This window comes from Pseudoflavonifractor sp. 60 (assembly GCF_009911645.1).
Lineage (GTDB): Bacteria > Bacillota > Clostridia > Oscillospirales > Oscillospiraceae > Lawsonibacter.
Genome location: NZ_QWKI01000041.1, coordinates 1 through 100,311 on the forward strand (window position 1 = coordinate 1; position 100,311 = coordinate 100,311).

91 protein-coding genes and 2 pseudogenes are annotated in these 100,311 nt (G+C 58.2%); 35 read left to right on the plus strand and 58 right to left on the minus strand.

Annotated elements, in window-relative coordinates; all coding sequences use genetic code 11:
- Window positions 1-252 precede the first annotated feature (252 nt).
- A complete protein-coding gene (locus tag D1646_RS23665) occupies window positions 253-7,398 on the minus strand; it encodes a glucoamylase family protein (RefSeq protein ID WP_160635460.1) in 7,146 nt (2,381 codons plus the stop codon).
- Window positions 7,399-7,596: 198 nt separating this feature from the next.
- Between D1646_RS23665 and ylxM the strand changes: the two genes are divergently transcribed.
- The 9 genes from ylxM to D1646_RS05340 all read left to right on the plus strand — a co-directional run bounded on the left by ylxM (window position 7,597) and on the right by D1646_RS05340 (window position 13,088).
- Entirely contained in the window at window positions 7,597-7,962 is a 366-nt protein-coding gene (ylxM, locus tag D1646_RS05300; RefSeq protein ID WP_160635461.1) for a YlxM family DNA-binding protein, read from the plus strand.
- Between the two features lie 4 nt (window positions 7,963-7,966).
- Window positions 7,967-9,334, plus strand: a complete 1,368-nt coding sequence (gene ffh / locus D1646_RS05305) for a signal recognition particle protein (protein ID WP_160635462.1) — start codon at window positions 7,967-7,969, stop codon at window positions 9,332-9,334.
- Between the two features lie 32 nt (window positions 9,335-9,366).
- Window positions 9,367-9,618 (plus strand): hypothetical protein, encoded by a 252-nt coding sequence (locus tag D1646_RS05310; protein WP_160635463.1) that lies wholly within the window; start codon window positions 9,367-9,369, stop codon window positions 9,616-9,618.
- Between the two features lie 65 nt (window positions 9,619-9,683).
- The gene (gene rpsP, locus D1646_RS05315; RefSeq protein ID WP_160635464.1) at window positions 9,684-9,923 is read left to right on the plus strand and encodes a 30S ribosomal protein S16; all 240 of its coding nucleotides are present in this window, start codon (window positions 9,684-9,686) and stop codon (window positions 9,921-9,923) included.
- Window positions 9,924-9,938: 15 nt separating this feature from the next.
- Window positions 9,939-10,169 carry a KH domain-containing protein gene (locus tag D1646_RS05320; protein ID WP_160635465.1) on the plus strand — a complete coding sequence of 77 codons (231 nt, stop codon included), beginning with the start codon at window positions 9,939-9,941 and terminating at the stop codon, window positions 10,167-10,169.
- Window positions 10,170-10,227: 58 nt separating this feature from the next.
- Window positions 10,228-10,650 carry a hypothetical protein gene (locus D1646_RS05325; RefSeq protein ID WP_160635466.1) on the plus strand — a complete coding sequence of 141 codons (423 nt, stop codon included), beginning with the start codon at window positions 10,228-10,230 and terminating at the stop codon, window positions 10,648-10,650.
- Window positions 10,644-11,141: a ribosome maturation factor RimM gene (gene rimM, locus D1646_RS05330; RefSeq protein WP_160635467.1), complete on the plus strand. Its 498-nt coding sequence runs from the start codon at window positions 10,644-10,646 to the stop codon at window positions 11,139-11,141. Before D1646_RS05325 ends, rimM begins: the two co-directional genes overlap by 7 nt.
- Window positions 11,141-12,259, plus strand: coding sequence for an AI-2E family transporter (locus tag D1646_RS05335; protein WP_160635468.1), 1,119 nt, complete (start codon window positions 11,141-11,143; stop codon window positions 12,257-12,259). Before rimM ends, D1646_RS05335 begins: the two co-directional genes overlap by 1 nt.
- Window positions 12,260-12,278: 19 nt before the next feature.
- Window positions 12,279-13,088: a sugar phosphate isomerase/epimerase family protein gene (locus D1646_RS05340; protein ID WP_160635469.1), complete on the plus strand. Its 810-nt coding sequence runs from the start codon at window positions 12,279-12,281 to the stop codon at window positions 13,086-13,088.
- Between the two features lie 96 nt (window positions 13,089-13,184).
- Here D1646_RS05340 and D1646_RS05345 read toward each other — a convergent pair whose 3' ends face one another.
- The 3 genes from D1646_RS05345 to D1646_RS05355 all read right to left on the minus strand — a co-directional run bounded on the left by D1646_RS05345 (window position 13,185) and on the right by D1646_RS05355 (window position 17,397).
- Complete coding sequence (locus tag D1646_RS05345; protein ID WP_160635470.1) at window positions 13,185-13,559, minus strand: RidA family protein; 375 nt, start codon at window positions 13,557-13,559, stop codon at window positions 13,185-13,187.
- 256 nt (window positions 13,560-13,815) lie between these two features.
- The gene (locus tag D1646_RS23670) at window positions 13,816-16,839 is read right to left on the minus strand and encodes a hypothetical protein (RefSeq protein WP_160635471.1); all 3,024 of its coding nucleotides are present in this window, start codon (window positions 16,837-16,839) and stop codon (window positions 13,816-13,818) included.
- A 273-nt stretch (window positions 16,840-17,112) separates the two neighbouring features.
- Entirely contained in the window at window positions 17,113-17,397 is a 285-nt protein-coding gene (locus D1646_RS05355; RefSeq protein ID WP_160635472.1) for a hypothetical protein, read from the minus strand.
- A 245-nt stretch (window positions 17,398-17,642) separates the two neighbouring features.
- On the opposite strand from D1646_RS05355, the gene D1646_RS05360 reads away from it, so the two are divergent.
- The 14 genes from D1646_RS05360 (at window position 17,643) to rlmD (ending at window position 31,104) form a co-directional block, all read left to right on the plus strand.
- Window positions 17,643-18,317, plus strand: a complete 675-nt coding sequence (locus tag D1646_RS05360; RefSeq protein ID WP_201754561.1) for an aspartate/glutamate racemase family protein — start codon at window positions 17,643-17,645, stop codon at window positions 18,315-18,317.
- A gap of 70 nt (window positions 18,318-18,387) precedes the next feature.
- Window positions 18,388-19,461 (plus strand): TRAP transporter substrate-binding protein, encoded by a 1,074-nt coding sequence (locus D1646_RS05365; RefSeq protein ID WP_160635473.1) that lies wholly within the window; start codon window positions 18,388-18,390, stop codon window positions 19,459-19,461.
- A gap of 77 nt (window positions 19,462-19,538) precedes the next feature.
- On the plus strand, window positions 19,539-20,033 hold the full coding sequence (locus D1646_RS05370; RefSeq protein ID WP_160635474.1) for a TRAP transporter small permease subunit: 495 nt from the start codon (window positions 19,539-19,541) through the stop codon (window positions 20,031-20,033).
- Window positions 20,030-21,322 carry a TRAP transporter large permease gene (locus D1646_RS05375; RefSeq protein ID WP_160635475.1) on the plus strand — a complete coding sequence of 431 codons (1,293 nt, stop codon included), beginning with the start codon at window positions 20,030-20,032 and terminating at the stop codon, window positions 21,320-21,322. The genes D1646_RS05370 and D1646_RS05375 overlap by 4 nt, the downstream gene beginning before the upstream one ends.
- A gap of 150 nt (window positions 21,323-21,472) precedes the next feature.
- A complete protein-coding gene (locus tag D1646_RS05380) occupies window positions 21,473-22,168 on the plus strand; it encodes a GntR family transcriptional regulator (protein ID WP_160635476.1) in 696 nt (231 codons plus the stop codon).
- 19 nt (window positions 22,169-22,187) lie between these two features.
- Complete coding sequence (locus D1646_RS05385; RefSeq protein ID WP_160635477.1) at window positions 22,188-23,033, plus strand: 3-keto-5-aminohexanoate cleavage protein; 846 nt, start codon at window positions 22,188-22,190, stop codon at window positions 23,031-23,033.
- Window positions 23,030-23,905: a class II aldolase/adducin family protein gene (locus D1646_RS05390; protein ID WP_347565138.1), complete on the plus strand. Its 876-nt coding sequence runs from the start codon at window positions 23,030-23,032 to the stop codon at window positions 23,903-23,905. The genes D1646_RS05385 and D1646_RS05390 overlap by 4 nt, the downstream gene beginning before the upstream one ends.
- A 20-nt stretch (window positions 23,906-23,925) precedes the next feature.
- Window positions 23,926-25,380: an aldehyde dehydrogenase family protein gene (locus tag D1646_RS05395; RefSeq protein WP_160635479.1), complete on the plus strand. Its 1,455-nt coding sequence runs from the start codon at window positions 23,926-23,928 to the stop codon at window positions 25,378-25,380.
- Window positions 25,381-25,439: 59 nt separating this feature from the next.
- Window positions 25,440-26,030, plus strand: coding sequence for a BMC domain-containing protein (locus tag D1646_RS23885; protein ID WP_160635480.1), 591 nt, complete (start codon window positions 25,440-25,442; stop codon window positions 26,028-26,030).
- 23 nt (window positions 26,031-26,053) lie between these two features.
- A complete protein-coding gene (locus tag D1646_RS05405; protein ID WP_160635481.1) occupies window positions 26,054-26,701 on the plus strand; it encodes a phosphate propanoyltransferase in 648 nt (215 codons plus the stop codon).
- 14 nt (window positions 26,702-26,715) lie between these two features.
- Window positions 26,716-26,976, plus strand: a complete 261-nt coding sequence (locus tag D1646_RS05410; protein ID WP_160635482.1) for a EutN/CcmL family microcompartment protein — start codon at window positions 26,716-26,718, stop codon at window positions 26,974-26,976.
- A gap of 7 nt (window positions 26,977-26,983) precedes the next feature.
- The gene (locus D1646_RS05415; RefSeq protein WP_160635483.1) at window positions 26,984-28,213 is read left to right on the plus strand and encodes an FAD-dependent oxidoreductase; all 1,230 of its coding nucleotides are present in this window, start codon (window positions 26,984-26,986) and stop codon (window positions 28,211-28,213) included.
- 9 nt (window positions 28,214-28,222) lie between these two features.
- Window positions 28,223-29,374, plus strand: coding sequence for an iron-containing alcohol dehydrogenase (locus D1646_RS05420; protein WP_160635484.1), 1,152 nt, complete (start codon window positions 28,223-28,225; stop codon window positions 29,372-29,374).
- Between the two features lie 98 nt (window positions 29,375-29,472).
- Window positions 29,473-31,104: a 23S rRNA (uracil(1939)-C(5))-methyltransferase RlmD gene (gene rlmD, locus D1646_RS05425; protein WP_160635485.1), complete on the plus strand. Its 1,632-nt coding sequence runs from the start codon at window positions 29,473-29,475 to the stop codon at window positions 31,102-31,104.
- 60 nt (window positions 31,105-31,164) lie between these two features.
- On the opposite strand, the gene D1646_RS05430 is transcribed toward rlmD, so the two are convergent.
- The 4 genes from D1646_RS05430 to D1646_RS05445 form a co-directional block, all read right to left on the minus strand.
- Window positions 31,165-32,211, minus strand: a complete 1,047-nt coding sequence (locus tag D1646_RS05430) for a DUF2971 domain-containing protein (protein ID WP_160635486.1) — start codon at window positions 32,209-32,211, stop codon at window positions 31,165-31,167.
- Between the two features lie 77 nt (window positions 32,212-32,288).
- A complete protein-coding gene (locus D1646_RS05435) occupies window positions 32,289-33,206 on the minus strand; it encodes a NotI family restriction endonuclease (protein ID WP_160635487.1) in 918 nt (305 codons plus the stop codon).
- A gap of 3 nt (window positions 33,207-33,209) precedes the next feature.
- The gene (locus D1646_RS05440) at window positions 33,210-34,400 is read right to left on the minus strand and encodes a DNA cytosine methyltransferase (protein WP_160635488.1); all 1,191 of its coding nucleotides are present in this window, start codon (window positions 34,398-34,400) and stop codon (window positions 33,210-33,212) included.
- Between the two features lie 74 nt (window positions 34,401-34,474).
- On the minus strand, window positions 34,475-34,990 hold the full coding sequence (locus tag D1646_RS05445) for an SLOG family protein (RefSeq protein ID WP_160635489.1): 516 nt from the start codon (window positions 34,988-34,990) through the stop codon (window positions 34,475-34,477).
- Between the two features lie 118 nt (window positions 34,991-35,108).
- Here D1646_RS05445 and D1646_RS05450 point away from each other — a divergent pair, with 118 nt between their 5' ends.
- A complete protein-coding gene (locus tag D1646_RS05450; protein ID WP_160635490.1) occupies window positions 35,109-35,351 on the plus strand; it encodes a helix-turn-helix transcriptional regulator in 243 nt (80 codons plus the stop codon).
- 363 nt (window positions 35,352-35,714) lie between these two features.
- Here D1646_RS05450 and D1646_RS05455 read toward each other — a convergent pair whose 3' ends face one another.
- Together D1646_RS05455 and D1646_RS05460 are read right to left on the minus strand one after the other, a co-directional pair.
- A complete protein-coding gene (locus D1646_RS05455) occupies window positions 35,715-36,284 on the minus strand; it encodes a sigma-70 family RNA polymerase sigma factor (protein WP_160635491.1) in 570 nt (189 codons plus the stop codon).
- Window positions 36,274-37,077 (minus strand): helix-turn-helix transcriptional regulator, encoded by an 804-nt coding sequence (locus D1646_RS05460; protein ID WP_160635492.1) that lies wholly within the window; start codon window positions 37,075-37,077, stop codon window positions 36,274-36,276. The genes D1646_RS05455 and D1646_RS05460 overlap by 11 nt, the downstream gene beginning before the upstream one ends.
- A 209-nt stretch (window positions 37,078-37,286) precedes the next feature.
- Between D1646_RS05460 and D1646_RS05465 the strand changes: the two genes are divergently transcribed.
- The 5 genes and pseudogenes from D1646_RS05465 (at window position 37,287) to D1646_RS05485 (ending at window position 42,098) form a co-directional block, all read left to right on the plus strand.
- Entirely contained in the window at window positions 37,287-38,624 is a 1,338-nt protein-coding gene (locus D1646_RS05465; RefSeq protein WP_347565135.1) for a phage/plasmid primase, P4 family, read from the plus strand.
- A gap of 399 nt (window positions 38,625-39,023) precedes the next feature.
- Window positions 39,024-39,185, plus strand: coding sequence for an LLM class flavin-dependent oxidoreductase (locus D1646_RS05470; protein WP_160635539.1), 162 nt, complete (start codon window positions 39,024-39,026; stop codon window positions 39,183-39,185).
- The gene (mobV, locus tag D1646_RS05475) at window positions 39,185-40,156 is read left to right on the plus strand and encodes a MobV family relaxase (protein WP_160635493.1); all 972 of its coding nucleotides are present in this window, start codon (window positions 39,185-39,187) and stop codon (window positions 40,154-40,156) included. Before D1646_RS05470 ends, mobV begins: the two co-directional genes overlap by 1 nt.
- Window positions 40,140-40,322 (plus strand): hypothetical protein, encoded by a 183-nt coding sequence (locus tag D1646_RS05480; protein ID WP_160635494.1) that lies wholly within the window; start codon window positions 40,140-40,142, stop codon window positions 40,320-40,322. The genes mobV and D1646_RS05480 overlap by 17 nt, the downstream gene beginning before the upstream one ends.
- Before the next feature lie 94 nt (window positions 40,323-40,416).
- Window positions 40,417-42,098 (plus strand): annotated as a pseudogene (locus D1646_RS05485) (recombinase family protein).
- Window positions 42,099-42,376: 278 nt separating this feature from the next.
- Here D1646_RS05485 and D1646_RS05490 read toward each other — a convergent pair.
- From D1646_RS05490 to D1646_RS05585, 21 genes and pseudogenes are all read right to left on the minus strand, one after another.
- Window positions 42,377-43,567 (minus strand): phosphopentomutase, encoded by a 1,191-nt coding sequence (locus tag D1646_RS05490; RefSeq protein ID WP_160635495.1) that lies wholly within the window; start codon window positions 43,565-43,567, stop codon window positions 42,377-42,379.
- A 98-nt stretch (window positions 43,568-43,665) separates the two neighbouring features.
- A pseudogene (locus D1646_RS05495) lies at window positions 43,666-43,884 on the minus strand (purine-nucleoside phosphorylase); the annotation flags it as partial.
- 16 nt (window positions 43,885-43,900) lie between these two features.
- The gene (locus D1646_RS23065) at window positions 43,901-44,413 is read right to left on the minus strand and encodes a UTRA domain-containing protein (protein ID WP_347565136.1); all 513 of its coding nucleotides are present in this window, start codon (window positions 44,411-44,413) and stop codon (window positions 43,901-43,903) included.
- Window positions 44,414-44,455: 42 nt separating this feature from the next.
- Window positions 44,456-44,650 carry a GntR family transcriptional regulator gene (locus D1646_RS23070; protein WP_243154033.1) on the minus strand — a complete coding sequence of 65 codons (195 nt, stop codon included), beginning with the start codon at window positions 44,648-44,650 and terminating at the stop codon, window positions 44,456-44,458.
- Window positions 44,647-45,258 carry an ABC transporter permease gene (locus D1646_RS05505; protein ID WP_243154034.1) on the minus strand — a complete coding sequence of 204 codons (612 nt, stop codon included), beginning with the start codon at window positions 45,256-45,258 and terminating at the stop codon, window positions 44,647-44,649. Before D1646_RS05505 ends, D1646_RS23070 begins: the two co-directional genes overlap by 4 nt.
- Window positions 45,259-46,212: 954 nt before the next feature.
- A complete protein-coding gene (locus D1646_RS05510) occupies window positions 46,213-48,042 on the minus strand; it encodes a recombinase family protein (protein ID WP_160635496.1) in 1,830 nt (609 codons plus the stop codon).
- Window positions 48,043-48,151: 109 nt separating this feature from the next.
- A complete protein-coding gene (locus D1646_RS05515) occupies window positions 48,152-48,367 on the minus strand; it encodes a hypothetical protein (protein WP_160635497.1) in 216 nt (71 codons plus the stop codon).
- Window positions 48,364-48,828 (minus strand): hypothetical protein, encoded by a 465-nt coding sequence (locus D1646_RS05520; RefSeq protein ID WP_160635498.1) that lies wholly within the window; start codon window positions 48,826-48,828, stop codon window positions 48,364-48,366. The genes D1646_RS05515 and D1646_RS05520 overlap by 4 nt, the downstream gene beginning before the upstream one ends.
- 676 nt (window positions 48,829-49,504) lie before the next feature.
- A complete protein-coding gene (locus D1646_RS05525) occupies window positions 49,505-51,226 on the minus strand; it encodes a DUF262 domain-containing protein (protein ID WP_160635499.1) in 1,722 nt (573 codons plus the stop codon).
- A 17-nt stretch (window positions 51,227-51,243) separates the two neighbouring features.
- On the minus strand, window positions 51,244-52,272 hold the full coding sequence (locus tag D1646_RS05530; protein WP_160635500.1) for a hypothetical protein: 1,029 nt from the start codon (window positions 52,270-52,272) through the stop codon (window positions 51,244-51,246).
- A gap of 209 nt (window positions 52,273-52,481) precedes the next feature.
- On the minus strand, window positions 52,482-52,868 hold the full coding sequence (locus D1646_RS05535) for a TnpV protein (protein ID WP_160635501.1): 387 nt from the start codon (window positions 52,866-52,868) through the stop codon (window positions 52,482-52,484).
- Window positions 52,869-53,282: 414 nt separating this feature from the next.
- Entirely contained in the window at window positions 53,283-54,878 is a 1,596-nt protein-coding gene (locus D1646_RS05540; protein WP_160635502.1) for a recombinase family protein, read from the minus strand.
- Window positions 54,871-56,589 carry a recombinase family protein gene (locus tag D1646_RS05545; protein ID WP_160635503.1) on the minus strand — a complete coding sequence of 573 codons (1,719 nt, stop codon included), beginning with the start codon at window positions 56,587-56,589 and terminating at the stop codon, window positions 54,871-54,873. Before D1646_RS05545 ends, D1646_RS05540 begins: the two co-directional genes overlap by 8 nt.
- 14 nt (window positions 56,590-56,603) lie before the next feature.
- A complete protein-coding gene (locus tag D1646_RS05550) occupies window positions 56,604-58,238 on the minus strand; it encodes a recombinase family protein (RefSeq protein WP_160635504.1) in 1,635 nt (544 codons plus the stop codon).
- Between the two features lie 148 nt (window positions 58,239-58,386).
- Complete coding sequence (locus D1646_RS05555; protein ID WP_160635505.1) at window positions 58,387-58,626, minus strand: DUF6870 family protein; 240 nt, start codon at window positions 58,624-58,626, stop codon at window positions 58,387-58,389.
- A 106-nt stretch (window positions 58,627-58,732) separates the two neighbouring features.
- Window positions 58,733-59,638 (minus strand): radical SAM protein, encoded by a 906-nt coding sequence (locus D1646_RS05560; protein WP_201754562.1) that lies wholly within the window; start codon window positions 59,636-59,638, stop codon window positions 58,733-58,735.
- A 67-nt stretch (window positions 59,639-59,705) separates the two neighbouring features.
- Window positions 59,706-60,485, minus strand: a complete 780-nt coding sequence (locus tag D1646_RS05565; RefSeq protein WP_160635506.1) for a DUF6551 family protein — start codon at window positions 60,483-60,485, stop codon at window positions 59,706-59,708.
- Entirely contained in the window at window positions 60,482-61,396 is a 915-nt protein-coding gene (locus D1646_RS05570; RefSeq protein WP_160635507.1) for a hypothetical protein, read from the minus strand. Before D1646_RS05570 ends, D1646_RS05565 begins: the two co-directional genes overlap by 4 nt.
- Window positions 61,396-61,788: a type II toxin-antitoxin system PemK/MazF family toxin gene (locus D1646_RS05575; protein WP_160635508.1), complete on the minus strand. Its 393-nt coding sequence runs from the start codon at window positions 61,786-61,788 to the stop codon at window positions 61,396-61,398. The genes D1646_RS05570 and D1646_RS05575 overlap by 1 nt, the downstream gene beginning before the upstream one ends.
- 497 nt (window positions 61,789-62,285) lie before the next feature.
- Complete coding sequence (locus D1646_RS05580; RefSeq protein WP_160635509.1) at window positions 62,286-62,570, minus strand: helix-turn-helix transcriptional regulator; 285 nt, start codon at window positions 62,568-62,570, stop codon at window positions 62,286-62,288.
- A gap of 600 nt (window positions 62,571-63,170) precedes the next feature.
- Window positions 63,171-63,671, minus strand: coding sequence for an SLOG family protein (locus D1646_RS05585; protein WP_160635510.1), 501 nt, complete (start codon window positions 63,669-63,671; stop codon window positions 63,171-63,173).
- Between the two features lie 251 nt (window positions 63,672-63,922).
- Here D1646_RS05585 and D1646_RS05590 point away from each other — a divergent pair, with 251 nt between their 5' ends.
- The 6 genes from D1646_RS05590 (at window position 63,923) to D1646_RS05615 (ending at window position 69,429) form a co-directional block, all read left to right on the plus strand.
- Complete coding sequence (locus D1646_RS05590; RefSeq protein ID WP_160635541.1) at window positions 63,923-64,237, plus strand: helix-turn-helix domain-containing protein; 315 nt, start codon at window positions 63,923-63,925, stop codon at window positions 64,235-64,237.
- A 351-nt stretch (window positions 64,238-64,588) separates the two neighbouring features.
- Window positions 64,589-65,260, plus strand: a complete 672-nt coding sequence (locus tag D1646_RS05595) for a response regulator transcription factor (protein ID WP_160635511.1) — start codon at window positions 64,589-64,591, stop codon at window positions 65,258-65,260.
- Complete coding sequence (locus D1646_RS05600; protein WP_160635512.1) at window positions 65,244-66,608, plus strand: ATP-binding protein; 1,365 nt, start codon at window positions 65,244-65,246, stop codon at window positions 66,606-66,608. The genes D1646_RS05595 and D1646_RS05600 overlap by 17 nt, the downstream gene beginning before the upstream one ends.
- Before the next feature lie 150 nt (window positions 66,609-66,758).
- Window positions 66,759-68,108 (plus strand): hypothetical protein, encoded by a 1,350-nt coding sequence (locus D1646_RS05605; protein WP_160635513.1) that lies wholly within the window; start codon window positions 66,759-66,761, stop codon window positions 68,106-68,108.
- A 228-nt stretch (window positions 68,109-68,336) separates the two neighbouring features.
- On the plus strand, window positions 68,337-68,792 hold the full coding sequence (locus tag D1646_RS05610; RefSeq protein ID WP_243154035.1) for a response regulator transcription factor: 456 nt from the start codon (window positions 68,337-68,339) through the stop codon (window positions 68,790-68,792).
- A 286-nt stretch (window positions 68,793-69,078) separates the two neighbouring features.
- On the plus strand, window positions 69,079-69,429 hold the full coding sequence (locus D1646_RS05615) for a hypothetical protein (protein ID WP_160635514.1): 351 nt from the start codon (window positions 69,079-69,081) through the stop codon (window positions 69,427-69,429).
- A gap of 309 nt (window positions 69,430-69,738) precedes the next feature.
- On the opposite strand, the gene D1646_RS05620 is transcribed toward D1646_RS05615, so the two are convergent.
- The 27 genes from D1646_RS05620 to D1646_RS05760 form a co-directional block, all read right to left on the minus strand.
- Window positions 69,739-71,154 carry a relaxase/mobilization nuclease domain-containing protein gene (locus D1646_RS05620; RefSeq protein WP_160635515.1) on the minus strand — a complete coding sequence of 472 codons (1,416 nt, stop codon included), beginning with the start codon at window positions 71,152-71,154 and terminating at the stop codon, window positions 69,739-69,741.
- 24 nt (window positions 71,155-71,178) lie between these two features.
- On the minus strand, window positions 71,179-71,847 hold the full coding sequence (locus tag D1646_RS05625; RefSeq protein WP_160635516.1) for a CHC2 zinc finger domain-containing protein: 669 nt from the start codon (window positions 71,845-71,847) through the stop codon (window positions 71,179-71,181).
- Window positions 71,848-71,944: 97 nt separating this feature from the next.
- On the minus strand, window positions 71,945-72,121 hold the full coding sequence (locus D1646_RS05630) for a hypothetical protein (protein WP_160635517.1): 177 nt from the start codon (window positions 72,119-72,121) through the stop codon (window positions 71,945-71,947).
- Between the two features lie 22 nt (window positions 72,122-72,143).
- Window positions 72,144-72,437, minus strand: a complete 294-nt coding sequence (locus tag D1646_RS05635) for a hypothetical protein (RefSeq protein ID WP_160635518.1) — start codon at window positions 72,435-72,437, stop codon at window positions 72,144-72,146.
- Between the two features lie 132 nt (window positions 72,438-72,569).
- Entirely contained in the window at window positions 72,570-72,899 is a 330-nt protein-coding gene (mobC, locus tag D1646_RS05640; protein ID WP_160635519.1) for a plasmid mobilization relaxosome protein MobC, read from the minus strand.
- A complete protein-coding gene (locus D1646_RS05645) occupies window positions 72,896-80,212 on the minus strand; it encodes an SNF2-related protein (protein WP_160635520.1) in 7,317 nt (2,438 codons plus the stop codon). The genes mobC and D1646_RS05645 overlap by 4 nt, the downstream gene beginning before the upstream one ends.
- A gap of 26 nt (window positions 80,213-80,238) precedes the next feature.
- Window positions 80,239-80,739, minus strand: a complete 501-nt coding sequence (locus D1646_RS05650; protein WP_347565137.1) for a TnpV protein — start codon at window positions 80,737-80,739, stop codon at window positions 80,239-80,241.
- A 719-nt stretch (window positions 80,740-81,458) separates the two neighbouring features.
- Window positions 81,459-81,668, minus strand: a complete 210-nt coding sequence (locus D1646_RS05660) for a transposon-transfer assisting family protein (protein ID WP_160635522.1) — start codon at window positions 81,666-81,668, stop codon at window positions 81,459-81,461.
- A complete protein-coding gene (locus tag D1646_RS05665) occupies window positions 81,665-82,279 on the minus strand; it encodes a YodL domain-containing protein (protein ID WP_160635523.1) in 615 nt (204 codons plus the stop codon). Before D1646_RS05665 ends, D1646_RS05660 begins: the two co-directional genes overlap by 4 nt.
- Window positions 82,272-82,577, minus strand: coding sequence for an immunoglobulin (locus tag D1646_RS05670; RefSeq protein WP_160635524.1), 306 nt, complete (start codon window positions 82,575-82,577; stop codon window positions 82,272-82,274). The genes D1646_RS05665 and D1646_RS05670 overlap by 8 nt, the downstream gene beginning before the upstream one ends.
- Window positions 82,574-84,091: an LPD28 domain-containing protein gene (locus D1646_RS05675; RefSeq protein ID WP_160635525.1), complete on the minus strand. Its 1,518-nt coding sequence runs from the start codon at window positions 84,089-84,091 to the stop codon at window positions 82,574-82,576. The genes D1646_RS05670 and D1646_RS05675 overlap by 4 nt, the downstream gene beginning before the upstream one ends.
- Window positions 84,092-84,095: 4 nt before the next feature.
- On the minus strand, window positions 84,096-84,551 hold the full coding sequence (locus D1646_RS05680) for an XF1762 family protein (RefSeq protein ID WP_160278230.1): 456 nt from the start codon (window positions 84,549-84,551) through the stop codon (window positions 84,096-84,098).
- A 1-nt stretch (window position 84,552) separates the two neighbouring features.
- Complete coding sequence (locus D1646_RS23075; protein ID WP_243154036.1) at window positions 84,553-86,631, minus strand: DNA cytosine methyltransferase; 2,079 nt, start codon at window positions 86,629-86,631, stop codon at window positions 84,553-84,555.
- Window positions 86,628-88,835, minus strand: coding sequence for a DNA topoisomerase 3 (locus D1646_RS05695; protein ID WP_160635526.1), 2,208 nt, complete (start codon window positions 88,833-88,835; stop codon window positions 86,628-86,630). Before D1646_RS05695 ends, D1646_RS23075 begins: the two co-directional genes overlap by 4 nt.
- 80 nt (window positions 88,836-88,915) lie before the next feature.
- The gene (locus D1646_RS23080) at window positions 88,916-89,392 is read right to left on the minus strand and encodes a hypothetical protein (RefSeq protein ID WP_243154037.1); all 477 of its coding nucleotides are present in this window, start codon (window positions 89,390-89,392) and stop codon (window positions 88,916-88,918) included.
- A gap of 18 nt (window positions 89,393-89,410) precedes the next feature.
- Entirely contained in the window at window positions 89,411-89,548 is a 138-nt protein-coding gene (locus D1646_RS05705; protein ID WP_160635527.1) for a hypothetical protein, read from the minus strand.
- A gap of 86 nt (window positions 89,549-89,634) precedes the next feature.
- On the minus strand, window positions 89,635-90,912 hold the full coding sequence (locus D1646_RS05710; protein WP_160635528.1) for a CD1107 family mobile element protein: 1,278 nt from the start codon (window positions 90,910-90,912) through the stop codon (window positions 89,635-89,637).
- Window positions 90,899-91,195, minus strand: coding sequence for a DUF4315 family protein (locus D1646_RS05715; RefSeq protein ID WP_160635529.1), 297 nt, complete (start codon window positions 91,193-91,195; stop codon window positions 90,899-90,901). Before D1646_RS05715 ends, D1646_RS05710 begins: the two co-directional genes overlap by 14 nt.
- A 50-nt stretch (window positions 91,196-91,245) precedes the next feature.
- Complete coding sequence (locus D1646_RS05720; RefSeq protein WP_160635530.1) at window positions 91,246-91,641, minus strand: hypothetical protein; 396 nt, start codon at window positions 91,639-91,641, stop codon at window positions 91,246-91,248.
- Between the two features lie 43 nt (window positions 91,642-91,684).
- The gene (locus tag D1646_RS23675; protein WP_160635531.1) at window positions 91,685-93,598 is read right to left on the minus strand and encodes a C40 family peptidase; all 1,914 of its coding nucleotides are present in this window, start codon (window positions 93,596-93,598) and stop codon (window positions 91,685-91,687) included.
- On the minus strand, window positions 93,591-96,032 hold the full coding sequence (locus D1646_RS05730; RefSeq protein ID WP_201754564.1) for a VirB4-like conjugal transfer ATPase, CD1110 family: 2,442 nt from the start codon (window positions 96,030-96,032) through the stop codon (window positions 93,591-93,593). The genes D1646_RS23675 and D1646_RS05730 overlap by 8 nt, the downstream gene beginning before the upstream one ends.
- Window positions 95,914-96,387: a PrgI family protein gene (locus D1646_RS05735; protein WP_160635532.1), complete on the minus strand. Its 474-nt coding sequence runs from the start codon at window positions 96,385-96,387 to the stop codon at window positions 95,914-95,916. The genes D1646_RS05730 and D1646_RS05735 overlap by 119 nt, the downstream gene beginning before the upstream one ends.
- Window positions 96,388-96,405: 18 nt before the next feature.
- Entirely contained in the window at window positions 96,406-97,272 is an 867-nt protein-coding gene (locus tag D1646_RS05740; RefSeq protein ID WP_160635533.1) for a VirB6/TrbL-like conjugal transfer protein, CD1112 family, read from the minus strand.
- Window positions 97,273-97,363: 91 nt separating this feature from the next.
- Entirely contained in the window at window positions 97,364-97,585 is a 222-nt protein-coding gene (locus D1646_RS05745) for a Maff2 family mobile element protein (RefSeq protein ID WP_160635534.1), read from the minus strand.
- A gap of 194 nt (window positions 97,586-97,779) precedes the next feature.
- The gene (locus D1646_RS05750) at window positions 97,780-98,001 is read right to left on the minus strand and encodes a Maff2 family mobile element protein (protein ID WP_160635534.1); all 222 of its coding nucleotides are present in this window, start codon (window positions 97,999-98,001) and stop codon (window positions 97,780-97,782) included.
- A gap of 239 nt (window positions 98,002-98,240) precedes the next feature.
- Entirely contained in the window at window positions 98,241-99,998 is a 1,758-nt protein-coding gene (locus D1646_RS05755; RefSeq protein WP_160635535.1) for a VirD4-like conjugal transfer protein, CD1115 family, read from the minus strand.
- The coding region (locus tag D1646_RS05760) for a PcfB family protein (RefSeq protein ID WP_160635536.1) at window positions 99,995-100,311 on the minus strand (317 nt) is incomplete at its 5' end. The genes D1646_RS05760 and D1646_RS05755, both read right to left, overlap by 4 nt.

Consider the following 100,311-nt stretch of genomic DNA (forward strand, 5'->3'; position numbering starts at 1 on the left):
AGGTAGAAGATGGTGCTTTCAGGGACAATCCCCCCACCCCCTTTGCCAAAGGGGGCAAGCGCCTTCGCCGCTTGTGCGCTCCTGCGGCATCACAAGGTGGAACTGCCCCGGTTCGCTCTACAAATTTTCTCTACTTTACGAATTGAAGGGGAATTTCCATAATCCACATCTGCCCCACGACCCATGGAAATGGATTTCATCCTGGCGGGCCGGTTTCCTGCCTCTGCGCCCTCTCAAACGGCCTCTCCGCCGCTAGATGGTGACCTCCAGCCGGTGCTCCCCCTTCAGCTCCGCCAGGGGGACTCCCTCCTGAATCCCTCTGCCGTCCAGCTTGGCGGAGTAGGCCCCGGTGCGCCTGACCGAGATGGCCAGCGCGCCGCCGGACAGCCTCCAGGCCGCCTCATAGCCCGGCCAGTCAGGGGGCAGGTTGGGCTCCACGGTGAGCTTCCCGCCGCTCACCTTCAGCCCCAGCAGCTCCTGGACGGCCACCTGCCAGTACCAGCCGGCGGCCCCGGTGTACCAGGACCAGCCCGCTCTCCCCATCCGCCCGGGGGCGTGGGAGACGTCGGCGGCAATAACGTAGGGCTCCGCCCGGTAGATCTCCGTGGGGTGGCCCTCGGGGAGCAGCGCCTTTAAAATGGCCCAGCCGTCCCCCGGACGATTGAGCCGGAAGCAGGCCATAGCCAGCCACACGGAGGCGTGGGTGTACTGGCCGCCGTTCTCCCGCACTCCGGCGGGGTAGCTCTTGATATAGCCGGGGTCCTTCTCCCCCTCCCCGTCAAAGGCGGGGTCGAAGAGGCGCACCACCTGGTTCTCCCGGTCAAACAGCCGCTCTAAGGCGGCGGAGACGGCAAGGCCCGCCTGTTTTCGGTCGGTCCCCGCGGGAAACAGGGCAAAGGACTGGGCGATGGAGTCGATTTGGCACTGGTCGCTCTCCTCGCTGCCCAGGGGGGTCCCGTCCTCATAGTAGCCCCGGCGATACCAGCCCCCGTCCCAGGCGCTCTGAGCCGCTTGGATCAGGCTGTCCGCCCGGCGAAGGAAGTCCTCTCCCCTGGCCTCCTCCCCCGCCTGGCGGCACAGAGCGGAGAAGTCCTGGAGCACCGCCGCCAGAAACCAGGTGAGCCACACCGACTCGCCCCCAACCCGGTCCATGCCGTCGTTCCAGTCGCCGCTCCCCATCTTGGCCAGCCCGTGGGGGCCCGTCCCCCGCACCAGAGCACACTGGATGGCAGCCAGGGCGTGGCAGTAGAGGGTATCCCCCTTCCCGCTGGCCCCAGGGACCTCGTACCGGTCCTTCTCCCCCGGTTCCAGGGGCCTTCCCGCCAGATAGGGGACCTGCTCCTGCAAAATTTCCAGGTCCCCGGTGACTGCGCAGTACCGGCACAGGACCCAGGGCAGCCACAGCAGGTCGTCGGAGATGCGGGTCCGTACTCCGGCCCCCTGGGGCGGGTGCCACCAGTGCTGCACGTCCCCCTCCTCGAACTGCCGGGAGGCGCACAGCAGCAGCTGTTCCCGGGTCCGCTCCGGCCAGGTGTACACCAGCGCCGCCGCGTCCTGGAGCTGATCCCGGAAGCCGAAGGCCCCGCCGTTCTGGTACTGGGAGGTCCGGGCCATCAGGCGGCAGGCGGTCACCTGGTAGAGGCACCAGCCCCCCAGATACCGGTCCAGCGCCCCCCACGGGGTCTTCACTGTCAAGGGGGATACCTTGTCATGCCACCAGTCCAGTGTCTCTTCCTGCCTCTCCAAAAATTGTTCACGGAAGAACCGGGAGTCGGGCTTTCCCTGCTTCTCCTGGGTCACCAGCACCGCGCTCTGGCCCCCGGTCAGGGCGGCGGAGACGGGCTCCCCCTCCCCCAGACGCCAGAACAGACGCCCGCTCTCCCCCGTGAGTGTGAAGCGGAGAATCCGGCGGTCCTCGTCCAGGGGCACAAAGCCCTCGGTGACCAGAGTCCCCCCGGGCAGCTCCTTCTCCCACCGGGCCAGGCCAGGGTGGTAGGAGACGGTGCAGGGCAGCCCGTCCCCGGCGGCAAATACGGAATATTCCGCCCCATTAATACCAATTGTAATCTTCTCCAGGCCGCCCACCGCCAGAGGGTCGTTGGCCCAGGGGGTCAGCCTGCCCTCCCGGGAGTTGCCCCCGGACCACAGCAGGCCCGCCCCTGTCTCATCGGTGAGCCAGCCAAATTCCGGATTGCACAGCACCTGAGACCAGCCCACCGGGGGCAGCGCCGCCCCGGTTTGAATGGTGACGGTATCCCCCTCCATGGTCCAGGGGGCGGGTTCGGAGGTGGCGAGGACAGGGGGCGGCGGCGCGATGATCTCTGGCGGTTCCTCGCCGCCCTCCACCGGCAGCGCCGCCTTGGCCCAGGCCAGCACCGCCGGAGCGGCGTCGGGGCCTGTCAGGTGGATGCCCCCCTTGGCCCCCAAGACAGACTCCGCCCCCAGCTTTTTCAGCTCCTCCAGCAGGGCGGAGCGCAGGGGCCGGCGGTAGTCGCCCCCCTCCTCCAGCAGCAAAACCAGGTCGAAGGGATAGCCCGCCCGGGTCAGAAGCTGATGCCACCGGCACCACAGGGCCCCCTGTTGGGTCTCCTCCTTCGACAGCCTGCCGGCGGCGATGGGCAGGTCGCCGGAGATGCCAAAGGGCCACAGGGCGCTCTGGGGCGGGCGGTCCTTCCTCTCCTCCACCGACGCCAGCCGGGCCAGCAGCTCAAAGGCGGCCAGGGCCTCCCCCTCGCTCAGGGCCAGCTTCTGCACCAGGGGCGCCAGAGAGGCTCCGTCCTTTCCCCGCAGGGTCCGCTGGGCCCCCGCCTGGGCCATCTGGGCGCTGTCCCCCACCGCCAACGCCAGGGCGAAGGTCCGCCGCTCCCCCGAGGCCAGGGAGAGGGGGATGCGCACCATCAGGCAGGGGTCGGGGCCAATGGCGGCAGAGAGGGGGCCGGCCTTGCGATGGGCCAGCGCCCGCAGTCCGCCCCGGCCCAGGGCGGCGGAGCGGTCCAGTGCGGCGGAGGTCTTCTCTCCGGTCCAGAGGGCAGCCAGATACAGCTCGTCCTCCTCCCCCCGGGGACGGCGGTGGAACAGGGCCATATTTCCGTCGGCGGAGCTCTCCAGAAACAGCCGGGAGAAGGCCGGGTGGGCGTCAAAATCCCGTTGGGGGCACAGAACGGGCTCCAGGTAGAAGAGCAGCTCCCCCTCCAGCCGCCTCCTGCCCCGCCAGTGGAGCTCGACCCGGCGCAGCTCCCCGTTCTCCCGCCGGGGCAGGGACAGGCTGGTCCGGGCGGTCAGCTCCTCCCGCTCCAGGGTCCAGCTCGCCCCCGCGGCGTGGAACTCCCAGCGGTAGCTCTCTCCGGTCTGGTACAGGGGGGCGGGGGTCAGCCCGATCAGCCCATCGGGACCGTGGAAAAAAGCGGACACCCCGGCGGGGGCGGCGTACTCCCCCGGTCTGGCCAGGGCCACCGCCCGCTCCCCCGCCCAGCTGGCGGAAAGGCCATTGTCGCAGAACAGCACACTGTAGCTGCCGTTGGACAGCAGAGCGCACCGGGGAAACTTCCGTCCAAACTCCCTCCCCTCCCGCTGAAGGGCGGGGCCGGAGGCAGGCCGGGGCCGGGCGGGGAAGTCCCGCTCCTCCTGGCGCATGATGGGGGCCCCCACCGGGACCCGCTCCTGGAGCAGTTCCCGAAAGGCGGACATATCGCAGTCCTTCATAAACCGGCGCTGCATCACGTTATCTCGCAGAACGTTGTCAATGGCCACCAGGCTCATCCCCAGATGGTGGGACATATAGGAGCGCACCGGCTCGTAGTTCTCCCTCCCGGTGAGGCGGGAGGGGGTGTAGTCCACCGCCTCGTACAGGCCGTACCGCCCCTCCAGCCCCATGTCCCGCAGGCGGCGCAGGTTGCGCAGGGCGCTGCGGGGGGCCAGCAGCAGGGCCAGGAAGGAGGAGTAGGGGGACACCACCAGCTCAGTATCCAGCCCCCGCTTCAGCCCCAGGGCCTGGACCCCGTGGGCCTTGTACTGGTAGTTCATGCCCGGGTCGAAAGCGTAAAATCCGGACTCCGAAATGCCCCAGGGCGTTTTGGTCTTGTCCCCCCGGCGCTTCTGGGCGTAGACGCAGAAGGACAGGGTTTCATATAGGAAGGAGTTAGGCTCACAGGGCAGGAGCAGATTGGGCATAAAGTACTCAAACATGGTGCCGGTCCAGGAGGCCATGCCGCAGTAGTCGTTGTCCCCCAGCAGCATCCGCCCCAGCCGCCGCCAGTGCCGGGCGGGCACCTCCCCCCGGGCCACGGCAATAAAGCTGGTCTGCCGGGCCTCGCTGGCCATCAGGTCGTACCAGCCGTCGGTGAGCTTCTCCTGCTCCACCTCATAGCCGATGGAGAACAGCTTCCGCTCCCAATCGAAGAGGGGCGCGCAGTCCATGGCGTCGGACAGCTGTTCCGCCCGGCGGGCCAGCACGTCCTCCCCCCACTGGTACAGCCCCTCCCGCAGGGCGATGAGACAGCCCCGCAGGTTGCCGCTGTCCACAGTGGACACATATCGGGGATGGAGGGGCTTGGCCGTGGATGTGTCGTACCAGTTGTACAGGTGCCCCCCCCACTTGTCCAGTCCCTCCACCGTGTCCAGGATGTGGGCAATCAGCTCCACCGCCCGCCTGCGGGGCAGCAGGTCCAGGTCCGCCGCCGCCATCGCAGACAGCAGGGCCATACCGATGTTGGTGGGGGAGGTGCGCCGGGCCAGGACAGGGCCGGGCTGTTCCTGCCAGTTGTCGGGGGGCAGGTAGTGGTCCTCGGGCCGGAGGAATTTGTCAAAATACCGCCAGATCAGGGCGGCCTGGTGGAGGAGGAAGGCCCGGTCGGCGGGGGGCAGGGCCTTCCCCTTTCTGGATGGACGGCTCACCGCCCAGGCCAGCACCGGCGAGAGCAGCCAGACGATCCCCACCGCCTTGCCAAAACGGAGCTGGGCAAAGAGCACCACAAGCACCCCCACCACCGCCGAAAATCCGGCCTTTTTGTAGTAAAATCCCACGCTCCCCTTCCCCTTCTCCGTCTGGGCGGCGGTGACCCAGGCCAGCAGGTTTTTGTGGGATACCCCCATCCTCCACAGGGCGGCGGAGATGGCAGTGAGGGAGATATAGGCCTGGTAGGGCAGGAAAATAAGCTGGATGGCGGTCTGCAAAATGGCCCCCGCCAGCCCGGCGATGACGGTGGAGTGGTACCGCCGCCGCTTGCCGGAGCGGCGCACCGCCAGTTCCGCCCCGGACAGCAGCAGATTGGAGGCCGCCGCCACCACCGCCACCGCCCCTGCCCAGGCGAAGACCTTGCCCGAGAAGCACATCCCCAGCACCAGGGTCACCAGCGTAAAAACGGGGGACAGGGACCGGCGCAGGTTGTCGAAAATCTTCCACCGGGCCAGGGGCGTCAGGGGGTTCCTCTCCCGGCCCCCCTGCCCGTCCGGCACATACCGCCCCAGCCAGGGGAGGATCTGCCAGTCCCCCCGGATCCAGCGGTGGAGACGGGCGTAGTAGCTGTACACCTGCCAGGGACAGCCGTCGGTCAGCTCCACCTCCCCCAGCAGGCCCGCCCGCAGATAGCTGCCCTCCAGCAGGTCGTGGGAGAGGATGGTGTTGTCGGGAAAGCGCCCGTCCAGACAGCGGAAAAAGGCGTCCACCGAGAAGATCCCCTTGCCGGTGTAGGTGCCCTGGTCGAACAGGTCGTGGTACACGTCGCTGGCGGCACAGCCGTAGGGGTCCACACCCCCCAGGCCGCCGAAAATCTTGGCGAAGAAGGACTTGTTGGCCGCCTCCAGCTCCACCGCGACCCGAGGCTGAAACAGGGCGTGGCCGGCGGTGACGACCCGCCGCTCCGAATCGATCACCGGCTGGTTCAGGGGGTGGAGCATGGCTCCGGTGAGCTCCCGGGCGGCGCCCACGTTGAGGCTGGTGTCCGAGTCCAGGGTGATGACATACTTCACCTGCCGCAGCCACCCCTTCTCCCCCGACTTCACCTCCAGGTGGGACGGCCTTCCCCGCAGCAGGCGGACCAGCTGGGTGAGGGCCCCACGCTTTCGCTCCCAGCCCATATAGCGCTCGTCCCGGTCACTGAAGGCGGGGGCCCGGAAGAACAGGTAAAAGCCGCCGCCGTATTTCTCGTTGAGGGCGTCCACCGCCCTTCGGGCGCGGTCCATCCAGACCTGCCTCTCTTTCCCCATGGGGGTCCCGCTGTCGGGCAGGTCGGCCAGAATGCCCAGCCGCAGCTCAGACCCTGCGTCCCGGTTGGCCAGGCGGTAGCGCTCCAGCAGGGCAGCCAGGCGCGGACCGCTGTCCTCCCCGGTGAGGAGGGAGACCACCACGCACAGGGTCCGCCCCTCCCGGGGAATGCCCCCCTCCAGCTCCATTTTGGGCACAGGGCGGGGCGGGACCAGCCGCACCAGCAGAAAGTCCAGCACATTTTTCACAATGTCGGACAGGGGCAGGATAAGCAGCAGGGCGGCCAGGGGAGTTCCGGCCAGGTACCACAGGGCCAGGGCGGCCAGCAGGGAGAGCCCTGTCACCGCTGCGCCGTAGCTGACCCCAGAGCGGGCTCTCTCCCTGTGCCCCAGGGGCTCCCGGTAGAGGTACCAGCCCACGTGGCGGCTGGGCCTCCCCTGCCGGGCCAGCTCCAGGGCCTTTTGGGCGGCCTCCCGCTCCCCCAGGCCTTGCTTCCGCGCCAGCCGGCACACCCTCTGCCGGTAACGGCGGCGGGTCCCCTCGTCCATGCGGGGATAGTGGCCTGAGGGGTCCTGGCTGAGAATGCCCTCCACGCCGCTGGCTCCCTCCAGCAGGGCGCTCCACTCGCCCCCCGACAGCCCCCGCAGGGCGGCAAAGACGGCCCCCATCTCCTCTGGAGACACCTGGTCAGACTTGAGGGCCTCCAAATCGGTACAAAGCCGGGCCAGCCGCTCCGCCAGCGCCCCGGCCAGGGAGGGGACGAAGAGGGACAGCTCCCGCTCGGTAAGGGGGCACACCGACTGGAAGCCCTCCAGGTACAGGGCCAGCCGCTCCTGCTCCAGCCCCGGCGCCGCCCACAGCGCGCACCGGGCGCACAGCTGGATCAGCGCCCCGTCCCCCCTGGTCCCCCGCAGAGGCCGGCCCCGCTTCAGCGCCTCCCGGGCCCGCTCTCCCTCCCGCACCGCCATATAGTGGTTGTCCAGCAGCCACTCCGCCGCCCCGGGCAGGGCAGTCTGGCCGACGCTCCAGGCATTCAGCTCCCGGTGGGCCCGGCGTACCCGCCTCAAATCCGCCTCCAGCTCCCGGGAGAGGGCGCGGCAGGAGATAGTCCCCTCCAGCCGGGCCTGCCGGGCGGCGTTGGCCGCGTACTTTTTCAAATGGGTGTCGTCCATAGGGACGTGGGGAGTATTGGACATAGGTAAAACCTCCTCGTATCTCATATCTCCTATCTCCCATAAGGGTTTCCCCCGCTCTGGCGGAATATACCAAAAGAAAGTAGAACTCTGACAAGGATTTCGGCTTGACAAACAGGAAAAAATGTGGTATGCTCCCCAATGTAAAGTTTATACGCTTTACATTTTTGAGGAAACAGCCCGGCAAAGGAGGTCTGCCCCGTGAAAAATCAAGCCTACCGCATGGCAATGCTCTTTGATTTTTACGGCGATATCCTCACCGACCGGCAGAAGGAATTTTACGACCTGTACTACAACGAGGACCTGTCTCTGGGGGAGATCGCCGAGAACTACGGCATCACCCGCCAGGGGGTCCGGGACGTGATCGTTCGGGCGGAGGCCGTCCTCACCGAACTGGAGGACAAGACCGGTTTGATCAAACGCTTCCACACCATGCGGGGCCAGCTGGAGCAGGTTGTCCAGGACGCGGAGCGGATGGTGCAGCTGGCCTCCCGTCTGGACAGCGCCGAGCTGGAGCTCCTGGCCCTCCGGGTGCGGGACACCGCCGGCCAACTGCTGAAGGAGTAAGCCCATGGCATTTGAAGGACTTTCTGAAAAGCTGTCCGCCGCCTTTAAAAAGCTGCGGGGCAAGGGACGGCTGTCCGAGGCCGATGTGAAGGAGGCTATGCGGGAAATTCGCCTGGCCCTGCTGGAGGCCGACGTCAGCTTTAAGGTGGTCAAGCAGTTCGTGGCCCAGGTCACGGAGAAGGCGGTGGGAGCCGACGTGCTGGAGGCCCTGTCCCCCGCCCAGCAGATCATTAAAATTGTCAACCAGGAGCTGACCCAGCTGATGGGCGGGTCCGCCGCCAAGCTGGAGATCTCCTCCAAGCCGCCCACGGTGATTATGCTGGTGGGCCTTCAGGGTGCGGGCAAGACCACCAACGGCGCCAAGCTGGCCGGCCTGATGAAGAAGCAGAGCGGCAAGCGCCCCCTGCTGGCCGCCTGCGATATCTACCGCCCCGCCGCCATCCAGCAGCTGGAGGTGGTGGGCAGGCAGCTGGATATCCCCGTTTTCCAGATGGGCCAGACCAATCCGGTGGACATCGCCCGGGCCGCCGTGGAGCACGCCAAAAAGCACGGCAACGACATGGTCTTCCTGGACACCGCCGGACGGCTCCACGTGGACGAGGAGCTGATGGACGAGCTGCGGGCCATCAAGGCCGCCGTGGAACCCACCGAGATCCTGCTGGTGGTGGACGCCATGATCGGCCAGGACGCGGTGAACGCCGCCAAGGCCTTTGACGATGCCCTGGACATTGACGGTGTTATGCTCACCAAACTGGACGGCGACGCCCGGGGCGGAGCGGCCCTGTCCATCAAGGCGGTCACCGGCAAGCCCATCAAATTCGTGGGCGTGGGGGAAAAGCTGGACCAGATCGAGGTCTTCCACCCAGACCGAATGGCCAACCGCATTCTGGGCATGGGGGATATGCTCTCTCTCATTGAGAAGGCAGAGCAGAACTTCGACCAGCAGAAGGCCCTGGAGCTCCAGGAGAAGCTGCGCAAGAACAAGTTTACCCTCACCGACTTCTACGACCAGATGAAGCAGCTGAAGAACATGGGCTCTCTGGCCGACATTGCCGGAATGCTTCCGGGCGTGAAGGCCAGCGACCTGGAGGGGGCCGGCATGGACGAGAAGCTGATGCAGCGCATGGAGGCCATTATTCTGTCCATGACCCCCGCCGAGCGGGAGGACCCCAAGCTGCTCAACTCCAGCCGGAAAAAGCGCATTGCCGCCGGCTCCGGGACCCAGGTGGTGGATGTGAACCGGCTGCTCAAGCAGTTTGAAATGCTCCAGGCCATGACCAAGCAGTTTACCGGCGGCAAGATGCCCAAGAATCTGCGCAGGATGATGGGCAAAAAGGGCCGGGGCCCGAGAATGGGCGGACTGCCCTTTTGACCCACAATGTTCCTGCACGGAAAGGAGTTACAATGAAGCATTATTCCTTCCAACAGCAGACTTTGGTCAGCTTCTGTCTCCTTATGGCCGCAGCCGTCGTTGCCGCCATAACTCATTTGGGGCTGATAGGCCGTATCGCCTTTTTTGCTGTGGGCACGGCCTACGTGATTCGGGCCGTCCCGCCGGTAATCTGGTCCATCCAGTTGGGAGAGGCAAAGGCCAAACTGGTCACCAGAATATTGGGGCTGTCCTTCATTCTGTACAGCATATTTGCCCATTTTTAACCGTTGGCAGAGCGCTCTGCGCGCTTTCCATATAAATAAACAAATTCATTTGGAGGTGAAGATACATGGTTAAAATCAGACTGCGCCGCATGGGCGCGAAGAAGGCCCCCTTCTACCGCATTGTGGTGGCTGACTCCCGCTATCCCCGTGACGGTCGTTTCATTGAGGAGATCGGCTTCTACAATCCCACTACCAATCCCGCCGAGCTGAAGGTGGATGTGGACCGGGCCCAGGCTTGGATCAAGACCGGCGCTCAGCCCACCGAGACCGTCCGCGACCTGCTGAAAAAAGCCGGCGCCCTGTAAGGCAGGAGGTTGCCAATGAAAGAGCTTCTGACCTATGTGGCCCAGAACCTGGTGGAGCACCCCGAGCAGGTGTCTGTCACTGAGGTCGAGGGCGACGGCGAGACCGTCCTGGAGCTCCGGGTCGCTCCGGAGGATATGGGCAAGGTGATCGGCCGCCAGGGCCGCATTGCCAAGGAGATCCGTATCCTGATGCGCTCCGCCGCTCAGCGCGCCGGTAAACGCCTCAGCGTGGAAATCGTCGATTGATTAAGGGCGCAGGGATGTTCCTGCGCCTTTCTTTTTAAATTTTGCTCTGGAGGCCCCTATGAACTGGTCCAACACACAGCTGGCGGAGATCAGATATTTCTGTACCAGCACCCGCAGCCGGACGCCAAAAATCCTTTGCCTTCGTATGCTCAAAATCCAACTCGGCTTTGTATTGATTATCTTCTCCCACTACAACATCAAAGAATTTCACCTTACGGATATCAAAGCCTTTTACAAATCACTGTACACCCGGCACTTCAAGCCGGAACAGCTGCGCACCCCCTCCCCCGCCCGCATTGCCAAGGCACTGGAACAGCTGGATCAGGATGACCGATATCACATCAACGTCCGCTGTCTTGGAGAGGACCGCTATCAGATTACCGAGGTCGACCCCATTTACGAAGATGACTATGTAAATGAGCTGAATTACGGGTACACAAAGGGGTACATCCAGTATTTTATGGAGGAACAACCATGCTGAAGCAATTTTTAGAGGTGGGCAAGGTCACCAACGTCCACGGCCTGATGGGAGAGGTGAAGGTCCAGCCCTGGGCCGACTCCCCGGAATTTCTGTGCCAGTTCCAGACCCTCTACGTGGACGAGTCCCACTGGCCCATTAAGGTAGAGCGGGCCCGGGTCCACAAGAACATGGTCATCATCAAATTTGAGGGCCCCACCGACGTGCCCAGCGCCATGTCCCTGCGCAACGCCATCCTCTACATCCGCCGGGCCGATGCCAAGCTGCCTGAGGGGGCCTTCTTCCTGGCGGATATCTACGGTCTGGAGGCGCAGGACGCCGCCACGGGGGAGGTACTGGGTAAAATTGACGACGTGCTCACCCTGCCCGCCAACAATGTCTACGTGGTGAAGGGCGGCGCACGGGAGCTGATGATCCCCGCCGTGGCGGAATTTATTGCGGAGACCAACATAGAGGGCGGCTATATCCGGGTCAATATGATGGAGGGACTGTGATGAAGCAGGACTGGAAGGGACCGCTGCGTATAGGCGCGGTGCTCTTTGGGCTCTATCTGGCCATACACTACTGGGAGCGGCTGTCCGCGCTGGCGGTACTTGCCCTGAGCGCCGGCTTCCCTCTGGCCCTGGGTGCAGTCATCGCCTACGCCGTCAACATTCTGATGAGCACCTACGAGGGCTGGTACTTCCCCAACTCCTCCAGCCAGTGGGCGGTAAAAAGCCGCCGCCCTGTGTGCCTGCTGCTGGCCTATGCCAGTCTGGCCACCATCGTCATCCTCCTTGTGCGCATGATTCTGCCGGAGCTGATTCAAAGTGTCTCTCTGCTGCTCCAGGAGCTGACCCCTCTGCTCCAGCAGCTGGGCGCCGTCCTCAACGAGGGCTTGGGCAAAAACCAGCTGTCTGACCTCTTCTCCGCCGACGGCACCGTCAACTGGCAGGAGCTGGCTGTGAAGGTAATCAACTTCCTGCTGGCAGGGCTGGGCGGGGTGATGGGCTCGCTGTTCTCCCTGATCTCCGCCGCCGTGTCCGCCGCCTTCACCGCCATTGTCAGCGTCATCTTCTCCATCTACCTGCTCCTGGGCAAGGAGACCCTCTCCCGCCAGTGCGCCCGGGTCCTGAAAACCTATCTGAAGCCCTCTTGGTACGACCGCCTGATCTACTTCCTGAACACCCTGCACAACTGCTTCCGCCGCTTCGTGGTGGGCCAGTGTACCGAGGCGGTGATTCTGGGCCTGTTGTGTATGCTGGGGATGCTGCTGTTCCAATTCCCCTACGCCTCCATGGTGGGAACCCTGATCGGCTTCACCGCCCTGATTCCAGTGGCCGGGGCCTACATCGGCGCGGGGGTGGGGGCCTTTATGATCTTCACCGTCTCCCCTATCAAAGCCCTGCTGTTTCTGGTGTTCCTCTCGATACTCCAGCAGCTGGAGGGCAACCTGATCTACCCCAAGGTGGTGGGTTCCTCCATCGGACTGCCCGGCATCTGGGTCCTGGCCGCCGTCACCGTGGGCGGAGGCGTGCTGGGCATCTTCGGAATGCTGCTGGCCGTCCCCCTGGCCGCCGCCTTTTACCAAATTCTGCGGGACGACGTGGCCCGGCGAAACGCGGCCCCATAACAACGACAGGAGGAATTTGATGAAAACCAGTGTTGTAATTGCCGACGGCACCTTTCCTACCAATACCGCCCCTCTGCTGGGCCCCACGGAGGAGGTCATCTCCAGGGCTGCCAGGCTAGGCTACGACGCCGTATCCATTACGGTGGACCGGCCCGAGGAGGTGGACGCCGATGGGATTCTGGCCGCCTGCGCCCGATCCCATATGGCGGTGTCCGGCCTTGCCACCGGGCGTATCTACACAGTGCGGGGTCTCTCCCTGGGCTCCGGGGACGAGGCAAACCGGACCCAGGCGGTGGAACAGATGCTGGGACACGCCCAGCTGTGCGCCAAGCTGGGTGGAGCCAAGCTGATTATCGGCGCAGTGCGGGGCTGGACCCGGGACGCCGGAGGCCGGGAGGCCTACCAGGTCCAGCTCAGGCGCAGTCTGGAGACCCTCACCGTCCGGGCGGAGGAGCTGGGCATTCAGATCGTCTTTGAGGCCATCAGCCACATCGACTCCGACGCCTACTGCTCCATCGCCGAGACGGCGGAGTACATCCGCTCCTTCCGCTCCCCCGCCCTGCGTCTCCAGCTGGACTCCATCCACCTGCACACCAACGGTGAGCTGGACTTCTATCCCAAAATCCTCGCCCTGGAGGGGCTGGTGGGACAGGTGGATATCTCCGATGTGGACCGCATGGCCCCCGACGGGAAGCATTTCGACTTCCCCCTCTTCCTCAAGGCGCTGAAGGAAATCGGCTATCAGGACTATCTGGTCAGCGAATTTCGGGCCGCGCCGCCGGACAACGCCGCCAAGGCGGGGTTGGATTATCTGCGTACGCTGCTGTAAATCCAGGTCATTCACAGAAAACAACAGCGCAGGAGCTTCCAAGCTCCTGCGCTGTTGTTGGATTCAATCAACGATTCCTACAGGCTGGCGGTCGCCTTACTTGACGGCTACCGCCTCAATCTCAAACAGTCCGCCCTTGGGCAGCGCCGCAACCTGGACGCAGGAGCGGGCGGGGGCTTCGCCGGTGAAGTACTGGGCGTAGATGGTGTTGATGGCGGCAAAGTCGTTCATGTCGGCCAAAAACACGGTGGTCTTCACCACGTCGGCCATATCCATGCCGGCGGCGGCCAGGACAGCCTTCAAATTCTCCAGCGCCTGAGTCGCCTGGGCCTCCACCCCCTGGGCCAACTCACCGGTGGCGGGGATCAGGCCCAGCTGGCCAGAGGTGTACAGGGTATTCCCTGCCAGCTTGGCGTGGCAGTAGGGACCCACGGCGGCAGGGGCATTGGAAGCGGTAATGGTTTTGTTCATGGAAAACTCCTCCTTATTGAGCTAATATCTCTATTATAAGGAAATCCAGGAAAAAATCAAGATGCTCTTCCGCTTTCCCTCTCATTCATAAAATATCTTTTGCAGGGCGCGACGGCCCCGGCCCGCCTTATTAATTTTGTCTGCTTTACCAAAGGAAACCGCTTTCCACAGGCCCATTGCATTCCCCGCAGAAACAGGGGCCATCACGGCGCACTCTACCCCCGGCTGGTCCTGCGCAATATGGCGGCGTCCACCTCTACCGCAGCAGGCGTTTCGCGTCAATTTTAGCTCGCCTGTTGTGCGTCTCAATGATCTGAGCGGGCTGGAGGCGGATGGACTGACGCATCTCCTCCAGTAGCGCGTCCGCCGCGTCGGTATCCCGCACCGGGGCCTCCGCCGCGTCGATATACTGCTGGACGCCCCGCACCGCGCTGCCTCCCAGCCGCCCGTACATGGCCCGGTAGACCGCCTGGACCTGGGAGACCCAGCGGCGGTCCGCGTCCAGGGTCACCACCGCGCTCTGCGCCCCCTCCCGGGTCGTCAGAGACAGCTGGTCCAGCCCCAGCGCTCTGGCGGACAGGCGGAACTGGGGCAGGGTCACCGTACTCTCCCCCATATTCAGGGCCACGCCGGTCCGGGTCTGAAGCTGTGCGCCGCCGATATCCGCGCCCCCGGAGATCTGCACATCTCCGCAGCCTCCAAAGAGACAGGCTCCAATATCCGCCCCGGGGTCGCCCCCCACCGCCTTGACGATTTTAGCGGTGCCGGTAATGAGGATATTGCCGCACTCTCCCTGAACCCCCGCGCCAATGGCGGCAGCGTGGCAGGCGGCGGTGGCCTCGATGACGCCGCCGCGGACGCTGATCTCCCCTACGCTGCCCCCCAGTCCGCCGCCGATCCCTGCGCCACCCGTCTCGCCGGTACAGGCGATGGTGCCGCCCAGAATGGCGATGGCCCCCATGGAGCTCTGTTTTCCCGCACCGATGCCCGCGCCGCCGCCGTTTCCGGTGGCTGTAATCACGCCGCCGCGAATCTCGATTCTGCTGTGCCGGTCCCGGCCTGCGCCGCTGTCCTGGCCAATCCCCGCGCCCCCGGAGGAACCCACCGCGGTGAGGCTCCCCGGCTCCTCCTCCCGGGAGGTGGCGGCGTCGATGCACAGGCTGGTGCCCTCCCCCAGGGAGATGCCCGCGCAGCCCGCGCCGCTCTCAAAGAAATTCCGGGTCCCGCTCTGGAGCATCAGGGTCACCTGGTTGCTGCACCCCAGGTCGAAGGCTCTGCCCGCGCTGACCCGGCAGGCCACGCCCCCCAGGGCCAGCTCGATCTCCCCAATCTCGTCGGCCAGCACGATTCTGCCGCTGAAGGGGACCTGATTGGCGTCCGTCCCGGCGCCCCCGGCCACAGCGGTCACCTGGCTGGACAGGATGTGGAGGGTGTGGGTCTCCTCCTCATACACCCAGTCCTCCCCCGCCTCGCCGCCGGTGACCGAAAAGGGGTTGGGGTACATATCCAGCGTCTGGAATTTTCCCGTATCCTGGTTCCAGATCAGATAGGCATACCGGGTCTGCGCCCTGCCCTGCCGGTCCCGTCCCCGGAGGAGCAGGGTGTGGATGGGATAGCCGTGCTCCCCTTTGGACAGCCACACCCGGGCGGGTTCGCCGTGGAGCAGAGCCATTTTCGCCTGCTTTCCCTCCAACTCCATGGCAGTGATGTGGCTCCAGCCCGGCAGGAGGGTATCCCATAGGATATCAAAGGCCGCCTTGCCCGCCGTCTGCTGCCCGCCGGCGGTCTGGGCGTACAAGGAGACGGGGCCGGCCAGCTCCACGGGGACGGTCAGGCGGTCGGGCTCCTCCCCTTCTTCTCCCTCTTCACCCTCCACAATCACCGCGCCCCCCGCCAGGCGCAGCAGGCTGGTCTCGCCGCCCCGCACCTGGACCAGGCGCACCAGTCCTCTGCCGTCCAGCGTGAGCGTGGTCCCCTTCGCCAGCGTAAGCTCCTGGATCTCGTTCTCCCCTGCGGTGACCACCTGGGCCTGGGGGGCGGCGATGGTGAGACTGGAGACCGTCACATTCTGAATGGTCACCTTTCCGCTCCCCGCCACTACAACGGCCTGCTCTCCCTGGCCTGTCCCGAAGATGGTCACATCCTGGTCCCCCGCCACCGTCAGCACGCCGGCGGCCTCGTCAAAGGTCACGGCGGACAGGTCCCTGCCCATCACCTGCACATTGTCCATGGTCTGGACGGACATGGGGGATGGGGCGCGGGCGGCCCCCTCCGGCTGGACCCCCTCCGCCGCCTGGGGCTGGTCCGGGACCTGGGAGGTCTCGGAATTTTGCAGGACGGTCAGCAGCCCCATCATCAGGTCCAGGTTGGCCGCCTTCATCCCCTCCAGCAGACTGAGGAGGGGGGAGACACCAAACTCCAGGACGGGGCTGTCCGTCAGAAACAGATTCACCAGGAAATCCTCCAGCCCGGGGGCTGTACCGGTGGAAAACTGGGCCTGAAAATCGGCCAGGCTGGCAAACTCTCCGCCGGTCAGCTTTGCAATGGCCTCATCCAGGGGAACCCCCTGGGACAGCTGATCCATCAGCTGCTGCAAGCCCTCCAGGGCCGACTCGCTGTCCCCGGCAATCACCGCCCCCAGATACAGCGCCGCAATCCGGCTCGCGGCGGAGCTGCTCTCCAGGGAAAGGTTGGTAATGGCCGCCACCAGCTCCGGTCCGGTGGCGTTCTGGTCCAGGCCCAGGGCGGTAAGCAGCTGTTCCGGCATTAGCTCCTGCTCGCCCAGCCCCCGCGCCAACCAGTCCGGGAGGGCTTGGGACTCCTGCCGGGGGGGCTCCCCCAAAACGGCGTAGAGCAGCGCCTCCGCCCCGTCCTCCAAAGCGGCGTCCGCGTCCAAAAACAGGGGAGTTTCCCCCGCCAGCGCGCTGCGCACCATGCGGTCGATCTCCGCTGTCAGCCCCTCCAGCTCCTGTTGGAGGGCGGCGCGGTCGGGGTCCTCCCCCTGGGCCGACTCCTTGGCCAGCTCAGATAGACGGGCCAGGCTGTCCTGCACCTCCGCCAGAGTCCCCTCCCCTGTCTGGAGGGTGCGGCGGCTCTCCCGGACGTGGGTCTCCGCCTGGCTGACCCGACTCATCAGCTGGCGCAGCGTCTCTGACACCGTTACCGTGGTTCTCTTCGCCGCCGTGGCCGGGGCGCTCCCCTGGGTCCTCACCCCCTTGCTAACCCCCTGATACCGGGGGACCGAAAATCCTCTGTTCCGGCGGATTGCCAGCTCACCCATACAGGCTCCTCCTTTCGCGGCTGTGCCGTTTTTATCAATATCGGCACAAAAGGAAGAAAAGATAACACAACATCTCTGGAAGCCGGGAGGCGCCTTGGACAGTACATCCCACCTCCGAAACGGCTGGACAGAGCACCAAAAATGCCGCGCAAAACCGCGTCCCACAGGAAAAATCCTCCTTGGGGGCGCGGTTTTGCCGGCGCAACATCCCATGTTCTTTCAGGGAGCCAAGGGTTCCCTCTCTATTTTATTCCGCCAAAACATCCTATGTTATCACTTTTTTCTTCCTTTTCTGCTCATATTGCCCAGCAAAGCCCCATTATACAGGGTATACAGCCCAATAATGGACAAAATTACGATATTTTCCACATTTAGCGGCAGCACACCCCACTGGAGTCCCGTCAGCAGCAGGACAAAGATCACAACGCCTCCCACAAGCCAAAGCGCGGTACTGTTTCGCAATTTACGCTGAATTTGCTCCGCCGTATCGGGATTTTCCGCTTTTTTCTTCTCTCTGGCCGCCCGTTTCCAAATATTATTGCTCTGAAATGGATTCATTCTGCCTCCCCCTCTCGTTCCGGCTGTCATATCCCCGATTATATCTTAAACATAGGATGTTGTCCAGCGTTTTTTATAAACACGAAGAAAAGAAGTTCTTCTTTTGTGTAAAATAAATAAAAATCAAAGTGGAATATCGGCTATCTGCCAGTTTACTTTTGGCTTGATTTGGTTTATCCTAAACATAGGATGTTTAAGCCTAGAAACGAAATAAAACCCCATCTAAAATTGAGGAGGGACCCCGCATGATAAAAGTTGGTCTGATCTATACCAGCACAACCCCTGAACTCATCGAACTGGTGGAACGGGAGGTTAAAAAGCAGCTGGGCGAGGACGTGGAGCTGTACAGCCTCCAGGACCCCAGCATCCTGGCCGACGTCCGGGAGGCCGGTTATGTGACCACCGCCCCCGCCGCCCGGCTGATTTCCATGTACATGGAGGCCGCCCAGGCCGGCTGCGACGCCATGCTCAACCTGTGCAGCAGCGTGGGCGAGGTGGCCGACAGCGTCCAGGACGTGGCCCGGTACATCGGCGTACCCATTGTCCGGGTCGACGAGGAGATGTGCCGGGAGGCGGTGCGCAAGGGGGTCCGCATCGGCGTGATGGCCACCCTGCCCACCACCCTGGAGCCCACCAAGGGCACCATCTGCCGGGTCGCCCGGGAGTGCGGCAAGGCGGTGGAGCTGGTGGACTGCCTGGTGGACGGGGCCTTCGGCCTGGACCAGGAGCAGTTCAAGGCCCGGATGACCGAGATGGCTGCCACCATTGCCGACAAGGTGGATGTGATCGTCTTTGCTCAGGGCAGTATGGCCTACTGTGAGGAGTATATCGCCGAAAAGTTTGGCAAGGTGGTGGTCAGCAGCCCCCGCTTCGGCGCGGCGGAGCTGAAAAAGGCCCTGATCGCCAAGGGGACCCTGTAAGGTCTCTGTTTCCCGTCGATTTCCGGCCCGCCCGGTAATCAAAATAAATGCTTGAAAAGGAGTATCATGTATGAAAAAGATCTTTGCCCTTGCTCTTTCGCTCAGTATGTCCCTGAGCCTGGCCGCCTGCGGCGGCGGCAATAACAACAACGGCGGAAGCGCCGGCTCCAACGGGGGCGGAAGCTCTGCCGGCTCCAGCGGCGGCGCGCCTGTCTCCACCCCCGCCAGCAGCGTGACTCTGAAACTGGGCTTCTCCACCAACGAGGAGGACCCCCGGGCTCTGGGCGCCAAGCAGTTTAAGGAAGAGGTGGAGGAGAAGACCGGCGGCGCCGTCATCGTGGAGCTCTACCCCTCCGGCCAGCTGGGCGGCGACGCTGACCTGATCAACTCCATCGCCCTGGACTCGGGCACGGTGGACATTATCATCACCGACGCCTCCAACTTCGCTACTTACGAGCCCAAGATGGGCATCTCCGCCCTTCCCTTCCAGTTCGCCGACTTTGACGAGGCCTGGGCCTTTATGGACAGCGACGTGGAGACTGAGGCCGAGGCCGGCCTGATCCCCCAGAATATGCGGGTCCTGGCCCACTACTGCAACGGCTTCCGCTGCGTGACCAACTCCAAGGGCCCCGTCAACTCCCCCGACGACATGAAGGGTATGCTCATCCGCACCCCTGAGAATCCCGTCATCATGGCCACCATGACCGCTATGGGCGCCAATCCCCAGCCTCTGGCCTTCAACGAGCTGTATCAGGCTTTGAACCAGGGCACCTATGACGCCCAGGAGAACCCCATCCCCGTCATCTACAACAACAACCTGTACGAGGTGCAGGAGTACCTCAGCGTCACCAACCACATCTACTCCGGTATGTGCTTCACCATCGCTGAGACCAGCTGGAACAAGCTGAGCGCCGACCAGCAGGCCATTGTGGAGGCCGCCGCCAAGGCCTCTGCCGACTACGACCGCCAGCTGAACAAGCAGATGACCGACGACCTGGTGTCCAGCCTGGAGGCCGCCGGCATGAAGATCAACAACCCCGACCTGGCCCCCTTCGCCGAGGCCACCGCTTCCGTCCTCACTGACAACGCCGCCACCTACGGCGACCTGCTGGACAAGCTGGCCGACTGGAAGGCCGCCCGCTAAGTTCAAACTGTAAGTTCCCAATCCCTGGGGCGGAGGAGTCCTCCTCCGCCCCCATTTTTTGGAAAGGAGTTGGTTTCGTGAAAAAACTGCAAAACGCGCTGGACAAGGGCTCGACCCTCATCGCGGCGGTGATGTGCGCCGCCATGATGGTCATCCTCTTTGCCAACGTGGTGCTGCGCCTCATTCCCAACATCGGCGGCTTCAAGTGGTATATGGAGAGCAGCCAGTATCTCAACGTGTGGTCCATGCTCATTGTGGGCATCTGTATCACCGCCAAGGGGACCCACCTCCATGTGGAGCTGGTGGACGCCGTGGCAGGGAAAAACCCCACGCTGAAAAAGCTCCATAAGGTGATTACCTCCGCCTTTATCTTCCTGTTCTATGTGATGGTCACCTACAGCGGCTATCAGCTGTCCACCCGGGCCAAGCAGGCAGTGTCCACCATGCCCCAGTTTAAAATGGGCCAGGTCTATGTCATCTTCGTCATCGCAGGGGCCCTGTGCGCCCTGAGCGCCCTGGTGGACCTGATTGTAACTCTGACCGAAAAAGAGGAAGGAGGGGCCAAGAAATGATCCCCTGGTTATTGATTTCCTTCTTTGTGCTGCTGTTTTTTGGGGTGCCCATCGCCATGAGCCTGGGCCTGGCCGCTATGGGCGGTATCCTGTTTTTGGACGGCGGCAACATTGTCACCATTGCTCAGCGTATGTTTGAGGGAATGAACAGCTTCGCCCTGCTGGCCATCCCTCTGTATACCTTCGCCGGCTTCACCATGAGCAAGGGGGGCATCTCCGACCGGCTGATGAACTTCTGCTACTCCATCGTGGGCCACATCTATGGCGGTCTGGCCCATGTAAACGTACTGTCCTCCATGATCTTTGCGGGTATCTCCGGCTCCGCTGTGGCCGACACCGCCGGCGTGTCCGGCATGTTCATGCCCACCATGCTCAAGCAGGGTTATTCCAAGAAGTTCACTGTGGCTGTCACCGCCATCTCCTCCACCATCGGCATTATCATCCCGCCCTCCATCCCCATGGTGGTCATCGCCGGCATCTGCGGCCTGTCCACCGGCAAACTGTTCCTGGGCGGCATTATCCCCGGCATCATGTGCGGCATCGCCCAGATGATCGTCTCCTACTTCATGGCCAAGAAGGAGGGGGTCGCCCGGGAGCCCGGCCACTTCTCCATGGGCCCCGTCCTCAAGGGCCTGTGGGAGTCCTGGCCCGCCCTGCTTATGCCCATCATTATTGTGGGCACCATCATGTCGGGCATCGTCTCCCCCACCGAGGCGGGTGTCATCGCCGTGGTCTACGGCCTGTTCGCCGGCGGCGTCATCTACCGGGAGCTGAAGTGGGAGGATATCAAGTTTGCCTTCTGTGAGACCGTCCGGGTGTCCGGCCGCATCTTCATCGTTATCGGCGCAGCCAAGCTGTACACCGTGATGCTCACCACCGCCGGCTTTGACAAGTGGATGGCCAACACTATGCTGAGCTTCTCCACCAATCCCACCGTCATCCTCATCATGATCCTGCTGCTGTTCTTCATCGTCACCATGTTCATGGAGTCCATCGCAACCCTGACCCTGTTCATGCCCATCCTCTACCCCATTGCCACCAGCGTGGGCATTGACCCCATTGTCATGAGCGTGCTCATCACCGTGGTCATCGGCATCGGCCTGGTCACGCCTCCTGTGGGTATGTGCATCTATGTAGCCTGTGACCTGATGGATATCAAGGTGGGGGAGGTCCTGCCCACCCTCATGCCCTTCATCTGCGCCACGCTGGTGTGTATCGCGCTGATGATCGCCTTCCCCCAGCTGATAACTCTTCCCACCCTGCTGATGAAAACAGGGGTTGCAGGATAGGAAAAAGTCCCCCCTCAGCTCTTGAAGCCCTGTTAAAAATATGTTAAGCTGATAAAAACGGGGCAAATGTGGGATGTTAAGTGGGGTTTGACCGAGCAACATTCCATCTGTCCCAGCGCGGGATTCAACTGTGAAAAGGGGGACGCTCACATGGAGCAGGAAAAGCAGACCATCAAGTCGGTGGTGGATCAGGTGGTGGACAGCATCATCTCTCAGATCATTGAGGGGCGGCTGACGCCGGGCAGCAAGCTGCCCACCGAGATGGAGCTGTGCGCCCAGTTCGGCGCGGGGCGAAACTCGGTGCGGGAGGCGGTGAAGAAGCTCCAGGCCTACGGCATCGTCTACATCAAGCGGGCGGAGGGCACCTTTGTCAGCGAGAACTACACCCAGAAAATGCTGGACCCCATGCTGTACAGCATCATCCTGCAAAAAAACAGCTGGCAGGACTTTGTGGCTCTGCGGGCGGTGATCGACATCGGGACGCTGAACGTGATCCTCATGCGCCAGGATGTGGCCGCCTTTCTGCCCGACCTGTACCGCACCTTCGGGGAGCTGTCGGCGGAGATGCACGCCCCCACCCCCTCGGTGGAGCGGGCCCTGGAGCTGGACAGCCGGTTTCACACCCGCATTGCCGACGCCGCTCAGAACCCCATGCTGGCCACCATTACCGAGTATATAACCCGCCTGACCCTGCCCAGCCGTCTGGAGACAACCCGGAGGGTCATTGAGGGGGGCGATATCGAACGCTTTGTAGACCTGCACCGGCAGATGCTGACCATTATAGAGCGCCGTCAGACCGACCTGATCCCCCAGACGGTGCAGGACCACTACATTTTCTGGAAATAAATCGGCAAGGAGTATTGCCATGAAAAAAATTATGATCTCTGTGGCCCCTGTAGCGGCCACGGACATCCTCATCAACCCTCGCGCAATTGCAAGAGACGTGTACGAGTGCTACAAAAACGGCGCGGCCATGGTCCACCTCCACTGCCGGGACCTGAACGGGCGGCTCACTCCCGACCTGAGCCTGCTGGAGGAAACCGTGGCCTACATCCGGGAGCTGTGCGACATTGTGGTGGAGATCTCCACCGGCGGCGTGTCCAATCTGACCATTGAGGAGCGCTGTCAGCCCTGCTTCCCCGGCTGGGTGGAGGCCAACAGCCTGAATGTGGGCTCGGTAAACCTGGGCGCCGCCGTCTATCAGAATCCCATCGGCGACGTGGAGTACTGCGTCCAGAAGATTCTGGAAAACAAGAAGGTCCCCGAGATCGAGGTCTTCGAGCTGGGCATGATCCACACCGTACGGGAGCTGGACGACAAGTTCCACTTCGCCAGCCCCATCCTCTTCGCCCTGGTCTTCGGCCACGGGGGGGAGATGCCCGCCACCGTCTCCGCCCTGCGCCACATGATCGACGCTCTCGGGGAGAGCTTCCCCGGCCGGGACGACATCATCTGGGGCTATACCCAGGCCCACCGGGAGGACTGGGAGATGGTGAAGACCGCCCTGGACATGGGGGCCTCCACGGTGCGCATCGGCTTTGAGGACTCCGACTGCATGGCCCCCGGCGTCCACGTGGACAACAACGCCGTCCTCATCGCCGAGGTGGCCGATATCATCAAATCCAAGGGAATGCTGCCCATGACCCCTGACGAGACCCGGGCCATGCTGGGCATACCCCCGCTGGCAGGAAGGGGGCGGAAGGTTTGGTGATCCAGGGCGTACACTATCTGTCCGACTTTGAGGCCAAGAAAGCCATTATGGAGACCGCCAAGCGGCTGGAGGCCAAGGGCTTCCTCACCGCCGGAGACGGCTCCCTCAGCGTCCGGGTGGGACCCAATGCCGTGTGGGTCACGGTGGACGGGGTGGACAAGGCCGGACTGACCCAGGATATGCTGGTACGGGTGGATCTCAACGGCAAAGCCAACCCCTCCGCCCACCCCAAGCCTCTGGGAGAGGACCTATCCATCCACCTGAACATTTACCGCGAGAATCCGGACGTCCAGTGCGTCCTCCACGCCTATCCCCCCTGCGCCGCCGTGCTGGGCCGCCAGGGGGAGAGCCTGCCCGCCGCCGGCTACAGTCCCTCGGTGCGCAGGCTGGGGCGGGTGGAGCTGATTGCCGGTCTCACCGGCGAGGCTCTGGCCAAGGCGGTGGCCGCCCAGAGCCGCACCAACAAGGGGGTCCTGCTGGCGGAGGACGGCTGTATGTTCTGGGCCAAGGCTCCCATTGAGATGTGCCATCTGGTGGAGGCGCTGAGCTACCGCTTTACGGTAGACAGCGCCATCCAGACCGCCGCCCACAGCACCTGCGCCTGCGCGGGCTGTCAGGGCTGCGGCGGCTGCACCGGAAACGCCCAGTGCTCCGCCTGCTCCGGCAGCGAGGGCACCCGCCCCGCTCCCCCGGAGCCCCCCCAGGCCCTGGCCGGCGTCACGCAGCTGATCCAGCTGGGCCAGTCTCTGCCCCCCCTGCCCCAGCAGCAGGAGGCCGCTCCGCCCTCCGCCCCTTCCGCCTTCCCTGCAGTGGACGCCCCCAAGGAGGATGTGATGGCCGAGGTGGTGCGGCGGGTTCTGCAAAGTTTTTGACTTGAAAGGATGACCCTTTTATGGATATCAGTTCCCAGGAAATTGAGGCCATTGTCCGTCAGGTCCTGTCGGGCATGAGCCCCACCGCCCCCGCTGCCGCCCCGGTACAGCGGACAGCTGTTCCCCAGCCTGCGCTGGGCTGCCAGGGGGACCGGGGGGTCTTTGAGAACGTGGACGACGCGGTCCAGGCCGCCTGGGAGGCCCAGCGGGACTGGGCGTCCCACTACAAGCTGGAGGACCGCCAGCGCATTGTGGAGGCCATCCGCCGCTGCGCCCGCTCCCATGTGGAGGAGTGGAGCCGCAAAATTGTGGAGGAGACCGGCATGGGGCGGTATGAGGACAAGGTGGAAAAGCACCTGGCCACCATCAACAAGACCCCCGGTCCCGAGTGCCTCAACACCGAGGCCATCAGCGGCGACGCCGGCCTGATGCTGGAGGAGTACGCCCCCTTCGGGGTGATCTGCGCTATCACCCCCACCACCAATCCCACCGAGACCATCATCAACAACGCCATCAGCATGATCTCCGGGGGCAATACGGTGGTCTTCAACGTCCATCCCCGGGCCAAGCAGGTGTGCGCCCACTGCCTCCAGACCCTGAACACCGCCATTGTGGAGGCGGGGGGCCCGGAGAATCTGCTCACCATGACCCGGGAGCCCACCATGGAGAATGTGGACAAAATGGCCGCCAATCCCAAGATCCGCCTGATGGCGGGGACTGGCGGCATGGGGATGGTCAACGCCCTGCTGCGCTCCGGCAAGAAGTGCATCGGCGCCGGGGCGGGCAATCCCCCCGTCATCGTGGATGAGACCGCCGACCTGGAGCTGGCAGGCCGGAAAATTTACGAGGGCGCCTCCTTCGACAACAACATCCTCTGCTTTGCGGAGAAGGAGGTCTTTGCCGTGGGGAACGCCTTCGGTGAGCTGGTCCGCCAGCTGCAAAAGCAGGGGGCCTATCTCCTCTCCTCCGCCCAGACCGAGCAGCTGGTGAAGCTCTGCCTCCAGCCCGACCCCAAGGAGGGGTGGTCGGCCAACAAGAAATGGGTCGGTCAGAACGCCTCCAAAATTCTGGAGGCCATCGGCGTGAAGGTCCCTGACTCCTGCCGTCTAGCCGTCTGTCAGGTGCCGGCGGACCACCCCTTTGTGGTGGCCGAGCAGATGATGCCCATCCTGCCCGTGGTCCAGAGCGCCAGCTTCGAGGAGGCGGTGGAGCAGGCGGTGGCCGCCGAGCACGGCAACCGTCACACGGCCTCCATCTTCTCCAAGGACGTGGACCACATGACCCGCTTCGCCCGGGCCATTGAGACCACCATCTACGTGAAAAACAGCGCCACCAAGGCGGGGGTGGGCATCGGCGGCGAGGGCCACTGCACCATGACCATTGCCGGCCCCACCGGCGAGGGCATCACCTGCGCCAAGAGCTTCTGCCGCCGCCGCCGCTGTATGCTGGCCGAGGGCGGTCTGCGCATCATCTGAGCCCCCAATTTCATTCCAAATTATAAATTTCCTTATTAAAATTACTGGAGGTTATCACTATGAAGGCACTGGGTTTTATTGAGACCAAAGGTCTGGTGGGCAACATCGAGGCCACCGACGCCATGCTGAAGGCCGCCGACGTGGAGTTCGTGGGCTCCGACACCATCGGCGCGGGGCTGACCACCGTCATCGTCACTGGCGAGGTGGGGGCGGTCCAGGCCGCCACTGAGGCCGGTCAGGAGGCCGCCTCCCGGGTTGGCGAGCTGTTCTGTGTCAACGTCATCGCCCGGCCCCACAACGACCTGGCCCGCATCATGCCCCCCAAGGGTCCCGCCGTGGGCAAGGGGGCCAAGGAGGCCGGGGAGCAGGTGCCCCTGAACGCCGCCCTGGGCATGATCGAAACCAACGGCCTCACCGCTGCCATCGAGGCCGCCGACGCCATGCTGAAGAGCGCTGACGTGTCCCTGGTGGGCCAGGAAAAGATCGGCGCCGGTCTGGTCACCGTCTTTGTCCAGGGGGACGTGGGCGCGGTGAAAGCTGCCGTGGAGGCCGGTCAAACCGCCGCCATCCGCATCGGCGAGGTGGTCAGCGCCCATGTCATCCCCCGGCCCCACACCAGCGTGTCCGAGTGTATGCCTGAGCTGCACTAAGGCCGGGAAAGGGGCGCATCGCCTTGATTTACCGGGATATCACCCAGGAGCAGCTGGTCCGGCTGGTGACCCAGGCGGTCCGGGAGCAGCTGCGCCTGCAGGGCCGCCTGGTCCCCGTGGGCATCTCCATGCGGCACATCCACCTGAGCCGCCGGGAGGTGGACGCTCTCTTCGGGCGGACCTATCAGCTGACCCCCCTGCGGCCTCTAAGCCAGCCCGGCCAGTTCGCCTGCCAGGAGTGTCTGGACGTCATCGGGCCCAAGGGCGTGCTGCATAAGGTGCGCATCCTGGGCCCCGAGCGGCCCCAGGCCCAGGTGGAGCTGGCCCAGACCGACTGCCGCACCATCGGCGTCAAGGCCCCGGTGCGCGCCAGCGGCAACGTGGAGGGGACTCCCGGCGTCCTGCTCCAGGGGCCGCGGGGCGTGCTCAGCCTCCCCCAGGGGGTCATCATCGCCGACCGCCACCTGCACATGAGCACCGCCCAGGCCGCCGCCTTCGGGCTGAAGGATGGGGACACGGTGCGCATCCAGGTCGGCGGCGGCAAGCCGGGGATTCTGGACGGCGTGCTGGTGCGGGCGGGGGACCAGTATGAGCTGGACCTCCACCTGGACACTGACGACGCCAACGCCTTCCAGCTGAAGCAGGGGCAGCTGGTGACAGTTCTCGAATAGGAGAGGAACAAGCTATGATTCTTGGTACTGTAAAGGGAACGGTATACTCGACCCGGAAAATGCCGGAGTTGGTGGGGTATAAGTTCCTGCTGGTGGAGCCCATGTTCGGCAACAAAAAGGAGCTGATCGTGGCGGGCGACACCCTCGGCGCGGGGGTCGGGGAGTTGGTGCTGGTCACCACCGACGAGACCGTCCAGCACGGCCTGGACCACCCCTCGCCCATTGACGCCTTCATCGTCGGCATTGTGGACAACCCGCCGGTGATGGGAAAGTGAGGCACACATGAAACTAATCGTAATCGGCAGCATTGCGGCGGGGGTCTCCGCCGCCCAGCGCCTGAGCGCCGGGGAGGCCAGCGCCCAGATCACCGTCTATGAGGCGGGGGCCTTCCACTCCTGCGGTGCGGGTGGGCTGCCCCACTATCTGGCCCAACCCCTCTCCGCCCTGAATGAGGCCATCCAGGACAAGGAACGGGGGCTGGCCGCCCAGAATATCACCGCCAAACTGCGCCATCAGGTCCAGAGCATCGACCCCGCCGCCAAAACGGTGACGGTGCAGGAGCTGACCACGGGAAAGGTCTTCCAGGACCGCTATGACAAGCTGGTGGTGGCCACCGGAGCCACCCCCACCGTGCCCCAGGTCCCCGGCGCCCATCGGGTGGGGGTCCAGACCCTGAAAAATGTGGAGGATTTGATCTTCCTCAAGGAGTTCATCCGAACCCCTTACGTCCGGGACATCGTCATCCTGGGCGGCAGCTGGGCCGGTCTGGAGCTGGCCAAGGTGTTCCTGAAGCTGGGCCGGCAGGTGCGTATCGTCTCGGAGGAGGCCCAGCTCCTGCCCCAGCTGGACCCGGAGGTGAACCAGCGCGTCCAGACGGCCATTGAACAGGAGGGCGTCCAGCTCTCCCTGGGGGAGAAGGTGCGGGCTTTCCCAGGAAAAACCTTCCTCGAACAGGTGCAGACAACCCGGGGCTCCTACCCCTGCGACCTTTGTCTGGCGGCGGAGGAACTGACACCCAACACCGCCCTTCTGGCCTCCATCGGGGCCCAGTGCGCCCCCGGCGGCGCGGTGCTCATTGACAACAATCTGATGACCAGCGTCCCCAGTGTCTACGCCGCCGGGGCCTGCGCCGTCAACCGGGAGGGCTCCCTCCACAGCGCCAGCGTCCGGGTTGGACAGCTGGAAATCGCCCGCACCGGCCTCACCGAGGAACAGGCCAAAAAGGCGGGGCTGCGGGTCAAGAGCGCCGCCGCCTCCGGCTGCGACCGCCCCGGCATCTGCCCCAATCCCCAGGAGATCACCATCAAGCTGGTCTACGAGGCCAACACCCGCCAGGTGGTGGGGGCCCAGGCCTGGGGCGGCAAAAACGTGTCAACCCGCATCAACGTCATTGCCGTGGCCATCCGGGCGGGGATGACGGTGGAGGCCCTGGGACAGGTGGACTTTGTCTTCTCCTCCAGCACCAGCTCCATCTGGGACCCCATCCAGGTGGTCTGCGGTCGGGCGAAATGAGGTGGTCCCATGGCGGAGCGTATTGACGGGGTCAGGACCAGTTTCTTCGGCAAGGGGGCGGTCCAGCTGCTGGGTCCGGAGCTGGAAAAGCTCCACATCCGTCGGGCCCTGGTGGTCACCGATCAGTTTTTGTACCAGTCCGGGGCGGCGGCCCGGGTGGGCGCGGTGCTGTCTCAGGCGGGAGTTGAATACGCCGTCTTCTACCAGGTCCAGCCCAATCCCACCGTCCAGGTGGTGGAGGAGTGCGCCGCCGCCGTCCGGGCGCTGGGGGCCCAGCTGCTGGTGGCCCTGGGGGGCGGGAGCGCCATCGACACCGCCAAGGCGGCCAGCATCCTGGCCGCCAACGGGGGCCGGCTGGAGGACTATGAGGGGACGGACAAGTCCCGGGTCCCCGGCGTGCCCATTGCGGCGGTAAACACCACGGCGGGCACCGGGAGCGAGTGTACCGCCTTCTACATCGTCACCGACCCGGTCCGCCACAGCAAAATGGCCATGGTGGACACCAACTGCATGGTATCCATCGCCATTAACGACATTGATTTTATGCTGTCCATGCCTCCAGCTCTCACCGCCGCCACCGGCATGGACGCCCTAACCCACGCCATTGAGGCGGTGCTGTCCCGTGGGGCGACTCCTATGACGGACAAGGACGCCCTGTGGGCGGTGGAGCAGATCTTCACCTACCTGCCCAGAGCGGTGGCCGACGGGGGAGACGAGACCGCCCGGATCCGGATGGCCTACGGGGAGTACACGGCGGGGACCGCTTTCTCCAACGCGGGGCTGGGTATGGTCCACGCTATGGCTCACGCTCTGGGCGGGCGGTACAATCTGCCCCACGGGGTGTGCAACGCTGTGCTGCTGCCCTATGTGCTCTCCTTCCACCGGAGCTGTCCGGTGTGCTGCAAGCGGCTGGGCCGGATCGCCCGGGCCATGGGGCTGGCGGAGGAGAGCCCCCAGGCGGTGATTGCCGCCGTCCGGGCCCTGAGCGGCGCAATCGGCATCCCCCCCAGTCTGGGACAGCTCAAGGGGGTAGACCTGGCGGACTTCCCGGCGCTGGCGGCGCTGGCCCTCCAGGACACCTGTATGGCCTCGGACCAACTCACACCGTCCCGGGAGGAGGTCATGGCGGTCTATCTGGCCGCCTTTACCGGAGTGTTTTAACCCCCTGCCAACTCATATGCCGCAGACAGCTGCTTTTTGTCTTTACCTTGGTCCGAAAATATGGTATGATAGCCTGACTTGAAAAGGGGGCGTCCACCATGGCTGACATCCGAAAAAACACTGTCCACACCTTGGACATCACTGGCTACACTGCCGAGGGAATGGGGGTGGCCAGGCTGGAGGGGCGGGTGGTATTTGTTCCTTATACCATCCAGGGGGAGCAGTGGAGAGTCCGCCTGGAGAAGGTAAACAAAAACGTGGCCTGGGGCCGTGGGGTGGAACTGCTCCTCCCCTCCCCTGAGCGCGTTGAGTCCAGCTGCTCCCTGTACGGCAGATGCGGCGGCTGCCAGTTCTGCCACATGACGTATGCGGAGGAGCTGCGGGCCAAGAGCCGGCGTATTGCCGACGCTTTGGAGCGGGTGGGACACGTCAAATTGGACCTGCCTCCGGTGCTGGGCACGGAACAGCCTTACCGCTACCGGAACAAGGTGCAATTTCCGGTGGCTCAGGGGAAACGGGGGCTGTCTGTGGGTTACTACCGTCCCCGGAGCCACGATGTGCTGGACGCCTCCGACTGTTTCCTCCAACCCCGGGCAATCACCCAACTGCGGTCAGTCTTTAAAGACTGGATGGAAGCCCACAACATATCTGCCTACGACGAGGGAACGGGCAGAGGTCTGATCCGCCACCTCTATGTCCGCACCAACAGCAGGAGAGAAAGTTTGGTCTGTGTGGTGGCCAACGGAGACAGCCTGCCCCACCACACCGCCCTCACAGATACGCTGCGCCGGGCGGAACCGGCATTGGCAGGGGTGGTACTGAACACCAACACGCAGGACACCAACGTCATTCTGGGGGACCGGTACGTCACCCTGTGGGGGCGGGACTGGCTGGAAGAGGAGTTATGCGGACTGACCTTCCGTCTGTCCGTCCCCTCCTTCTTCCAGATCAATTTGCCCCAAACCCAGCGGCTGTACCAGGCCGCTTTGGACTTTGCCCAGCTCACCGGAACGGAGACCGTGCTGGACCTGTACTGCGGCATTGGAACCATCTCCCTGGCTCTGGCCAAGCAGGCGGGGCAGGTCGTCGGCGCGGAGATCGTCCCCCAGGCCATTGAGGACGCTCGGGAAAACGCCCGGCGAAACGGCGTCAGCAATGTGGAGTTCTTCTGCGGCGACGCCGGGGCGGTGGCCCAGCGACTGACACAGGAAGGAATCCGGCCTCAGGTCATCTGCGTAGACCCGCCCCGAAAGGGTCTCTCCCCCGCAGTGCCAGCCATCCTGGCCAGTATGGCGCCAAATCGGATCGTCTATGTCTCCTGCGACCCTGCCACCCTGGCCCGGGACGTAGACCGTTTTCGTCCTCTGGGTTACTGCGCGGTGAGGGCTCAGGGCGTGGACCTCTTCCCCAGAACCGCTCATGTGGAGACGGTATGCCTTTTGTCCAAACTCAGAGCAGAACACCATATTGAGGTGGACTTGAACCTGGACGAGCTGGATTTGACCGCCGCCGAGAGCAAGGCCACCTATGAGGAAATCAAGACGTATGTGCTGGAACAGTTTGGACTGAAAGTGTCCAGCTTGTATATATCTCAGGTGAAGCGGAAGTGCGGGCTGGAGGTCGGGCGGAACTATAACTTGCCTAAATCCGAGGGTCAGAGAGTATCCCAGTGTCCGCCGGAAAAAGAAAAGGCAATTATGGCGGCGCTGGAGCATTTTCAGATGCTCTGATAACAAAACACGGATGCTTTGCCATTTGGTAATCATCCGTGTTTTGTGTTATCCAAACTCCTATACGTTTGTGAGAAGATACGCATTTAATTTGTTTTTTTCATCAATGTAGGATTGATAGATATTTTTAATTCCAGCTTCTTTGGCCATAGAAATAATCAGGCTTTTATCTACTTGGAATGTTCTCAAGCCGATAATAACTCCAGCGGGAACGCACTCTATCATAGCAGGAAGATTCATTTTGCAATTAGCAATCATCCTCCATTCTTCGTCATATTTGTGGCATTCCTTTTTAATCAAACTGTTGCGCTCAACTTCCCAAGGAAGAGGTTTAAATTCCCTTTGTAGAAATTCTGGCAACGGGGCACCTAACTTTTGCACCAACTCTTGTCCCATAACAAATTTTGCAAAATCGGTTGCATTATGTGGAGTGTCAGAATAATATACTGGATAAACCCGCGTTCTATATTTATAGACGCCACAATTTACACACTTATCCATTTTGCCACAATGGGAACTCGCCTCATCACTTAGATCGTACATAAGGCAAAACCCCCTGTGCATATCAGCATATTTCAGCCAAAGAGTTTCATTAAATCCATTTTCGGAAAAACAGATGGACAAAATCTCGTCTTGTATTTTCGAACGTAATGTTAGAAGATAAGATAAAAATTGGTTTGTTATTCCGCTTGCAAATAACTGTTTTAAGCCCTCGACACTCGTAACTTGCTGAACAAACTCTTGCGGGATGCCAGGTTGATTTTGAAAGGTTTCTTTCATGCCGTTTGCCAACGCAGCTAATGCCTCAGTGGAGCTATAGTTGCTGACAAATTCTTGACGAATCTTCTCCACGTCAATATGTAAAAAAGTATCAAATGGATCATCATAGCTGCTGGCTTTAGAAAAAAACAGTTTATTTGAGCGTAAAGCATCAAGATTATTATTATTTACAGCACGATACTTATATAAAAATCTTGGATAATGAATTTTCGCCATCAGTTGACTGATTTCATGCGATATATCTTCGCCTGAAAATGAGCATAATGTCTGCCAATAATCCTGCATTTCATCGTGGCTCATAGCAGTTTTTCGTTCTTCTGCTATCAAAGAAAATCACTCCCTACACGCCCTACGCCACATTTTTCAATTCTCTAGTACGGTTCTGACAAGGTCACAATCAGTCGTCAGTTTTCCCCATATAGCGACCGCCTAAGCGCATCACGATAAACATTTCCTTCTGGCAAATTCAATGAGGAAAACGCCTCCTGCACCTTATAAACCGTCGTACAGTGTTCCTCTATAACCCCCAAATGCCTGATTTGTCCATCAGTCAGTGGAGCATTGTTTATATAGTCATAAGACACAAAATGAATAGAGGCTGGCTGAGTAGGAAAATGCGGCAGCTTCTCTCGACCACCCAACCGATTTAGGACTCTTTCAAATACCGGCTGAGGGCATACAAAGTAAAGACCCGTTCGGCACAAATCCTCTCGCTGCAAAACTTGTCCCTTGTAAATTAACTGCGGAATAATCCGCTTTGAGACGTTCTCCCAATTCAAACCTACTGTGCAGGGGACAACCTCTCTGCTACTCTCCAGTGTTTGGCGGGCATCACGGTAGTTTCCAGTTGTATCTATTGTCTGCACTTCAATTGCTGTAAACTCAACCAGTTCACCAGTAGCATCAAGTCGAGCAAGCACCCAATCAACAAAATAGGAGCCTGTCCCTTCTCTCTGCGGAAGGCGAAGTTCCCCGCCCCATCCATGTCCAAAGACGGCAATTGCTCCACCTTCACTGCGCGCTTTATCAACCGCCGCACAACCAGCATATAAGTTCAAGCTCATACCAAAAGCGTTGTTTGCAATTGTGCGCAGCATCTTATAGTCCTCCGCATAGATGCGTATTGGACAGCATATTACATTAGGCGACCCATCCGTTTTCTGTCGGATAGCGCACACGCCGGAAACAATGCGGTCACGAGAAAGTATCTTTGTACATTGTGTTCCCAAAAAAGGACACCGCTTTTGGGCTACTGCTGTGAGCGCCTCATTGGAAGCATCCTCAGCCCGATAGCCAAAAAACTCTGCAATATATCCAGCCATATGTTATTTGTCCTCCAGCAACATGGATTTAAGTGTCAGGCCAACCGCTTCGGCAAGAAGTGGCGGTACGGCGTTTCCTACTTGGGCAAATTGTTCTGCCATTGTCCCTGTAAAAATATAGTGGTCGGGAAAAGATTGAATTCTGGCAGCTTCCCTTACCGTGAATGAACGTTCCTGCTCATAGTGAAAGTATGCTCCCCAGTGCGGATCACATTTTGTAAGTATTGTGGACGCAAGCCCATCAGGAGTTACCCTGCCATATCGCTTGGTATGGTCTCCCCTGTTGGCTCGCTTCATTCCTTTCGGCAATAAATCTTCTGGAATATCCGTCCAATTTCCTCCCGGTTTAATATGCTTCAGCCGCTCCAAATTTATCTTTGACAGGCGTGGAGCTTCATGGTTATACACACCGGGACTGCCAATTCTTAGCCTGCGTTGGTAATCGCAGAAAGGTTCAGAGATATATTCTTTTACCTCTGTGCCACGTTCTCCACATATGAGTGGCGGCAAATCGCCAATAGCCTCTTTTACTGTCGTGAATGCTGCGGACACTTCTGGCGCTGGAAGTTTAACGAGCATCTGTCCATCAAATGTCGTTGTGAAATTTGGCCTGATTGGTGCGTGGTAAATCGGTTCGGGAAATGCAACAGACGGAAGAATTTTCCCTCTTAATCCAAGAATGATTGTACGCCACCGCATTTGGGGAACACCATAATACGCTGCGCCCAAAATCCTGACATCAGCACCGTATCCTAATTGAGCAAGAGCGTCCAAGATGGCGTGTAAAGTAGCCCCGTGTTCAAATGACACCAGGCCAGGAACATTTTCTATCAATACTGCTCTTGGAGCAAATATGTCCACAAAACGCAAGTATTCCTTAAACAAATGATTTCGCTGATCCAATACACTGCGCACAGGAGCATTGATAGAAAATCCCTGGCAGGGCGGACCACCCGCTAACAGATCCAGCTGTCCGCGCTCTAACCCTAAATCAGATAGAACCTCTCCAGCATCAAGTGAGCGGATATCTGCGGTAAAGACTTTAGCCCCCGGGTGATTCAGTTTATAGGTGTTTGCATAAGCAGGCACAATTTCGGATGCAAAGAGGCTATGAAAGCCAGCTTCAGATAGTCCCTCTGAAAGCCCACCTGCGCCAGCAAATAAATCCAACATCGTAAGCGTATTGTTCACCATAACACCACCTCTTTGTTGTTCAATTCTTCTTGTTTGCTATATTACCACAAAATAGTACATTATGCAACGGGGCATTACATAACAGCACAAGATATCGGGTCAATGATATGGACATCTCTATTCAGCTTCCGAGCATACCTCACCGTCATCGCTGTCCCGCCCCGCCACTCGCCATTGTAGACAGCCAGCAGACAGGCGGCGTGATCGACCAGATAACGGTTGCGTTTCAGCATACAGCCCTCATGGTATTCCTGGCTCACATACACGACCTCATCCGCTTGTTCCAAAATAGAAAAATAAAGTTCCCGCGCCGAAGCCGACCACCCATCTGCCTGTTCTTCACAGGGCAGAACACAGTGGAGTTTCAGCGCGGGATTTTCTTTTTTCAAGGCCAGAACAGTCAACGATGCCCAGGTATCCGCACCCTCTGCCATACCGGAGAAGAAGTCCGTATATCCAGCATCCACCAGCTTGGTAATCTCCTTGGCAAGCGTTTCTTTCAGCGCGACACATCGGGCATCGGACTCGTTGTAACCCCAGGGGAACTTCCTCGGACGATGGCCGGTGAATGCACAAGATTTCAATTCCATAATGTATCTCCTTTATTACGCAGTTGCGTATATTAAGGATAGCAAAATTTTCTGAGTTACGCAAGTGCGTATACGCTTCTGCGCATAATATTTTATCCTGTTTCAGGGTGAGATGGATATGCGTATCAAGCCAGCAATCGTTCAACGGTTCCAGCAATTATGTAAAGAACGGAATATCAAGTATAATGAGCTAGCTACTCTATCAGGGGTAACTCCTTCGACCGTATACAGCATGATGGACAACACACGCAAGGATTTATCGGTAATTACGGTCAAAAAGCTATGTGATGGGCTAGACATCACTATCACAGAATTTTTCAATGCTCCAATTTTTGAACAGCTAGAACAGGAGCTACAATAAAACAGCGGCAGTGTTTACCCAGGCATGGATAAACACTACCGCTGTTTCCATTTTCGGGTCATGGGGCCGGACTGCGTTTGGCAGTCTATGGCCACACAGCTCCCGAAAATGGCGGGGGTTTCCAAAGGGGGCGGTCCCCCTTTGGCACACGACTTTTGGAACGCAGTGGAAAAAGTCTAGTGTGTTATACCTTTTGCCCCGGCTGGCGTGGGAAAGGGGATGTACGGGAGGACAGCCGCTTTCCCGCACCAGGAAAGCAGGCGGAGGAATGGAGCGGCAGCGATCATTCCTCCACCTGCTTTCGAAAGGGGCAAAAGGTATATACAGCCACCGTCCTTCGTCCCTCGTCCCGCCGCAGCGACATCAATGCGGCAGCCTGCGCCGTAAATCGTTCAGCGCGGCTTGTTCCGTTTTCTGCGCCCGCTTCACTGTCAACCGGAAGTGCGCCGCTGTTTCTGGAATGGGATGCTCGTCCCCATCGGTAAAACCGTAGCGGTAGAGCAGATAAGTCCGCTCCCTGGCGGAAATCTGTCGCAGGCCCTCGTGCAGTTCGGCGTAGGTTTCTGCTTGCAGAACAATTTGCTCCGGGGATTTTCTGTAAGCCTGCGGAAGAGAAAAATCCTCCAACTCATCCAGGCTGATCTCATCAGATGCAGTGACGATGCTAACTGACTCCTGCATGAATTTCCTGATCCACCAGACAGCGTAGGTCAGAAATTTCGTGCCGCGCTCCGGGACAAAGCGACTGATCGCCTCCATCAGACCGAAGCAGCCCTCTTGAATGAGGTCGTCCACATCAAGACGATTACCACCATATCGTTCAATAAATTGATTGGCTTGTTGTTGGATAAAGGCCAGATTATTTTCCAGCAGTTGGTCCCGGGCATCTATGCTGCCATTCCTGGCAAGTACACAGAGTTCTTCATTGCTCATGCGCTGCCCTGGGGAGAGCTTCAAAGAGAGAAACAACGCCAGACCGGAAGACTGACAGCTTGTCCGGGTCAAAAACAGAAGTGTCCACCGTATGTAAAATGGCATCCGTCATTTGCTCTGGCGTGATTTCAGTCAGGGGCCTGTCCTCGCCCTTCGTAAGCTCCGCCATCATCTGCGCCACGATTTCCTTGGTTGCCGCCTGCTTTGCCGCTAACTCGGAAGCCATATCTTTTTTCATTTCTTTGAGCATCACCATAAAGGTGTTTTGAATTTTGGACAGCTCAACTTGGTACGGCGGTATCTTGGAAAGTGCTGTTGCCTGTGCTGCGTCCCGCTGTCCACACCCCATCAACAACAGCTCACCCATGGAGGCAAAAATCTGGTTCTGGACGGCAACTCCTGCCGCCAGGGTATCATCAAAATACTGTGCGATCATTGTGGTCAGCATGGCAAATCGGGGATGCTCCAGCATTCGGCTGACAACCTCACTGTTGACTTTCCCAGTGTAGAGGTTCCGCGCCGCCAGTGCCGTCAGTCTCAGTTCCTCAATGTCATAATTTTTTCGGTCGGGAATGTTCGTCAGGCCCAGCAGAAAGTCGGCGGATACGTTAAATTCCCGCACCAGGGCGGTCAACACCTCATCACTGAATTTCTGTATCTGTCCGCTTTCCAACCGGCTGAGGGTAGATGTACTGACACCCACTCTTTCCGCCAATTCTTCTCTTGTAAAGCCACGCTGTTCCCGCAGTTCCGCCAGTCGCTGACCTATCGTTCCCGGTAAAAATTCCACCATTACGCACCTCCCTGTCGTATTCTTGATTTTAGCACAGCATTTCCGCAATAAAGCACGAATTATGTCGGTTTGGAGTTTGCATTTCTGCAAATTATCCGGGCCGATTTTTATTTTCCAGTCAGTTTTGCAAAAAATGGGGGCCAAAGCCGGTTTTTCCGTATATTGAGATAGGCAAATGAAAACGCCAATCTTTTTACGGAGGAATGCAGTTGAACAACTATGAAGCAACAAATCACGCCGCCCGCCTGCCGCCAGGGATGAAGGACTGGCCCGCCTGGTTCGACGGCAAGAAGATCAATGAAGTCCTGTTCTGTGAGGAATTTCTGCAAGATCACCCCATGCTCTGTATTCACGATGCTTTTTTCACCACGGAGGGCCGGGTGATGGATGAAACGATGCTGAAAAAGGAAATTCTGGATCGCATCAAGTCCTATGTCACTTCCGGCGTGGCGAAGCGGGCGGCAAACTTGTTGGACGCTCTGCGGGTGGAGTGCTGGTCGCCGCCCCTGCTGGTCTTTCAAGACAGGATACACGTTGCCAACGGCACATTTTTTCTTAGCGGCACATTTTCAGAGGCAAAAGATTTCTGTATCAACCGCCTGCCAGTCCGTTATGTGCCGGATGCTCCGCCGCCAGTGAAGTGGCTGGCGTTTCTGGCTGACCTTCTGGAACCGGACGACATTCTGACCCTCCAGGAGTTTATAGGCTACTGCCTCATTCCCTCCACAAAAGGGCAGAAAATGCTTATCATCACTGGTAGAGGCGGTGAAGGGAAATCACGGCTGGGGTTGGTATTCCGCGCCCTGCTGGGGCAGAACATGAATACCGGCAGCATCGCCAAGGTTGAGACAAATCCCTTTGCCCGTGCCGACCTGGAGCATGAGCTGCTGATGGTGGACGATGACATGAAACTGGAGGCTCTTCCCCAAACCAATCACATCAAGGCAATCGTCACCGCAGAATTGCCCATGGATTTGGAGAAGAAAGGCAGGCAGAGCTATCAAGGCCAACTGTATGTCCGCTTCATTGGCCTGGGCAATGGGACGCTGCACTCCCTCTATGACCGGAGCGTCGGTTTCTTCCGGCGACAAATCATCCTGACTGCCAAAGAACGTCCGGCCAACCGGGTGGACGACCCATTTATCGCAGAAAAGATGTGCGCCGAGGCGGAAGGCATCTTCCTGTGGGCGCTGGAGGGTCTGCGGCGGCTGATTGCTAATAACTATCGTTTTACTATCAGCCAGCAGGCCCAGGAAAATATGAAAGCGGCGGTGGCAGATGGCAACAACATTGTTGAATTCATGCAGTCCACCGGATATATCGTCTTTCAGCCGGACGCTGCTTCCAGTTCCAAAAACCTGTATGCCGCCTACAAGCTGTGGTGTGAGGACAATGCCTATAACACACTTTCCATGAAAAGTTTCTGCAATTATCTCACTCAAAATGCCGGAAACTACGGCATCAGCCACACCAACAACATCTACATCGGCAACGGCAGGCGCTCCAGAGGTTTTACTGGCCTGCAAGTGCTGATACCGCATTTTTGAAAATAGACAGTGACCCGAAATCTCCCGTACAATGCGTACAAGCGTACACCGCCGTACTCATGTACGCAATGTACGCTTCTTTTGCGGTCAGCGGTAGATTTTTCAGCGGTAATGTGGACGGGGTAATATAGTAGGTCACCTTTGTTGCTAAAACTTCGACATTTTTCAAATCCGCAAACTTTTTGATGCAGTCGAGAATAAATTTTACGGAACCGTGTTTCTCGAAAGCGTAAACAAATTTTCCGATTTTACAGACATTTTCATCATTTCAACAAAAGTCACTCGGAAGCACGAAATCGAAGGGCGCTTCTATTGCGTGACAACCATGTAGAAATCAGGAGGTTTTTATTGAACATCAGAAATGAAATCAAAGCGCAGATCGTCCGCGCCGGGTACACCATGCAGGAGGTTGTAGATATGCTCGCCGCTGAACACAGCTGGAGCGACAGCGTGTCCAATCTCTCCGCCAAATTGCAGCGGGGTTCGCTGCGGTACATTGAGGCCATTCAGCTGGCCGATGTGCTGGGATTTGATTTGGTCTGGAAACGGAGGGATAAGTGATGGACAAACCGCAATATGCTATTCTCCGCTTCGCCAAGTACAAGGGGCCGGAGATCGGCCACATCGAAGCCCACAATGAGCGCACCAAGGAGAAGTACGTCAGTAATCCCGACATAGATACCAGTCGGACCCACCTCAATTTCCACCTTATCCAGCCGGAGCGGAAATACCGTGCGGAGGCGGAGAGGCAGATCGCCGAGGCCAAATGCCGTATCCGCAAGGACAGCGTTCGGGTGGTGGAGACATTGGTGACGGCCAGCCCAGAATTCTTCAAGGGCAAAAAGAAAGCAGAAATCAGAGAATTCTTCGAGGAAGCCGTCCGTTTCATAGAAAAATATCAGTCGAAAGACACGATCATATCCGCCGTGGTGCATATGGACGAGAAAACGCCCCATATGCACCTTTCTTTTGTTCCGCTGACGGCGGATGGGCGGCTGAGCGCCAAGGACATCGTAGGCAATAAGAAGAAACTGATTTGGTGGCAGGATGAGTTCTGGAAGCACATGGTAAAGAAGTGGCCGGACTTTGAGCGAGGCGAGAGCGCCAGCGAAACCGGCAGGACGCATATCCCGCCCCGGCTGTTCAAGGAGGCGGCCCACCTCAACCGTCAGCGGGATATGCTGTTGCAGCTGTTGGGAGAGGTCAATCCGCTCAACGCCAAAAAGAAAAGCGCCGAGATCGAGGCGCTGCTGGAGCAGTATATTCCCGGCGTAGAGCGGATGCAGACGAAACTGCGGAAGTACGATGCCGCTTACAAAGACCTCCAGGCCGAAAATACCGCCTTGAAAAAGAAGGATGATGCTAGCCGGGAGAGCGTCAAGCGCCGCTTGGAGGTGGCGCAGCAGCTTCAAGAGCTGGACGGTCTGCGCCAGGTGGTGGAGAATATCCCGCTGGAGATTTTACAGGCGTATCAGCAGAGTTCTACATTGACACAGAAGGAGGTTGGCGCAAAGAATGCCCTTGACCGATGAATGGAGCGGACTTGCCACGTTGCTGGCAAATCTGATTGAGAAGTATGCATCGGACTTGGGGCTTGATGATATGCCCTTTCCAAGCGTTTATCAGACCGGGATCGGAGCTGACGAGAAATCCTGTCAGAACCATAAATCCAATATTGAAAAGACTGTTGCGATATGATATAATCATAAACGTGATATGAATATCCAAACTTACTGTTGGAGAGAAAGACGCTCTCCAACAGTAAGTGGATAACAGGAAATGTGAGGTTATCATGCGCAAAGAAAAAGAGAAGGTTTATATCTACACCAGAGTATCCACTACCATGCAGATCGACGGTTACTCCCTGGATGCGCAAAAGGCCAGAATGAAAGCGTTCGCGGATTTCAACAACTATGAAATCGTTGGAGAATATGAGGACGCAGGCAAATCCGGCAAATCTATTGAGGGCAGAATTCAGTTCAGCCAGATGATGGAGGACATCAAATCCGGGAAAGACGGTATTTCCTATGTTTTGGTGTTCAAACTCTCCCGCTTTGGCAGGAACGCCGCAGATGTTCTCTCCACTCTGCAAATCATGCAGGACTTTGGGGTGAACCTGATTTGCGTAGAGGATGGCATTGACTCCTCAAAAGATGCTGGGAAATCCTGATTTCCGTTCTCTCTGCGGTGGCGGAAATTGAGCGTGAAAATATTCGTGTCCAAACCATGGAGGGCCGTATCCAGAAGGCTAGAGAGGGCCGTTGGAATGGGGGCTTTGCGCCCTATGGCTATCGTCTCACGGACGGTAATCTGGAGATCAACGAGGAAGAAGCGGAGGCCATTCGCGTTATATTTGAGCAGTACACCTCCACTGACACCGGCGCAAACGGTATCTCAAAGTATCTGGAAACTCACGGTATTCGTAAGATGCAACGCCAAAATGGGAAAAATCCGCTGTTTGATGCCGGTTTAATCCGTAAAATCTTGAAAAATCCTGTCTATTGCGGAAAAATCGCTTACGGGCGACGAAAGACAGAGAAAATCCACGGCACTCGAAATGACTACCATCTGGTAGAGCAGGACAATTATCTTTTGGCAGACGGTCAGCATGAGGGAATTGTGTCCGAGGATGTCTGGCAGATGGCCCAGGTGAAGCTGTTGGCCCAGGCTAAGAGATACGAACACGTGAACAGGGGGCAAAGCGAACGGACGCATTTGCTCACCGGAATTGTGAAGTGTCCCATCTGCGGAGTTGGTATGTATGCCAACAAGTGCATCAAGTACAAAAAGGACGGGACGAAATACAAGGACTTTTTCTACTATGGGTGCAAACACCGCACCATGCAGCGGGGACACAAATGCGATTATCGAAAGCAAATCCGGGAGGAATTGCTGGACGATGCTGTGGCAGAGGTCATTGTCAAGCTGGTGAGTAACCCCAGATTTGCGGCAATGATGCAGGAAAAAATCAACATGAAGGTAGACACCGCCGCTATCGACCAGGAAATCGCCAATTACGAAAAGCAGCTGCGTCAGAGTTATTCTATCAAGTCTAAGCTGATGGAGGAAATCGACTCCCTTGACCCAGATGACCGGCATTACATCAAACGCAAAGCCGACCTTGACGACCGGCTTTATAAGATGTACGATAAGATTGAAGAAAGCGAGTCCCAGCTCATTACAGCCAGGGCCAAGAAGCAGGCCATTGAAGCGGAGAAAATCACTGGCGATAACATCTACAAAGTCTTGATTTACTTCGATAAGCTGTATACAATGATGAATGATGTGGAGCGGCGGCAGCTGATCGAGGCTCTGATTGCAGAAATCCAGATTTACGAAGAACGCCAGCCCAATGGACAATGGCTGAAATCCATCAAGTTCAAGCTGCCAATCATTGAACAGGACATGAATTTAAGTTTGGACAATGATGAGCAAGTGGAGACTATCGTGTTGCTACAAAGAGAAAACTCGTAGAAATCCTGTGTTTCCAATACTTTGCCCGTCATGTGGTGTTTGACGCCGAGGGCGATAAACTCCGCAATAAACGCATTGAGGACTATATCACTGTTTCGGCCGTCATTGATATGGAGTGCGGGAACTCAAAAACGGCAAAGAGCAAGGATAGGCGAACGCCGCAGACTTTGAAAAAGGTCTGCGGCGTTTTGTTATATCCAAACACCGAACGGAGAGGAAAACCCCAATCCCGCACGGAGAGGAACAAAGACTATATTTCACATTATCATGAAGGGAATTTATTTCAACTCACAAAGCAAAGAATAACCCATTGTTCCGTCTGGCATATTTGCGCCAAAATTATCCGCTATGGTAGCGCCTATCACTGCGAAAGTATCACATTCAGGAATGGCTCCCCCGCCCTTCATAGAGGGTGAATAGGCCAAAAAAGGTACTTTCTCCCTGGTATGGTCAGTCCCAGTATGGGTTGGGTCGTTGCCGTGGTCCGCCGTAATGATGAGCAAATCGTCTTCCCGCAGGATATCCAGAAGTTCGCCTAATTTTTCATCAAAACGCTCCAGTTCGCCGGCGTATCCTTTCGGGTCCCGCCGGTGTCCCCAAAGGGCATCGAAATCCACCAGATTTACAAAGCACAGGCCATGAAAATCCCCCTTTGCAGTCTCAATGGTCTGCTCCATACCGTGAACGGAGCTTGTAGATTTTTGGGCTTGGGTGATCCCCTCACCATCAAATATGTCCCGAATCTTGCCAATTGAAATGACATCCAGGCCGTTGGCTTTCAGGGCGTCCAGGGCAGTTTTGCCAAAGGGCTTCAGGGCATAATCGTGCCGGTTGCTGGTTCGTTTGAACTCGCCCTTCTTTTTTCCTACATAGGGGCGGGCAATCACGCGGCCCACTTTCCACTCCTCTCTCATGGTGAGCTCACGGGCAATTTCACAGCAGCGGTACAACTCATCCAGGCCAAAGGTCTCCTCATTCCCGCAGATTTGCAGCACGGAATCCGCAGAGGTATACACGATCATGTGTCCTGTGGCAATTTTCTCCTCGGCCAGCTCCTCCAAGATTTCCGTTCCGCTGGCGCTCTTATTTCCGATGATGGTTCTGCCAGTCCTCTGCTCCAGCTCGGCAATCAGCTCCGGCGGGAAGCCGTTTTCTGTAAATGTGCGAAACGGCTGCTTGACCTCCAGTCCCATCATCTCCCAATGGCCGGTCATGGTATCCTTTCCCCAGCTCTTTTCCCGCAGAACTCCATAGTAGCCCCGGGAGATCTCTGCCGGCTCGACCTGTTTCAAAGGCGTCAGGTTTGCGATACCCAATGTTTGCAGATTTGGAATGCGGAGGGTTTCCACCGCCTGGAAAATATGTCCCAGGGTATTCACGTCAACATCGCCAAATGCCGGGGAATCCTCCATCGCGCCAACGCCCAGCGAATCCACCACAATGACAAAGATACGCTTATAAGCTTCCATCCCCATACTCCCCTTTTGCCAGTTCCAAGGCGCAGCGAATCATAAGGTCAAGGTTCTGTTCCCGCTGTTCGTTGGTCAATGCGGTGTTGGTGTGGATAGGGAATCCCCATCCCGCTGCCCTGGACAGACACCGGCTGCCCCTGGTAGGTTCCGGAATACCCATACATCCCTCTGACGCGGTTATAGCAGACCACATCCTCCAGGTAAGTTTCTGCGACATATTTCGCACGGAGGGGGTCGCCGGGCATCAGGACAGTTTTCGCAATCTGCCCCGGCTCCGCCTCATTGTGAAAGGTTTTCATATGTATCCGCTCCATTTCAGTAAATTATACTTTATCTGCTTTTACGTTTCAAGCTGATCTTATAGAGGTCCGCTCCCATAAACATTTTATGGGACAACACGGGTTTGTCGTATTCGGTATAGAGCTCCTCCTCCATAATCAGGAGGGGGTCCCCCTCCGGAACCGCCAGAATATTGGCTAGGCGTTCCCGTGCGTGTACAATCCGCAGCTTGGTATCGCTGTACAGCCGGCCGGAGGACAGCAGCCGGGTATAAAATGTGTAAACGCTGTCCGTATCCTCCAGATCCACATCGCCCTTGTCCAACACCTCATAGGGCATATACACCATGGCGAACCCCACCGGCATATCCTGATGGTAGTAGGTGATGTCGATCACGGCAACAATACTGGAGGGTCTGAGCTTCAGTACCTCCTGATGCTTGCGGGTGGCGGGCTGGAAGCCCACAGTGGTGACCGTGCGGTCGATGGGGTGGACACAGAAATCCAGGATGGGATTGCCCACCTTCTCCAAGCCGTTGGATTTCAGGTCCTGATTGGAGAGCACAATATTGCCCTTTCCCTGATGGTTGCCTACCAGCCCGTCCTCCTACAACAGGAGCATGGCCTGCCGTAATGTGCTTCTGCTGACCTGAAACTGTTCCGCAAGGATGCTTTCTCCCGGCAGCTTATCCCCAGGCTTGTACTTGCCCTCCTTCAGGCACTGGCAAATCGTTTCATATACGGACACATACAGCGGAATCTTAACATTTTTTCCTTTACGACATTCTTCATAGTTGGTCATACTCCTTTGTTGGCTTGTTGAACAAATCGTTCTGCCAATAGTATAACCCTATCTACCAGTTTGCCAAGTGCTTCCGGCCCTTTACCCCGCTTGCCCACAAATAAAAGAATCAGCAGCGTAATGATGTAGGGCAGCATCTGTACGATTTGGGAGGGGATGGACAGGTCGGTGAGGTAGAACCGGGCTGCCTGAGCCACGGCGAACACCATTCCGGCCAGCAGCGAGCCCACCGGCTGCCAGCCGCCAAAGATGTTGGCGGCCAGTCCCATAAAGCCCCGTCCGGCGGTCATATCCGTCACAAAGAGGTTGTTCTGGGACAGGGAGAGGTAGGAGCCCGCCAGCCCCGCAATTGCCCCCGCCGACATCATTGCAATATAGCGGTAGCGGTTGACCGGCACGCCCGCTGTCTGAACCGCATGGGGCTGGTCGCCAATGGCGCGGTAGCGCAGGCCGTATTTCGTCTTGTAAAACAATACCCAGACTGCCGCGACAATGAGCAGCATGGCATACAGGTAGGGAGACTGATTTTTGAAAAATGCGCCGAGAACAGGAATGTCGCAGAGCACAGGCACCGTCAGGTTGGAGACAGCTTTGACCGGCTCAGACATTCCCTCAGTGTGCCAGATGGCTTTAAGCTTGCTCGCTGGCCTTCCGGTCCAGAAACAGACCGCCCTGCTCTTTTCCGATAATGATATTTTCCAGAACGGTGAGCTGGCTGACCAGCATGAAGTGCTGGTGTACCATGCCGATTTCGGATCCACCTGATCGTAGGTAATCCCAAGTTCTTTTTCTGCCCGCCGGACGCCCTCCAAGGCCAAATCGTTAAAGGAATTGCCGCCCAAGCCCGCCTGTGTGAAGATGATTCCGATGTGTGCCGTGCCTCTGTCCGTGTCTCTGCCTCCTGCCGTACCGCACCCTGTCAGTACAGCGGCCATATATGCCGCTGCCAATAATGCGGTCAATCGTCTTTTCCGGCTTCTCATTGAATAAGTCCCCCTTTGTTGTAGTGCATTTAAATTTACTTGTCCAATAAATACGGCAATGCAACAGTATAAATTATAAAATTTGTCAACAGAAAGGGGAGTGAATCCTAAAACTTTGTAAAAAGTGAACAAGATTTAGGCGTGGTTTTTTGACGCTTTGCCGAGGCATAGACGCCTAGGGCCCGCCCCACGATGGATGAAAAGCGGAGAGATAGGGTTTTCTCCATACCTCTCCGCTGATGCTATCGCTGTCATAATTGGCCTTGCGGTGGAGGCAAAGCCGGTTTTCCTGGCATCATCCCAGGGTTGATGCACTTATGGGAACACTGCCCAGGTCTCTAACGGGCTGGGGCTTAACTTTGCCGCCATGAACCCCAAAAAGCTGCCTCTTTGCCGCTCTTTTCGTTCCTGCTGTACTTCCCTTTTGCTCCTTATTATGCTTTGCGGACTGCCCAGCTCAACGCCAGACAGTCCGCTTTTCGACAGTCTGATTGCTGTGTAAAATCTGAAAAGTACACGGCGCTATATCAGATTCCAGTTTTTTCTCTGTGTCCTGCAAGGTGTAAGCAAATGATACACTTACACATTTTGGAGTTTCCCAAAAAATATCCCCAATCGCCCCGTCAATTCAATTTCTTCTCCGCAGCATTTGCAGACCAGCTTAAATGGCTGACCGACAACGTGTTCGCCGGCCTTCATCATCTGGTAGCGTTCCCGGCTCTTGACTCGATGGCGGTGCAGGGATGCCTGCCGCTTTTCTTCCTCCGGCGTCAACTCCGGGGCCGGGAGGTCGAACCGCCCAATAAACTTCAGATAAATCTCGACTTCCTGCGTCCTGTCGCCGTCAATCTTTTCCGGGGCATAGACGATGATTTTTTCGATAAACTCGTTGATCATGGGCGTAGTCAGTTCCGAAAAGTCCGTGTACTTCTTTGCCAGGGCGAGGAACCGTTCCACATTGGCGGTGTCCTGCTCGAAACTGTTCAGTGCCGATTCCGCCTCCGTGACGGCCTGCCGGAGCGTTGCCTGTTCCTGCTCATACCCGGCAAGGAGAGTGTCAAAGCGTTCCTCACCGATGCGCCCCACCGCATAGGATTCGTATAGCTTCTTGATGATGGTGTCCAGTTCTTCACAGCGTCGCCTGTCTTTGTTCAATTTGCGTTTCAGGTCTTTCGCCGCCTGCGCCTGCCGGACTTCGGACGCCGCTCGAACTTTTTGGATAAACTCCGTTTCGTTGGAGATGGCATAGGTGCTGGCAGCCCGGATTGTCTCCAGGATCAGCGTCCGCAGTGCCTTTGTAGAGATATGATGATTACTGCAGGCACTGTCATGATACTGCCGGGCCAGCGTGTAAGTGGAGCAGTCGAACCAGTCCGAGGAATAGGGCTTGGTGGCGGTTCCCTGTGAACGGTGATTATACAGCTTCGCGCCGCAGTCGGCACAGTAGAGAAGCCCGGTCAGGGGATTGGCCTCGCCGATGGTGTCGTGGCGGCGGGGTGTATTTCTCAGTTTCTGGGCAAGCTCCCAGGTCTCTTTATCCACGATGGCCTCATGGGTGTTTTCAAAAATCAGCCAGTCCTCTGGCGAGTGGACAATGGCCCGTTTGTCCTTGTAGGACTCCTTGTGGGTGCGGAAGTTGACCGTATGGCCCATATACTCCGGTTTAGAGAGAATCTGCCCGACCGCAAACCCGTTCCAGCTATAAGGCCGGGGGATGTCCTCTCTGCTTTTCCATACGCCCCGCCCCTGTCTGGCGAAATAGGTGGCAGGCGTCTCGATCTTCTCTTCGCAGAGCATCGTGGCGATCTCATAGGGGCCGCGGCCCTCGATAGTAAGCTGGAAGATACGCCGCACGACTGCCGCCGCTTCCTCGTCAATCAGCCAGTGATATTTGTCATTGGGGTCTTTCTTGTAGCCGTAGATGGCACAGTTGGTGGTGGGCTTGCCGGACTCACCCTTGACCCGGATGGCGGTGCGCTGCTTGCGGCTCAGGTCCCTCAAATACCATTCGCTCATGATGTTGACAAAGGGAGCAAACTCGCTGGAACTGGGGTCATCGCTGTCGATGCTGTTGCCAATGGCAATAAAACGCACCCCAAATTTTCTGAAGAGGACTTCCGTATAAAAACCGGTTTGGAGATAATCTCTGCCGATTCTGCTCATGTCCTTCGTCAGCACCAGGGCCACTTTCCCGGCCTCAATGTCAGCAATCAGCCGTTTCCATGCCGACCTGTCGAAGTTGCCGCCCGACCATCCGTCATCACAGTAGGCGGCGTAGAGGTTCCAGCCCTGCTCCTGCACATAGCGGCTAAGCATGATTTTCTGATTTTCGATGGACACACTCTCGCCGGTTCTCTCATCATCCCGGCTGAGCCTGCAATAGATTCCAACATTGTATTTTTCCTGCATCTTGTTTTTTTACCTCCCTGGACGCAGGAACATAGCATCTGTTACCTGCCCCCATCATAACCGCTTTAGCACTGTAAAGCAATAGTTTTCTGACAGAAATCAGAAGTTTTTACGCCGTCTGCCGCCTGTTCCGCTCCAGTTCCGCCCTGTCGATGACCTCGCCCATCTCCGCTTTTTCCGCAAAGCTGCTGGACAGGTGATAGGTCACTCCGTCCATTTCCACATCAAGGCCCAGGTTCAAAAACACGCCCCGGCACCCGCCGTATTCAAAGCCGGGAAGTTCCCCTGCCACTGTGATTTCCACTGGCCGTTTTTCGGTTTTCATGCGACACCTCCTATGCTCCGCAGAATGTCCACGGTGTTGCCCAGCGCACAATAAAGCGCCTCATTGTCTGGATTTCTCATGCTGGACTTCGCCGCCATTCGGATTTCCCGCAGGGCAACCTCCACCTCCCGTGTGGTGTACCCATTTTGAACGGCGGCGATGGCAAGGTTGGCGAGATAGACGCAATCGGTATGGCCCAACTTGTCCTGCACCGCCATTCTACCGAGCTGCTCCAGGATGCCGTCACGGGATTTCAAGGTGACGGCTGTTCTGTCCTCTCGCCATAAGACCTCGCTGTTTTGAATTTCGGTAGCCGCTACCGATAACAGGTGGACGCCCTCGTACATATACATCTTGTTCAACGCCTGCCGCCTGCTGGGGGCGTATTCCTCGGTAATGTGGGCGTCCAGCTTCGGCCTGCCCCGCCCGCGCCTGACTTCCTCTGTCTTGATTTTTTCCATTGTCCAGCCTCCCTTCAAAAACAAAAAACGCAGATACAACAAGACCGACCCCAGCAAAACGCTGTGGTTCGGTCTATGTATCTGCGTGAAAAATATGTGCAGTATTCAGTTCGCTATTATGGTAGCACAAACAGATGTTCCTATCAATGCCTTTGAAGAAAGTTTGTCGAGGGCTGGTGGACAGTACAGGCTTTCACTACTGGGCAAGCAGGGCGTTTGTATATACAAACGCTCAAAACCTGCGGTTCCCGGCGATGCCGGAAACCGTAGGTTTTGCTTGTTGGGAAGTATCCCAAGCCCTTTGAACAGACCGCTCCGCTGGTCTGGCTACGGCTCTGCGAGCCTGACAGATTTTGAAAAATGCCGTTTCCTATTACGGGACAGTTTGCGATTATGCTGGTAAGCCAGCCTTGCCGCTTTCAAAACATCTCCGCCGGGGGCGGAAGAAAAAAGCGCCGGAACGGTGCGTAGCCGCAGAATGAAATTCTGCGAAAAGGGGGTTGGGGGCTGTGCCACCAACAAGCAAAAACAGCTTTCCGGCGTGACCGCCAGAAAGCTGTTTTGAGTATTTGTGGGAACAAATACACTGCTTGCCACTTTGGTGACGACCCTTACTTGGGCTGGTCATGCATTTATAAACCGAAAACTAATATGCAGACTTTCCTATGAACGAGCATCAGAGGCTCCATATCGTACGTGCCTGCTCAAAGAGCCATTTGGCGCGGGCCGAAATTTCGTTCTCGTCCCAAGCTACTTTTGTAAGGACATCGTAAAGAGTACAAAGCCCACTTGCACACAAAGCGAGTCCCGGTTTCCCGTTGCCGTTTCCGGCCTTCTTCATATCCCACGTTGCGTCTCTGATGGAAGCATTCAAGGATTGCGTAATAATTGCCAGATTTCCAAGAGTCAAAAGAATGGAGTCCCGCTGTCGCTCCAAATCATCTGTAGCACAGGGTGTCCAGTTATTTCTCCACTTTTTGGGCATGAGGTGTTCAAGGCTGTACTGGTTAAATCCCAATAAGGCAACCGCGCTGTTGGAGGGGCGTATCTTGCTTTCAATAAGATAAATGATCCCCTTTGACTGGAGATTGACCAACTTGGAATTTTCAAATCCATTCCACAATTCATTGTCATCAGGCGTGTAAGTCGTGGCATCCCCAGCGTTCTTCAACTTTGCCTGCAACGTGTCGGCGTCCAAAACTTGATTCAGAATTAGGGATGTAAACAGGTTATTGTAATTTTTAGTAGACGCATGGACAATCATTCTCCGCATGATATAGCTTTCAAGGATTCCATAAATTCTGTTTTTCTCGGCGTCATCAGAAATATTCTTTGCGACAAAAAGGATATATGGAATCATGGTGGTATTCTTTAGGCCGAATATCACGACATTGATTCGCTCTACACCAAAGTTGGAGGGAATACTTCGCTCGCACTGATCCAGCTTGAATGTATTCATAAAACAAAGCGCATAGTCGTGCATCGCATCAAGGACTACATTTTTGTTCCCGCCGCAATAGGTGTTGATAAAGTGCTGATATGACTGCGATAGATGGTCCACTCTTGCATACATCAGCTTATCTTCATTTGTGATATTGTAGTTCCGATCTTGAATGAAAAGCTGAAAATAGGCATCAAAGAATATATCAATCATTGCCCGCTTGAGACGGCCTGTTTCCAATTCTGTGTCCCAGTAAGCCTTTACATCATCATCCTTTTCAAATACAGATACCCATTTTGCCTCATACTCTTGAATGGTTTCACGGCTGAAAAAGTAGTTCTTCAACAGTTCCGATGTAGTCAGATTCACACCCAGGGAATTGATAGTATCGAAAATCTGCTGTTCATCCTCATCTTCGTCCAAATCAATTTTGACAAACTGAGTATTTGTCATGATTGTCATAATATCCAATTTCGTTTCATCGAGATTCTTGACAAAGAAATTGAACGCCTCAATAATTCTGGAGCCGGGAGCCGGATCGTCAATCTGTTCGGCTGATGTGGATGCCATCACTTTCTCAAAAGCGGCAATGTCATTTTTGCCGTGGCACAATGCAAGCGTTTGTCCCATAAGTCTGAACTGCATATCAAACATTGTTGTCTGCCCGGTCTTTAAGCAGAGGACTTTCATAAAAATCAGAAAAGTAGTCAGCCGCTGCTGCCCGTCAACAACGGTTTTGCATACTGTAAATAAGTCACCCTGCCTGCGTTTACGTCCGACCTTCAAAATGATAGACCCAAAGAAATGGGGTTTGCCTGTTTTTACGATAAATTCCATATCATCTAACAGGCGCTGCCAAAGGTCACCCTTCCATACATAAGACCGCTGGAAAAATGGAACCTCAATCAGAGTACCGTTGTTAAAAATGTCTTGTATCAACGCCTTATGTGCATCCATATGTATCTCTCCTATTATTACTTCTTTTGTTTCAACGCACCGACAGGAGGCGGCACTTGCGCCATGTCGATTCCATTTATCGTACAGAAATGCTCGAAAAACCTCTGCGCAAATTCCTTGTCTTTTGGCTCAGTTCTAACCTCCGCAATATCCCTCAATATCTGCGCGGCTTGGTTGTCGGAAAGATAGCGATGGAGACCAGAGCCAAAAACTATCCTCTCAGGTGCATTCTGATTGAGATAATAATTCCAAAACAATATCTGATGCGCCTCTTGCGGAGTGAGAGAAATTTTCCATTCGGATGTTGTGGTTACATAACCGGCATCCCGGTGATCTCCTTCGTAGCTTTCATCTACAAGGAAAACAGCGAAAATAAAACGCGATTCATCGGAGACATAATTCGGTTCCCGTGAGGTTAGTACAGCCAGACTGTTACGCTGTACTTTCAAAAGACGCATTGGTTTTCCTCGGTTGGCTCCAGTCTGAACAACACCCGCGCTGGCCATCCAGTCACGCAACATATGACTCTCATAGCAAACGGAGTCCAAACCGCCGCCACCCCTCATCATATCCTCCAATTCGGTACGGCTAATTTTTCCATCCAGATAACAGCGGCATGGGGATTCTGTGTCAGCACACCAGATATGACGGGCTTTCTCAATATTGTATCGCAAGACTATATCAGAGCAAACACCGTTAAAGCCTATACAGGTCGATGTTTTTCCGCCATCACAATAGTTACACTTGAAGGCTACGTTGGAGCGTTCCACCTTTTTAAGTTTTTTTCGCACCTGTGGTTTCGGCGGGATTGGATCAGGCTGAACAGTAGATAATACAGCCGTTGCATGAGCATCGTTCTTTACTTGAAGGTCGCGGCTCACCTGTGCCATCAATCCCTGGTCAACACTTGTCAAATATTTCTCAAAAGCATCTGGGTAGACGAATTTTTTCTCAGTACCATTGAAATCAATAACAAGCAGATTTGCAGTCTTGCTGATAATCGTTCCACTGCCAAATGTGTTATGAAATACTATACATCCTACCATATCACCCCACCTCCCAAGCACATTATATCATGGCCTGTTGAAATACGCAACTAATCCGGCATCCACTATCTATCAGGAACTTCCAAGTTTTTTGAAGTACATCCGTCATTTGTAACGCATAAACCGCTCAGAGGGGGCTTGCCTATGCAACAAGCCCCCTCTGATACCTACATCCTACTATCAGCGCAACTGCCCGGATTCTGTACCTATTATGTATAAATTAACTCGTTTCTGATAATTTCCTCGGCTTGGCTGACAATACTGTTCATGGCTTTTATCCATTCCCACTGCGACCGCCGCTTCAAGTCCTCGGTTACGCCCCCGGCAGAGGCCATCTGCTTAATGATAAGCTGGCAGTGATCCCGCGCTTGCTCATTGAGGTCAGCAAGGTAGGAGTGCAATTTGCCAATCAAAATCAGGTGGTTGAGCAGAAGCGGATTTGTTTCTGCCAAGTAAGCCCGGTGCATCCGCCCCCACTTCCCGATGGGGCGGTCATCGACCACTGGCAATTTGATTGCCGGGATGTAGTAGTCCCCAGCAAGGATGTAATCAAGGCCGTTTGCCTCGTCATGGATTCTCGGTTTTAATTCGTCCATTGCGTTACCCCCGTTATTTTTGGTAGCCGCTACTGTTAATACAGATTCGGCATAAGGTAGTTTCTGTCTGCGGTACAAATCAGCTTTGTCAGAGGTAACAGGGATGCTATGTCCTGCGTGTAGTGTCATTCTTTATGAGAGGGTGGCATTAAACAGGTTTTTCATGGAAACGACCAGGTGATCTGAGGAAGTTTCCTTGATATTATCATAAATGTCCAGAATCGCAATGAATCGGATGTTTTGACTGGTAAATTGCCGAAGGTATTTTCCTACGTCAACATGCTCACGCCCGAAACGGGACAGGTCTCTTTGTGTCAACTAAACACCAAATTTTTTACGGATGCCAGAGGCGGCCAACAGGTCTTTCCCAGACCGCCCCCCGGCATCCGCTTTATCGTGAGGTAGAAACCTTTATCAGTTGTCATGTCCCTGCATATCAAACACATCCCGGAACTTCCAGACGATCTCGATCTCGGTGGAAGAGGACACCAGCACTTCCTTGATGAATGTCTGCGCCAGTTCCGCCGTCAGTTCTGTTGCTCCGGCAAAAGAAGTGAACACATCATCCTCCTGCGCCTTGTCCTGAAAGGCCAGATGCTCCAGTTCAGATAAAAGCTGTTCCTGCGCCTCCTGTTCGGCTTTGGCGGCGGCGAGTTTGCCGTCAATGTCCGCCCGCTGTCTCAGGTAGGCGTCCTTTGCCAGCGTCCCGCCGCTGTAATCCTCGTAGGCCCGGAACTTCTCCTGCCTGTACCGTTCCTGCTGCTGTTCCAGCTTTTGAAGCTCCGCAACACAGGCGGCGATACGCTCCTTGCGGGTCAGCATCAGGGAGGTCTTCTGCTTTTTCCGTTCCTGACACATCGCCAGCATCTGCATGACCGCCCGGAAGATGATGCCCTCGATCTCCTTCTCGGAGAACAGCTTTCCCTTCGGGCAATCGCTGTTCTCATCCGCCTTGCTCTTGGTGCATCGGTAGTAGTATCCCGCCGTACTGTGGAAACGGCTCAATGTCCGATGGCAGTTGCCGCATTTGAGAAGCCCTTTCAGCGGATACTCCTGTGATGTCCCTTTGGCCCGCCTCGGCCTCTGCCGGATGATCTCCTGCGCCCGGTCGAAGTCCGCCCTGCTGATGATGGCGTCATGCGCCCCCTCATAGATGATCCAGTCGGACTTATCCTGCGGGACGGTCCGCTTTTCATGGAGGCCGGCCTTGTACCGCTTGCGCCCCACCAAGGCCCCGGTGTACTCATACTGGTGGAGGATGTTCAGCACCGTGGCCGCCGTCCAGCCGTTCTTTTCGGAGGCTTTGCGGAACCGTCCACTCCCCGGATTTTTCTGCCGGAAATAGGCGCCGGGGGTAAGAATGCCCTCACTGTTTAACTGGCGGGCAATAGCGGTACTGCCCATCCCCTGCAAAGTCATATCGAAGATGCGCCGCACCACCGCCGCCGAGTCCCCGTCTATCACCAGCTTGTTCCGGACCGTGGGATGGAACTGAAAGCCATAGGGAGCGAAGCTGCCTATGTATTTGCCCTGCTTCATCATGATGATCTTTGCCGTGGTGGTCTTGACGGACAGGTCCTTGCTGTACGCCTCATAGATGATGTTCCGCAGGACCACATCCATGCCGGAGGTCATGCCCTTGTAATCATCGCTGTCGTAGCCGTCATTGACGGAGAGGTAGCGGACGCCGAGGAAGGGAAAGACGCACTCCAGATAGTTGCCCATCTGGGTATAGTCCCGATGGCATCTGGAAAAATCCTTCATCACCATCACATTGATGGCCCCGGTGCGAAGCTCCTTCATCAGCGCCTGGAACTGCGGGCGGTCCGTGTTGGTCCCGGTGTACCCATCGTCCACGAACTCCGTCCGGGGCGCTGTTTTCAGTTGGGGATGGCGGTCTAAAAACTGATGGATCAGCTCCCGCTGGTTGCCGATGCTGTCGCTCTCGGCCTTTCCGTCCCCGTCCGCCAGGGAAAGGCGGATATAAATGCCCACCCGGTAATCAGTCATCGCCGCCCGCCTCCTTTATCTGCTCCACGCACTCCAGCATGGCGTAAAATACATCGTTGTAGTTGAACACGACCTCGATACGGCCCCCGCCGTAGACAAGCACCTTCTCGATTATCGCGTCCACAAGCTCCTGCGTCAATCCTGTCATCCCGGCAGCGCCCCGCATCATGGTGAGCCATTTGTTGTCCGGGGAGATGGACGCCAGGAACCGCTCCCGGCGCTCCACGGCCTCGTCCAAAAGCCGGTTCAGGGCTTCGTACTGCTCCTCATAGGTCTGCTTGGCAAAGGCGTATTCCTCCTCGTTCAGGATGCCCTCGACATAGCTCTCATACAGCCCCGCCCGTTTCTTTTTCAGGGCGTTCAGCCGGAGCTTGACGCTTGCCACCGCCGCCTTGTGCTTCTCCCGGACGCTTGCCTCGCCGGAGCCGCCCCGCATGGCAAGCAGGAGCTTCCCATAGTCCAGCGCCACCTGAAGCTGGTCCCGGATGGCGTTGAACACCTTCTCGTTGAGGGCGTCCTGCCGCATGGCGTGTTTGAAGCAGGTCCCATGCCCCCGCCTCATGTGGGTGCTGCAATCGTAGACCCCACGGAACACAACGCCCTTGCACTGGATACGCTGCCGCTTGTAGTACATCCGCTTTCCGCAGTCGGCGCAGAATATCTTCCCGGCAAAGAGGTCGATCATGCCCGCCCGGATGTCCGCCGACCACTCCATAGCCGTCTCCCGGTGGGCGCTGTCCTCCCGCATCTGCCGCTCCACCGCCTCAAAGTCCGAAATAGATACGATGGGTGGGTGTGCGTCAGGGACTACGATCCACTTGTCCGTTTCGGTGACGTGCTTTTTCAGCCCCTTGTAGAGCGCCGTCTCGGACTTCCCGCAGACCATCTCCCCAATGTACGCCCGGTTTTGCAGGATGCCCCGGATGGTGGAGGGACACCAGCCCTCGCCCTGGATGTTGCCGCCGCTCCGGGTGCCGGCCCTGCGCTTGTGCCGCTCCGGGCTTTCTATGCCCCCGGTTTTCAGCCGCTCAACGATGGTGTAGACCGATACCTCCTGCCGTTTCCACTCAAATATCTGCCGGACAACAGCGGCGGCTTCTTCATCCACCACATAGGCGGTCTTATCCCCGTTCCAGAGGTAGCCGTAGGGGAGGTTGCGGTTCCGAAAGTTCCCCGTCTCCATCTGCGCCCGGAGCGCCGTGGAGACCTTCTTGGAGATGTCCCGCGAATACATGGCGTTCACCAGATTTTGCAGGCTCACCGACAAGGACTCCATCGCGTTGCCGCAGGTAAAGTTGTCGAAGTTCTCCTTCACGGAGATGAACCGTGTCCCCAGCGCCGGGAAGATCTTCTCCAGATAGCTGCCGGTCTCCACATAGTCGCGCCCGAACCTGCTGAGATCACGGACCACGATGCACTGTATCTTCCCCGTCCGCACATCGTCCATCAGGCGGTTCCACGCCGGACGGTCGAACACGGTCCCCGTCCTGCCGTTGTCCGAGTAGACCTCCGTGAGCCGGAGGTGGGGGCATCCGTCCAGATAGTCCTCGCAGACGGCGATCTGGTTTTGCAGGGAGTTCCCGTCATCGTCCTTGCCGCTGTTCTCCACCGAGAGGCGGGCATAGATGGCGGTGGGGAGCGCCGCTGCCTCTTTTTTGACTTCTGCCACAGGCTTGCTCTGCGCCTGTGCTTTTCTGCTCTTTCGTGCCATTTTCTCTCTCCCTCTCAGCCCACTGCCGGAAGCGGACAGTCCTTGTAGTTTTTCGCCATCTCCATCGCCCTGGCGAACTCATCCCGATACCGAAAGGCGATCTCCACCTTTTTGCCCTCATAGATGAATATCTTATCCACCAGAGCCAGCAGGAGGCGGCGGTCAAGCTCCTGCACATTCTCATACTGTGCAAAGACCTGTACCCATGCCCGGTTCTGGCTGCCCATCGCGGCGGCATCCTGCTGTTCCCGTTTCAGCCGTTTTACAGCCTCCTGCTTCTCCTCGATCAGCCCCCGGTAGTTCTCCCGGAAGTCGGTGTACTCCGCCTTGTTGATGATGCCCTCCACGAAGTTCTCATACAGGCCCAGCTCCAGCTTCTTGTACCGCTGTATCTCCTCCTCCAGGCGGGTCATCTGCGCCTCGTAGCTGAACACCCTGCGGTCCCGCTGGGGGAGGGTGTCTATAAACCGCAGTACCCTGTCGAGGTGAAGCACCACCTCTATCTGGTCGTGGATGGCATGGAACACGATCTCGGTCAGCTTCGCCTCACTGAAAGAGTGGGGGCTGCACTGGTGGGTGCGCTTGTTGTTGCCGCAGTTGTAGTAGACATACGCCTTGCCTTTCACCTTCTGCGTCTTTCGGACCATAGCATCCTGACAGTCCCCGCAGAACAGGTAGCCGGAGAACAGGTCGTGCCTGTCGCTGTCCCCGGCACAGCGCATATCCCGGCGCATCAGCTCCGCCACCGCCTCAAAGTCTGTGCAGGAGATGATCGGCTCATGGGCGTTCTCTACCCGCACCCAGTCGGCCTCATCCTTGGGGCGCGTCACCCGGACCTTGTGGTTCGGCGTTCCCCGCCGCCCCTGGATGAGTACCCCGGTGTAGACGATGTTGGAGAGTATCCGCTTGACGGTCACATACTCCCATTCCGGCCTCTCCTTTGTGCGGAAAGCCGTCTCAAAGCGGACCCCCTGCATCCGTTTATACTCCATCGGTGTAGGGATGTTACTGGTGTTGAGCCTCCGGGCAATTTTCAGGATGGGGAAACCGTCCTTATACATCCCGAAAATGAGGGTAACGACCTCAGCGGCGTCATCGTCCACCAGCAGGCGGTTCTTGTCCTGCGGGGCTTTCCGATACCCGAAGGGGACGAAGCTGCCAACATACTCACCCTTCTTGCGCTTGACTTCCAGGCTGGTGCGTATCTTGATGGATATGTCCCGGCAGTAGATGTCATTTACCAGGTTCTTGAAGGGAAGGGTGATGACATCGGTGCTGCTTCCGGGCGCCATGCTGTCGTAGTTGTCGTTGATGGCGATATAGCGGATGCCCATCGCCGGGAAGATTTTTTCCAGGTAGTTCCCGGCGTCGATATAGTTCCGAGAGAACCTGCTGAGGTCTTTGCTGACGGCGCAGTCGATACGCCCGGAACGCATATCCTGGATCATCCTCTGAAAGCCGGGACGGTCCGTGTTGCTGCCGGTCTCCCCATCGTCAATGTAGGTATCCACCAGATCAAGGTCGTCGTGGCTCTCTATGTAAGCCAGACAGATGGCCCGCTGGCTTTGGATGCTGTTGGACTCCAGCCGGTCAGCATCCTCTCTGGATAACCGGGCATAGATGCCGGTCTTATAGATTTTGTTGGACATTGTGAACCTCCTTGTCGTCTGTCTGTCAGAAAACCGAAGGCCCCTGTCCCGTATGGGAACGGAACACAAGGCCGCTGGCCCTGTGATGCGGTTCCTTTTTTTGACCCAGACACATTGTAGCGCCGGGCCGCCCTGTTTGTTAAGGATGTCAGGCCCCGGCAAGGTAGAGGGAGTTGATGCGCTCCTCAATGGTCTCGCCCCTGTCCGCGAAGCTCAGCTTCACCACCACCCCGCCGTCCAGATAGACATAGGGGTTGCCGAGCTGCTCGATCCACGCCCGGATGCGCTCCTCGGTGGAGGCCTCCGGGTCGATGTGGACCGTACTGCGGTCGCGGAGCGCCGCCTTATCCACCTTGCGGAGGTCGATATCCTTCATCGCCTCTGTCATGGCAACACCTCCAGTTCCCTGAAAGAACTTTTCAGCCTTTCAACATCTTATGGGAGGGACAGGCCCGAAAATGACAACGATCTGCCCCGATATGGAGCAGGCCGCCCTATCTGTCCCCGCCCAGCTTCTTCACCGGCTCATAGTCCGCGAAACGCTCCACGGTGCGGAATATCCGCTTGTTGTTCACCCACCGCTGGAGATGCCTCGTGACGGGCGGCGCCGTTGGCCGCTCATAGACCATCACATAGGGGTCGTACCCCATGTGGCGCAGGGTGTCCACCCGGTAAAGGTCCTGCTCGTGGGTGCTGTTGTAGTTCGTCAGCACATAGACCCGCTTGCGGCGGAAGTCCCTGATCTTGGACAATTCCGAGAACCGCTGGAAACAGCCGGTCAGGTCAACATTGGGATTATCCCACGCGAAATGGATGGTTTTCGTGCGGACCCTGTTCAGGAGCGCCGCGTTGTCCGGCGTGATGAGGCGGATGTCCAGCCCCTGGGAGAAGTCCACCAGGGCGCGGCTTTCGGCAAGCTGCCCGATCAGCCGCTCATGGTCCGGGCAGGCCAGCAGATTGGCGTCCATCAGCTTGATCTCCCTCTGTCCCTCCCAGAACTCGGACAGGTCCGCCACATGGACGCTCTCTGCGCCCTCCTTGCCGGACACCAGGCAGAAGCCGCAGCGGTTGGGGCAGCCCCTCGTCAGGAAGCCGTAGGCCGTGTCCGGGAACTGCGGGTAGAGGCCGTAGTCGGGGCGGGTATGCTCCACGGCGTCCGGCAGGTCAGGCCCCGAACCGTAGCCGGTGCCGCCGCAGACCAGCTCATCGGCGTTGGTTACGGCGATCCTGTCCTTGGAGTAGGTGTCCGTGAACACCCGGCTCTTATAAACGAGGTCATACCGTCCCGACCGCGTCCACCACTCCACATCGTCCCCCTGGGCCTTGTGGCAGGCGGACAGCTTCATCAGGCACAGGTTTGGCCACCGATGGCTGTCCACATCAATAAGCCCGATCTTCAAAAGCCCACCTCCTTGTGGAATAGCAGGGAGCGCCCGCCCCGGAGGGCAGACGCTCCCATCAACTGTCTCAGAACTTCATGGGCAGGGCGGCCTTTGCGCTGGAGCCGTTGTAGATGCGGTACACCTGGTAGAGATACCGCTTGTATCCCGGCAGGCTGGTCATGGCCCGTCCCTCCCGGAAGATCACCACCGGGTCCATCTGGCGCAGCCGCGTCACCAGCCGTTTGCGGCTGTACTCCCCGTGGTACAGGTCCACGAACTCCACCACGCCCTGCACCGTCTCCGCCCGGAGGGAGTCCGGGGCGCCCTTCCAGGCGTCCACAATGGACTGCATCGCCTCCCGGTAGATACCGTTGCCCACTTTTTTGTAAAGCTCAAAGGCGGTGCTGATGCAGGCCAGCCGCTTCGCGCCCCTGGTCTGCTTGTAGTCCACCCAGAGGCCCACGGCCTCCGTTGCTTTCAGGAACGCCATCGCGTCCTCATCGCCGCCGTAGACCAGCGCCCGGAACCTCGCCCCGGCGGTCAGGCTGGCGGACGCGCCCGTCTGCTGGGCGAACAGCAGCGCCTCATCGCTCTCGGTCAGGCCGTAGAACACCTTGCAGCGGATGGGCAGGTCCTTCCCGCCGTTCAGGAACTTCCGGGCGGCGATGGTGTGCTGGCCGTCAAAGACATAGTAGCGCCCGTTCCGGCTGCTGACCTTCGGCTCGTTGGCGATGCGCTCATCGAACTCGGCGGCGATCCTGCGGACCCGGTCCTCGTTCAGTTCACGCTGGTAAGTAGTGCGGGGGATCTTCAGCTCCGCGCTGTTGATGGGAAGCTCCCGGCAAAAAAGGTCCTTGCTGTTCATTCTGTGCGTCCTCCTTCGATGTCTGTGATATACTGCTTCATTTTCTGCATGATCTGGATGAGTTCCTGCCTGTAATGGCCGTCCGACAAAAGCCGGGGATATTCCTGAAAGATGCGGTCAAAAAGCTCCATGAACGATACGATCTCGCCATCCAGGGAACAGAGTACATTCTCCTCGGTGCTGGGGGCCTTGTCCCGCTCCATCTCAGCCGATATTTCCGCGATCTTCTGCATCTCGGCTTTTCTTGAAGCGGCTGGCGGGGCTTTGTGGTAAGCGGGGCGGGGCTTCTTGTCCCTGTCATCCTTGGATTTCTTCAAGTCAGCGGCCAGTCTGGGGCGTTCCTCCGGGGCGGCTTTTGCAACTGCGGCCACTGCTGTCTCCGTGGGCTTGATCGCTCCCGTGAGTATCTCCTGCTTGATGCCGGGAAGGGCTTCTTCGGCGGCATCCACACCCTGGGCATACCAGCCAGCACGCATGACATAACTCTCGCTGGTGCTGGTATCATTCGCTATCTGAGCGCGGGTTTTGTGGGAGGAGGGCAACGGTTCATTTTGAACCGTTGCTACCCGTTCACCGCCATGCGCCATCTTCTCCGCTTCATACCTCTGCCCAATCAGGTATTTCTTTTGCTGGGGCGTCAGGTTCCGCCTGCCAAGCTGGTGTTTGCATATCCACGAAAGAGCTTCATAGCGGTTGTCAAAAGACATCTTGTGGACCGCATAGGTCAGCTCCGGGTGCTTCTGGATGATCTCATAGCGGTTGTGGCCGTCCAGGATCGTGCCGTCCCAGACGATGAGCGGCGAAAAGACCGCCCCGTCAGACAGGATGTTCTCCTCCAAAAGGGTGAACTCGTCCTCCGTCAGTGGCGGTATCTTGTCCCGGAACTCCGGGTCGATGATGAGCCTGTCCATCAGGACACCTCCGTTTCCGCAATGGGAGCATAGTCCTTATCAAGCCCGACACTTACCAATAGGGCGGCGTTGACCCGCTTCATCTGTTCTCTGGTGAGCCTGCCCACATAGCTCTGAACCCGCCGCTTGTCGATGGTGCGGATGACCTCCGACATAAAGAGGGACGGCGCAAGCCCCTGGGCATCATCCAGCACCACATGGGTCGGCTGCTTGGGTTTCTTAAAGGTCCTTCTGGTCACGGCGATCACAATGATGGTCGGGGAGTGGTAGTTGCCCGTGTCGTTCTGGATAATCAGCACCGGGCGGATGCCGCCCTGCTCATGGCCGATCACCGGGTCCAGGTCTGCATAATAGACTTCGCCGCGGTGGAAATCGTGAAAATTACGTTCCATATGGATACCTCCTTCTTCTGGTATGTAAAGGAACGGCCCAGCGCGGCAAATGCCGTCTCCAGACCGCCCCTCAAATTTCATAAAGCGTGTTTTTTAATCCCTATTTGTCCCCGACACCCCGGAATCACGGGAATCATCAGGCTCGTCAGCTTGCGAAGCTGCTCTCATAGGCATCTAACCTCCCCGCCTTCTTTACGGCCGGGCCGCGAGTTACGGAAGTATCATTATCGCTGTCTGTTGTCGTCGCCGAGCCAAGAGCAACTTGGCATTTTCAGTCGGATGGATCGCTCCTCCCAAAACCGGGGATCGTGGCGCTCCGCTGCACAGGCTATTCCAGACAGTAACGTGGTCCTGTTTCCAGGACTTCCTGATGACTGCGTATTCAGTTTTCAAAGTCCACACCAGCGGGTCGCCCCGGCTGATGGTTTAAGTTTAGTGGAAATCGGGCGGTATTCTTATGGCGCAGGAGTACCAGCCGCTGGTCTTGTTACGACCAGTCACATATCCTCCCGCAGAGCCACCAATGTTTGGATAACAGCATCCAGCTGCGCCCTCACCTCTCCGTCCGAGACCTTCCCCAGCACCAGATAGTCGAGGCTGGCATTGAAAAAAGCGGCAAAGTCGATCAGAATATCCAGCGAACAGCCGCGCTTGCCGGTCTCGATCTTTGCCAGATGGACGGTGCTGACATTCAGCCGTTCCGCCAACTGTTCCTGTGTCAGCCCCTTTTCCCTGCGGAGCTTCTGGATGCGTCTGCCAGTTTCCAAAGTGTCATAGCTCATAAAAAGTCCTTTCCCGGACACAGCGGGGAAGGACTTTTGCATGGTTCAGGCTGTTTCCCTGCCGTGTTCGCCGGCCTGGGACAGCACTTTGGCAAAGGGAACTCCGACAGCCCCTTATGTACGAAAAAGGCGGGGCCATGTGCGGAAATGCACATAGCCCCGTAATTGCCTGACAGCACAGGAGAGCATGGCACTTCCTATGGCTGGCCCACCTATCCGCCCTTATCCGGCGTTGATGGACTGCCATATGAGATACCTTTGCCCTAATGCATATCAGGCACGATATTTTTTGTGGATAGATTGTGAAACCTGTCCTTATGTGTCTATTCTATCGGGTGGTCTTCTGAAAGGACAGGCCAGACTATGGCACTTTTGGCGGCGCATAAGTTTAGGGAAATCGCCGTTATCCCGGCTTTCATACTCTGTATCCAGGCTTCCGGCGGACGCTCAGACAGATCATCAGGCGGAATTATGGACACGAGACGGTGACATATCATGGCACTTTCTATCCTGAAAAAATTTCTGGCAGAGTGTCCTTAACCGCTCAAAAAAAGCGCCCACCACATGGTGAGCGCATCAGGCGAAGCAGCATATTCGGTTTTATCTTTTCAGGTGATCCGGCACGATGATCTCTCCAACAGGGATTTCCCGCAGTTCTTTTTTCAGTGTATGGGTAAATCGGATGGTTCCCGCAGTACCGCCCTTTTCCCGACCATCGTAGACAGCGATCACCCGGTCGGAGTGTTCCACCATGTAGCGGTTGCGATGAGAGTAAACGCTGGGCTGATACTCCTCCCGGATGACAACAACATCTACACAAGCCTCCAGCATCTCATAGGTCCGCTTCTTTTGGCGCAGATTGTCAAGCCGTTTCTGGTAGGGGATCACGGCCACAAGCTCCAGCGCCGGATTTGACTTCCGCATTTCCAGCACGATTTCGGCAAAATACTGGTCTACTCCCTCGGCAAAACCGCTCATAAAGCGAGTAAAGCCGTCAGCGACCGCCTTCTCAATCTCCTTCCGTAGAGCCGCCTTTACGCGGTTGATCTCCTTTTGGGGCAAATCCCTATGTCCTGTGACACAACAAGTCTTTTTCTGCATCTGTCTTTCCTCCGTTTGATATTGATGGGCTGACCGGCTACTGCTGTTTGGAGTGGCTCTGTTTCAACATACCCGGCCACAGCTCCAACGGTCAAGGATGTCGCAAGGCAACACGCATGAATAGGTATAACCTTTTATCACTGTCAATAATAGTAGATGTAATTTAGCAAGTCAATGTTAATACCCTTTTTCAATTTGCGGATACAGTCATTTCATGAGGTACAATCTAATACAAGGCGGAGGTGAGGATGATGTATGAAGATTTTCTCCCGGAACGGCTGGCAAAGCTAAGGATACAAAAAGGCGTATCAGCCCGTGATATGTCCCTGTCGCTGGGACAGGCAAACAACTATATCAACAACATCGAAAACAAGAAGTCCCTGCCCTCCATGCAGGCATTCTTCTATATCTGCGAGTACCTTGATGTGACGCCCCAGGAGTTTTTTGATGACGGGAACGCCCACCCGGAGGCGCTCCAGGCATTTATAGCGGAGGCCAAAAAGCTGGACTCCCAATCGTTGGAATACATCCTCGGCATCATGAAAAAGCTGAATAATACAACATGAAGCGGCCAAGCGACTGGCCGCTTCATGTTGTATTGTACCCGATGATATTCAGGATATGTCCTGCTCCTATACTGGCGATAATCCAAGAAATGTCCAAGATGTAAGGTGGACACTATATCCTTGCCATATTTGAGTAATGGAAATATAATGTATTTTGCAAGGGAGCGATATAGCCTATATGACCTCGTAAGGAATCGGGCATTACATCTTGTGAACCTGAATGTATCACCAGTATTGCAGATGTGGCAATAATATGGATGACCTTAAAGAACATAAAAAAGTGGGAAAAAAATAAATCTACACAATAGATTCACATTTCCCTGTTATAATCTATAGACGAGGAGGTGCGCCATGAGCAAAATCTTAATTGTGGAGGACGATTTATCCATACAGGCATTGCTACACGACTTCATTGAGGAAGCAGGCCACAGCGTTGTATTAGCGTCTGACGGTGTTGAAGCACTTGCAAAGTATTCCGAGCAGCCTTTCGATCTGATACTGCTTGACATTATGCTGCCCAAAATTGACGGTTATGGTGTATGCGAGGTTATCCGGCAAAAGTCAGATGTGCCTATCATCATGCTTACCGCATTGGACGGAGAGGAAAATCAGATTAAGGGGTTGGATATGCAGGCGGACGATTATATCACAAAGCCTTTTTCCATGCCCGTCTTGCTGCGGAAAATTGCCGCCGTCCTGCGCCGATCTGCAAAACAGTCAGACGAACCGCACACAATCACATACAAAGACCTCACTTTGGATTTAGAGGGGTACAGGGTATATACAAAGCAAGAAAATATCGACCTCACGCCCCGCGAGTTTGAGATATTGCGGGAGCTAATCATGCACCAAGGCCGGATTTTAACGCGGCAAAATCTCTTACAAACTCTTTGGAAATATGAATTTTTCGGAGAAGAACGGATTATTGACACACACATCAAAAATCTGCGGAAAAAGCTCGGCACTGCTGACTACATAGAAACAATCAGAGGGGTGGGATATAGAGTTGATAAGGAAGATTAGAAATAGCCTGCCTGCAAAAGTTTTTTTGATGACTGCCGTCCTAATGGCAGCCTGCTGTTCTATAACATATTTCTGCATAACCCAATTTGCTCCATACATATATACGCATGATTTTTCTACGATAGATGAGGAACTGCCTTATTTCGTTGAGGACATTTCCCATTTTACAAAAGAGGAAGCATTATTTGTCATAGAGGATTATTGTAATCAGATTGTTGAAAAAAATGATGATGAATTTGTTTTCCACCTTTTTCAAAGCAACAGCGAAGAACTCAAGCAGTTTAGCAAAAATGATACATCACAATGGTGTCGACTAACTTTTTCGGACAGCATAGATGAGTACGTAGTATTCTTTTCTAAAAACACAGAAAAAGAAAGTCAGGTGGTGGAGGCACTTCAAAAAGCAATTCCTGTTTTGAGCGTTGTGATTATTGTTGTTTCCATCATCGCAGCTTTTTTCTATACCATTTACATGACAACACCCATTAAAAAAATCAGTAGAATATCAAAACAAATGGCAGCATTGGATTTCAACGGCCTATGTACTGTCCGGCGCACAGACGAAATAGGTGTTCTCGCTGACAGCTTAAATGACCTGTCGAGAAAACTATCGTCCGCCTTGTCGGAGCTACAGAGTGCAAATCAGAAGCTGCAAGCTGATATTGATATGGAGCGACAGCTTGAACGCCAGCGGGTAGAGTTTTTTTCGGCGGCTTCCCACGAACTAAAAACACCTATTACTATTATCAAAGGCCAGCTACAAGGTATGCTCTATCAGGTGGGACGCTATAAGGACAGGGAAACCTATCTTGCACAATCTCTGGAAGTTACGGATAACTTAGAGAAAATGGTGCAGGAGCTTTTGACAATATCACGGTTGGACACGCCGGGGTATGCGTTCAATCCCTCGCACATTCACTTTGACAAACTGATCAAAGACCGTCTGGCAGCAAATGAAGATTTGTTTATGCAACATGAATTGACGGTTGAAAAAGACATATCCTCGGAGGTCAGCATTTCAGGCGATTTGCAGCTTCTTCAAAAGGTGGTGGACAACCTTTTGGGGAACGCCGCCGCATACTCTCCAGCGGGGGAACGAATAACGGTTAAAGTATGGTGGGCCGATGAAAAAGCGCATTTGACGATTGAGAATACAGGGGTACATATCCCTGACGAGGACATTCCAAAATTGTTTGAGGCGTTTTATCGAGTCGATCAGTCAAGAAATCGGCAGACGGGCGGCACAGGCTTGGGCTTATACATCGTCAAAACAATTCTTGATTTGCATGGGGCGGCAATCAAAATCGAAAACACAGCGCAGGGTGTGATGGTGTCGGTACAATTTTAGAAATATCCGATTCCAAAGGGCGGTGAGCGAAAGGCTTGCCGTCCTTTCTCTATCTCCACATAAAAAACATATTCAATACAAACTCAATTCAAGCTGGGCAGGTATGATAAAGCTGTACCCGGAAAGGGTAACAGAAAGGAGCATTTGACAATGAAAAAATACCTATCACTCGTTCTCGCCGCTCTGCTAATCATGGGTGTGTTGGCAGGCTGTGGAGAACAGGGAAACACCCCTGCCCCAGACAATTCCAGCACACCCATTCGCACACAGGCAACGCTCCCGGCTGACGGTTCATTTACCAGCGAGGAATACGAAAAGTTGCTGGCCCTCCGATTTGAAGGTTACGAGGAAATGACCGTAGCCGAGTTTCGGGACAAGGTCGGGGCTGTGACAGACACAAAAGAATACACTGATTTGTTTGAGCAGCTTCCCAAAGACACCGCCTTGCAGGAGTTGAAAGACACCGATGAAGATGCCGAGTTTCTGTTTTATATCCTGCCGCTGGCTGGCGACGATTGGAAAACACGAAGTTACAACGGAGAAGTAACATCCTCTTATACAGGGGATAAAGCGCGGCTGGAATATTCTTTCACCCTGACAATCCTGAACCCTGACGCGCTTTGGATCAAGGATTACAATGATACTCGTCTGGGCATCATGGGCGTTATGCAGGATACGCTTCGGAACAAAACAAAAGACGAACTCCGAGACGAGGCCGCTATCAGGGCGGATGTTCAATTCCAGATAGACCATCTGCTTCAGAATATCAATCAGACAGCGGAACTCAGTGCCGCCATTGAATTTGCGTATTTCCCTCTGCCCGCGGCTGGAGAGAAACCGCAAGTTTCAGGAGCAAACGGGAACAGCAATCAGGAAACCCGGCGAGCCGAGCATGGTACAAAAGAGGACTATCAATCCCTGCTGGCTTTGAAAACGCCAGACTATGCCAGCATGAGCGTTGCAGATTTTAACGCAAAGCTGCTGGCATGGGCTGACGAGGATTTTAGCCGAATGGAACGCATTGACGCTGATATGCTGTTCAATGATTTTCAAGTAAGTTTGAGCGAAGAAGAACTTGTGTTTATTCGGCTGACGGTGTTCCTTTCGGGAACTGAAAACGGCGAGTTTGTGCAAAGCAGTTACACAAGCGACCCTGTGGCAGACCCCGTATATCAAGAGAGCTTGCCGCAAAAAGCGGATAAGTCCAACGAAAAGGCCCCTATGTGGTGTGACTTTGGCTATCGCTTCTCGTACCACATAGCAAATGAAGAAACGCTGACGGTTGGAGAGCGAGATTGTTGTATTGGCGGCATGATTACCGCCGTAGAGAAGTTTTGGAATGACACAACGCTTGACGATCTGCTCACCATGACGAAAAGCAACATGATCTCCCGCCTTAATTCTTTGGCTGCTGAATATAGCACCGACAACATTGTGATTACCATAAGTGCAGAGCAAGTCCATTTCGACCATACGGAGGAACGACCCGAACTGCCGTAACATTCTCTGAAAAAATAAGTTCCGATGACTCCTGCCGCACGATTGTAAAAAACTTTCGTGCGGCAGGTCTATCAAAAGATTGCTAAATATGGCACTATAATTTTGTGTGTCACCAGATTCATTTTGCACAGTCGAAGTCTACCGTTTTGCCAAAGCAGTAGGAGGTGATGACATGGGAAATTAGCTGTTCTTGACATATCGGAATCTGGCAGACAAATTGGAGAGAAATTGTTCGCTCTGTTAGATATTAGCCAGCAACAGGAACTGATGCAGTATGTTCTCGCACAGAAGCAAGGCGGCAATCCTGATACATCTCTGCGCAGTATTTCTTCGCAGGTCATCCCGACTACTTCTATTGTCAAATTAACAGAAATCCAAGCGGAGAATTTGTACTTCTGCTTAGAAAACCGATTGGTATATATCTGCGAGACTGAGATCATGCTGACAGTGAAAGAGTTCGACATCTTCGCTTTACTCATCATGAATCCTCGCCGCGTACTCACCTATGAGATGATAATAGACCTCGTGTGGCACGAAAATCTTGACTACTACTCCCACAGGGCAATCAACAATCATGTCAGCAACCTCCGGCACAAGCTCAAAGTCACACCCGAAACGCCGGACTATATTAGGAGCGTTCACAGCATCGGTTACAAATTCAATCCGAATATTGAGCTTCTTTGAAGCCCTGGTCGCATATTGCGGCCGGGGCTTTTCTCTCGGCAAAAAGCAGGATTTTTCTTGGAGTGTTCCCGGACTATCCTCGAAAGAAGCTGAAGAACTGTCCGTTATAGTTTTCTCAGATAGAGGAGAAGGACAGGCGCATCGGACAGATGCCGTCCAGAATATGGAGAACACCGACATGACAGTTTTTTCAAATCTATGTTCAGATACCAGCCGTCAAGATAATACTACGGCTTTCCCGTCAATGATAGAATGGGCAACCGCCACGAATAAGGCCATCGCCCCGATGGAATTTCCAGATGCCCTCCATTACCTGATGAAGGATCAGAAGATGACAGTGGAGCATCTGGAGGAAACCTCGCTGATCTCGACCCGCACCATCATCCGTCTGAGCAACGACCCAGACTATGGTGTGACGAGGGAACACATCGTGGCGTTATCGGTCGGCCTGACACTCCCGCCAATCATCAGCATGGAACTGTTGCGGAAAGCGGGACTTGTGATGAAGAACACTATGCGCCACAATACATACTGCATGGTCCTATGTGAGATGTATTCGTGCAAGATTGAAGCTGTGAACCAATTCCTCGTTTCTCTCAACATACCGCCGCTCACAAGGCTGGGGGCGAAGATGTAACGGGAGGGGATTTTACGGGGGTGCGCTACTTGGCGAGCAGTGCATTTGTTCCCACAAATGCTCAAAATGGACTTCCAGCGTGACCGCTGGAAGTCCATTTTTGCTCGTTGGGGCCGTACCCCAAACCCCGTGAACAGCCCCGTAGCCGGGGCTGGCTGCGCGTTCGGTTCCCGAACGCTGTTGTCCCTGCTTTGCAGGGACAGGCGGGGCTTGCGCCCCGCGTGGAGCCGGAAACGACCGCCTCGGTGTTTCCGGGAAAAAGAAAAAAGCGGGGCTGGCCTACATTCCTGTAAGCCAGCCCCGCCAAGATCATCTGTGCGGATCGGTGCGCTGTTCCTCCTTGCGCCGCTCCTCCATAGCCGCCTGTTCCTTCTCCTTTTCCAGAAGGACAGCCACCACTTTCTGCGCCACAAGGTACTCCTGCATCTCCGTCCTTGCCTTTCGGTACGCCGGGTACGCAGCCCGTTTCTGTTCCAGAAGCTGGGCATACTCGGCGTTCAATTCCTTGACACGGGGGAGCTTTTTCAAGCCGAGCTGTTCAAAAGCCTCCTTCGCCGCCTTGTGGAGCGTGATAGCCTCCCGATGCCCCTCAAGGAATTTTTTACTGTACCCTGCCTTGCGGTAGGCCACATAGACCTCCCTGGTCCTGGAGTAGTTGATGATGTGTTTTTTCAATGCGGCGATCTCCTGCATCCGCTGTTCTGCCGCCTTGATGGAGTCTCCCAGACCGTTAAATTGGGTAACTGCCGCATCCGCCCTCGCCGTCAGTTCGTCAAAGCTGTCTATCTCGTTCTCCTGCAAAAAGCACATGACCTGTGCCATCTGTTTCAGGTTAAAGAGGGTCGCCCACCGCTGGTATCCGGCGCCTTTCCCCTCGTTCAGCTTCGCCTGAATATCAATGAGAAGGGAAAACTTCTTGTCGTGGACTTGCTGGCTTTTCCCCGCAGACCGCTCCCTGCGTTTCCCGGCAATAGCCTCTTTCAGGTCATCGACCGTGTAGCCATCGCCCAGCGAACTGAACCGGGCAAAACGCTCCTGCCCTCTGCATCGGACAGAAGGCCGCTTGCCCGGTTTGTACTCGCACCCGGCCTCCACCAGGAAGGAGATCAGTTCCTCGAAGTCCTTCGGCTTTCTCTGCATAGCCGCGTCAATGGCTGCCCGCAGATCGTCACGGTTGGAAGTCCGCTTGGGATACTCGGTGCGTTTTTTCCGTTCCCGGTATGGACGCGGCTCTATGACAGAAAGCCCATGCTCCAGACACAATCGGTCGCTTACCCTTTGGAGCGCCAGCCCGGACAGAAAGAAATTCCTGAACTTCCGGGTACAATCCAGGGCGGTCGAATTGAAGATGATGTGATTGTGGATATGCGCCCGGTCGGTGTGGGTGGCAACGATGAAAGCGTGTTTCCCCTTGGTGAAGCGCATCCCCAGCTCATAGCCGATACGGTTGGCCTCCTCCGGCGTGACCTCGCCCGGTTTGAAAGACTGGCGTATCTGGTAGGCGATGACATCATGCTCATGGCGGCGGCCCGTTATTTGCTCATACTGCCGCTTCGACAGAAGGAACTGCTCGTCCGCTGTCCGGGCGTCGCACTCATAGCTGGAGATATATTTGCCACCCTCGGTCTTTTTCTCATTCTCCGCGTAGTCTGTCCTGTCCGCCAGCGTCTGAGCGATAGTCTTGCCTTTGTTGATATGGAGCGCGATCAGCCGTGTCGCCGCCATAGCCCACCTCCCTCGTTCAAAAACTTACATTGCCAGTTCCTGCGGGAGCCTTACGCTCCGCACCTTTCCGGGAAAGCTGTCCCTCTGCTGGTCGGCTGTCCCCCTGCGGTCGAAAGCGGCAATCTTCTTTTCCAGACCGTCCAGGTCTTTCTCCTTTTCCTTCACAATGGCGGTGCGCTCCTCCAGAGTGCCGGAGATCAGCTCGTCCAGCAGATACTCCACATAGTCCATTTTCTGCAAGGCTTCGCAGAACAGAGGATGCCAGTCCTCGTCCTCCGGCTGCGGCGCATACTGCTCCTTCCAGTCACGGAGCAGATGGAGATATTCGCACAGCACACGGTAACAGCGGTTCTCCTTTTTGCGGTACTCCTGCGCCGCCGCCAGTTTGGAGATGACGGACGGCCTCCTCTGGGGTTGCCATGTTTGCAGGCCCTCATACCGCACCCCAAAGTCCTCCGCCAGCTTCTCGGCGGCCCTCTTGGGGGAGAGGTCAAACAGCTTGCCCACAAAGTCGATCACATCCCCGTCCTCCTGACAGCCGAAACAGTGGAACCGCTTATCCACTTTCATGCTGGGCGTTCGGTCATCGTGGAACGGACAGCAGGCCATGCCGTTGCGCTTGACCTCGATCCCGTAATGCTCCGCCGCTGTCCTTGTTGGTACGGCGTCCTTGACCGCTTCAAATAAATTCATTGTCATGCCACCTTTCCCGGTATGTAGAAGTAGAAAGGGCAAAAAAAGAAGGAGCGGCAATCGCCGTTCCCTCCTGTGCGCTGGTTATGGAATTGTCTTATTCGCAAATCTCTGTATCGCCGCCCTCCCGTGAAAGCAGGCCGCTCAAAAAATCCGCCGCCTCGCTCATGCGGTCATGCTCGTTCCCGTAGGTCCACTCGATCACGGTATCACCGTACATCTTCTCCCGCATCCAGTCAAGCAGGGCCTGCGCCTCGTTCTTCGGAAAATCCATCTTCGCACATCCTTTCAAAGATTTATGAGTGGAGAAAAGCCCCAAGACTGCCAGCCCACTCGCCGGCCAGTTCCACCAGGAACATGGCCGAGAACTGGAGCGCCACACAGACCGCCTCCACGCCGAACAGGATCGCCACATTCATCCAGTCATGGACGCACACCTGATAGATGCCGCAGGCCAGCACGACCAGCATGAACAGCCCGACAACATAGGCGGAGAGATTGGATGCCAGTTTACCTATGATATGGAGTGTGTAGAGAGCCAACATCAGGGGGAGCGCCAGCAGTTTCAAAGGGAGTTTCAGAAGTCTCATATCGTGTTCCGTCCTTTCCTGTTTCCTGCATACAGTTTACCGCGCCGGCCCACTGTCCGACAAGGATGTCGGGTATGTAGCGGGCGCAGATTGCTCCGCGCCCTTTCGCAAAACTTTTGAAGCCCACAGCCGCTATCGGATGCTGGCAAGATGGGCAAGGGACTGTCTGGACAATTCCCAAATCTCATCAAGGCGGCTCTGCAAATCCTCAATGTCCGCCGCATAGACGCTGCCCGTCTCATTTGCCCTCTTTGCATATTGGTTCAGGTTGTTGCTGCACCGCTGGAGCAGGACGATAAGTTGGCGCACCTCCGCCAGGTCCAGCCTCACGCAGATACCGTCCAGAGCCATCTTGCGGACATAGGCGCTCATGTTCAGGATGCCGGCCTCCTCCATCTTGGAACGGATACGCTCCTTATCTTCGGGGGAGATACGCACCTTCAGTTCCACCTCTTTCTTCATCCTCGCTCCGGCTCCTTTCCGGGCTTTTTGTCCGGGGGTATCTCCGCCGCCCGTTTTTTCAGGTCCTCCAGAACAGAGGGCCGTTCGCCCTCACCGACCTCCTCACTGACCTCCGCCTCATCCTGGGAGATGCTCTCGTCCATACTGAGGGCGGCGTCCAGCTCCGCAAGTCTCGCGCTCTTTTCGGCAAGCTCCGCCTCCTGGGGGAAGGGCTTTGTCAATTCCACCTGTGCGGCGGCCTGCTGGTTCCGCAGGTTCTCCAACTGCTCCTGTCCCCGCTCCAGCCGTCCGGGGATACCGACGAGGGCGTTGTCCAGCCGGGTCAGGTTGCCCCTTGCGTCCGTCCCCAGGCTGACACGGTGGCTCATCTCTCCCTTCAAGGTGATCTGGAACTGCTTCTCAAAGGTGTTGTAGGAAAGCTCCATCTGAAATCCCCGGTAGCTGCCGATGGGGATGCCCTCGGTGCTTTTGATCTCCTTGCACAAGGCAAGGATGGCGTCCCCGGCGTCCGCTTTTTCCGCGTAATGTTTGCCGCCGACCTCCATCCCCACAAAGCCCTCCTCCGGGAGCGGGTGGGCCTCCGCCGTCCTCATATCCGCCTCAAAGCCCCGGTTGCGGCTCTGCTGGGCCTCGATCTCGGCGGGGAAGTATTTCAGGAGCTGGTCCTCCAGCCGGAAGTGCTTGCTCTGGTAGTCGGCCCGGAGGACTTTCAGCTTCGCCACATCCACATCAAGGTCCATCTTTTCCCGAATCAGCGGATTTCCGGCGCACAGGGCCTTGATCTCCGCATAGGAGAGCGCCTGCTCGTCCACATCGTCACAGCTTCGGACGGGGGACTTGCTCGTCATGATCTGGCTGATGAATTTCTGCTTGTTCTCCAAAGTCTGGTAGAGGTAGGCGTCAAAGGTCCCCTCCGTCACATACTGGAAGATCTGCACCTGTTTGTTGCGGTTGCCCTGCCGGATGATGCGCCCGTTGCGCTGGGTCATGTCGGCGGGGCGCCAGCCCACATCCAGGTGGTGGACGGCCACAAGGCGGTCCTGCACGTTGGTCCCGGCGCCCATCTTCTGGGTGGAGCCGAGCAGGACGCGCACCTCCCCGGTCCGCACCTTGCCGAACAGCTCCTTCTTCTTTGCCTCTGTGTCGGCGTCATGGATAAAGGCGATCTCCTCACGGGGGACGCCTGCCGCCACCAGCTTGTCCCGGATGTCCTCGTAGACATTGAAAGTGCCGTCACCCTTGGGCGTGGACAGGTCGCAGAACAATAACTGGGTCAGCTTGTCCGCCTGCCCCTCCTCCCAGATGCGGAGGACATTCTGGACGCAGGCGTTCAGCTTGCTGTTCGGGTCATCGGGCAGGAGCGGGTTCATCAGCCGCTGGTCGAGGCCGATCTTGCGCCCGTCCGAGGTGATCTTGAGCATATTATCGACCGAGGGGTCTATATTCCCGCTGTGGACAGCGGCGGCCCGTTCAGACAGGTCGGCCACCATCTCCTTCTGTATCTCCGAGGGCTGCACCACTACGGTCTCAAACTTTGCTTCTGGCACAGGGAGGCGGAGCTGGTCGGCGGTCTTGATGTCGGCCACCTCTTTGAACATACTCATCAGCTCCGGGAGGTTGAAGAACTTGGCAAACCTCGTCCGCGCCCGGTAGCCGGTCCCCTCCGGGGCCAGCTCTATGGCCGTGGTGGTCTCGCCAAAGGTGGAGGCCCACTGGTCGAAATGGGTCAGCCCCTTCTGCCGGAGCGTACCATGCTGCAGGTAGCGCATCATGGTGTAAAGCTCTGTCATACTGTTCGACACCGGTGTCCCCGTGGCAAAGACCGTACCCTTCCCGCCAGTCAGTTCATCCATATACTGGCACTTCATGAACATATCCGAGGACTTCTGCGCCTCGGAGGTGGAAAGCCCCGCCACATTCCGCATTTTCGTGTAGAGGAACAAATTTTTGAACGCATGAGCCTCGTCCACAAAGAGCCGGTCCACACCAAGCTGCTCAAAGGTTATCACATCGTCTTTGCGCTCTGTGGCTTGCAGTTTCTCCATCCGGGCCTCTAAAGATTTCCGGGTCTTTTCCAACTGCTTGATGGTGAAGCTCTCGCCCCGCATGGCCTTCATCTCGGAAATGGCGTCGGTGATCTCGTCTATCTGCTCCTGCAAGATGCGCTCCTGCCGCTCGGCACTGATGGGGATTTTCTCAAACTGGCTATGGCCGATGATAACGGCGTCATAGTCGCCGGTCGCTATCCTCGCGCAGAACTTCTTGCGGTTGGCCGTCTCAAAGTCTTTTTTCGTGGCGACCAGTATCTTCGCGCTGGGGTAGAGCCGCAGGAACTCGCTGGCCCACTGGAGGGTCAGGTGGTTCGGCACGACAAAGAGGGACTTCTGGCACAGCCCCAGCCGCTTCGCCTCCATAGCCGAGGCCGCCATCTCAAAGGTCTTGCCCGCGCCCACTTCGTGGGCAAGCAGGGTGTTCCCGCCGTAAAGCACATGGGCGATGGCCCCCCGCTGGTGTTCCCGCAGGGTGATGTCCGGGTTCATGCCGCCCAGGACGATGTGGCTCCCGTCATACTCACGGGGGCGGGTGCTATTAAACAGCTCGTTGTAGGTCCTGACTAAATCCTCCCGCCGCCTGGGGTCACGCCACACCCAATCCCGGAAAGCGTCCTTGATGGCCTGCTGCTTCTGCTGGGCGAGGGTGGTCTCCTTCTTGTTCAGCACCCGCTTCTGTTTCCCGTCCGCGTCCTCAATGGTGTCGTAGATGCGGACATCCCGGAGGTTCAGGGTGTCCTCCAAAATGCGGTAGGCGCTGGCCCGGTCTGTGCCGTAGGTCATATACGCCATGACATCGTGCCGCCCTGTGGCGTTCTTGCCCGTGACCTGCCACTCGGCGGTGGAGGGCGAATACTTCACCTGTACCGCGTTCCGAAGCCGCCACGGGGTATCAAAGGTCTCCTCCATGAACTGCTGGATATAGTCCTTGTCGATCCAGGTCGCCCCCAGGCGCACATCAATCTCAGATGCGTCCAAGTCTTTGGGCTGCGCCTGTTCCAGAGCCGCCACATTGACGGCGTAGGCGGGGTCAGTGGCCGCCGCCATCCTCGCCACCATCAGCTTGTCCCGGACATTGCCGGAGAGGTAGTCGTCAGCGGTATGCCAGCCTCGGAGGGGGTCGTCCGCCACAGCCTCACGGGGGTCACGGAAGATCACGCCCCGCAGCTCCTCGGTGATGCGCCCGTACTCTCCAGGCGTCCCCAGCAGCTCGGACATGAACCGCAGATCGACCCTGCCCCGCTCTCCAATAGAGACCGCCAGCGCCTCGCTGGGCGTGTCCACACTGGTGATATGGCGTTCCGGGCGGATAGTCCTTTTTGTGAACATATCCGCCTTGCTCTCCAGCCGCCCGTCCTCGTCGATGTTCTCCAGGGAGCAGAGCAGATAGTAGGAGGAGTCCTCGTCAAACACCCTCGCGTTGGCGCTGGAATTGATGGTCCCGAACTTTGCGTAAAAGGTATCATAGGCGGCGTTCAGCTCCGCCTGCTTCGCCTGGATGTCCCCGTCCGGGTAGTCCTCAAGTTGGTACTGGATCAGGTCGTTCACGAGCTGCCGCAGGCCGATCATCCCGGCCACGCGCCCCTTTGCCGTGTCGCTTAGCTCCACAGGCTTCATCACGCTGTTCTCCCGGAAGTAGACCTCCCCGTCCACCAGGGCATAGGAGAAGTTCTTTACATCCGGGTCAGCGGGGATAGCGCCCCGCTCCGCTGCCTCGTCCGCAATGTCCGCCTTGTCCCGCTCCACCGCCTGATAGCTGCCGTGGATATGGGAAACGGCCTCCCGGAGCTGTTCCGCAAGGTCGGCGCCGGGAGTGGGGGCAACGGTGCATTCCTCCCGCCCGTACTGTGTGCTTTCGGTCGTCAGCTCGCCCAGCACCATCTCAGGATGGTCTACAAAATAGCTGTTGAGGGTAAGGCCCTCCGGGGTCTGCCCCAGGTGTACCCAATCCGGCTCGATGTCGATGGGACGGTCCCGCTTTTGCAGGAACAGGATGTCCGATACCACCTCCGTCCCGGCGTTGGCCTTGAAAGCGTTGTTGGGCAGGCGGATCGCCCCCAGCAGCTCCGCCCGCTGCGCGATATATTTCCGGGCGTCGGGGCTTTTGGCGTCCATCGTATAGCGGCTGGTGACAAGGGCCACCACGCCGCCCGGACGCACCTGGTCGATGGCCTTGGCGAAGAAATAGTTGTGGATGGAGAAGCCCAGCCTGTTGTAGGGCTTGTCGTTCACTTTATAGTCACCAAAGGGGACATTCCCGACACAGAGGTCGAAGAAGTCCCGCCTGTCGGTGGTCTGGAAACCGGCCACCTTGATGTCCGCCTCCGGGTACAGCTTCTGGGCGATGCGCCCAGTGATGGAGTCCAGCTCCACACCGTAGAGGCGGCTGCCCGCCATGCTGTCGGGGAGCAGGCCGAAGAAATTGCCCACGCCCATCGAGGGTTCCAGGATGTTGCCAGTGGTAAAGCCCATATTGCCCACAGCCTCATAGATGGCCTTGATGACGGTGGGGCTGGTGTAGTGGGCGTTGAGGGTGGACGCTCTGGCAGCGGCGTATTCCTCCGGGGAGAGGGCGGCATACAGTTCCCGGAATTCGCCTGCCCAGCTATCCTTTTTCTCGTCAAAAGCATCCGCCAGACCGCCCCAGCCCACATAGCGGGATAGGACCTCCTGCTCCTCTGGCGTGGCATCCCTGCCGTCGAACTCCAGCTCATGCAGGAGGTTGATGGCGTCCATGTTGGCCCGGAACTTCGCCTTGGGGCCGCCCTCGCCCAGATGGTCGTCCGTGATGCGGAAATTGCGGGCGGCGGGCTGTTGGGTCTGCTCCGGCTGTCCGCGTTCCGGCTCCCCAAAATGCAGCCGTTCAACGACCACATCAAAGGGCAGGCCGTTCTTCTCACCGGGATAGATGGTCTCGGCGGTGGCGGTGACTTCCGGCTTCGGACCAACCTGGTCTGAAGCTGGCCTTGCATCTAACTTGTGCGCGTTTTGCGCCCAAGTTGGGTCCGGGTGGAGAACTGATTGGACCTGTTCCCGCAGTCCGGGGGTATCTTTCAGTTCGGCCCCGTCAATGAACGCATACGCCTCGTCCCATGTCTTGAAGGAGGTGGGATACCCGCCTGTCAGGTCTCCAGCGCGGAAGATAAGGGGGTCCAGGGCGGTATTGGAAAGCGGGTCATAGAAAAATCCTGCCGTCTGCATGGCATCCACGATACGCCGCTGTTCAGGCTCCAATGCGGCAATGGCCGTTTGCGTCTGACGCTGGTAGTCCGCCGCCCATTTTTCAACATCCGCAAAAGGATTTTCTTCCCTCTGTACGGAAAGGATATGCTCGACCGCATCCCGGTCATCCTCTGAAAAGCTGTATGTGACATCGCCGTTCTCATGGACGAACCGCGCCGTGGAGATGCCGGCCTTGCCCATCTGCTCCTCCAGGATGGGGGCCTCCTCCGCCGTGACCTTCACCCGGTAATTGGGGGTCGTGACCTCGATCTTCGCACCGGGCAGGAATACGTTGTTCCTGACATCCGCCCAGAGCATCCGCTCCAGCCTCTCCTTACTCTCAGCGCGGAGGACGGGATAGGCCAGCGTAGGGTCACGGAGCTGGACATCGAACAGACCGATCTCCTCCACGATATAAGCCGCGTCCTCCAGATAGATGGTATCGCCCACCTGGTAGGTCGGCTCCTGCGGTGCGGCAGTGCTTTTTGCATCGGTCCCAGGGGCGGCAGGGGCAATATCCTCCCCGGCTCCTTCATAGGTCTCGCCCTCCGGCGTTTGCCCCGCTTCTGTGCCGGGAACAGGCTCCTCCATGACCCTCTCGGCCTTGGGGCGGTGTGAGCGGAGCGCCGCCTCCGCCTCCTCCAGGGACGCAAAGCCGCCGGCCGTAGCCATTGCGGAGCGGCCCTGCTCATTGTACCCGTAGTGGTTGTAGAACTGCCCGTTGGGGTACTGCTGGATGACGATGGCCTCATCGCCGTTCAGATAGCTGGCAACAGTCTGTACCGCCTCCTTCGGCTGGGCGTCCCGGATGTGTCCCGTCCGCAGGCTATGCTCGAACATCTCCCGGTCCATGAACACATGGTTTTGCCCCGGCTCGTCAGGATAGACATAGAACACATCCCCATCCGTGATGCTCGTCAGGACGATCTCCTTTGTACCGTCCTCGGAATAGATGGTGAACGGGTCCCCAATGCCATATTTCAGGGGCGGCAGCTTTGCCTCCTCCGTTTTGAGCCAGTCGGCGGCCTCCCGCCTTGCGACATCCTCCTTGACCTGGAGCAGATAGTCCTCAGCCTGCCACTCGCTGGTGAACTCCTCGGAAACGCCCTTCGGGTCTACATATATCTCCTCCCGGATGTCATCCCAGACGGCATAGCCATTATCGGTCTCGATCAGGAAGAACCGCTCCGGGGCGGCATAGTTGCTGCCGTCCGCCATCCGCGCCGCCTGTGTCAGCATCTCGCTTGTGCGGTCGGGCGGGTCCGGCAGTTCCGGGGCGGCGGTCATGGCCTCATAGGTCTCGTCCAGCAGGGACTGGTGGAGACGGCTGCGGTACTCCGGCACATCGAAATACAGCCGCATGAAGCCCGTGTCCTGGATGGTGAGCGCCGCCTGTTCGATGGCCTTGCCGCCCTCCACATAGGCGGTCTCTTTGTCGTTGTTGTCACAAGCGTTCCGATACGCCGTGTCCCGCAGGAGGGCGTCCCGGATGACAGGGTAATACCGCTCATAGATGTCTGCCGGGGTAGGGGGAAAACCGTGTCCGGGAGCAGGGAGAGGGACGGCGCCGAACTCGGCGTAATTCTTCTCAAGGGCGGCATACCGCTGTTTGTCTGGGCCGCTCAGATACTGGCCGTTCTGGATGAGCGCGCCGAGCCGCTTCTCGACCTCGGACCAGCGCAGGCGCACCTCTGCGTTGTGGCTGGCGTCACGGATCACCAGTCCCTGAGGGCGGGTCTGCACACCGCCCCGGCTGCCATCGGAAAATTGCCAGCTCTGCCCACTGTTGGTCCCATACTCGCCTTTCAGATACTCCACACGCTCATCTGGCGTGTTCTCCTGCGAATAAAGGGCAGCGATACGCAGTTTGCCGCCGTCATAGGGGGAACCGTGGCGGAGGATGCGCTCGATCTCCGCGTCAGGAATAGAAAAAGCGGGGGCGGGAGCCTCTGCCGGGGCCTGTTCCTCTTTTTTGGGCATAGCAAAGGCGGAGGGCTTTTCGCTCTCCGCCTGTCGGTCTATCATTGAGATCTGTTCCATCTCGGAGGGGAACAGCCCCTCCAGCGTCAGTTGTTGATAAGTTCCGCCGTCACGATCTCCTCCGCCTGCGCTTTCAGTGCGTTCATGTGCCGCACCCAGTCCATCTGCCGGGTCTTTTTGTCCGGCGCCGGGTCCGCCGCCAGCAGTTCCTCCATCAACTGCTTCATCCGGGCGGTGGCCGTCTCCTGCACCTCCCACAGGTGCGGGAACAGTTTCCCGATCAGGGTCAGGTGGTTGTAGAGGAGTTTGTTGTTCTCCTCCAGATACGCCCTCCGCATCCTGCCGTACTTGCCCAGCGGACGGTCCTCCATTTCCTCCAACTGGATGTCCGGGATCAGGTAATCCCCGGCCTTCGTGTAAGTCAGCTCTGCCATTTTTCCGGCTCCTTTCCTCCGTTTGTTCGACCTGTTTCGTCCTCTCGTAGGTTCGGATGGCCCGTTCCACTTCACGGAAAACCTGGGAGGATGCCTCGCTGACCGCCGCACCCAGCACATTGGACGCCGCCTGGGTATTGAAGTCGAACACATCCATGAAATCTTCCGGCTCAAAACAGCTCTCCGGGTCCTCCACACAGCGGGAGCAGAGCATATACTTGATGCTGGTCTCCGCCGCCCTCCGAAAGGACACCCCTACGTTGAACTCATCATACCCGTAGAGGAAGGAATCGTCAACGATGCCGAGGATGCTGTCCTTGTTCTCCTCCCAATATTCAGCGGCGAGGCGGGAGGCGATGCCCCCGATCTGCTCCTCCAGCCCCGCGCCGGCCCCCACGCCGTAGGCCCGTTCCAGCACATCCTGCACAGCGGGGACATATTCCTCACGCATGGACCAGAGGTTGACCGGGCGGGAGTTCTCCCTCTCCCCGGTGTCCGACACATCGAACACATAGCGCAGCTTCGGGCGGCTGCCCGTGTTGTCCACCAGGGCGATGCCCTTGGAGCCGCGGCGCACATAGCGGCGCATGGTCTTGTTCCAGAGGTCATACTCGGCGCAGGCCGTGGCGTCCGGGCGCTGCTTGTAGATCATGAGCTGCTCATTGTAGGGGTATTTATAGAGCCGGGCCGCAGTGGTAAGGAAGGCTGTCCACTGCTCCCGGCTCCCAGTCACTTGTCTGGCGGCTTCTTCCGCCATCTGGGTGTAGTAGGCGGCTTTTGAGGGGAACGGTACGACCGCCGCCCCGTCCGCCTGTAAGGGTTCATTCAATGCCATAGGTTGCCTCCGTTTCTTTCAGATTTGTGTGCTTGGGTCAGATGTCCGGGTACAGGTCCAGGCTGTCAAATTCCGTGTCCGTCATGCCCTCCAGCTTTTCCAGGACACTTTTGGAGAGACGGCCCAGCCGCCGCTCCGAGGGCGTGAGCTGGAGGCGCATGGCCTCCAGCTCCGCGATCAGCCCCGCCCGTGTGCCGGGGTTGTAGAGCATCATCATAATACGCTCGTCCCGTGTAAAGTCCTTCATCTCTCATCCCGTCCAGCCTGCTTCTGGGGCGGCCTGCGCTCCGGCTGCTCCGCGCCGGAAAGGGCTTTCAGCGCGTCCAGGACGGAGTGCCGCTCCGTTTCAGGCTCATCCTTTCTCCCGTTATTGATGATCCCATCAATGGAGTTGTAGTCGTCCTCCATCGCCATCTCCGCGTTTTTCAGGTAGTTCTCCCGCAGGGCGAAGTCCTCCAGCTCCTTGAAGCCGATGGAATCCACATAATGGCAGGATACCACGCCGCCCACTTTGAGCGCCACGATGTCGCTGACCGACAGGCTGTGTCCCCGGAAATCATCCGGGTGGGCGGTGTTGAACTGGACATAGAGGGCCTCCAACTGCGCCATCACCGTCTCCGGCGTGTTGGGCGCCTTCGGGAGGTCTCCGTGGTAGACCACCTCGTAGTGGTCGATGTCCGGCTCCTTCCCCTGCCACTGGAGGCTGGAATAGGACTCGAACCGCTCATAGAGGGTGTCGTCCGTGTGCCGCAACTGCAAAATGGCGTAGGAGTCGGTGGCGCTCTCCAGAAACGCCGCCAGGTGGCCGGGGTCCTCGTCCACGCCGTTCACCTCGTCCCATTTTTTGATGTCAGACATTCTGTTCCTCCTTCCTCAAGAAAGGCAGGCCGTTCTCCTTTGCGTCCCGCCTCTGCCGCTGCCGGCGTTCCTCGCTGTACGGCGGGCGGATACCCACGCACCGCTTGGGGATACGGTAGGTCACGGACCGCCCCGGCCCGGAACGCTCCAGAACATAGTCCTCCGGGAACCGTTGGGAAAGCTCCCGGAGCTTATTGATGAGCCTTGCGTCATGGGTGTAGACCTCCGCCGTGTCCAGCTCATTGTCCCACAGGATGATGGTCTCCTGCTCCGCAAGGGTCAGCTTCTGGCGGCTCATAAGCTGGCCTCGTCCCGCTTCTTCGCCGGGGCGGGGGCGGGGTGTCCCTTCGCACTGGACTTCAAGGCGGAAAGCTGGCCCAGGACGGACTCCCGCTTCTCGTCCTGCGCCTCCTGCGCCCGCATGGCCGCCTTTTCCATCAGCATCCCGTGGTCGGTGGGGGTCATGGAGCGGCGCTCCAGTTTGTTCTCAAAGAGGACCATATCCCGCACCTCGTTGATGGAGCAGCCCACGACCTCCAGTTCGCCGCTCTTGGTCTCGTTGAATTTCTCATCGTACAGATGGTAGTCCCAATGGCCCGCCCCGCACTCCACGGCGAGATAGGCGTTCCAGCCGATCTTCCACGCCGCCTGCTCCGCATCCAGCTCTGGCTCCGGGCGGCAGACGCCCCCGCCACGCTCCAGCACCTCGGCGAACTGGCAGATATGGTAGACCTCGCTCCCGACATAGGTGTGGTAGTCGTCGATATACTCGCACTTGGCGGAGAAGGTCCTGTCCGGGTACTCCACCTGGATCGTACCGCCGTCCGGGATGCGGAACTGCTCCTCATAGCCGCTGTTGATGAAGCGGATGTCATCCTTCGGCAGTGTCTCCGGCTCCCAGATGGAGCGGCGGTAGATGTCCGATCTGGGGAACTCCTTCAAGGAAGTCAAGCCCACCTGAGCCATCTCGATGCCGTCCAGTCCCGCCGCTCTGACAGCGGCATCCCGCGCCACCGCCAGCGGGTCATGGGTGGGGTCGATCTCACCCCAGACGGCATCCGCCGTGACCGTCCCCTCGGCGGTTTTCTCCTTGGTCTGTTTATCGAACACGGCGTATCCAAAATTGCCGTCCGCATCCTCCCGCACATGGAGAAGGGATGAGCGGTCAACAAGGTAGGCGGCTTCCGCCAACTCCGGGTTGGCATACCTGCCCACGAACTCCTCCACGGTCATTTCATCACCCGTGAAGTTCAGCTCATCTCCAAGCTCCAGAAATCCCTCCTTGGGGATGTCCAAGGGCTTTGCGGCGAGGATGGTCCCGGCGTGGTTGACTACCACGCGATTTTCAACTAAGGCCGGGTCGCCAGGATCATAGTCTGAACCGCGCAGATCATAGCGGTAGAGGCCCTCCGGCACATCCTCCTGCCTGACCCGCTCATTGAGGAACAGGGCCTTGACGCCAAAAAGCTCCACCACTTCCTGCTTCGGCGGGGTCAGGATACCGCCCTGGATAAGGGTCTCCGCCCGGTCCTCAATGCTCTCCCGGACCACATCCATATGCCCGGTATCGACCATCTTGGAGAAGGTCTTGTAGATGTCCGCCATCGTGTCCGGGGAGGCCAGCAGCGCCCTCGCCTGATCGTCAGGCAGTTCCAGCGCCCCGATCTCCATCAGGATGTCCTCCCGCACCGCATACTCGACAGCGTGGTTCAAGATGTCGGCGGGCGGCTGGTCCATTAGCCATGCCCTGAACTTGTCCTGCTCCGCCGACGCTTTCTCATACAGTTTGCTGCTCAGTTCCGTATCAGCCATTCTATCAGTCCTCCTGTCTCAAAATTTTGACCCATCTTGTTTTCATCTGGCGGGGATACTGCCCGCTGTCCCTGGGCCTACGCCTGCCCGTCCACTCCAAGCCCCCGGCAGGCCCCTCGCACACGAAGCCGGAGGCTTTCAGGGACGCGCCGCACTCGCTGTCCAGGATATAGGTGATGACCTTTTTATAGCCCATCGCCCTCGCCGCCCGGACCGCCGCCCCATAGAGCATACTGCAAGCGTTCCGCGCCCCATCGGTGCAGAGGCGGTTGACCTCCAGCGTATAGCCGTCATCCAGGAAGCGGCTCACCGGGCGGCCGCAGATGGCAACACCGGCGAGCCGCCCGTCCTCCCGGACACCGATAGAGAACTTGTGTCCCACCGTGGGCTTATGGTGGCGGTGGTGCTGGCACACGAACTCGTTCGCCTCCCGCAGGGAGACGGGGACCAGCGACAGCATATCACTCACCGCCCACGGCGTCACGGATGCCCTGCATGATATACGCCACACAGGGTACGGCCACGCTGTTGCCGAGCATCTGGTAACGCTTCGTGTCGCTGATGGCCCTGCCGTCTGCGCCGGTCTCCGTCCAGCCGTCCGGGTAGCCCTGCAAACGCTCGGCCTCGGTGGGGGTGAGCCTCCTCACGCAAAGCCCGGTGCGGACGGGGTTCTGGTAGTTCAGCGAGTAGCCGCCTGATGCCGCCTTTGCCAGCAGTGTGCCGCTGACCTCATCCGTCTCCCGGAGGTTGCGGCAGTCCACGGCGGCGGCCTCCGGCCCGTCAGCGCCCTCCACGACGGCCATGCCACCCTGATTGCAGCAGGGGTTCCCGCCGTTCAGGTCCAGCGTCCGGGAGGTATCTGCCTCATAGAAGCCACTTTGGGGATTGTCCGAAAGCATCCCGCCAGAATGGTAGGCGCCGATGACATAGGCTTTCATCACGGCGCTCTGCTGGCCCGCCAGAAGGGTGGGGGCGGTCTCCTCCTGGAAGCCGATGCTCCCGGACTGGCTGCCGGCCTTGTGCTTGAAGCCCGCGCTCACCACGCAGAAGTCCAGCTCGTTCCCCTGTCCGGCAGGGCGGGAAAGCCCCGCGCCGGAGGCACAGAGCGTCCCGGCGATCTGGGGGTGGGTCACAATGGGCTGTTCATGCCCTGCCACCAGCGTGGGCGACTTCTCCTCCATGATCTCGGCGTTAGACTGCCCGGTCGCCATGCACAGCGGAGCCGTGACAACATGGGGACTGCCCGCCCCGCAGAGGGTGGGCTGGACGGGCTTCAGGGTGGAGCGGTTCGTCTTGCTGGTGATCTGCTGGAGGTCGAAGCCAGCGGCCACAGTGGGCGGCTGCTCCTCCTGCCCGGTCGCCATGCAGACGGCGTGGCGGTCGATGGTGTTGAGGGTGAAGGACACATTCTCGTTGATACCATCCCCCTGCGGCCCGTTCCCGTCCGCCCTGCCGATCAGGGAGCCTTGGATAGCGTATGCGGTGATGGGCAGATTGCCGTGGGTCTGGCTGCGGAGGGTGGGCGATACGCCGCCCTTCTCCACACTAAGGGAATCTCCGCCCTGGTCGTTCAGTATCTCCACCGCATTTTTCGGCGCAAAGAGGTATTGGTCGTTCCCGGTCGCCAGAGTGCCGCTCTTTTCTATCTGGAGCAGAGGCCCCTTGCCGCCGCCCTCACAGCCGCAGCGGATACGCATGGAGATGGCGGGGACCGCCGCTCCCATACCGTCCGCCATTTCGATCACGCCGTTGCGCCCGGTGGACATCCCGCAGTTCGTCCCCAGCGTGGCCGCCACATGGCCGGTAAGCTGGGCATTGTAGCCGTCTATCCCCGCGCCTGCTGTTCCAGCGCCGCTTTGAGCATAGGCGGCAGGTCCTTGCCGCGGCGTTCCGCCCGCCGCAAAATACCCTGACAGGCTTTTGGGGACAAAGAGTATTTCTCCGCTGCGTTCGCCTCTAAAATCTGCGATAAGAAAGATACGCCGGCGCCGCTGTGCTGTTCCGAAGTATTGGGCGTCGTACACGCACCAAGCGAGGTCAACGCCTCGGCCTCGTACCATCCCGGCGTTTGCCCACCGTCCAGAACCAGGCATTGGAACTTCGGCGTCTGTGAACGCTTCCAGCACAGCCTTAAAGTCACGCCGGGAAGAACTTGACAAGGCTCCGGGGACATTTTCCCAGAGCGCGAATTTCGGGTATTCTCCATTGGTCGCCTCCTGCATTTCTCTGATGATCCTGATGGCCTCCAGAAAGAGGCCGCTCCGCTCCCCGGCAAGGCCCAGGCGCTTGCCCGATGCCACGCTCAGGTCCTGGCAGGGGGAGCCGAAGGTGATGATGTCCACGGGCGGCAGCTTGCCGCCGTGGAGCTTCGTGATGTCGCCAACGTGTTCCATGTCCGGGAAGTGCTTCTTCGTCACGGAAACGCACTCCGGGACGATCTCGCTGGCCCACAGGGGCCTGATCCCATAAAAAGAGGCGGCATAGGGGAAACCTCCTATGCCGTCAAACAGGGAACCGAGCGTAAGCTGCTCTCTATTCAATTCTTTTTCCCTCCGCTGTTCTTCCTACTGTTATCGAACTCCATCTGGAACTTCGCCCGGCCGTCCTCCTCGGTGGTGAGCAGGACATCGGCGTTATAGGTCCTGCCCGTCCGCTGGCTCTTGCAGTCCTTCAGCCTGACGCGGCCGTTCTTCACCAGCTTCTCCGCCATGCTCCCGGTCAGGTGCTTTCCGATCTTCTTGAAGTAGGCGTTGTCCTTCCAGAGGACGAAGCGGCACTGCGTCGTCACAAACTCCACTTCGCTACGCCCGCCTTGCGGCGAGCATCCGCTCCGTTCCGTTGCTCCTCCTTCTCCCACAAAATCTGTCGATTTTGCGGGAACCCTATGAGTGCAGAACCAGCCCTTGTCACGCTCCGCCACATCCGCCCCGCAGTGGGGGCAGCTCCCGATCACCTTGCTGTTGTTGCCCGGCATCTTGATCTCCACTCCTTTCACCGTCTCATAGTTCTTTACAAGGTCCGTCACCATCCCGGCGATCTCCCGCATGAAATCGTCAGGCGCATAGCCGCCCTTCTCGATGCCCAGCAGCTTCTCCTCCCACTCCGCCGTCATGGAAGGGGACTGTATCTGCTCCGGCACAACGGCGGCCAGGGTGCGGCCCTTGTCTGTGGGGACCAGCGCCTTGGCCTTCTTGTCCCCCTTGCGCTCCACAAAACCCTTCTGCACCAGCTTCTCGATGATGGCGGCGCGGGTGGCGGGAGTGCCGATGCCCCTGCGCTCCACATCTTCGGGCATCTCCTCCGCCCCTGCGGACTCCATACTTTGAAGGAGAGTGTCCTCCGTAAACCGCTTGGGGGGCGTCGTCTTGCCCTCTTTCAGCTCCACCTTGGCGAGGGGCAGCTCCGCATCCTCCGCAAGGGCGGGGATGGGCGGCGTGTCATCCCCATCCTTCTCCCCATCGGCGACGGTAACATACGCCCGCCAGCCGGGGTCCGTGACCGTCTTGCCCTTGGACTTGAACTGGTGTCCGGCACACTCCAGCGTGACGGTGGTCTCCGAGTAGTGGCAGGGGTCGCCCACGGCGCAGACAAGGCGCAGGGCGATCAGGTCCAGCACTGCCAGCTCCCCGGAGGGCAGGCCGGCGAGGTCGGCGGACTCCAGCGTTTTCGTGGGGATGATGGCGTGGTGGTCGGTGACTTTCTTCCCGTTGATGACCTGGGCGGTGTTCACCGGCGCGGGGGTGTCCGGGGAGATGCCCCGCTTTTTCTGCACCATCTCCACCAGCCCCGGCAGCATCCCCGCCATATCCTCCGTTAGGCAACGGCTGTCCGTCCGGGGGTAGGTGACGAGCTTCTTCTCATAGAGGCTCTGGGTGTAGTCGAGGGTCTGCTGCGCCGTGAATCCCAACTGGCGGTTGGCGTCCCGCTGGAGGGATGTCAGGTCGTAGAGCGCCGGGGGCTTCTCCGCCCTGTCCCTGCGCTCCGCCTTTACCACGGTGGCCGTACCAGCCATGCGGCACTCCCCCGCCACCTTCTCCGCCTCGGTTTTCTTCTTCATACGCTCTCCGTTCGCCGCAAAGCCCTCCGGCACAAGCTGGACGGTGTAGAACGGCTCGGACTGGAAACCGCTGATCGCCGCCTCCCGGTCACAGACCATCGCCAGCGTGGGCGTCATCACCCGGCCCACATTGAGAGTGGGGCCGTACTTGCATGAAAAAAGCCGGGTGGCGTTGATGCCGACGATCCAGTCGGCGCGCTCCCGGCACAGGGCAGCCTCATACAAGGCATCGTATTCCGTTCCCGGTCTCAGGCTGGCGAAGCCCTCCCGGATGGCGGCGTCTTCCATAGAGGAGATCCACAGCCGCTCAAAGGGTTTCCGGCATTTGCACTGGTGGTAGACCAGCCGGAAGATCAGCTCGCCCTCCCGTCCGGCATCGGTGGCCTCCACGATGGAGGCCACATCCTCCCGGCCCATCAGCTCCTTCAACACCTGGAACTGCTTCTTGGTGGACGGGGACACCTGGTACTGCCACTTCTCCGGCAGGATGGGCAGGTCCTCCAGCCGCCACTTGGCGTAGGTCTCGCCGTAAGCCTCCGGCTGGGCCAGCTCCACCAGATGGCCCACGCACCAGCTCACGATATACCCGCCGCCCTCCAGGTAGCCGTCACACCGTTTCGAGGCGCCCAGCACCTTGCCGATGCTCTGCGCCACCGAAGGCTTCTCGCAGATCACGAGTTTGCTCATAGGCAGTCGCTCCTTTCCTTGTTTTGGGTAAAAAATAAGCGGCCTGCCATACACAGACCGCTGATACAAAGTCTATTCAGTTACTCCAGTTCCTCCCAGGGCTCCAGCCCCATCTCCTCCCAGGTGACGCCATAGGGGGCGCCCCCGGAGGTGTACCCGGCGATATAGAAGAAGCGGTCATCCTGCTCCAGCAGTTTCTGCTGCTCCTGCGCCGCCAGCCTTGCCTTTTTCCGTTTCCGGACGGCCCGCTTGATCGCCAGCTTCTCCGCCTCGGTTTTCCTCACCTTGGGCTTCGGCGGCTCCGGGAGGCCGTTCTTCTCGATCCGCTCCGCAAATCTGGCCTGTTTTTTCAGGAAAACATCATGGACGGTCTCATAGGATAAGCCCAGCCCCCGGCCCTGTATCTTGGTGAAGGCCGTCTTTGCCAGCTTCTCCAGTTCCGCATCGGCGGGCATCCGCCCATGCTCTTTATAATGGGCGCAGACCACGCCGAACATGACCTCGGATAACTTCTGCTTCTGTTTTGCTTTCAGGTCTTTCCAGCCCCTCGCGCCCATATCCGCCACCTCCCGGCATTACTGCATCCATTGTAACATGGATACGGCATATCCGCCATAGGCTTTTGGAAAGCCGTTCAGACAAATGAGCGTCAGCCACAGGCAGATCATCAGGAGGACCAAAAGTTCAAGAAACCTTCGGGGGTCAATACGCATAGCCGTTCCTCCTGTCTTGCAAAAGGGTCTGCGGCTGGTCCCAGCCGCCAGCCGCAGACTGTTCCATCAGATACAGACGGCTCCGCTTAGACCGGCTCATCGTCCGACCCGTCAAAGCCATCCTCGTCCTCATCGTCAAGCCCAATGTCCTCCGGGAGGCCGTAGTCCTCGTCATCCTCCGAATAGTCGGCGTCCGGGTCCGGCTTGGCCTGTTCCTTCTTCCCGCCGCCCTTGAAGAACTTCGTATAGGCGAAGAAGCCGCCTCCACCCAGCAGCGCCAGCACAAGGAGCAGGGCAGGCAGGGGGTTGGCCTTGGGCGCTGGCTTTTCCTCATCCGGCTTGTCCGCGTTGTCCTCCGGCTGCTGGGTCTCGGCGGGCGGCTGTACCTCCGTCTCCGGCTTGGCGTACTTCGCCGCCTCGTCCTCGTCCATCAGGGCCAGCAGGTCCGCCTCGTCCACCAGGTTCAGGAAGTGGACGGTCTGCTCCCCCTCGTCATCCCGGTCGATGATGAGGTAGAAAGTGTTCCCGGCCTTTGTCACCAGCGTGATGAACTGCTTGCCGGAGCCGTCCGCATGGGCCTCGTCATAATCGTCCACCAGCGTCAGGTTCCCGTCCGGGGTGAGGGCGGCGGAGGGAGGCTCTGCCGTGTCGGTACTCCCCATGCTCATCATCAGCAGGAGCATCATCATCAGGGTGTCCTCGTCAAAGCCACCGCTTGTGTCAGGCGAATCCTGCCCGTCATCCGCGGGCGGGGCGGTGGGGACCTCCTGTTCCGCCACATCCAGATAGTCCTTGTAGACATACCCGGTGGCCTCCGGGACCACGACCTCATACCAGTCGCCGCTCTCGCCGATGACCTCCACCTCCGTCCCACGGAGCAGATGCCCGATCACCGAGTGTTCCATGCCGGAGCCGGAGCGGAGGTTCAGGTAGGTGTCGCTGCGGACATTGACTGTGCCAACGGCAACGGTTTCTGTCGCCGCCTCCGTCCCGGCATCGGCGACAGCGTCGGTATCGGTCTCCTCGCTGGTATCCTTGCTGGTATCGGCGCCCATCAGGGCCTCCATGATCTGCTCCATGCCCTGGGCGGAAAAGGTGATCTTCCCGTCCTCGCTGATCGTCACACCTTCCGGCAGGACGATCTTCGTGCCGAGGGTGGCGCCATCGGGCAGGGCGGGGCTGTCAGTCTCCACAGCGTCCCCGGCAGTCCCGTCCGTTCCAGCGGGGGCTGTCTCCACGGTCTCTGTCCCAGCGGCCCCCTCCGTGGAAACCGGGGAATTGTCCGCCGCAAAGCACACGGCGGAGAGGTTCCCCATCATCAGAACGCCCGCCATAAGGCCGGCGATCATGCTATTGATCTTCATGCTCTTTATCCTCCTTGATCTCAGAAGTGTTGTTGTCACGGCCAGCCGGCGCGCCCGCCCCCGGCACAGCGGCCGGGAAGGGGAGCAGCCCGCCTTGCAGGGCTTTCAGGACCTCCGCAAGCTGGTCCGGGGTCATGTTCCGCGCCCGCACCATCTCATGGATCTCCGTGTTCTCCTGCTGGATATATTTCTGGCAAAGCTCCTTGTAACGGGCGTCCCACTGGTCGCGCTTTTCTCTTGCGCGGTCCCGTTCGGCCCCGATCTTGTCCAGTTTCTCGCTCATTTTCGCTCCTTTTGTTTGTGCCTGAAACGCTTTAGGGCAGGGATGGGCCGTTACCGTTCCATATCCATGCCTGGGGCTTTCCGCTCCTTTTTCATTTCAGGCGGTTTCCGTGTTGCTGCCGCCTTTTTCTCGCCGAGGTCCTTTATCACTGATGCCCGCCCCGCGGTTTCCTTCTCCGGCGCAAAAGCCTCCCGCTCCTGGGCGTCATACAGCGCCTGCAAGCGGCCTTCCGCCGATGTGAGCATATCTTGCAGGATGGCTATCCGCTCCTCTATGCGGTCAGATGCGTCACTTGCGCCGCCTGTCTCCAGCATGAAGCGTTCCAGCCGGTCCTTTTCGCCGCCGATATACTGCTCCAGCAGCTCACACTCGGCCATCAGGCTCCCGATGGTATCGCCAGGATATGCCTCGGATGGCTGGCGCGGGTCTTTCCCCATCTCATCCATCTTGTTCCTCACCTCCCCTGGTCTTGTGGTCTTGCCAGCGGCGTCACCTGATGCGCCCGAAGCATAGGAAATGGCTCTGCCAATAGCTGCTCTCGGTGCTGGCGTAGGAGATGGGATTTCCGCAGTGGATCATCATCCCATCGCCCACATAGATGCCCACATGGGTGGCGTCGCTGGGGTCCGGGGCGTCGTAGGTGTGGTGGAAGAAGATCAGGTCTCCCGGCTTCGCCTGGTCGGGCGGGATGATGTCGCAGATATTTTTCAGCCCCCTGGCGCCCAGCCGCCCCACGTTCCAGCCGTTGCCGCTGTGGTTGATGACCCACGACACGAAGCCGGAGCAGTCAAAACTTGTGCTGGGGGAACTGCCGCCCCAGACATAGGGGTAGCCCAGATACTTCTCCGCCTCGGTTATCATCCTGCGGAATTTCTCATCGGTCAGCGCCTCGCCAGGGATGTCGTAGTCCGTGTACTCGCCCCCGGCCACGCCGTACACATCCTCCCCGAACAGCTCCGAACGGTTGCCGCTGGTGGTCATCAGCACATCGTAGCGGTCGGCCTGCTCCGTTGTCAGCCCGGAGTCCCGGATCACCGCCCCCAGCCCCTTGTTGGTCAGCTTCACATTGAGGATATGATAGTTGTACGGCACTTCCACATCGTAGTCGTTGCCCTCGCTGTCCGTCCTGGTCTCTGTGCGGTAGCGGACCTCTACCTCCGGCGTGAGGGTGAGGGTGTACTGCTGGGCAAACAGGCTTTGCAGGGTGCTTTGCACCTCCGTCCTGGTGTAGTCCTCGAACAGGACCGTCAGGTAGGAGGCCAGCTCATAGGGGTTGTGGCCGATCTCCGCCAGGTCGTAGCGGTACTCGTCATAGCCGGGGTGGGTGCTTTCGATATTGCTTATCTGGTTGTCCAGGGCAGTCTCCAGCGCGGAATAGTCCGCGTCGGCCCCCAGGATGTCAGCGTCCTCCGCCGTGTAGGAGGTCCCCAGCACCGCATTCCCGCTCCCGGCGAACATGGCGGTGCAGGATGAGAACATCCCGGCGATGAGCATGATGAGCAGCCCCAGGACACCAGCGATAAGGATGGCTTTGGGATGCTCCTTTACAAACTCAATCCCTTTATCCACCAGTGACTTCGTTCCCTCGGTGGCCTTTTTTCCGCCCTTCGCCGCCCCGGAAGCCCCGGCTTTGCCGCTGGCCTTGGCCTCCATATACCGCTTTTTCAGTTCCTGCTTCTGCCGCCACTTGGAGATGGGATTGGAGGAATGGTTGGGGGAATTGTGGCGCTCCCGCTGGTACAGGGCCTCCACATTGGCGCTGTCCGACTTCCGCTCCAGCCTCGCCGCCTTGTCGTACTGTTTCAGCTTGTGGCTGTAATGGCGGTTGTTCACGACGTTCCCGGTGTTCCGCACCGTGGACTCCCCACTTTGCAGGGCGTCCGCGCCGGAGTTGCCCTCACCGTCATCGTCCGACCGGCCCACGGCATCCCGGACGGTGTTCCTTGCCGCGTATAGGGCAGCGGCGGGGGCGTTCACCGCCGCCCGGCCACCCGCCCCCGGCTTCTGGGCGGTGGCTTCCGTCACCTCGATGCGGAGCTTGCCCCTTGCGGCTTTCGTAGACTGCCGTTCCGGGCGCAGCTTATCCGAGAGCCGCTCCGCGGTGGTCTCCGCCTTGCCGCTTCTGGCGGTGGTGCGGGACCGCCTTTTCGAGGGGGATTTTTCCTTTTCCCTGTCCGCCTTGGAGGACTGCCGGGACTGGTGGAGCTTATCCGACAGCCGCTCATCCACGGCCTCGGCCCTGCCGCTGTCACGGGTGATACGCACACGCCTCTTTGTCGGGAGCTTCTCATTCGCCCGGTCCGCTTTATCGGCGGCCTTGTCCGCCTTTTTCGCCGCCCTGCGGATGTCCCGGTCAGAAAGCTCATCCTCCGTAAAATGGAGGCGGCGCGCCTTATCAGCCATTGTCTACCTCCCGCTTCCTGACCTCCGTCAGCTTGGTCGTCATGATCTTGTAGAGTTCCAGGTCGGTGGGGAAACGGTCCACGAAGGGCAGGATCACATTGCCGAAAAACAGCAGCCCCTCACCCTCGCCGGAGTGGGTCACATAGGAGAGCTGGTGGGGCGAAATGTTGAGCTGCTTCGCCAGGATGGCGCGGTCCCCCGCCGCCTGGTTGAGCATGATGATGAAGTCGCTGTTCTCAAAGATGTTCTCCACTTCCCGGCTGGAGAGCAGGTCCTTCACATTCTGGGTGATGCCGGTGGGGATGCCTCCCCATTTGCGGAACCGTTTCCAAATCTCCACGGAGTAGGCCGCCGTCTGCTCCTCCTTCAGGAGCAGATGGAACTCGTCCATGAAATACCGGGTGGCCTTGCCTGCGCTGCGGTTCTGGGTCACGCGCCCCCACACCTGGTCCTGCACCACCAGCATCCCGATCTTCTTCATCTGCTTGCCCAGGTCCTTGATGTCGAAGCAGACGATGCGGTTGGTGATGTCCACATTGGTGCGGTGGTTGAAGATGTTCAGGGAGCCGGTGACATAAATTTCAAGGGCGGTCGCCACATGGCGGGCCTCCTTTTCCTCCTGCTTTAAGAGCGCCTCGTAGAGGTCCTGCAAGAGGGGCATATTCTCCGGCCTGGGGTCCTCGAAATACTTCTGGTATATCTGGTGGACACAGCGGTCGATGACCGTTTTCTCCACCGGCTGGAGGCCCTCCTTGCCGCCCACCACCAGCTCGCAGAGGGAGAGGATGAAGTCGGCTTTCAGCGCAACGGGGTTGTCCTCCTCGGAGTAGTTCAGGTTGATGTCCATCGGGTTGACATACTGGCTGCTGGACGGGCTGATCCTGATGATCTGGCCGCCGAACCGCTCCACCAGGGGCGCGTACTCCGCCTCCGGGTCGCAGATGATGACATCATCGTCCGACACCAAAAAGGCGTTGGCGATCTCCCGCTTGGCGGCAAAGGACTTGCCGGAACCGGGCGTACCCAGGATGAGGCCGTTGGGATTTTTCAGGGATTTCCTGTCCACCATGATGAGGTTGTTGCTCAGGGCGTTCAGGCCGTAGTAGAGGGACTCCTTCCGGTCCTGGAACAGCTCCTGCGTGGTGAACGGGATGAAGATGGCGGTGGAGCTGGTGGTAAGCCCCCGCTGTATCTCGATGAGGTTCTGCGCCAGCGGCAGGGAGGACATCAGGCCCTGCTCCTGCTGGAAGTCCAGCCGCCGCAGGACGCAGTTGTGCTTCTGGGCGATGCTCTGGGACTGGAACACATTGGTCTCCAGCTCCTGCTCGGTGCGCCCGGTGTTCATCACCAGGAATGTCACCATGAACATCCGCTCGTTCTGGCTCTGCAATTCCTTCAGCAGCGCCTTGGCGTCCCTGCCGTAGGTGGCGAGGTCGGAGGGGATGATGTCGATGTCGTACCCGGCGCGGACGGCCTTCTTCTGTTCCTCGATCTTGCTCCGGTCCAGCTCCGTGATGGTGTGCTTCACCGTCTTGATGGCCTTGTTCTGGTCGATGGACTGGATGTGCATGGTGACGATCTGGCTGGAGTCGATGTCCAGGATGTCCGCCAGCATACGGTCGCTGATGTCCGAGGCCGTGATGGACAGGAACGATAGGGCGCCGTACATACCGCCCACCTGGAAGGTGCGCCGGCCGTTGAAGGCAAAGGCGGCGGGGGCGATGAAGTCCTTGACGGAAAGCCCGGACTCCACCAGCCACTTCCACTCAAAGGCAAAGGGCTCACGCTCCCCCATGTGGAACATGGAGTGCATCAGGCGCAGGCGCTCTTTCCCGTTCAGTACGGAGGCGGCCACGCCGATGCGCTTGAAGTTGTTCAGCAGGTCCGTCTCCACATGGTCCAGCCGGGGCTTCGCCTGCCGCATGGACGCCGCCTCGATGCCGAAGGTCAGGTACTTCGCCTTGGTGAGACCATTGTTGCCCCTGGCAAGCTGGCTTTTCAGCATCTGGCTGTACTCCGCCCGGACGCTGTCAAAGGCGTCCCCAGCGGGCGGGATGCGGACGGACTTCTCGAAGCTCTCCGCGTCGGTCGCCATGTTCATGAAGGACAGCTCGAAACGGATGGAGCTGTCGAAGAAGTTGAGGAAGCTGCACCACTCCTCAAAGATAGCCGTCTTGTCCTCCTGCTGGGCGAGCTGGTAGTTGATGTCGTTGAACTGGACGGTCTTGGTGTAGTAGTTGTCGGTGACACGGCAGATGCCGTCCGGGAACATCCGCTGGAACGGGATGGACTGCTGGGCGGTGCGGGGTGTCCCGTCATCCCTGCGGGCCTTCTCGATGATGGCCCTGATCTGTTTTTTCTCCGCTTTTGTCAGGCTTGCGGGAAGGGCGATGGGGTCCGCTTTCCCGCGCCCGCCTTTCTGCGTTTTGAACAATGGCCTGTACCTCCTTTTCCACTTGGTCCTGCCGCATCAGGGCAGAGTAATAGTTGTTGGTCGCATAGGGGCGCACCTTCGGGCGGATGAACTTCGCCTGGATGAAGTGCCGCGCCACCGTCTCCAGCGGCTGCCCGTCCTTCTCGTACATGGCGAGGAAGAACAGCGGGAGCATGAGGACGATCATCCCCATGACGGCAAGGCTGGTGTTGCCGGAACGCTTCATCAGGAAGAACGCCGGGACGCCGATGAGCGCCGCCGCCCCAAAGCAGGCAAGCTGCCGTTTCGTCAGCCCAAAGAACACCTTGGACTTTACCCGCGTCAGGTCGCGGGGGATAGAGATATACGCTGCCATGAAAACCTCCTTTCCCGGTCAGTGGGCGTTCAGTACGCTTCGGGCGAGGCCCCCGGTCTTGAACAGGGTGAACACCAGAAGGACGGTATACCCCACAACGCCCCAGAGGGAGGCGACTATATCCGAAGTGAACGAGATGGACTGTATCAGCACAGCGTAGATGCCGACACAGATCATGATAAGAAAGCCCTGGAAGCCCAGGGCGAACAGGGAGCGGAGGTAGTTCTGCCCGGTCTGGCTCTGCTCCCGGTTGCCGAAGGTGGACAGCGGGATGGGTGCGAGGCTCGTCATCAGGTATATCTCGATCATGCGCCCGTAGACGATGACAAAGATCACGATGGAGAGTATCCAGAGGGTGAGCTGGATGACGAAGCTCATCAGGTAGATGCCCAGCAGAGTACCCACGCCGTAGGTCTCCAGCGTGGCCTCCATCGCGGCGATGGCCGAGTCGCTGACCGCCGTGGACGCGCCGATGATGCCGCCGCTCCCGGAGATCACCGTCTGGCAGACATCAAAGACCGCCATCACGATATTGAAGCAGTTGGAGATGAGCGTGACGGCCACGAAGGTCTTGAATATCCACTTGAAGATGGTCCAGGTCTCGAAGTTTGCTAAGTTGTTATGCTCGATGATGAGCTGTATCAGCTCATAACAGGCAATGAAGGTGAGGATCAGCCCTGCTATGGGGAGGATGACCGACTCCGACACATTCCGTATCATGGAGAGGATGCCCGGAGAGAAGTTCGCCGGGGTCATGCCCACATCGGCGGCGATCTCCCCCACACGGGAGTTGACCGAATCGAAAACGCCTGTGAGATTGCCCATTATCCCGCTGATAAGGAGCTCTTTGAGCCAGTCCGCTATCGCGTCAAGAATACTGCCCAAATCAAATACCTTGTCCTTTCATCAGGGTAGCAGGGCGGCGGCTGCGCGCCGCCCTGCCTTGGTCACAGCGGGTCCTTTCCTGCGGGGCAGGTCAGGGAGCGGTGAACAGCCCGGACAGCAGGGGAACGAGGGTGATGCCGATGAGGGCGACACCGCCGCCGGCCATCAGCTGTTTCATGCCCTGGCTCTTGGCTCCGGGATTGTCGTTGCCGTAGCCCTCCAGAAGGTTGATCGCGCCCCACACGCCGAGGCCGGCGCCCAGCGCCACAACGAGGGTCTGCAAAACACCGATCGCACTGTTGAAAAATGCCATAACTTTGTCCTCCTTAAAGTTGGCGGGCGGGAGGTCCCCCGCCCGGAAAGTTGTTGTTTTTGTTGCGGGAACATGGGCTTTCCCCGGTCTGGCCCGCCGGATGGATGCCTGTCATTGTCATAAGTGGGGACAGCTCCATCGCTGGCAGGCCGGAGAGGGGGATGCCCTGTGCCTCTGCCGTCAGACAGCCCGGATCAGGGAGCGGTGAACAGGCCGGACAGCAGGGGAACGAGGGTGATGCCGATGAGGGCGACACCGCCGCCGGCCATCAACTGCTTCATGCCCTGGCTCTTGGCTCCGGGGTTGTCGTTGCCGTAGCCCTCCAGAAGGTTGATCGCGCCCCACACGCCAAGGCCGGCGCCCAGCGCCACAACGAGGGTCTGCAACACACCGATCGCACTGTTGAAAAATGCCATAACTTTGTCCTCCTTAAAGACAGGGGGCGGAGCCTTTGCCCCGCCCGGTTTATTGGATGGTCTTGAAGATACAAAAAGGGCGTCCGCCGCCCCGCCTGGTCAGCCCGCCCGTTGGATGCCTGCCCATATCATCATGTTTGCCGGCAGCTTCATTACGGGCGGGCGTTGTCCCACGCAGGGGGAAAACGCCCTTCGGATACGAGAAAAGCCCCCGCAGAGGGGGCTTTACGGCGTGACGCTCATCCGTCCGCGTCGATCACTTCAAATTCGTCCTTCGCCTTCAGCTTCAGCCGGTGGTCCAGGAACTTCTCGATGTCAAAGCGGTTCTTCTCGTCACAGTCCGCCGTGTACTGGAAATTGGGATGCTTCGTCAGGTCGTACTTGTCCGACAAAAACGGCCTCACGCCCCGGAGCTGGAGGATGCACTTGCCGCCGTCCAGCACCGCCAGCTCGTCCACGCTGGCAAGCTCATGGCCCGTCCGCTGGTAGTTCACGCTGTGGGACTCCTGGCTGCCCTTGCTCACCCCGGTGTTGAACATATCTATGGTCTCCTTGCCCAGGGCGGCGGAAAGCTCCTTCAAGGTGGTAGGCTCACTGCCGCCGAGGAAGATGCGGGTGTCCATGTTGCCGATGATGGTATCGGCGTTGTCCTTGTAGATGGCCTTCAGCTGGCTCTGCGCCTGCAAGACCAGGCAGGCGGAAATCTCCCGGCTTCGGATGGTCGCCACCAGCTTCTCCAGGTTCGGTATCTGCCCGATGTTGGCGCACTCGTCAATGAGGCAGCGCACATGGACCGGGAGCCGCCCGTGGTACACATCATCGGCTTTCTCGCACAGCAGATTGAAAAGCTGGCTGTATATCATGCTGATGAGGAAGTTGAAGGTGCTGTCCGTGTCGCTCATGATGAGGAACAGGGCGGTCTTGCGGTCCCCCAGGGTGTCCAGCTCCAGCTCGTCATATCGGGTGATCTCCCGCAGTTCGGCGATGTCGAAGGGGGCCAGCCTCGCGCCGCAGGAGATGAGGATGGACTTTGCCGTCTTGCCGGCGCTGAGCTTGAAAAGTTTGTACTGCCGGACGGCGAAGTGGTTGGGGCTTTTCTGCTCCAGCGCCTCAAACATCTGGTCCACCGGGTTCTGGAACGTCTCATCGTCCTCCCGGACCTCCATCGCGTTCAGGAAGGTGATGAGCGTCCCGAAGTTCTGCTCCTCCACGGGGGCGACATAGTGGATATAGGCGATGAGCGCCGTGTAGAGCAGCTTTTCGGCTTTCTCCCAGAAGTCCCCGTCCCCGCCGCTCTTGCCGTCCCCCTTGGTGTTCGCCATCAGGGTCGTCACCAGCTTCAAAATGTCCTTTTCGTCATGGATATAGGCGAAGGGGTTATAATGCATCGACTTTTTGAAGTTGATGGTGTTGAAAATCTTGATGCGGTACTTGTTCCGCACCAGGACGGCTCCGCACTCCTCGACGATCCCCCCTTTGGGGTCAGTGATGACATACGAACTATGGCACTGTAAGAGGTTCGGCTTGAGCCAAAACCTTGTTTTGCCGCTGCCGGAGCCGCCGACGATCAGCACATTCTTGTTCCGGGCGGTCTTGGGGTCCTTGGGGCGGCTGTTCATGGTCAGGCTCTCCGTCCGGGTGAGGATGACATTGTTCTCAAACACGGGGTCGGCGAACGGCTCGATGTCCTTTGGGCCGCCCCATCTCGCCGAACCGAACTCCTCCCCGTGGCGGTATTTCTTGGCGTTCTTGCTCCGCACATACACCACCAGCCGGAACGCCGCGCCGATGGCAAGGCCGATGCACAAGTCAAAGGGATGCAGGCTGGGCATGGGGTTCCCCCACGCCGCCCCCATCGAGGTGAAGAAGCCCAGCAGCTTCGTGGAGATGTCCGTACCCGCCGCCATGCGCCACGCCTCCCCGATGTTGGTGCAGAACAGCCCGATCACCACATAGGGGATGTTCAGGATGATGAGTTTCTTTGTTTTCTGGTTCATCGCTCACGCTCCTGGTTCTTCTCCCGCACCTTGGAGGGGATGGACTTGGCAAGCTGTTTCAGGTGCGCCAAGGCTTTCAGGACGCTGGGCCGCTTCTCCTTCTGGGACAGCTTCACGGAATACTCCTTGAAGGCGGCGGTCAGCACATCGGCGTCCTTCGCCTTGAAGAACACCATGAAGCGGGGCGGCTCCTGGGACACGTCCTTTCGGATGGCGTAGTCCACGCCGTACTTGTTCAGCACCCGCTCAAAGTCCTTGATGCCGCTTTTGGCGATGTCGATCTGCTGCGCCCCCTGGTCCTTGCGGATCAGCT

Coding starts and splice junctions, on each gene's coding strand:
- D1646_RS05360 (WP_201754561.1), top strand. CDS start 17,643: ATGATAAAAGTTGGTCTGATCTATACCAGCACAACCCCTGAACTCATC.
- D1646_RS05715 (WP_160635529.1), bottom strand. CDS start 91,195: ATGAGCGAGAAACTGGACAAGATCGGGGCCGAACGGGACCGCGCAAGA.
- D1646_RS05650 (WP_347565137.1), bottom strand. CDS start 80,739: ATGTGTTCGACTTCAATACCCAGGCGGCGTCCAATGTGCTGGGTGCGG.
- D1646_RS05590 (WP_160635541.1), top strand. CDS start 63,923: ATGTATGAAGATTTTCTCCCGGAACGGCTGGCAAAGCTAAGGATACAA.
- ffh (WP_160635462.1), top strand. CDS start 7,967: ATGGCATTTGAAGGACTTTCTGAAAAGCTGTCCGCCGCCTTTAAAAAG.
- D1646_RS05695 (WP_160635526.1), bottom strand. CDS start 88,835: ATGAGCAAACTCGTGATCTGCGAGAAGCCTTCGGTGGCGCAGAGCATC.
- D1646_RS05665 (WP_160635523.1), bottom strand. CDS start 82,279: ATGTCTGACATCAAAAAATGGGACGAGGTGAACGGCGTGGACGAGGAC.
- D1646_RS05455 (WP_160635491.1), bottom strand. CDS start 36,284: ATGAGCAATGAAGAACTCTGTGTACTTGCCAGGAATGGCAGCATAGAT.
- D1646_RS05570 (WP_160635507.1), bottom strand. CDS start 61,396: ATGGACAGGCTCATCATCGACCCGGAGTTCCGGGACAAGATACCGCCA.
- D1646_RS05645 (WP_160635520.1), bottom strand. CDS start 80,212: ATGGAACAGATCTCAATGATAGACCGACAGGCGGAGAGCGAAAAGCCC.
- D1646_RS23885 (WP_160635480.1), top strand. CDS start 25,440: ATGAAGGCACTGGGTTTTATTGAGACCAAAGGTCTGGTGGGCAACATC.
- D1646_RS05670 (WP_160635524.1), bottom strand. CDS start 82,577: ATGAGCCGCCAGAAGCTGACCCTTGCGGAGCAGGAGACCATCATCCTG.
- D1646_RS05320 (WP_160635465.1), top strand. CDS start 9,939: ATGAAAGAGCTTCTGACCTATGTGGCCCAGAACCTGGTGGAGCACCCC.
- D1646_RS05680 (WP_160278230.1), bottom strand. CDS start 84,551: ATGCTGTCGCTGGTCCCCGTCTCCCTGCGGGAGGCGAACGAGTTCGTG.
- D1646_RS05630 (WP_160635517.1), bottom strand. CDS start 72,121: ATGGATTTTCCGAAGAACGAGGCGCAGGCCCTGCTTGACTGGATGCGG.
- D1646_RS05735 (WP_160635532.1), bottom strand. CDS start 96,387: ATGGCAGCGTATATCTCTATCCCCCGCGACCTGACGCGGGTAAAGTCC.
- rlmD (WP_160635485.1), top strand. CDS start 29,473: ATGGCTGACATCCGAAAAAACACTGTCCACACCTTGGACATCACTGGC.
- D1646_RS05530 (WP_160635500.1), bottom strand. CDS start 52,272: ATGGTAGGATGTATAGTATTTCATAACACATTTGGCAGTGGAACGATT.
- D1646_RS23665 (WP_160635460.1), bottom strand. CDS start 7,398: ATGTCCAATACTCCCCACGTCCCTATGGACGACACCCATTTGAAAAAG.
- D1646_RS05345 (WP_160635470.1), bottom strand. CDS start 13,559: ATGAACAAAACCATTACCGCTTCCAATGCCCCTGCCGCCGTGGGTCCC.
- D1646_RS05520 (WP_160635498.1), bottom strand. CDS start 48,828: ATGGAAAAAATCAAGACAGAGGAAGTCAGGCGCGGGCGGGGCAGGCCG.
- D1646_RS05470 (WP_160635539.1), top strand. CDS start 39,024: ATGCAGGAGGTTGTAGATATGCTCGCCGCTGAACACAGCTGGAGCGAC.
- mobV (WP_160635493.1), top strand. CDS start 39,185: ATGGACAAACCGCAATATGCTATTCTCCGCTTCGCCAAGTACAAGGGG.
- D1646_RS23070 (WP_243154033.1), bottom strand. CDS start 44,650: ATGACCAACTATGAAGAATGTCGTAAAGGAAAAAATGTTAAGATTCCG.
- D1646_RS05745 (WP_160635534.1), bottom strand. CDS start 97,585: ATGGCATTTTTCAACAGTGCGATCGGTGTTTTGCAGACCCTCGTTGTG.
- D1646_RS05490 (WP_160635495.1), bottom strand. CDS start 43,567: ATGGAAGCTTATAAGCGTATCTTTGTCATTGTGGTGGATTCGCTGGGC.
- D1646_RS05550 (WP_160635504.1), bottom strand. CDS start 58,238: ATGTCCAACAAAATCTATAAGACCGGCATCTATGCCCGGTTATCCAGA.
- D1646_RS05515 (WP_160635497.1), bottom strand. CDS start 48,367: ATGAAAACCGAAAAACGGCCAGTGGAAATCACAGTGGCAGGGGAACTT.
- D1646_RS05615 (WP_160635514.1), top strand. CDS start 69,079: ATGGAATTTCCAGATGCCCTCCATTACCTGATGAAGGATCAGAAGATG.
- D1646_RS05505 (WP_243154034.1), bottom strand. CDS start 45,258: ATGTCTGAGCCGGTCAAAGCTGTCTCCAACCTGACGGTGCCTGTGCTC.
- D1646_RS05435 (WP_160635487.1), bottom strand. CDS start 33,206: ATGGCTGGATATATTGCAGAGTTTTTTGGCTATCGGGCTGAGGATGCT.
- D1646_RS05325 (WP_160635466.1), top strand. CDS start 10,228: ATGAACTGGTCCAACACACAGCTGGCGGAGATCAGATATTTCTGTACC.
- D1646_RS23080 (WP_243154037.1), bottom strand. CDS start 89,392: ATGGGCGCGAGGGGCTGGAAAGACCTGAAAGCAAAACAGAAGCAGAAG.
- D1646_RS05380 (WP_160635476.1), top strand. CDS start 21,473: ATGGAGCAGGAAAAGCAGACCATCAAGTCGGTGGTGGATCAGGTGGTG.
- D1646_RS05445 (WP_160635489.1), bottom strand. CDS start 34,990: ATGGAATTGAAATCTTGTGCATTCACCGGCCATCGTCCGAGGAAGTTC.
- rimM (WP_160635467.1), top strand. CDS start 10,644: ATGCTGAAGCAATTTTTAGAGGTGGGCAAGGTCACCAACGTCCACGGC.
- D1646_RS05705 (WP_160635527.1), bottom strand. CDS start 89,548: ATGCGTATTGACCCCCGAAGGTTTCTTGAACTTTTGGTCCTCCTGATG.
- D1646_RS05660 (WP_160635522.1), bottom strand. CDS start 81,668: ATGAAGGACTTTACACGGGACGAGCGTATTATGATGATGCTCTACAAC.
- D1646_RS05310 (WP_160635463.1), top strand. CDS start 9,367: ATGAAGCATTATTCCTTCCAACAGCAGACTTTGGTCAGCTTCTGTCTC.
- D1646_RS05605 (WP_160635513.1), top strand. CDS start 66,759: ATGAAAAAATACCTATCACTCGTTCTCGCCGCTCTGCTAATCATGGGT.
- D1646_RS05450 (WP_160635490.1), top strand. CDS start 35,109: ATGCGTATCAAGCCAGCAATCGTTCAACGGTTCCAGCAATTATGTAAA.
- D1646_RS05675 (WP_160635525.1), bottom strand. CDS start 84,091: ATGGCTGATACGGAACTGAGCAGCAAACTGTATGAGAAAGCGTCGGCG.
- D1646_RS05365 (WP_160635473.1), top strand. CDS start 18,388: ATGAAAAAGATCTTTGCCCTTGCTCTTTCGCTCAGTATGTCCCTGAGC.
- D1646_RS05460 (WP_160635492.1), bottom strand. CDS start 37,077: ATGGTGGAATTTTTACCGGGAACGATAGGTCAGCGACTGGCGGAACTG.
- mobC (WP_160635519.1), bottom strand. CDS start 72,899: ATGAAGAAAGAGGTGGAACTGAAGGTGCGTATCTCCCCCGAAGATAAG.
- D1646_RS05575 (WP_160635508.1), bottom strand. CDS start 61,788: ATGGAACGTAATTTTCACGATTTCCACCGCGGCGAAGTCTATTATGCA.
- D1646_RS05415 (WP_160635483.1), top strand. CDS start 26,984: ATGAAACTAATCGTAATCGGCAGCATTGCGGCGGGGGTCTCCGCCGCC.
- D1646_RS05755 (WP_160635535.1), bottom strand. CDS start 99,998: ATGAACCAGAAAACAAAGAAACTCATCATCCTGAACATCCCCTATGTG.
- D1646_RS05555 (WP_160635505.1), bottom strand. CDS start 58,626: ATGACAGAGGCGATGAAGGATATCGACCTCCGCAAGGTGGATAAGGCG.
- D1646_RS05565 (WP_160635506.1), bottom strand. CDS start 60,485: ATGAACAGCAAGGACCTTTTTTGCCGGGAGCTTCCCATCAACAGCGCG.
- D1646_RS05525 (WP_160635499.1), bottom strand. CDS start 51,226: ATGGATGCACATAAGGCGTTGATACAAGACATTTTTAACAACGGTACT.
- rpsP (WP_160635464.1), top strand. CDS start 9,684: ATGGTTAAAATCAGACTGCGCCGCATGGGCGCGAAGAAGGCCCCCTTC.
- D1646_RS05375 (WP_160635475.1), top strand. CDS start 20,030: ATGATCCCCTGGTTATTGATTTCCTTCTTTGTGCTGCTGTTTTTTGGG.
- D1646_RS05340 (WP_160635469.1), top strand. CDS start 12,279: ATGAAAACCAGTGTTGTAATTGCCGACGGCACCTTTCCTACCAATACC.
- D1646_RS05585 (WP_160635510.1), bottom strand. CDS start 63,671: ATGCAGAAAAAGACTTGTTGTGTCACAGGACATAGGGATTTGCCCCAA.
- D1646_RS05410 (WP_160635482.1), top strand. CDS start 26,716: ATGATTCTTGGTACTGTAAAGGGAACGGTATACTCGACCCGGAAAATG.
- D1646_RS05545 (WP_160635503.1), bottom strand. CDS start 56,589: ATGGCACGAAAGAGCAGAAAAGCACAGGCGCAGAGCAAGCCTGTGGCA.
- D1646_RS05620 (WP_160635515.1), bottom strand. CDS start 71,154: ATGGCGGCGACACGGCTGATCGCGCTCCATATCAACAAAGGCAAGACT.
- D1646_RS23670 (WP_160635471.1), bottom strand. CDS start 16,839: ATGGGTGAGCTGGCAATCCGCCGGAACAGAGGATTTTCGGTCCCCCGG.
- D1646_RS05635 (WP_160635518.1), bottom strand. CDS start 72,437: ATGAGACTTCTGAAACTCCCTTTGAAACTGCTGGCGCTCCCCCTGATG.
- D1646_RS05625 (WP_160635516.1), bottom strand. CDS start 71,847: ATGAATTTATTTGAAGCGGTCAAGGACGCCGTACCAACAAGGACAGCG.
- D1646_RS05510 (WP_160635496.1), bottom strand. CDS start 48,042: ATGCAGGAAAAATACAATGTTGGAATCTATTGCAGGCTCAGCCGGGAT.
- D1646_RS23675 (WP_160635531.1), bottom strand. CDS start 93,598: ATGGCTGATAAGGCGCGCCGCCTCCATTTTACGGAGGATGAGCTTTCT.
- D1646_RS05595 (WP_160635511.1), top strand. CDS start 64,589: ATGAGCAAAATCTTAATTGTGGAGGACGATTTATCCATACAGGCATTG.
- D1646_RS05385 (WP_160635477.1), top strand. CDS start 22,188: ATGAAAAAAATTATGATCTCTGTGGCCCCTGTAGCGGCCACGGACATC.
- D1646_RS05480 (WP_160635494.1), top strand. CDS start 40,140: ATGCCCTTGACCGATGAATGGAGCGGACTTGCCACGTTGCTGGCAAAT.
- D1646_RS05355 (WP_160635472.1), bottom strand. CDS start 17,397: ATGAATCCATTTCAGAGCAATAATATTTGGAAACGGGCGGCCAGAGAG.
- D1646_RS05540 (WP_160635502.1), bottom strand. CDS start 54,878: ATGACTGATTACCGGGTGGGCATTTATATCCGCCTTTCCCTGGCGGAC.
- D1646_RS05440 (WP_160635488.1), bottom strand. CDS start 34,400: ATGGTGAACAATACGCTTACGATGTTGGATTTATTTGCTGGCGCAGGT.
- D1646_RS05580 (WP_160635509.1), bottom strand. CDS start 62,570: ATGAGCTATGACACTTTGGAAACTGGCAGACGCATCCAGAAGCTCCGC.
- D1646_RS05420 (WP_160635484.1), top strand. CDS start 28,223: ATGGCGGAGCGTATTGACGGGGTCAGGACCAGTTTCTTCGGCAAGGGG.
- D1646_RS05750 (WP_160635534.1), bottom strand. CDS start 98,001: ATGGCATTTTTCAACAGTGCGATCGGTGTGTTGCAGACCCTCGTTGTG.
- D1646_RS05720 (WP_160635530.1), bottom strand. CDS start 91,641: ATGGATGAGATGGGGAAAGACCCGCGCCAGCCATCCGAGGCATATCCT.
- D1646_RS05535 (WP_160635501.1), bottom strand. CDS start 52,868: ATGGACGAATTAAAACCGAGAATCCATGACGAGGCAAACGGCCTTGAT.
- D1646_RS05395 (WP_160635479.1), top strand. CDS start 23,926: ATGGATATCAGTTCCCAGGAAATTGAGGCCATTGTCCGTCAGGTCCTG.
- D1646_RS05335 (WP_160635468.1), top strand. CDS start 11,141: ATGAAGCAGGACTGGAAGGGACCGCTGCGTATAGGCGCGGTGCTCTTT.
- D1646_RS05710 (WP_160635528.1), bottom strand. CDS start 90,912: ATGAAGATCAATAGCATGATCGCCGGCCTTATGGCGGGCGTTCTGATG.